Raw genomic sequence first — 110,986 nt, forward strand, 5'->3', positions numbered from 1 at the left:
TCCGAGAACAGTCTCGGAGACCGGCGTCACTCAATGCAGCCGATCAGTCACATTCGCCAACAGCGTCTGGTTCGACCACCCGCGGGGCCCGCCGTTGTGCGTTCGCGTTCGTCGTTCGGTGCTCCGCCGTTCAGTGCTCCTCCGCGCCGTCCTCGCTCCACGTGGTGAGGCGGGCGGCGAGCGCTCGGACCTCGTCACGGAGGGCGGCCGGACGGCGGACCGTGAAGGGCCAGCCGAGGCCGGCGAGCAGCAGGGCCATACCGTCGAGGCGCTCGGCCCGGGCGCGGAACAGGACCCGCCCGTCCTCGGTGGCGGTGACCGTGCCCGCCGTGGGCGGGATCCGGTGGCGGGCCTCGTCGAGGCCGGCCGTGAGGACGACCTCGACCTCGTGCGTCCACGGCACCGAGGCGAGCGATTCCAGCACCCGCTGCACCGGGTCGACGTCCGCGGGCGGTTCGAACCCGGCCTCGCACGGTCGGACGGAGCGGATCCGGTCCACCCGGAAGGTCCGCTGCTCCCCGCTGCGGTGGTCCAGGCCCGTGGTGTACCAGCGGCCGGAGTGGAAGACCAGCCCGTACGGGTCGAACTCGCGCTCGCTGGGCGCGCCGTCGCGGTCCCGGTAGTCCAGCCGGACCCGGCGGCGCCGGCGCGCCGCCTCGGCGAGCGTGAACAGCGCCTCGGCCGCCGGGCTGGGGCCGGATGCGGGCGCGGCGGTCAGCCCGACGGTCTGTTCGACGGCCGCGACCTGGTCGCGCAGCGCCGGCGGCAGCACCCGCCGGATCTTGGCGAGCGCCGACTCCCCGGCCTGCTCCCCCACCGACAGCCCGGACCGTCGGCCGGCCAGCAGCCCCAGCACCACGGAGGCAGCCTCGTCGCCGGTGAGCATCAGCGGAGGCAGCCGGAAGCCCGGCAGCAGTCGGTACCCGCCGTAGCGGCCGCGCTCGGCCTGGACGGGGATGCCGAGTTCGGCGAGCCGGGCCGCGTAGCGGCGCACGGTGCGGACGTCGACCTCCAGCCGCTCGGCGAGTTCGGCGCCGGTGAGGCCGGGCCGGGCCTGGAGCAGTTCGAGGAGGGCGAGGATGCGGCTGACCGGGTGTTCCACGGCGCTGCGCTCCTCCCGTCTCGTTCCGTTCGATCCGTTCGTTCTGTCGGACGATCGGCCGCGTGGTCGACCGCGATCGACACGGTGATTAATCCGGTCGAGTTCTGTCCGGTTGCGATTCTAGGGTCGGAGTCGACGGCGGGCGCCGGGTGACGGGTCAGGACCGGCACCGGGCCCACGACACGCATTCCACGAGAGGATCGCCCCATCATGAGCACCTTCGTACTCGTCCCCGGTTTCTGGCTCGGTGCCTGGGCCTGGGACGCGGTCGCCGAACCGCTGCGCGCCGCGGGCCACACCGTGCACGCGGTGACCCTGCCCGGGCTCGCCGAACGGGCCGGCGAGGCCACGCCGGAGACCGGCACCGAGACCCACATCGCCGACCTCACCGACCTGTTGGTCCGTGAGGACCTCCGGGACGTGGTCCTGGTGGCGCACAGCGGCGGCACCATCGCCGTGTCCGGCGCGGCCGACCGGGTGCCGGAGCGGATCCGGCGGGTGGTGTACCTCGACTCCGGCCCGCTCGCCGACGGTACGGTGCTCGCGGACCTCTGGGAGCCGGCCTACCGCGCCACGCTGGAGGCCACGATGGTCAACGGGCGGTGGCTGCCGCTGCCGTCCTGGGAGGTGCTGGCCTCCGACGGCGCCGATGTGACGGGGATCGACGAGGCCGGGCTGGCGCGGTTCCGCGAGCGGGCCACCGACCAGCCGGCCGGGACGCTCTACCAGCCGGTGCGGCTGACCGGCGGGGGCGCGAAGCTGCCGAAGGCCCTGGTCTCGTGCACGATCCCGCTGGCGCAGGTCCGGGAGATGATCGCCGCCGGGCACCCGTACTTCGCGGCGCTCGGCGGCCCGGAGTGGGAACTGCGCGAGGTGCCGACGGGGCACTGGCCGATGTTCTCCCGGCCGGCCGAAACGGCGGCGGCGCTCGCGGAGTTGGCGGAGCTCGCGTAGGGGGTCCGTCCCCCGGCTCCGGGCCGGGCGGGCCAGCCCGGCCGGGGCCGCGGTCGCGGCCGTGGTCGCCGCACAACGTGAAGGTCACGAGGGTGTGAAGGGTGTCCCCGGCTGTCGCTTCGCCCGCGTGTTCGGCTGCGCCGGGCGGGCCGGTCGGCGCAGGATGGACACGACATCACGGCACACCCTGAGCGGGCCCGCGCCGCACCGGCGCACGCCGGACCGCACCGGCCCGCCCGGTCGAGAAGCACCGATCAGAGCACGGATACAAGAGCACGGAGGAGCACGCATGACCTCTCCCCAGTCCACCACCCCCGAGGAGTTCGACGTCATCGTGATCGGCGCGGGCCCCACCGGCGAGAACGTCGCCGACCGGACGGCCGCCGCCGGGCTGCGCACGGTGATCGTGGAGAGCGAGTTGGTCGGCGGCGAGTGCTCCTACTGGGCCTGCATGCCGAGCAAGGCGCTGCTGCGCCCGGTGGCCGCGCTGGCCGACGCCCGCGCGGTGGCCGGGTCCCGGGAGGCGGTCGGCGGCGGTGCGCTGGACCCGGCCGCGGTGCTCGCCCGGCGCGACTCGTTCACCTCGCACTGGCAGGACGACGGCCAGGTGCAGTGGCTCCGCGACACCGGCATCGAACTGGCCCGCGGCCACGGCCGGCTGGCCGGCGAACGGCAGGTGACCGTCGAGGCGGAGGACGGCGGCGAGCGACTGCTGGTGGCCCGGCACGCCGTCGCGATCTGCACCGGCAGCCGGCCGGTGCTGCCGTACGACGTCACCGGGCTGGCCGACGCCCGACCGTGGACCAACCGTGAGGCGACCGGCTCGCCCACCGTCCCCCGGCGGCTCGCGGTGGTCGGCGGCGGGGTGGTCGGCGTGGAGCTGGCCACCGCCTGGCGGGCGCTCGGCTCGGAGGTGGTGCTCCTGGTCCGCGGCAGCGGGCTGCTGCCCCGGATGGAGCCGTTCGCCGGCGAGCTGGTCGCGGACGGCCTGCGGGACCTCGGCGTGGACCTCCGCTTCGGGACCGAGGTCACCGCGGTGGAGCGGCGCGCGCTGGACGGGGCGGACGGGGCCTCCGAGGTCGCCCTCACCCTCGGCGACGGCGGGCGGCTGACGGTGGACGAGGTGCTGTACGCCACCGGGCGCGCGCCCCGCACGGCGGACGTCGGCCTGGAGCAGGTAGGCCTGCACCCCGGCAACTGGCTCGACGTGGACGACAGCTGCACCGTGCTCGGCGTCGACGGCGCGTGGCTGTACGCCGCCGGGGACGTCAACCACCGGGCGCTGCTCACCCATCAGGGCAAGTACCAGGCGCGGATCACCGGCGGGGCGATCGTCGCCCGCGCCCAGGCGCGTCCGCTGGACACCGCGCGCTGGGGCGCGCACGCCGCGTCGGCCGACAGCGCGGGCGCGCCGCAGGTCGTCTTCACGCAACCGGAGGTCGCCTCCGTCGGCCTGACCCTCCACGCCGCCGAGCAGGCCGGACTGCGGGTCAAGGTGATCGACCACGACCTCGGCGCGGTCGCCGGCGCCTCGCTCTACGGCGACGACTACCGAGGCCGGGCCCGGGTCGTCTTCGACCTGGACCGGGAGGTGCTGGTCGGCGCGAGCTTCGTCGGGCCGGGCGTCTCCGAACTGCTGCACTCGGCGACGATCGCGGTGGTCGGGGAGGTGCCGATCGACCGGCTCTGGCACGCGGTGCCCGCGTACCCGACGATCAGCGAGGTCTGGTTGCGGCTGCTGGAGGGCTGCCGGGGCTGACGACGCTGACGGCGCCCGGTGGCGCGGCGCCCGGGTCCGCCCGGGCGCCCGCGCCGGGTGGTCGGCGTCCGGCGCGGCGAGATGTGGCGGGCGTCCGACGGCGGGACACTGGCCCAGGAGGGGTGTCCGGGCGGGGGCCGTTTCGCCGAGCAGGTGGTGTGTGGCAATGACCGAGGTGCTGTTGGCCGTCGGAACCGAGAAGGGCCTCTTTCTCGGACGGAGTCGTGACCGGCTGAAGTGGGAGTTCAGCGGGCCGCACTTCCGGATGAACGCGATCTACTCGGTCGCCATCGACCGCCGTGACGGTCGGACCAGACTCCTGGTGGGCGCCGACAGCAGCCACTGGGGCCCGTCGGTGTGGCGCTCGGACGACCTCGGGGCGAGCTGGTTCGAACCGCCCACCCCGGCGATCCGCTTCCCCGAGAGCACCGGCGCCTCGCTCACCCGGGTCTGGCAGCTCCAGCCGGCCGGCCCCGAGGCCCCGGGCGTGGTCTACGCGGGCACCGAACCCGCCGCGCTGTTCCGCTCCGAGGACGGCGGCGAGACCTTCACGCTGGTCGAGTCGCTCTGGAACCACCCGCAGCGCGCCGAGTGGGGCGCCGGCTACGGCGGTCAGGGCCTGCACACCGTCCTCAGCGACCCGCGCGACCCGGAGCGGCTGCTGGTCGCCGTCTCCAGCGGCGGCGTCTACCGCAGCAAGGACGGCGGCCGCAGCTGGGAGCCGTCCAACAGCGGGCTGCGCGCCGAGTTCCTGCCGGAGGAGAACCAGTACCCCGAGTTCGGCCAGTGCGTGCACAAGGTCGCCCGCGACGCCGTCAACCCGGACCGGCTCTACCTGCAGAACCACGGCGGCGTCTACCGCAGCGACGACGGCGGCGAGAACTGGCGCTCGATCGCCGCCGGCCTGCCCGCCGACTTCGGCTTCGCGATCGCCGCCCACCCGCACCGCGCCGACACCGCGTACGTGTTCCCGCTCGGCGGCGCCGACGACCGGATCCCGCCGGGCCGTCGCTGCCGGATCTTCCGCACGAACGACGCGGGCGACAGCTGGCAGGCGCTCGCCGAGGGCCTGCCCGGCGAGGACCACTACGGCATCGTGCTGCGCGACGCGCTGCGCACCGACGACCTCGCACCGGCCGGCATCTACTTCGGCAACCGCACCGGCGACGTCTACGCGAGCCACGACGAGGGCGGGCACTGGGCGCTGGTGGTCTCCCACCTGCCGGACGTCCTCTGCGTCCGCGCGGCCGTGATCGCGGACTGAGGCCGGGGCCCGGACCTCAACCCGCCGACGTTTTCTCCTGGTTGACCGCCGGTCGGTTGATCCCGAAGGGCCGTTCGCCGAGCATGGCGGAGGACGGGGCGTGCCGACGGGCATGCCGACGCGCAAGGATCGGACCGACGACGTGGCACAGGCGCAGGGCGACTGGCAGTACGGGTACGGAGCCGACGGGGTCGCCCTCGTGCGGTACGAGCGGGGCGAACGGGACGGCCGCCCCTGGGCCGACCGCCTGGAGGTGGTCGACCCGCGCGCCGACCTGACGGCCCAGGCCGCGTTCGTACAGACGGAGTTGGCGGGGTGGGTGGTCTCCGGCCCGTTCACGCTCGGCGAGGAGCTGGTGCGCCAGGGGGCCACCGTGCTGCGCCACGGCCACACGATGCACCGGAGCCTCACCGACACGCCCCCGCCCGAGGGTTGGGCCGCCTGGGCGCGCACCCCGTTCCGGGACGGGCTCCGCGCCGTACCGTGCGACCGCGGGGCCGAGGAACTGGCCCCGGTCTCCCGGGCCGCCTTCGGCCCCGGTCACCCGGACCACGTCCCGGCCGAGGAGCAGGGCGACCAGGGTGAGCAGGGTGAGCTGGGTGAGCAGGCCAAGGTCGGGAAGCTCGCCGCGCTGCTGGCCGGGCAGGTCATAGGGCCCCTGCTGCCGTCCAGCGCCCTGGTCGTGGACGGCACCGACCGGGTGGTGGCCGGTGCCGTCCTCACCGACTGGAACGGCCTGCCCTGGATCGCCCACGTGTTCCGCGACCCCGCGCGCGGCTACCCCGGCCTCGGCCGCGACCTGCTGCGCCGCGTCATCGCCGACGTCGCCACCGGTGGCGCCACCGAGATCGGACTGGCCGTGACCGAGGGCAACCGGGCCCAGCAGCTGTACGAGGAGCTGGGTTTCACGACGACGCGCAGCTCGCTGACGGTCGTCGTCCCCTGAGTCTCGGGGAGTCACCCCCGTCGCCCTGGAGCCGGCCCTCAGGGGTGGGCCAGCTCCAGGACGGCTATCCCGGCCAGCACGGCCGCGCTCGCCGCCATCCGCAGCCGCCCGAGGCGCTCCCGGAAGACCACGGTGGCGATCAGTGCGGCGATCACGATGCTGGTCTCGCGCAGCGCGGCGATCGTCGCGAGGTTCCCCCGGGACTGCGCCCACACCACGAGCCCGTAGGCGGCCAGCGACAGCACCCCGCCGAGCAGCCCGAACGGAACCGCCGGTCCGGCCCCGGCCAGCAGGCCCCGCCCCCGGCGCGCCCGGGCGATCAGCGCCAGGACCGGCCCCTGGAGCAGGAACAGCCAGGCGACGTAGCCGCCGACCGTCCCCGCGTGTCGGACGCCGGCGCCGTCCGACACGGTGTACGCGGCGATCATCACCCCGGTGCCGAGGGCCGCCCCGAGCGCGGGCAGCTGGGCGCGGCTCGGGATCCCCCGGGCGAAGGCCAGCCCGACCAGTCCGCAGGAGATGACGGCCACGCCGAGCAGCTCCCCGCCCCCGGGCGCCTCGCCGAGGACCGTCACCGACAGCACCGCCACCAGCAGCGGCGCCGAGCCGCGCGCTATCGGGTACATCTGCCCGAAGTCCCCCAGCTGGTAGGCGCGCAGGAGCAGCAGCTGGCCCGCCACCTGCATCGCCACGGAGGCGAGCAGGTACGGCCAGGCGGCGGCCGCCGGGAGCGGGTTGAGCACCACCAGGACCACCGCGCACGCGGTGTACGCGAGGTTGATCAGGGCAAACCCGACGAGCTTGTCCTCGATCCGGTGCGCCAGACCGTTCCACACCGCGTGCAGGACGGCGGCGGTCAGAACGGCCACGGGAACGGCGGCGGCCACGGCGAAACTCCCCTCCAACGAACGATCAGGTCCGGAATCAGGTTCCACGGTACACTGCATCCATGGAAGAGCGTTCCGAATTTTCTCCGCTGGAATCCCAGCTGGCCGCGCACATCCGCGCCCGACTCGGCGAGCTGCGCGGCAGCGAGGCGCGGGTCGCCCAGGTGGTCCTCGCCCGGGGCGCCGATCTGGTCGGCCTCAGCGTCAGCGACGTCGCCGAGCTGGCCGGGACGGCGTCCTCCTCGGTGGTCCGGGCCTGCCAGCGGCTCGGCTTCCGGGGCTACCAGGAGCTGAAGATCGCCGCCGTCCGCCAGGCCCCGGCCCCCGCGGCGGACGCGTCCGACACCCGGGACCCGGCCGCCCGCGCGCTCGCCGACACCGTCCGCGCCGCCCGGGAGGCGCTCGACGGGATCGGCACGACGCTCACCCCCGACGGGCTGCGGGCCGCGGCCGACGCGCTGAACGCCGCCGACCACGTCCTGGTCCTCGGCGAGGGACTCTCCGGCGCGGTGGTCCTGGACGCCGCCTACCGGCTGCGCGCCCTCGGCCTGCGCACCGACTCCCCCGCCGACCCGAGCACCGCCCAACTGGCCGCCGCCCAACTGCCGCCCACCGCCGCCTGCCTGGCCGTCAGCCACACCGGGGCCACCCGCACCGTGGTCGACACCGCCCGCCACGCCCGCGCCAACGGCGCCACGGTGATCGCGCTCACCAGCTACGCCCGCTCACCCCTCAGCGAAACCGCCACCCACACCCTGGTCGCCGGCGGCCAGGACCTCGTCTTCGGCCTGGAGACCACCGCCAGCCGCATCGCCCACCTGACCGTCCTGGACGCACTGACCCTCACCCTGCTCACCCTCCGCGGCGAACCCGCCGAGCAGTCCCTACGCCGCTCCGCGGACGTCACGGCCGACCAGATGTACTAAAGGGACGGACGCGCCCTGACCGGCCACGCACCCCGCACGACCGCGTCGGCGACCGGAAGTCGATCATGATGTTGCGGTGGGCGGTGTGGGGAGCAGGGGGGATCTGGTGGGGGAAACGCGTGGCTCGGCGGGGGGCGTGGCGCCGGCGGGCCGGTTCGAGTGGTTCCGCGGGGCGGTGTCGACCGATCTGATGCCCCGCGCCGCTGGCCTCAGCCCCGAGATCACCCACGTCGACCTGGGTCCCGTCCGGCTGTCGAGCCTCGCCTACCCACCGGTGCGGGGGCGCCGCACCGGCGATCCCGAGCGGTACCGGCTCGCGCTGGTCGCGGACGGCGTCGTCCGTGCCGCCCGGGCCGGTGGCGAGTCGCCCGTCGCGGCCGACCTGGTGCTGACGTACACCTCGCGCGGCTGCGCCGACGGTCCGGCGCGGGCGGTCGTGCTGCGGATCCCCCGGTCCGCGCTGCCGCTCCCCGCGGACGAGGTGGACCACCTGCTCGCCCGGCGCATCCCCGCGCGCGAGGGAACGGGGGCCGTCCTCGCCCGCTTCCTGGGTGCCCTGCTCGACCAGGGGCCGCTCTGCCGGCCCGAGGAGCTGTCCCGGCTGGGGTCCGTCACCCTCGACCTCGCCGCCGCCTGTCTCGCCCAGCGGCCGGGCGCCCCGGAGGAGGCGCCGGCCGAGGCCCGGGACCGGCTGTTGCTGCGACGCGTCCACCGTTTCATCGAGCACAACCTCGACGACCCGGCCCTGACGCCGCAGGCCATCGCCGACCACCACCACATGTCGCTGCGCGCGCTCTACCTGCTCTTCCGCGACCAGCCCGCCAGCGTGGCGGCGACCGTCCGCCGCAAGCGCCTCGAACGCTGCCGCGCCGAACTCGCCGCCCCGGAGCCGGACGCCCGGCCCGTCCGGACGATCGCCGCCCGCTGGGGGTTCTCCAGCGCCACCGCCTTCGGCCGCGCCTTCCGCGAGGCCTACGGGATGACCCCCACCGAGTACCGCGCGCGGGCCCGCCGGGGGCCCGTCGGCGAACGGCCGGAAACAGCACCCCGCGAGCACCGCCCGGGATCCGGCCGGTGAAACGGCGCCGGGGGCTGTCGGTGGCGGTGTGTAGGCTCGCGGACATGGCAAGGGTGACGCGGGACGACGTGGCGAGGGCGGCGGGGACGTCGACCGCGGTGGTGAGTTATGTGATCAACAACGGGCCGCGGCCGGTGGCGGCCGCGACGCGGGCCCGGGTACTCGCCGTCGTCGAGGAGCTGGGCTACCGGCCGAACCGCGTCGCGCAGGCCATGGCCCGGCGGCGCACCGACCTGATCGGCATGGTCGTGCCGGACGCCCGCCAGCCATTCTTCGCCGAACTCGCGCACACCGTGGAGCGGGCGGCCGCCGAACGCGGGCGACTGCTGCTGATCGGCAACTCCGACTACGCGAACGAGCGCGAGGCCCACTACATCCGGGCCTTCCTCGGCATGCAGGTGGACGGCCTGATCCTGGTCACCCAGGACCCGTCCGCCCCCGGCGTCACCGGTATGGACGCCCCGGACGGGACGCCGGTCGTGCTGCTGCACCACCGCGCCGAGACCGAGCACGGGATCGCGGTCGTCGCGGACGACGAGGGCGGGGCCCGGGAGGCCGTCGGCCACCTGCTCGGGCACGGCCACGCCACGGTGCACTGCTTCGGCGGCACCTTCGCGCTCAGCCCGAGCGACCCGGTCACCGTCCGCACCGCCGGCTGGGCCGCCGCGCTCCGTGAGGCCGGGCTGTCCACCGAGGGCCGGCTGACCCCCGCCCCGTTCGGCCGGGTGCGGGCGCACCGGGAGGCGCTCGCGCTGCTGGCGCGCGCCGACCGGCCGACCGCCGTCTTCTGTTCGACCGACGACCAGGCGATCGGCCTGCTGCGGGCCGCCGACGACCTCGGCATCAGGGTGCCGGAGGATCTCGCGGTGGTCGCCTTCGACAACATCGCGGAGGCCGTGATCGCCGCCCCGCCGCTGACCAGCGTGGCCACCGCGCAGACGGAGATGGCGCGGGCCGCCGTCGACCTGGTGCTCGGCGAGCGCGCGGACGGGGAGCCGGCGTCGGCCACCGGGGCCCTGATGTTCCCGGCCCGGATGGTGGTCCGACGGTCCTGCGGCTGCACCGGGGCCTGAACCCCTCAGGCACCGTCCGGCGGACCGGGCGGGCCGGGCGGACCGGCCATGAGGTGCAGGTTCTCGTGGCCGTCCGGGGCCAGCACCCGGTCGTGGTTGAACGCGGAGATGCCCGCCCAGAACGCGCCCCGTTCGAACATCGCCTTCTCGTAGCCCGCGAGGGCCGCGTCGAGCGCCGCCGCGGTCGCCGCGTCCCGGGGGGCCGGCGGAGCGAGGACGGGCGCCACGGCGAGGGCGAGTTCGGCGGCGTCCCACATGGCGAGGTTGACGCCCTGCCCCGCGAACGGGGACATCAGGTGCGCCGCGTCCCCGACCAGGGTGACGCCCGGGCGGCGCGGCCAGGCCAGGCCGACCGGCAGCTTCTCCAGTCGCTGGGTGCGCAGGGTGTCGTCGCAGGCGGCCAGGGCGGCCCGGAACTCCGGTGCCCAGTCGGCGAAGTGCCGGGCGACGGTGGCGCGGGTGCCGGCCGGGTCGTGTTCGGAGAGGCCCGCCACCGTCAGCCAGTCCTCGGGGCTGCGGAGGAACGCGTAGACGCGGATCCGGCCGTCGCTGTTGCGCTGGAGGACCAGGCCCTTGTTGTCGTGGAAGGCGAACAGGCTGCCGTTGCCGACGGCCGCGGCGGCCCCGGGGGCGGTGCGGTCGGCGTCGGGGATGCCGAGTTCGACCAGGCTGACGCCGGTGTAGTGGGGTGCGACGGCGGTGAGCAGCGGGCGGACCCGGGAGTGCGCGCCCTCGGCACCGATCAGCAGGTCGCAGGTCTCGACGGCGCCGTTGTCGAAGTGGAGCCGGTGCCGGCCGTCGCCGAGCGGTTCGGCGCGGTCGAGGCGATGGCCCCAGCGGACGGCGGACGGGTCGAGCGAGTCCAGCAGGAGGGCGCGCAGGTCGCCGCGGTCGATCTCGGGGCTCGCCGCGCCGTCGGCCCCGTCGACCCCGCCGTCGGGACCAGCGCCGCCGCCCGGGGTGAGGCCGGTGTCGTAGGTGTGGTGGGCGGTGCCGTGCTTGTCGACGACGCGGAAGTCCGCGCCCTCCGGCCGGGCCTTCGCCCAGAACTCCTCGGTCAGGCCCGCCTCCTGGACGGCCCGTAGACCGGTGTCGCCGTGCAGGTCCAGGGTGCCGCCCTGGCCCCGGACGTGCCGGTCGGGCTCGCGCTCGTACACGGTGGCGGCGATGCCGTGGACCCGGAGGATCCGGGCGAGGGTGAGCCCGGCGGGGCCGGCGCCGATGACGGCGATCCTGGTGCCGGCTTCCGCTGTCGTGTCGCTCGCCGCTGTCGTGTCGCTCGGTGCTGTCGTTCCGGTCATACTGCGCAGTTCTCCTTCTGGGACGGGGGAGACCGCATTCGGCCGTGACGCCGTCCCAGTCTGGTCGGCCGGGCGCGCGGGCAGTAGACCGGAATCGGACGCCGCCGGACGGCTCAGACCCCGGCGCGGGCCAGCCGGCGGAAGACGAGGGCCACCACGGCGGCGGTGAGCACCACCAGCAGGCCGGCCTCGACGAGTTGGACCGGCACGAGGTGCGACACCGGGTGGTACTGGCCCCAGGAGGTCGGCGCGTTGTTGCAGACATCGGCCGCGTTGACGCACTCGTCGCTCGACAGCCGGGTGCCGTCCGCGAGCACCACACCGCGCTCCACCAGCCAGGCGTTGGCGGGCTGGACGAAGCCGCCCATCCGGTTGTTGAACGGCTGCTCCTCCTCGATCATCGGCCAGAGGAACGGCCGCCACGCGAAGATCACCGCCTGCGCGAGCAGCACCGCCGCGCCGCTCACCAGCACGGCGGCGACCGTCCGCCGCAACAGTTGCCCGACCAGCACGCCCACCGCCAGGCCGAACAGCGACCAGGCGATCGGGGCCACGCCCAGCACGGGGTAGGTGAAGGCCTGGAACGGCGGGTCGAAGCCCACCGGCCCGTGGAGGATGTCCGTCCACCACACCCAGTTGGTCAGCGCCGACAGCACGGCGGTCGCCAGCAGGACGGCCGCAGCGGGGACGGCGAGCCGGGTCGCCAGCCAGCGGCGCGGGGAGACGGACTGGGCCAGCACCAGCCGGACGGTGCCGCGTTCGTACTCCTGGGCGAGCAGCGGCCCGCCGAGGAACATGCCGATCAGCACCGGGACGGCGGTGACAGCGGGCTGGAGGATGTCGGTGAACATCCGGGCCAGCAGCTCGACCCGACCGGCCTGCACCCGGCACTCGATCCGCTCCCAGGACGCCGGGGTGTAGCAGGAGGTCCGGTGCATGACCCCGATCCGGTCCTGGACGAGCACGTGGATGGCGGCCAGGACGGCGGCGGCGAGGACCAGCAGGATCGCCACCGACCTGATCGTGGCCCGGTTCTGGCGCAGCACCAGCCAGAGGGCTCCGCTCGGCCCGCGCCCTGGGCGGGCCGGGGCAGCGCGGCCGTTCGCGCGCTGCCCGGACGCCGGGGTGGTCGGGCCGGCCGGGGTCGCCGGGCCGGTCAGGGTGCTGGTGCTCATGCGGCGGCCTCGCGATCGGGGGCGGTGGGGTGCGGGGGCAGCGGGGTGCGGAGGTAGGCCAGGAGCAGCTCCTCCAGGCTCGGCCGGGTCAACTCCCAGGGTCCGTCCACCGGTTCGCCGGTGCGGAGCAGGGCGGTGACCTGACGGCCCCGGACTCGCCGCTCCACCGCGATCCCGTCGGGGAGGTCCGCGCCCTCGGCGACGCCGGTGAGCAGCTGGTGTCCGTCGAGGATCTCGTCCAGATCGCCGGACAGCCGGATCCGGCCCGCCTGGACCAGCAGCAAGTGGTCGATGACGCCGTCGAGTTCGGGCAGGATGTGGGAGGAGACCAGGATCGTGGTGCCGCGTTCGGCGGCCTCCGCCATCAGGACGCCCATCAGCTCGTGCCGGGCGAGCGGATCGAGGTCGGCCATCGGCTCGTCGAGCAGGAGCAGGTCGGCGCGCTTGCCGAGGGTGAGCGCGATCGCCACCCGGGTGCGCTGGCCGCCGGAGAGCGAGCCGATCCGCGCGTGGGGACGCAACTCCCCCAGCTCGATGACCCGTTGGGCCGCGTCCTCGTCCCAGCCCGGGTTGAGTTCGCGCCCGATGCGCAGGGTCTCCGCGACCGTGAAGGAGGGGTAGAGCGACTTCTCCTGGGTGAGGTGGGCGACCCGGGCGCGCGACTCCGGGGTGCTCGATGTCTCGCCGAAGACCCGCAACTCGCCCTCGGTGGGCGCGACGAGGCGGGCGGCCAGGGTGAGCAGGGTGCTCTTGCCGGCCCCGTTGGCGCCCACCACGCCGCAGATCCGGCCGGCCGGGACGGCGAAGTCGCAGTCGCGCAGCGCCCACAGGTCGCCCCGGTACCGCTTGCCGAGCCCCACGGCCTCGACGGCCGGCCGGTCGTCGGCCGGTATCGCGCCTGTCGCGTCCGTCGCGTCCGTCGCATGTATCGCGTGTGTCACGCGCCCCCACCCTCCCTGTTCTACGCGGCCGGATCCGCCGGCCCGGTTGTCGTCTGCGGCGGCGCCGGGTCGCCCGCCGCCCCCGCGCTCCCGGCGACCCCGGTTTCGAAGCGCTGCTCCAGTACGGAGGCCATCAGCGCGGCGATGTCCTCGCGGTCGAGTCCGGCGGCCCGGGCCTCGTCGACCCACCCCACCAGCCCGGCGCGCAGCGGACCGTCGGCGGCCGCCTCCGGGCGGGCGAGCGAGCGGCGGACGAAGGTGCCGAGGCCGGGCCTGGGCTCGACCAGCCCCTCGCGTTCGAGTTCGCGGTAGGCCTTCAGCACGGTGTTCGGGTTGATCGCGGTCTGCTCGACCACCTCCCGCGCGGTCGGCAGCTTGTCCCCGGGCTGCAGCACGCCGAGCCGCAGGGCCTGCTTGGTCTGCTGCACGATCTGCTGATAGGTGGAGACGCCGCTGCGCCGCTCGATGCGGTACTCGATCACACCCGCATCACCCTTTCACTAGTTTATTAGTGGAATCGTGGCGGACCACGGCGCCGTGGTCAAGTCGAACCCGGGGGGTGCGTTCCGAGGGATTGGAGAAAGGCCTACGGGCGGGCGAGCAGGCGCAGGTCGCCGTCGTCCACGACCCGTCGGTAGCCGAGCTGTTCGTAGCGGCCGAGCATCCGGACGGTGTCGGCGATCGCGCAGGGCGCCTGCACGCTGGGGTCGGCCAGGTCGACGGCCACCCACTCCGGCCCGCCGCGCGGTCCGCCGTCCGGTCCGCCGTGCGACCCGTCGGCGAGGGGCGGTGCCGGCTCGCGGCAGACCAGGCCGACCGTGGTTCGCCCGGCCAGTTGTGCGGCGAGGCGGTTGGAGGCGGTGACGGTGGCGCCGTCGGGTATCCGGGCGAGCATCGCCCGGGCCTGCGTCAGCCGGGGCGAGGTGCCCCAGGCCCCGGGGGCGACGAGTTCGTGCAGGGGGTAGATCGGGAGCGTCACGACAGCGACCAGGCCGGCGGCGACCAGCGCGCGGCGAGCCCGGCGCACGGCCGCCCGGGCCGGGCCGGCGGAGGCACCGGCCGCGTCGACCCCGGAAGAGGCACCGGCCCGGGCGAAGGCTCCGCTCCACTGCAGGCCGTCCACCAGGGCCGCCAGCAGCAGCGGCATCAGCACCGCGCTGTAGTGGTAACTCACGCCCCAGTAGTGCGGGTTGTCGGCGATCAGCCGCCAGCCGAGGGTCGGCACGCAGAGCAGCACCAGGGGCGAGCGCAGCCCCAGGAACCCGGCCGTCGCGGCGGCCAGCCCGAGCAGCAGCCACTTCAGCGGCGGCCAGACCAGCCGGACCGCCGCCTCCCAGGGCGCGCCCGCCGCCTCCCGCGTGCCCATCTGCCCCCAGTAGTCGAAGCCGCCGCCCGGGTTGAACGCGGGCAGCACCACCAGCACGGTCAGCGCGGTCGCGGCGAGCCCGAAGACCATCACCCCGAAGCCCAGCGCCCCGACCCGGCTCCCGAGCCCCGCCCGGAAGAGGACCAGCCCGCCGAACACGGCCACCGTGAGCCCGAGGTCCTCTTTGACCAGGACCAGCGGCAACGCCCAGAGCACCGCCGCGACCGACCGGCCCCGGCCGAGTGCGGTGGCCGCGAAGGCCAGCAGTGGCACGGCGAACGCGATCTCGTGGAAGTCGTCGGCCACCGCCTCGACGATCCCCCAGGACGCCCCGGTCAGGCAGCCGACGAGACCGGCGAGCCGAGGGCCGCCCACCTCGAAGGCCCAGCGGCTGAGCGGCACGACGGCCAGCGCCATCAGCACCGCCTGCGCCAGGAGCAGCGTCACGGCGCTCGGGAACAGCCGGTACAGCGGGGCGAGGGTGACCAGCACGGGATGGAAGTGGTCCCCGAGCAGGTGGTAGCCGGGGCCCTTGAGCAGGACGACCGGCGCCTCGCCGTGCGCGTACGCGCGAACCGCCTGCTCGAAGATGCCCAGGTCATAGGCCTGGGTCAGCATCCGCCGGTGCCGGTTGACGGCGACGCAGGCGTAGAGCACGGCGAACAGCCCGGCCAGCCCCCAGGGCAGCAGCCAGGACAGCCCCCAGGACAGCGTCCGGGGCCGCCGGAGGGCGCGGAGCATCCACATCAGTAAACCACCCTTTCACTACTTAATTAGTGAAAGGGTGGTGGAACCCCGGAGCGACCGTCAACCCCGGACGCTCGCCGCGTTCGGCGGAGGCTGGTACGCCCTGTTCGCCCTGGGCGACACCTGGCTGCAACTCGCCCTGGCCGCCGGGCGGCCCGGATCACCCGCCGGTTCTGCGCCGAGAAGGGCATCCCGTACTACGAGACCGGGCTGCTCCGCTCCTACCGCGAGATCTTCGCGCACCTCCACCGGAGCGGCGAGCCGCTGCGCGCGGACCACTGACCGACGGGCGGCGCCGGCGCCATGAGGACGGCGCCGCCGGGCGTCAGACGAGTTCGGCGGCCAGCAGATCCATCAGCAGATTGTCGTGCCAGGTGCCGTCGGAGCCCCGCTCGTACTCGCGCATCACGCCCACCGGGCGGAAGCCGACCTTCTCGTAGCAGCGGATCGCCGCGGCGTTGTCCGCCGCCGGGTCGATGATCAGCCGGTGGTAGTGGTGGTCGTCGACGAGGTGGCGGGCCAGGGTGCGGACGGCGTCGGTGCCGTGGCCGCGACCGTGGTGGGCCGGGTCGAGGTAGATGTCCAGACCGGCGTGGCGGTACTCGTCGTCGTTCTCGGCGTACCACTGGACGGCGCCGACGACCCGGCCGCCGACCTCGATCACGAAGGTCTCGGTGCCGGGCTCGGCGAGGTCGGTGGTGACGGCGTCGGTGAGGTCGTCCCCACCGCGCCAGCGGGCGAAGACCTCGGGGGTGCGGCGGATCGCGACCAGGGCCGGGATGTCCTCGGCCGCGGCCGGTCGGAGCGTGACGTGCCGGCCGTGCAGAATCGTCCCCATAAGAGCGGATGCTTCCATGGAACGCCGCATTCGGCGAGTCGTTTTCGGCGTTGCGGACACCGCCTCCCACCAGCGATGATTCGCCGTCGTGACACATCTGCTGATCTTCGCCCTGGCCGTGGCGGTCTACCTCCTGTACCGGTACCGCCGGCACCGGAGCCATCTGACGTGGGCCCGGGAGGGCTTCGACCCGGCGGCGTACGGCATGGCGCCGCGCGAGCGCCTCGACCCGACCCGGTCCGGCCCGCCGGCCCCGCTGGAGGAGCGCGAGCGCTCCCGGGCGATCGCCGAGGCGGCCTGGGCCGGGGACTGGCGCCCGGCGGCCGAGTACGCGGCCGAGCCCGGGGACCACTGGGACGAGCGCTGGTCGCGGCTGGGCCTGCTGGCGGCGATAGCCGCCGACGGCGACGGCTGGCTGACCGCCTGGCGCGCCGCCCAACCGGACAACTGCGACGCCGCCACCCTGGAGGCGAAGCTGCTGGTGCGTCGCGCCTGGGAGGTCCGCGGCTCCGGCTACGGGCACGAGGTCGGCGAAGACGCGATCAACAGCTTCCGGGAACTGCTGCCGGCCGCGATCGAGGCGGCCCGCAAGGCCGCCCTGCTGGACCCGGCGAACCCGGGCCCGTGGGTGGTGATCGTGACGGCGGCGCGCGGGGCGCAGTTCACCCCGGAGCAGTTCCAGGAGGCGTGGGACGAGCTGCTGAAGCGCGCCTGGTACCACTACGACGGCCACTGGCAGGCCATGCAGTACTGGTGCGCCAAGTGGTTCGGCTCGAACGACAAGATGATGGCCTTCGCCGAGAGCGCCATGGACGCGGCCCCGCCCGGGAGTCCGCTGGGCGGGATCTACCTGCACGCGCTCGCCGAACTGGAGGAGCGCCGCTCCATCACCGGCACGCTCGCGGCCGACAAGACCACCTGGCGGCTCACCAACCTCGCCACCCAGCTGCGGCAGGTCCGCCCGGACGACGAGCGGCTGCCGCAGCTGCGGCACCTGCTGGCGCACTTCGCCGGCGAGGTGGAGTCGTACGAGGTGGCACTGGAGCAGTTCCGGGCGATCGGCCCGTGGTGCGGGGCGCGGCCGTGGACCAAGCACGAGGACCCGGCGGCGGCCTTCGACCTGGCCCGCGCCCTCGCGGTGAAGCGGTCCAAGGCCGAACCCCTGGCGCCCGAGCTGCGCCCGACGAAGGCCTCCGGCGTTCAGCACGGTCGTTAGGCCATAAGTCTCTCGGCGGCCTCACGCAGGCAGTCCGCCGTCGGCCGGGAGGGTGCCGAGGAAGTCCCGGACGGCGGCGGCGAAGGCCTCGGGGGCGGCCGCGTACACGAAGTGGTCGGCGTCGAGCTCCACCGCCGTGGTGGCGGGGCGGCGCTCGACCATCGCCGCCGCCTGCTCGGCGGGAACGACCCCCCGGGTGCCGCGGACCAGCAGGGCCGGGCAGGAGGTGGCCGTCCAGTCCGCCCAGTGGTCGCCGTGGACGGCGTCCTCGGAGCGGTACATCTCCTGCGGGCGGAAGGGCAGCCGCCAGCCGCCGTCCGCGTTCCGGCGCAGCCGGTCGGCGAAGTACGGCGCGGCCGGGCCCAGACCGGCGATCAGCTCCTCGCGGGTGGGGGCCTCGTACGGCAGGCCGAGCAGGAAGCCGAGGGGGTTGGTCCCGTCCAGGCCGAGCGCGGCCGGGCCCTCGGCGTTGACCAGGGCGGCGACGCGCTCGGGGTGGCGTGCCGCGAACTGGTAGGCGTTGATGGCGCCGAGCGAGTGGCCGAGCAGCACGACCCGCTCCAGGCCGAGGTGGTCGAGGAGCGCCCCGAGGTCGGCGAGGTAGCCGCCCCGCGTGTAGTCGGCCGTCCGGTCGGACTCGCCCTGGCCGCGCTGGTCCGGCGCGATCAGCCGCCACTCGGGGCCGAGCGCCTCGGCGAGGTGCGCGAACGTCGCCCCCTCGGACAGGTGCCCGTGCAGGGCGACCAGCGGCCGGCCCGCCCCGCCGAAGTCGAGGTAGGAGAGGCGGCGGCCGTCGATGGTCAGCTCGGCGCGGACGGCGGTGCCCGGCGCGGTCACGGTGAGGTCGGTCATGACTGGTCCCCCTTGGGTCGAACGTCTCGGTCAAGCGGTCGATCGGTCAAGCGGTCAACGGGAAGGAGACTATCCATGATTTGCACAGTTGTGCAAGACGCTCGTCTCACACGTTCGTCCTAGGCGCTCCGGTGGCGGGTCGGGGAAGTCGTCGGAAGAATTTCCCGGCCGGCTGTCGAAACGGGCGCCGTCCGTTCGACGCAGGGGTGAGCGGCGGGGAGAAGCCCCGCCCGCACCGACGAGGAGTGAGCCGCCATGCCGCGCTTCATGAGTCTGATCCGCATCGACGAGCAGCAGGCCGAGCAGTTCGAGATGGACCCCGCCTTCGAGGAGCGGATGGGGGCGCTGTTCGCCGAGATCACCAACGCCGGGGTGATGCTGGACACCGCCGGCCTGCTGCCGACCAAGCAGGGCACCCGGCTGCTCTGGGACGGCGGGAAGGTGAGCTGCACCGACGGGCCGTTCACCGAGACCAAGGAGGTCGTGGGCGGCTACGCGATCCTCCAGTGCAAGGACATGGCCGAGGCCGTCGAGTGGACCCGGCGCTTCCTGGAGACGCACCCGGCGGGCTGGACGGTCGGCGCCGAGCTGCGGCAGATCGACGAGGCCGCCACGCCGCCGGAGGCGTGACAGCCGGGCACCTCGGAAGTAGCCGCCGGGGCGACGGGTTTGCCCGGGTGGGCGGCGGCTGCTCTGATGGGTGATCGTGACGGAGCGCGACGCGGGTGCGACGGAGACAGAGACGGAGACGGAGACGGAGACGGCCAGGACGGTCGAAGCCGTGTTCAGGATCGAGTCCGCCCGGATCATCGCCGGGGTCACCCGCATCGTGCGCGATGTCGGCATCGCCGAGGAGTTGGCGCAGGACGCGCTGGTCGCCGCTCTGGAGCAGTGGCCCGGGTCGGGCGTCCCGGACCGTCCGGGCGCCTGGCTCATGGCCACCGCCAAGCACCGCGCGATCGACCTGGTCCGCCGCCGGGAGACGTACGCGCGCAAGCTCGCCGAGGTCGGGCGGTCGCTGGAGGACGTCCCGCCGCCGGAGCCGGCCGGGCCGGACGACATCGACGACGACCTGCTGCGGCTGATCTTCACCGTCTGCCACCCGGTGCTGTCCGCGGAGGCCCGGATCGCGCTGACGCTGCGGCTGCTCGGCGGGCTGACCACGGCGGAGATCGCCCGGGCCGTGCTCACCCCGGAGCCGACGGTCGCCCAGCGGATCGTCCGCGCCAAGCGGGCGCTGGCGCGAGCCGGGATACCGTTCGAGGTGCCGTACGGGGCGGAGCGGGCGGCCCGGCTCTCCTCCGTGCTGGAGGTCATCTACCTGATCTTCAACGAGGGTTACGCGGCCACCGCCGGGGACGACCTGCTGCGGCCGGCACTCTGCGAGGACGCGCTGCGCCTCGCCCGGGTGCTGGCCGCGCTGATGCCCGAGGAGCCCGAGGCGCACGGACTGGCGGCGCTGCTGGAGCTCCAGGCCTCCCGGACGGCGGCCCGCACCGGGCCGGACGGCGCACCCGTGCTGCTCGCCGACCAGAACCGCGCCCGCTGGGACCGGCTGCTGATCCGGCGCGGGCTCGCCGCCCTGGTGCGGGCGGGCACCGGGCCGTACTCGGTCCAGGCCGCGATCGCCGCCTGCCACGCGCGGGCCGCGCGCTACGAGGACACCGACTGGACCACCATCGCGGCGCTCTACGGGCGGCTGATGGCGGTGGCGCCGTCCCCGGTGGTCGAGCTGAACCGGGCCGTGGCGCTGTCGATGGCGGAGGGTCCGGTGGTCGCGCTGGAGGTGGTGGACGCGCTGACCGCGGAACCGGCGCTGCGCGGGTACCACCTGCTGCCCAGCGTCCGGGGCGATCTGCTGGCCCGGCTGGGGCGGGGCGCCGAGGCGCGGGCGGAGTTCGAGCGGGCGGCCGGGCTGACCCGCAACGAGCGGGAGCGGGAGCTGCTGCTGGCCCGCGCCGCGGCGGCCGAGGAGGAGTAGAGCCCCGAGGAGGGGTGAGGCCCCGAGGGCTCCGGTGCCCTCGGGGCCGGCGACTCGGAGGACGACTCAGGGGGTGTCGTCGAGGCGGAGCCGGGCGCTGACCTGGCCGAGGCCGTCGGCGAGGACGACGAGCTGCTCCCGGCTGAGGACGTCGATGAGCAGTTCGCGGACCAGCGCGACGTGGCCGGGGGCGGCCTCGCGCAGCATCTCGCGCCCCGGGTCGGTGAGCTCGGCGAAGACCCCGCGCACATCGCTCGGGCAGGAGCGGCGGCCGACCAGTCCCATCTTCTCCAACTGGGTGACCTGGTAGGTCAGACCGCTCTTGGAGGTGACGAGCCGCTCCGCCAGCTCGGTCATCCGCAGCGAGCCGGCCGGGGCGGCGGAGAGGTGGACGAGGATCTCGTACTGGGTGTGGGAGAGACCGGAATCCTCCTTGAGCTGGCGTTCCAGGCGGCGGTTGAGGAGGTTGCTCGCGATGACGAAGCTCCGCCAGGCGGCCATCTCCTCCTCGTCGAGCCACCGGGGCTCGGGCGGGGCGGCGGCGGAGGGGGGCGCCGAAGGTGCGGACTGGGTGGAGGGCATGGAGTGATCGTACCCCTATTGTTCAAATTCGAACGAAGGGTGTACCGTCGGAATCAGTGGAGAGTTCAAATTTGAACTATCTGCCGTGAACCCACCCGCCGTGCCCCACCTTCCGTGAACCACCTGCCGTGAACCACCTGCCGTGGCCACCCGCCACGGAGCGCGCCCGAGGGCCAGAGGAGAAGAGCCGCCATGAGTACCGCCGCACCCGAGCGCATGCCCGCCCTCTACCTGTCGCACGGGGCGCCGCCGCTCGCCGACGACCCCGTCTGGCCCGGTGAGCTGGCCGCCTGGTCCGCCGACCTGCCGCGCCCCCGGGCGATCCTGATGGTCTCCGCGCACTGGGAGGAGGCCCCGCTCGCGCTCGGCGCCGTCACCACCGTGCCGCTCGTCTACGACTTCTGGGGCTTCCCCGAGCACTACTACCGCGTCCAGTACGCCGCCCCCGGCGCGCCGGAGCTCGCCGAGCGCGTGCGGAAGCTGCTGCGCGCCCCCGGCACGCCCGTGCAGGACATGCCCGACCGCGGCCTCGACCACGGCGCGTACGTCCCCCTGGTGGAGATGTTCCCGGCGGCGGACGTCCCGGTCCTCCAGGTCTCCCTGCCGACCCTCGACCCGCAGCGGCTCCTGGAGATCGGCCGCCGGCTCGCCCCGCTGCGCGACGAGGGCGTACTGATCGTCGGCAGCGGCTTCTTCACCCACAATCTGCGGGCGCTCAGCCACGACGGCCGGATCAGCTCGGTGATGGCCGAGTTCGACGACTGGGGCCGGCGGGCCCTGGAGGCCCAGGACCTCGACGCGCTGCTCGACTTCGAGCAGAAGGCGCCGGCGGGCCGGCTCGCCCACCCCCGGACCGAGCACTTCGCCCCGCTGTTCGTCACCCTCGGTGCGGCGGACGGCGAACTGGGCAGCCAGCGCGCCGTGATCGACGGGTTCTGGATGGGACTGGCGAAGCGCTCGATCCAGCTCGGCTGACCGGCTGACCGGCTGACCCGCCGGACTCCGGCGCCGTCCGGGCGGGTGGGGCCCTCGTGCGCCCGCGGGGGCCCGTGAGACGGTGGGCCGATGACCGACCATCAGATGAACGGCGCCGACGTCCGGGCCGCCCTCGCCGAGGCGACGGCCGTCCTGGGCCCCGCCGCCGAGGCGGGCGGCGCACGCTGGGACGCGCCCGCCGGGCCGCTGGAGTGGAGCTGCCGGGAGACCGCCGCCCACATCGCCCACGACCTGCTCGCCTACGCCGGACAGCTCGCCGCCCGGCCCACCGACCGCTATCTGCCGCTGGACCTCACCGTGCACCCGGAGGCCGGACCGGCCGAGGTGCTCACCGTGGTCACGGCCGCCGCGCAGCTGCTGGCCACCGCCCTGGACGCGGCGCCGCCCGGGCTGCGCGCCTGGCACTACGGGCCGTGCGACCCGGCCGGCTTCGCGGCGATGGGCGTCGCCGAGACCCTGGTGCACACCCACGACATCACCCTCGGGCTGGGCCTGGCGTGGCGGCCCCCGGAGCGGCTCGCCGCGGCGGTACTCGCCCGGCTCTTCCCCGACGCGCCCGCCGGGGACCCTGCGGACGTGCTGATCTGGTGCACCGGCCGCGGGGAGCTGAACGGCCGCCCGCGCAGGACCTCGTGGATCTGGCGGGCGGCCGTCGAGTAACGGTCGTCAAGTAACGGTCGTCAAGTAGCAGCCGTCGAGCAGCGGTCGGGCGCGTCAGGCGGCGGCGATCCGCTCGGCGGCGCTGCGCACGACGCAGAACTCGTTGCCCTCGATGTCGGTGAGGGTCACCCAGCCCGTGCCGTCCAGCTGGCGGTGGTCCTCGAAGGGCTTCGCGCCCAGGGCGATGAGGCGCTCCACCTCCTCGTCCCGGGTGCGGTCCTTCGGACTCAGGTCCAGGTGGACCCGGTTCTTGACGGACTTGCCCTCCGGGACCTCGATGAAGAGCAGCGAGACGCCCTCCGAGTTCACCTCGATCTCCGAGTCCCCCGGGCCATCGCCCTCGCCCAGGGCGCCGTCCAGCGCCTCCACCCAGAACTGGGCGAGGGTGTAGGGGTCGGCGCAATCGATCGTCACATGTCGCACAAGAGAAGCCATGTGACCACTGTGACCTGGATCTCCCTCCCCCGTCCAACCGGTTACGGGCGCCGCCGGTGGCCCCGACGGCCGCTCCGACCGGCCTACTTGAGGCCCTCCCAGCCCCAGCGCGGGGTCGGGCCCGGGTCCCCGAGGTCGGTGCCGACCGGCGCGGCGGAGACGTCCTTGGCGATCCGGGTCCCCCAGTCGAAGTACTCCAGGACGCGGCGGCGCAGGAGTTCACCCTCGGGCAGTTCCTTGTCCACCGCCTCGGCCATCAGCTCCATCCACCGGGTGCGATGCTCCTCGGTGATGGCGAGGCCGAGGTGCGCGCGGAGCAGCGACTGGTGGCCGCCAAGGTCGGTGGTGAAGCCGTCCGGGCCGCCGAAGACCTCGGCCAGCCAGACGGCGACGTGCTCGATGTGGGTGGGGGTGAAGTCGGCGAAGACCGGCGCGAGCACCGGGTCGGCGAGCACGCCCTGGTAGAAGGTGTTGCTCAGTCTCCGGAGGGCGTCGAGGCCCCCGATCGCGTCGTAGAGGCCGTCGGAGCGGTGGTCGGTCATCGGTGTCTCCCCGTGCGGATGTCCTTGCGGTCCTGGCGCCCTTCCTAGCAGCGGAGCGGAGGCCGCGCCTCCTCTACGGGACCTGTTCGCCGCCGGCTCAGCAAGAGGAGGGGCGGGCTCCGGCTTCGGGCCGCGCGGACCGGCGGCGCACCTCCCGAGGCCCGGCGCTTGACCTTGCCACTGGCGGCAGGGTCGGAGGCTTGCGGACATGAACGGAACGACGGGAACGGACGAGGCAGTGGCACGGCGACTTCGGGTGGTGGTGGTCACCGGGGCGGGGACCGGGATCGGGCGGGCGACGGCCCGGGCCTTCGCCGCACAGGGGCCGGAGCTGCTGGTGGTGGCCGTCGGACGGCGGGCGGAGCCGCTCGCGGAGACGGCGGAGGCGGCGCCGGGGCGGATCGTGCCGCTGGTCGCGGACATCACGGCGCCGGACGGGCCGGAGACGATCGTCCGGGCGGCGGTGGAGCGGTTCGGCCGGCTGGACGTCCTGGTCAACAACGCGGGCATCGCTCCGCACGCGACGCTCGGCAGCTACCGCCCCGAGGGCGTCGCCGCCCTGCTGGCCACCAATCTGACGGCGCCCGTCCTGCTGGCCCAGGCCGCGCTGCCCGCGCTCACCGAGAGCCGGGGCGTGATCGTCAACGTCAGCACGGCCGTCGGTCAGCGCGGCTGGCCCAGCAACTCGGCCTACGCGGCGAGCAAGGCCGCCGTGGACTCGCTGACCCGCAGCTGGGCGGTGGAACTGGCGCCGCGCGGCATCCGGGTCGTGGCGGTGGCCCCCGGCGCGATCGCGACACCGATCGCCGACCACGCCGGGGTCGGCCCCGAGCAGCGGGCGGCCCTGCGCGCGTGGCAGATCGCCCACACCCCGCTCGGCCGGATCGGCGAGGCCGCCGAGGTGGCCTGGGCCGTCACCCAACTCGCCGATCCGCGGGCCTCCTTCGTCACCGGAGTAGTCTTGCCGGTGGACGGGGGCGCCGTGGTCAGCTGAGCCCCGCGGGGAGACTGCGGGGAGACAGCCGGGCGCCGTGAGGAGAACGGACGGAGGCCGCGCGGGTGCGGATCGGCGAGCTGGCGCGGGCGACGGGGACCACCGCACGGGCCCTGCGGCACTACGAACAGGCCGGGCTGATCGACTCCGGGCGGGCGGCCAACGGCTACCGGGTGTACGACGAGGCGACGGTGACCCGGGTGCGCAACATCCGCTCGCTGCTGGAGGCCGGGTTCACCCTGGAGGACGTCCGGCCGTTCCTGGGGTGCCTGGACAGCGACGCGTTCGGGCCGCCGTCGGCCGGTGCTCTGCGGATCGCCCGGGACCGGCTGACGGTGCTGGAGCGCCGGATCGCCGCCCAGAGCGCGACCCGGGACCGGCTGGCCGCGGCGATCGCCGACGCCGAGGCGATCGCCGACGCCGAGGCGATCGCGGACGCCGAGGCGACCGTACGGGCGTAGGGCGCGTCCCGGGACCTGCCCCCGGGCCGCCCCCTTCCGGGTGACACCCCCGATCGGGGGTGTGCAGCGGGCGGCGGGCGGAGGACAGTGGGCGCATGCAGATTCCACTCTCCGTGATGGACTTCCTCGACCGGGCCGAGCTGGTCTACGGCGACCGGGTCGGCATCGTCGACGAAGCGGCGCAACCGGCCGCGTCCTGGGGCGATCTGACCTACCGTCGGGTGGCCGAGCTGGCCCGGGCGCAGGCGGCCGGTCTCGACCGGCTCGGGGTCGGACCGGGCGAGCGGGTGGCGGTCGTCTCGCACAACTCGGCGCGGCTGCTCACCTCGATGTTCGGCGTGAGCGGGCACGGCCGGGTGCTGGTGCCGGTGAACTTCCGCCTCAAGGCCGAGGAGGTGTCGTACATCGTCGAGCAGAGCGGCGCCTCGGTGCTGCTCGTCGACCCGGAGCTGGCCGAGCCGCTGGCCGGGGTGGTCGCCAAGCACAAGTTCGTGATCGGCGCGGACAGCGACGCGCTGCTGTACGACTTCGACCACGCGCCGCGCCGGTACGCGATCGACGAGAACGACACCGCCACCATCAACTACACCAGCGGAACCACCGCCCGCCCCAAGGGCGTTCAGCTCACCCACCGCAGCATCTGGCTGAACGCGACGCTGATGGCCCTGCACTTCGGGGCCGGCGACCGGGACGTCTACCTGCACACCCTGCCGATGTTCCACGCGAACGGCTGGGGCCTGCCGTTCTCGCTCACCGGCCTGGGCGCGCGGCACGTGGTGCTGCGGAAGGTGGACGGCGCGGAGATCCTGCGCCGGGTCGAGCGGCACGGCGTGACCTTCCTGTGCGGCGCGCCCGCCGTGGTGCAGATGGTGCTGGACGCGGCGGCCGACTGGGACGGCCCGATTCCCGGCCGGGACCGGGTGCGGATGGTGGTGGCCGGCGCGCCGCCGCCGACCTCGGTGGTGCAGCGGATGGAGTCCGAACTCGGCTGGGAGTTCATGCAGATCTACGGCCTGACCGAGACCTCGCCGGTGGTGACGGTGAACCGCACCCGCGCCGAGTGGGACGCCCTGCCCGCCGAGCGGCGCGCCGAGAAGCTGGTGCAGGCCGGCGCCCCGGCCCTCGGCAACCAGGTGCGGGTGGACGGCCAGGGCGAGGTGCTGGTCCGCTCCAACGTCGTCCTGGAGGGCTACTGGCAGCAGCCGGCGGCCACCGCCGAGGCGATCCGGGACGGCTGGTTCCACACCGGCGACGGCGGCACGCTGACCGACGGCTATCTGAGCATCTCGGACCGGAAGAAGGACGTCATCATCAGCGGCGGGGAGAACGTCTCCTCGATCGAGGTGGAGGACTGCCTGTACGACCACCCGGCGGTGGCCGAGGTCGCGGTGATCGGCGTACCGGACGCCAAGTGGGGCGAGACGGTCAAGGCCCTGGTGGTGCTGAAGCCGGGCGCCGAGATCGGCGAGGCGGACCTCATCGCGCACTGCAAGCAGCGACTGGCCGGGTACAAGTCGCCCACCTCGGTGGAGTTCCGGGAGTCGCTGCCGCGGACGACCACCGGGAAGCTGCAGAAGTTCCGGCTCCGCGAGCCGTACTGGGCGGGGCGCGAGCGCGGCGTCAACTGACTCCGGGAGCCGGGCTGTTGCGGTTTCGGTTCATTCGAGGAGGCCGGACTCCCGGGCGGTGACGGTGAGTTCGGTTCGGTTGCGGACGCCGAGCTTGTGCATGGCGCTCTTCAGGTAGCCCGTCACCGTGTTGCAGGTGAGGCCGAGCTGGGCGGCGATCTCCGGGTTGGTCCGGCCGGTCGCCGCCCAGCGGAGCACCTCGCGCTCGCGCCGGGTGAGCGGGACGGGCGGTCTCGTTCTTGACGGCGCGGGGTCGGCGGCCGGCGCTCCGCACCAGGCGGCGGCCCCGGCCAGGGCCAGGGTGGCGACCTCGGCGAGCCTGGTCACCGCGCCGATCCGGACGTCGCCGAACGGCACCACCGCGCGCAGCGACGCGTACACGACGCCGTGCACCGCGCCGTCGTGCAGCAGCGGCACGGTGAGCATCGCGTAGAGGTCCTCGGCGGTGACGGCGGCGTCGTAGTGGTGCGAGATGGTGGTGGCGGCGCGGTAGTCGGGCACCCAGGTGGGCGCCCGTTCGGCCAGCGCCCGGCCGCCGAGGCCGGTGCCGGCGGGCACGGCGAGGTCGTGCAGCAGGTCCGCCCGGGTGCCGGCCCAGTGCCGCAGCACCATGCCCCCGGGCCCGGGCCCGGCCGCCTCCGGCTCGGGCACGCCGACCAGGCCGACGTCGGCTCCGCAGTCGGCGACCACCCGGCGGGCGAGGTCGCCGAGCACGGCGTCCCGGACCAACTCGGCGGCCCGGGCGGCGAGTTCGTCCGGCGCGGGCACACCGCCCGGCGGCGGGCCCGGGGCGGTCGGGGCGGTCGTCACCGCGCGATTGTCACACGGGCTCCGGCCCGTGGGGAGGGGTCGGGAGCGCGGGGTTCCGTGGAGTTCGCGAGGCGGGGCCGCCGGGCGGCGTAGGGTGCGGGCGCGAGGTTACCGGCGGGTCACTGGCGGTGGCGCGCCGCGGTGTTCCAGGTTTCCGAGCTTGCGAGAGGGAGATCCATGACGGACCCGAACGTTCCCGGGCAGTCGTCCGTACTGGCCGGGCTGCTGGCCGACCTGCGGGCCGAGAGCGAGGTGCTGGACGGGCTGGTCGCCGGCCTGGAGCCGGACGGCTGGGCACTGGACACGCCCGCGCCGGGCTGGACGGTGGCCCATCAGATCGCCCACCTGGCCTGGACGGACGACTGGTCGGAGCTGGCCGCGCGCGACCCCGAGGCCTTCGTCGCGGACTCCCGCCGGATCTTCGGCGAGCTGCTGGCGGCCGGCGCGGACCCGGTGGAGGACGGCGCGGCGCACGGGGCCACCGAGGAGCCGGCGGCGCTGCTGGCCCGCTGGCGGGCCGGTCGGGAGCGGCTCGCGACGGCCCTCGCGACGGTCCCGGCCGACGCCAAGCTGCCCTGGCTGGGCCCGCCGATGAAGGCCGCGTCGATGGCCACCGCCCGGCTGATGGAGACCTGGGCGCACGGACAGGACGTCGCGGACGCGCTCGGCGCCGTCCGGGAGCCGACCGCGCGGCTGCGGCACGTCGCGCACCTGGGCGTGCGGACCCTGGGGTTCGCCTTCACGGTGCACGGACTGCCGGCCCCGCAGGCCCCGGTCCGGATCGAACTCACCGCGCCGGACGGCGGGTTGTGGACATGGGGGCCGGAGGAAGCGGCGGACCGGGTGAGCGGACCTGCCCTGGACTTCTGCCTGCTGGTCACCCAGCGCCGACACCGGGACGATCTCGCGCTGACCGCCGTCGGTGAGGTGGCGAGGGTCTGGCTGCCGATCGCCCAGGCCTTCGCGGGACCGCCCGGCAAGGGGCGCGAGGCGGACTCCTCGATTTAACCGATGATTCGTCAAATCCGTTGGCCCGCACGGTAAACCACACGTTCCGGCGATATACAGAGTTCGTCAGCGAATGATGGAATCCGGCCATGAAGCGAATGAATCCGATGCGCACCGCCCTGGCCGGCGCCGCCGCCCTGCTCGCCGTCGGCGGGCTCCTCGTAGCCCCCGCCCAGGCCGCGTTCGCGCTGCCCGCAGGACCGGCCGCCGCGGCCGCACCGGCGCTGGTCAGGGCGGGGACCCCGGCCGCGCACCGGGTGGTCACCTTCGTCGAGGAGTATCGGGCGGCGGTGCTCGGCCTGAGCGGCGAGAGCCCGCGCGCCGTCCGCGAGCGCTTCCTCGTCCCGCACCTGAACTTCCGCCTGGACGCCTGGGCGCAGGAGCACGACGCCGATCCGGTGTTCCGCGCCCAGAACGTGCCGGCGGACTGGTCCGCCCAGCAGGTGAAGGAGGAGTACGGCTACGCCTCCGTCCGGTTCACCGAGTTCTGGGGCGGGGGCGGCAGCCAGGAGGTCTGGTACACCGTCCGCCTGAGCGATCTGCGGATCGTCGAGCTGAACGACCAGCCCGCCTTCTGACCCGGTCCCGGTCGTCCACGGACCTCATGAACCCCGGCGCGGCGCAGGCACCCCCCACGACTGCGCCGCGCCGGTCCGTCGCCGCTACTTCCCGCCGTCGCGCAGGAGCAGCAGCCCGCGGCCCCGCTCCAGGGCACCCGCCGGCCAGGCCGGGAGCAGCTCGCCGAGCAGCCACTCGACCTCCTCGGCCGCGTCCTCGTCGGCGGAGCCGACCGTGCGGAGCAGGGCGTCGCCGTCGATCGCGAACGCCGAGAGGTACTGTTCGGACATCGGGCCATTATCGCGGTGCCGTCATATCCCTTGACGCTCAGGGGCGTTGAGGCGTACCGGCAATCGTGCGCGCCGGGCCTGGCGCTCCCCCGCCCGCCCCGGTCGCCGGGGTGCTGCCGCACCCGGTCACCATCAGCGCACCGACCACGAGCAGCAGGCCCGCCCGGGCCTGGGCCGGTATCCGGCGGAGCACGGCGCGGGTCGCGGTCGTCGGCGTCGGGTCCATGGGGACGATCATGGCACGACCCGATCCGCCCGCCGTCACAGCCCGATCCGCAGCGGGGCGAGCCGGGTGGCGACCAGGTTGGTGGCACCCCGGTCCCGTTCGATGTGCCCGTGGACCAGCAGCCCGGCCCGATCCAGGGCGGTGCGGCGCTGGGACTCCCAGACCGGCCGGCTGCAGATCACGTTGATCAGCCCGGTCTCGTCCTCCAGGCTGAGGAAGAGCACACCGCCCGCCGTCGGCGGCCGCTGCCGGTGGGTGACCAGACCGCCGACCACCACCGCGGACCCGTCCGCCACGTCCGGGAGTTGGGCCGCCGAGAGCGCGCCGCCGCGCTCCAGGTGGGCCCGCAGGTGCTGGAGCGGATGGCTGGTCGCGGACGTCCCGGTGGCCCAGAGGTCGGCGATGGTCTCCTCGACCGGGGTCATCGCGGGCAGCTCCGGCGCCTCGGTGCCGGGGGTCGTGCCCGGGAGGAGGTCCGCCGAGACACCCGCGAACGCGCCCGCCGCCCAGAGCGCCTGGCGCCGTCCGAGCCCGAAGCAGCCGAACGCGCCCGCCGCGGCCAGCGCCTCCAGGGCCGGGGCGGGCAGGCCGGTCCGGCGGGCGAAGTCCTCCAGGTCCGCGTACGGCTGCCCGGCCGCGATCGCCTCGGCCTGCGCGGTGCCGATGCCGCGCACGGTGTCCAGCCCGAGCCGGATCGCGGGCTGCGGCCGGCCCGCGGTGAGCGGCGGTGCGGGCGTCGGCCCCCGGTACGGCTCCAGGGTGGGCGCGGGGCCGCTGGCGTTGACGTCCACCCCGCGCACCCGGACGCCGTGCCGCCGGGCGTCCGAGATCAGGCTGAGCGGCGAGTAGAAGCCCATCGGCTGGTTGGCCAGCAGGGCGCAGGTGAAGGCCGCCGGGTAGTGGTACTTGAGCCAGGCGCTGGCGTACACCAGGTAGGCGAAGCTGATCGCGTGGCTCTCCGGGAAGCCGTAGTTGGAGAAGGCCTCGATCTTCAGGTAGACGTCCGCCGCCACCTCCTCCGGGATGCCGCGCTCGGCCATGCCCGCCAGCAGCCGGTCCCGCAGCCGGGCGACCCGTTCGTGGGAGCGCTTGGCGCCCATCGCCTGACGCAGCCGGTCCGCCTCGGCGGGGGTGAACCCGGCGCAGTCGATGGCGAGTTGCATCATCTGCTCCTGGAACAGCGGCACCCCGAGGGTCTTGCCGAGCGCGTTCTCCATCAGCGGGTGCGGGCAGCCGGCCGGCTCCACCCCGGCGCGGCGGCGCAGGTACGGGTGGACGGAGCCGCCCTGGATCGGGCCGGGCCGGATCAGCGCGACCTCCACCACCAGGTCGTAGAAGTGGTCCGGCTTGAGGCGGGGCAGGGTGGCCATCTGGGCGCGTGACTCGACCTGGAAGACCCCGACCGTGTCGGCCCGCCGCAGCATCGCGTACACGCCCGCGTCGTCGTCCGGGATGGTCGCGAGGTCGTAGTGCTGCCCGTGGTGGCGGGCGACCAGGTCGCAGGTGTCGTGCAGCGCGGCGAGCATGCCGAGTCCGAGCAGGTCGATCTTGACCAGTCCGGCGCCGGCCACCGACTCCTTGTCCCACTGCAGCACGGACCGCCCCGGCATCCGGGCCCACTCGGTCGGGCAGATCTCGGCGATCGGCTCCCGGGTGAGCACCATGCCGCCCGAGTGGATGCCCAGGTGGCGCGGCAGGCCGTGGAGTTGTCCGGCGAGCGAGAGGACGTCGGCGGGGATGACGGCGTCCGCGCCGGGCGGCGAGCGGAAGTCCGCCTGCCGGCTGAAGGCGTCCACCTGTCCCTGCGGGTAGCCGAGCACCCTGGCCGCGTCGCGCAGCGCCAGCCGGGGCCGGTAGGTGATCACATTGGCGACCTGGGCGGCGTGCTCGCGCCCGTACCGGCGGTAGACGTACTGGATGACCTCCTCGCGGCGGCGGTTCTCGATGTCCAGGTCGATGTCCGGCGGCCCGTCGCGGGCGGTGGAGAGGAAGCGTTCGAAGAGCAGCTTGTAGTGCACCGGGTCGACGGCGGTGATCCCCAGCGCGAAGCAGACGGCCGAGTTGGCCGCCGAACCGCGCCCCTGGCACCAGATGCCCTCGCGGCGGCAGAAGTCGACGATGTCGTGGACGATCAGGAAGTAGCCGGCCAGGTCGAGGTCCTCGATGACGTCCAGCTCGCGGGCGAGCTGGCGGCGGGCCGGACCGTTCGCCGGTCCGAACCGGCCCGGGCCGCCCTCGGCGACCAGCCGGCGGAGGTGGCTGATCTCGGTGTGGCCGGGCGGGACGGGGTAGCCGGGCAGCTTCGGGTCCAGGGTCGCGAAGTCGAAGGCACAGGCGCGGGCGAGGTCCACGGTCGCCTCGCGGACACCGGGGAAGCGGGCCAGCCGGGCCGCCATCTCGCGGCCGGAGCGCAGGTGGGCGGTGCCGGCGGCCCGCGTCCAGCCCGCCGCCTCGGCGAGGGTGCGGCGGTCGTGCAGGGCGGCCAGGCCCTGGGCCAGCCTGCCCTGGGCGGGCCCGGCGTGGTGGGCGTTGGTGGAGGCGACGGTGGGCAGGCGCAGCCGGGCGGCGAGCGCGGCGAGGGCGTCGTTGCGCAGGTCGTCGCCGGGGAGCCACTGGTCGATCAGCTCGACGTGGACGTTCTCACGGCCGAAGGCCTCGGCGAGGGTGCGGAGTTGGTGCTCGGGGTCGGGGAGGAGGACGGCGGGGTCGGCTGTGGCGGCGGACAGAGCGGCCGGGACGCGACCGAGGCGGCAGCCGGTGAGCACCGCCCAGTGGCCGCCGTGTGCGTCGGCCAGGGCGGCGAAGTCGTAGACCGGGTTCCCCTTGGCCCCGCCCGCGAGCTGGGCCGCGCCGATGACGACGGAGAGGCGGCGGTAGCCCTCCGGGTCGCGGGCCAGCACGAGCAGGTGCTCGACGCCGCCGCCCTTTTCCTGACGGAGCGTCAGTTCGGCGCCGAAGACGGTCGCCACGCCCGTGCCACGGGCCGCCTCGGCGAACCGGACCACGCCGTAGAGGCCGTCGTGGTCGGTGAGCGCGAGCGCCTCGACCTCCAGTCGGGCGGCCTCGGCGACCAGCGCCTCGGGGTCGCTGGCGCCGTCCAGGAAGCTGAAGGCGGAGTGGACGTGCAGTTCGGCCCAGGCGGGTCCGGCGGAGGCGGCCGGCTCGGCCGGGCGGTCGGGAGCGGCGGGGTCGGCGGGCTTCGGGGCCGGGCGGGGGTGCAGCGGCACGACGTCGCCGCCGGCGCCGGCGGCCATACGCCGGTGCAGCTCGCTCCAGGGGACGGAGGGATGGCTGGTGAATCCCATCGGGGTGGCGCCTTCGGTCTCTCGTTCGTTTCCGGTCCCCCGCTTGCTGACGACCCGGCCCGGGCGGCCGGGCCGTCAGTCGTACCCGGCCTCCACGAACCAGGCACCCCCCTCCACCGTGAGCAGCAGCGCCCGCCCGTCCGCCACCGTCACCTGGAACCGCGCCCGGCGGCGGGCCCGCGCCTGGTCCCACCAGTACTCGACCGCCGGCCAGGGGCCGGTCCAACCGTCCACCGCCAGTTCCCGCCCGCGCACCGCCACGGTGGCCGGCCGGGCCGACATCCCCGCCCGGCCGTCCACCGTCACCGGCCGCCCGGCCGCGTCCAGTACCGTCGCCGGCACCGGGACGGGGTGCACGACGGTCGGCCAGACGTCCCGCAGCCCACCGATCCGGCCCGGCCACGGCGCGTCGGCGGGCGCCGCCGGGTCGTACGGCTCGCCCCACGGCACCCGGACCGCCTGCTCGTCCGGCCCCCGTCCGCCCGCCGGCTCGATCCGGCGCAGCCCGGCATGCCCGAGCACCGCCTGCACCCGGGCCACCGCGCGCTCCACCCGGTCGTCCGCCACCGCCTGTCCCCAGAGGGCGAGTTGGCGGCCCTGGTCGGGGGTGAGGTCGTCGGGGACGAGGCGCAGCGCGGTGAAGCCGCCCGGCTCGGGGCCCGCGCCGGGGTGATCCTCCCCGAGGTGGTCCGCCCCGGGGCGGCTCTCGGCGACGGCGCGGCTCTCCCCGGGGCGGCTCTCGGTGACGGCGCGGTCGAACGTGCCGGTGCTCTGCCAGGCCTGGAGCTGCCAACGGACCCGTTCGGCGAGCGCCGTCGCCGAGAGCCGGCCCTCGTGCCGCCAGAGCTGGGCGACCGTCCGGCCGTCGGCGCACACCACCTCGACGGCCACCCGCTGGCAGGTCAGCCCCGCCCCGGCGAGCCGCTGGTGCAGCCGCTCGGCCAGGGTCCGGGCGACGAACACCAGCGGTTCGGCGAGCGACTCCGGCGGATCGAAGCGCTGTTCGACGGAGAGGTCCGGCCCCTCGGTACGCGGCACCAGCGGGCGCGGCTGGAGACCGCGGGCCAGCCGGTGCGCCGTCGTACCGGTGGGGCCGAAGCGGTCGGCCACCGACTCGGCGGGCAGTGCGGCGAACGCCCCGACCGTGGGCAGGCCCAGCCGGTCCAGCAGTTCGGCCAGCCCGGCGTCGCCGAGCGCGGTCACCGGGTAGGGCGCGAGGAACTCCGCCGTCCGCCCGGCGGGGACCAGCACCCCGGCCCGGGCGGCGAGCACGGCGGCGAACAGGCCGTCGGCCACTCCCACCAGGCCGAGGGGCGACACGCTCACGGGCGGGGCGGGGGTGGGGGCGGGGTCGGGAACCGACGGATAGGCCGGCGGGCGCGCGAAGCCACCGCGGGCGCCGTCCCGGGCGGGCGGCGCGGCGGAGAACAGCTCCTCCACCCCGGCCGTCCGCCGCCGGGCCCCGGCCCGCTCGGCATCGGCGGGGTGCGCGGGGGCGGCCGGACGCAGGGGCACGACCTCCGCCAGGCCGTCCCCCTCGCCACGACCCCGCGCCGCCTCCGCGTCCGCCGGCTGCGCCTGGGGTCCGACGACCGCCGCCGTCACGGCCTCCGCGACCGCCGCCGACACCACCGCCTCCGACACCGCCAGGGCAGCCGTGACTGCCCCCTGGACCTTCGCCGCCAGGGCCTCCTCCCCGCCGAAGTAGCGGGCCGGGCCCTTCACCGGGATCGCGCACAGCCCCGGGCGCAGCACCTCCACCCGGGGGGTGAACGCCTCCACCGCCGCGGCCACCGGTTCGAACCGCCGGGCCTCCGCCTCCGGGTCCCGGTCGCGCAGATCGAGCGCCGGGCAGAGCCGCTGGGCCAGCTTGAGCCGCTGCCCCTGCCGCACCCCGGCCGCCCGGGCCACCGCCGAGCAGGCCAGCACCCGGCCGCCCTCGACCACCGCCACCGGGACGTCCCGGTCCTCCCCCGGACGTTCGACGGCCACCACCGGCCAGTCCGGACACCACACCACCAGCACCCGGGGGGTGACCGCGCCACCCGCCCCGGTGGACCCGGCAACCTCTCCACCGGTCATCCCGCACCACTCATCTCACACCGCCGCCATACGGTCGAGGCCCGCTCCGGACCCCGCCACCGCTTCCTCCCCCACCCCGTCCGCCGTCCCGGCACCGACCGTCTCCTCCACGGTCCGCACCGCGCCGTGCGCGTCCGGCAGCCAGAGCCGGGCCGTCCGCCCGCGCACCGCCGAACCGCGACCCTCGGCCACCACCTCCACCTGCCGTCCGGTGAGCTGCCCGTGCCCGTCCCCCAGCCCGAACCAGCGGCCGGACCGCACGCCCAGCCGCAGTCCGGCCCCCGGCCACGGCCCGGCCACCAGCAGCACGCACCCGCTGCGCCGCAGCACGGCGGCCAGCCGGGCGGCCAGGTTCGGCGGGACCGGACCGTCCGGGCGCAGCATGATCAGTTCGACGGCGCCGGCCAGTACCGACACCACCTCGGCCCAGTGCGGTCCGGGATCGTCGGCCACCAGCAGCCGCCGCAGGTCCAGCCCGTACCCGGCGGCCGCGGCCAGCCCGAGGTCGGGCAGCCCGACCGCCGCCGCCCACCCGCCGTCGGTCTCCCGCACCCCGGCGGCCAGCGCCAGCAGCAGCCCGGCGTCGCCGCCCGCCACCGACACCGCGGCGCCCCGCCTCAGCCCGCCCTCCGGCAGGACCCCGCGCAGGGCGGGCACCACCGGCAGCAGCCCCCGTCCGGGGGCAGCGGCCGACGCCACCGGTCGGAGCGCGGGCTTCCGCTCGACGGTGGATTCGAAAACAGATTCGAAAACGGGCACACCCCCAGGATCGAACATTCGTTCGCAAAGATTCAAGTCCGATTACCCCACCCCACCCGTCACCCTCCGTTGCATCCGGCCCAGCGAAGGGGGGAGCGCGGCCGGGAGCGGGACGCAGGCAGGGGCGCGGGGCCGCCCGGGAGCGGGACGCGGTTCGGGGTTGACTTGGAGTGCACTCCAACACCTAGCGTCCAGAGCAGATGATTCCGAGCTCAGGAGGCAGCAGCATGACCGACGTCCCCACCCGAAACCTGGGCAGCCTGACGGTCTCCGCGCAGGGCCTGGGGTGCATGGGCATGAGCCACGGCTACGGCGCCTCGGACGACGCGCAGTCGATCGCGACGCTGCACCGCGCCCTCGACCTCGGGGTGACCCTGCTGGACACCGCCGACTTCTACGGCGCCGGGCACAACGAGGAGCTGATCGGCCGGGCCGTCGCCGGGCGCCGCGACGAGGTGGTGCTGGCCACGAAGTTCGGCTTCGCCAACCGCCTGGGCGAGCCCACCCTGATCCGCGGCGACGCCGCCTACGTGCGGCAGGCGTGCGAGGCCTCGCTGCGCCGGCTCGGGGTCGACCACATCGACCTCTACTACCAGCACCGGGTCGATCCGCAGGTGCCGATCGAGGAGACCGTCGGCGCCATGGCCGAGCTGGTGCAGGCCGGGAAGGTCCGCCACCTCGGGCTGTCCGAGGCGGGCGCGGCCACCGTCCGGCGGGCGCACGCGGTGCACCCGATCACCGCGCTGCAGAGCGAGTGGTCACTGTGGACCCGCGACCTGGAGGCGGAGATCGCGCCGCTCTGCCGCGAGCTCGGCATCGGCCTGGTCCCGTTCTCCCCGCTCGGGCGCGGCTTCCTGACCGGCCGGTACAGCTCGGTCGAGGGGCTGGCCGAGACCGACATACGGCGCAGCCAGCCGCGGTTCGCCGACGGCAACCTCGAACGCAACCTGGCGATCGTCGCGAAGCTGGAGGAGTTGGCCGCGGCGAAGGGGGTCACCACCGGCCAGCTCGCCCTGGCCTGGGTGCAGCACCGGGGCGACGACGTGGTGCCGATCCCCGGCACCCGGCGGCAGCGCTACCTGGAGGAGAACCTCGCGGCCCTGGCGGTCGAGCTGTCCCCCGCCGACCTCGCCGCCATCGAGGCCGCCGCCCCGGCCGAGCAGATCGCGGGCACCCGTTACGACGCGACCAGCCTCACCTTCGTCGACAACTGAGCCCCGCGCTCCGCTGACCGGCCGGGCGGCGGTCAGCGGGCGGCGGCGAAGTGGGCGAGGGTCTCCGCGAGTTGGGAGTGCCGGGGCCGGGGCAGGTCGTCGAGGGTGAACCAGTCGAGGGCGTCGAACTTGTGGGGCTCGCCGATGACGACCTGCCCGGGGTCCACCTCGACGGCGAACAGGACCGCGACCCAGTGCGAGACCGGGCTGCCGCGCAGGATGTTGCGCACCCCCAGGGTCTCGACGGCCAGGGCCTCGGCCCCGTACTCCTCCAGGACCTCGCGCCGCACGGCCGACTCGAAGGACTCGCCGTGCTCCAGCGCTCCCGCTCCGGTGTCCCAGGTGCCCGGCTCGTCCCGGGCGCCGGTGCTGCGCCGGGCCAGCAGGATGCGGCCGTCGCCGTCGTGGCAGACGAAGACGCAGGACACCGTGGGCGCGGCGAGGGCCCGTTCGGCGGGGCGCCCGGTCGAGGCGGGGTTCATGCGGTGGTACCTCCGGTGTCGAGCATGGCGGCGGGCGGGATGTCCGGCACGGCGGCGGGCGCGGTCAGAAGTGGTCGAGGAGCTCGCGGAAGGTGCGAAGGTGCAGCACCGCCTCGTCGGCCGGGTCCAGCTCGCTGTGTTCGAGCACCCAGGTGTGGTCGTTGGGGATGAAGACCGCGTTCATGCCCACGGCCCGCGCCGGCAGGATGTCGGACTTCGGCGAGTTGCCGATCATCCAGCTGTCGGCGGGGGTGAGGCCGTGCGCCGCCACGAAGTCGCGGTAGGTCGCGGCGTCCTTCTCCGCGACGATGTCGATCGCCCGGAAGTGGTGCGCCAGTCCGGAGCCGTCGATCTTGCGCCGCTGCTCCTCCTGGTTCCCCTTGGTCAGCATCAGCAGGGCGTGCCGGCCGCCGAGGACCGCGAGGGTCTCCGCGACGTCCGCGATGAGCTCCACCCGGTAGTCGGCCAGGACGGCGGCCAACTCCTCGATCTCGGCGACTTCCTGACCGGTGGCGGGCCTGCCGTGCAGCTTCTCGACACAGTCGCCGAAGCTGCGCAGCAGCATCCGGCTGCCGTACCCGTGGGTGACGGCGTTGGCCCGCTGGACGTCGTCGAGAACGGCCCGCAGCTGGGTCCGGTCGAGCGTGGGGTGCCGGAGCCAGTCCAGGTAGTCGTGGATGACGCGCTCGAACAGCACGTTGTTCTCCCACAGCGTGTCGTCCGCGTCGAAGACGAGTACCTGCCCGTTGCGCTGCATCGAAACCCCCGAGATCACTTCGTCGACCGACCGCGACCCTAACCGGAAGCACGCCGCCCCCGCCCGGATTTTTCGGGCGGGCATCCGCAGGCCGACGGGGCGCCGGCTCGCGGCGGCGCGAGTCATGGTGACGGCCGATCGGTCGCGGTGCGGGGTGGCCCCGACCTGGTGACGACTCGGTGAAGGGAGGCACATAAAGTGTCGATCGTCCGTCCACGGAGGGGAGGACGGATCGTCGGGTCATCCGGAGTGGGGAGCTTCGGTACTGGCGCCAAGCCGGTGTTTATTCCCGGCTGGCAGGGTCGGTCGGCGCGACCGAGGCCCGACCCGGGCCCCCTGGCGGCGGACGCGACGACGGATCGACGTCAAGGAGAATCATGCGTGGCACCACGCTCGGTGACCGCTACCGACTGGACGAGTGGCTCGGCGGGGGTTCGATGGGCGATGTCTGGCTCGCCCGGGACCAGGTACTCGACCGCCGGGTGGCCGTCAAGATCCTGAAGCCCGCGCTGCTGGACGAGCCCGGCTTCGCGGAGCGGTTCCACGACGAGGCCCGGGTGATGGCCCGACTGCGGCACCCGGGCATCGTCGGCGTGTACGACTTCGGCCCCGGCCGGGCGGCCGGCGACGTCCCGTCCTGGGGCGCACCGCCGCTGCCCGCCGCCCGCCCGGTCGCCTACCTGGTCATGGAACTGATCGTCGGCGAGCCGCTGAGCACCGTGCTGGAACGGCGGGGCCCGCTGACCGTGCCGGAGACCCTCGGCCTGGCGCTGGAGGTGCTGGCCGCGCTGGAGGCGGCGCACGAGGCCGGCATCGTCCACCGGGACATCAAGCCGGCGAACCTGATGGTCCGGGACGGCCACCTGGTCATCACCGACTTCGGCATCGCCCGCCCCGGCTGCGACGCCCGGCTCACCGTGCCCGGGATGGTCCTCGGCACCGCCGCCTACCAGGCGCCCGAGCAGGCCTCCACCGGCACGGTCACCTCCTCGGCGGACCTGTACGCGCTCGGGGTCGTCCTCTACGAGTGCCTGACCGGGCGGCTGCCGTTCGAGGGCGAGACCGCCCTGGAGCTGATCCTCAAGCACCTGACCGACCCGGTGCCGCCGCTGCCGGCGGACGTCCCGGCCCCGGTCCGGGCCCTGGTCGAGCGGGCCATGGCGAAGGATCCGGCGCTGCGCTGGCCGGGTGCCGCCGCGATGGCCGCGGCCGTCCGGGCGGCCCTCGCCGGGGAACCGGTCGAGGGCCTGCCGGTCGGGACGATGGCGGGCGGGACGATGGCGGGCGGGGTGGTGGCGGGCGGGACGAGGGCCGGTGCGGCGGCGATCCGCTCGACCGGTGCGATGGCGGCCCTCCGGTCGACCGGGGTCGGCCCCCTCGGGAGCGGAGCCGGCCCCCTCGGGACCGGGGTCGGACCGCTCGGGACCGGGGTCGGACCGCTCGGGACCGGGGTCGGACCGCTCGGGAGCGGGGCGTACCCCTTCGGCACCGGGGCCGGTCCGCTCGGCAGTGGGGCGTACCCGTTCGGAACGGCGGCGCGCGAGGCGCGCGAGGCGCTCGCGGCCGCCGCCCCGCCGCGGCGTGCGGCCAGGTGGCGGGCGGCGTTCTTCGGCAGCCGCCGGCGGACCCTGCTCGTGGCGAGCGCGGCCGTGCTCTGCTGCGCCGCCACCGCCACCGGGGCCGTGCTGCTGCACCGAACCACCGCCGTGGCCGGGTCGGTCGCCGCGGGGTCGGCGGCCGGCTCCACCCCGGCGGGCGTACCGCTGACGGCCGCGGTCGGCCTGGGGCCCGACGCGGGCACGCCGTCGCCCTCCCCCTCCGCCCCGGCGCCCTCCGCCACCCTCCTCCCGGGGGTGCCGGGCATGCCCGGCGCACCGCTTCCCGAGCCGGGAACAGGCGCCGGGGGCCCGGTGGCCGGAACGGCGGGCGGCCCCGCCGGCCGGGACACCGCGCCGAACGCCCCCACGAACCCCGGTGCGCCGGCCGCGGGCAGCGCGGCCGGCCCCGGTACGCCGGTCGACGGGGCCGGTGCCCAGGGCGGCCCGGGTGCACCGGGCTCCTCCGCCGCCAACCCGCCCGAGCGGCCGTCGACCTCCGGCCCCGCCTACACCGCCGTCCCGCCACCGCCCGACCCGGCCTACACCGCCGCCAACCCGCGCCGGACCGTCCCCCCGGCGTACCCGACATCCTCCTTGCCGCCCGCCCCGGTGTACACGCCCCCGCCGGCGTACACGCCCCCGCCGTACACCGCCGCCCCGCCCCCGCCCCCGCCGCCCGGCACCTTCCCGACGGATCCGCCGATCAAGCCGCCGACCCGGCAGCCCGGCCCGCTGCCGGCGCGCGCCCGGGTGTCCATCGCCGGGTCCGTGCTCGCCAGCCAGGCGTCCCTCGACCGGGACGGCAACCCGGTGGTGCTGGCCCCGGACGACGGCGGCCCCGGCGGCGTGTGGCAGCTGACCAAGCGCGCCGAGGGCGGCTACCTCCTCTTCAACGGCGCCACCCAGTACTCCAAGGCGCTGGACCTGGAGGAGACCGGCTCCCAGACCCGGCTGTGGCACTCGCCGCCCCCGGGGCCGAACCAGGTCTGGTCGTTCACCCCGGTGGCCGGCGGCTATCTGCTGACGGTGCAGGGGGACCAGACGCGCTGCCTGTCCGCCGCCGGTCCGAACGTGCCCGCCACGGTCCGTCCCTGTGAGGCCTCGGCCGACCAGGTCTGGACGGTCTCCGCGGCCTGACCGCCCGTGGCCGGGGTGCCGCCCGGGGTGCCAGGACGGCGCACCCCGGGCGGCACCCCGGAACGGTGGCTCAGCCCGGGAGCCAGGAGGGCCAGCGCCGTCGGGGCGGTCCGGCCGGGTGGCCGCGGCCGAGCAGCGGCACCAGGCGGTCGGCCTCGGGCGAACCGATCGGGGCCAGGATGTCGTGCGCCTCGGCCCAGCAGACCCGGGCCCGGGCCAGGTCACCGGCCGGCCCCGGGCCGTCCAACACCCTTGGCGCGACCGGGCGGTGGCCCGCCAGAGCGTCGCCGAGCGCGGCCAGGGCCAGGCCGCGGCCCCGCTGGTCACCGTCCAGGGTCAGCGCCTCTACCGCGCGTTCCGCCGTCTCGACCGCCTCCGGCCCGCGCCCGGCCGCGCGCAGCGACTCGACCAGCCGCAGCAGGATCCGGCCGGTGCGCCGGTGGTCGTCCGGGTCGGTCAGGGCGAGGGCGGCCCGCCGGTGGGTGACCGCCTCGTCGTGCTGGCCGCGGTCGTGGGCGATGGATCCGAGCGAGTCCCGGGCCCTGGCCTCCAGGGCGTGGTCGGCCAGTTCGTGGCTGACCACCAAGGACTGGTCGATCACCCGGTTCGCCGCGCCGTAGCGCCCCTGCCGGGCGAACGCCCCGGCCAGGTCGAGCAGTTCGGCGGCCAGCGCCCGCCGGTCGCCGGCCCGCTGCCGGACCGCGACCGCCGCCGAGAAGCCGGCCACCGCCTCGTCCGGGCGGCCCAGTTGGACGAAACAGGCGGCCAGCGAGCCGTGCGCGAGGGCGAGCAGCGGCTGCGGCAGCCCGTGCGCGGTGCACAGATCGCGGGCCCGGAGCAGTTCGGAGAGCGCCGAGGAGGCGGAGCCGACCTCGATCAGCAGCCGGCCGAGCACCAGTCGGGCCCGGGCCTCGGCGGTGCGGTCGCCGTGCTCCAGGGCGGCGTGCAGCAGGGCGTTGGCGGCGTGGCCGAGCGGCCGGGTGGCGCGGCCGGAGTCCGCCGACAGGCAGACGCCCAGGAGGAGTTCGGCGAGGCGGTCGAGGGCGGGCACCGCCGCCGCGGCCGGGCGCGGCAGCTTCGCGCACTGGCCCACCAGCGCGCCGACGGCCACGTAGTCCCCACCGCCCCGGGCCGCGCGGCCGCCCACCGGAGACCCGGGCGCGGCGGCCACCCTCGCGTGGTGGTGGTCCACCAGCCGGGCCAGCACACCGGCCCGCTCCACCCGCTCCACCTGCTCCACCTGCTCCACCGCGGCGCCGTCGGAGCCGAGCCGCTGGGCGAAGGCCCGCAGCAGATCGTGGTAGCGGTAGCGGTCCGGGTGCGCCGAGACCTCCAGCATCGAGCAGTCCACCAGGGACTCGGCGAGTTCCTCGGCCACCGGCCCCGGCCGGTCCAACACCGCGGCCACCTCCGCGGGCGACAGCTCAGGCACCTCGGGCACGGCCAACAGCCGGAAGGCGCGGGCCTGTTCGGCGTCCAGCTGGTCGAAGCCGAAGCGGAACGAGGACTCGACCGCGAGGTCCCCGCTGCGCAGCGCGTCCAACCGGTAGCGGTCACCGCCCAGTTGCTCCACCAGCCGGGCGATGCCCCAGGCCGGGCGGCAGGCCAGGCGGGCCGCGAGGATCCGCACCGCGAGCGGCAACTGCCCGCAGAGCCGGACGAGTTCACCGGCCGCCTCGGGTTCGGCCGCGACCCGTTCGGGGCCGACCACCCGGGTCAGCAGGGTGACGGCGTCCTCGGCGGGCAGCACCGGCAGTTCGGTGAAGCGGGCGTTGGGGAGCGCCCCGATCCGGGTCCGGCCGGTGACCAGGACGGCGCAGCCCGGGCTGCCCGGCAGCAGCGGCCGGACCTGTTCGGCGTCGCGCGCGTTGTCGAGCAGGACGAGCACCCGCCGCCCGGAGAGCAACGACCGGTAGCGGGCGGCGCGTTCGGCCAGACCCGTCGGAATCGCCTCCCCGACGACGCCGAAGGAGCGCAGGAAGACCGCCAGCGCCTCCTCCGGCCGGGTCGGGCGGCCGTCGGTGCCGTGCAGGTCGAGGTGGAGCCGACCGTCCGGGAACTCCCCGGCGAGGCCGTGCGCGACGTGCACGGCGAGCGCGGTCTTGCCGACCCCGCCCATGCCCGCGACCGCCGCCACCGGCACGCAGCCCGGCTCCCGCAGCGCGGCCCGCAGCGCTTCGACCTCCGCCGAGCGGCCGGTGAAGTCGGCTACGGCCGAAGGGAGTTGGTCGGGCACGAGCAGGGTGGACGGCTCCGCCGCGGCCACCGGGGCGCCCTCCTGCGGGAGCCGGGGCGCCGGCACGACCGCCCGGCCGGCGGCCACCGCGAGCGTCCCGTCCGCCGCGAGGATCCGCCCGTGCAGCTCGCGCAGGCCCGGGCCGGGCGCGACGCCCAGCTCGGTGCGCAGCCGGCGGTCCGCCGCGCGGTACTCCTCCAGCGCGTCCGCCTGCCGTCCGGCGCGGTACAGCGCGAGCATCAGCAGCTCCGAGAGGCGCTCGCGCAGCGGGTGTTCCTCGACCAGGGCCGTCAGCTCGGCGACCGACTCGGCCCACCGGCCGCCGTCGACCTCGGCCTCCAGTCGCGCCTCCACGACGGCGAGTCGGCGCTCCTCCCACTCCCGGCGTTGGCGCTGCACATAGGGCCCGGGCACCCCGGACATCGACTCGCCCCGCCAGAGCGCCAGCGCCGCCCGCAGCGCGGTGGCCGCCTCCAGGTGCCGCCCGTCGGCGCGCAGCATCCGCGCCCGCGCCACCAGCGTCTCGCACCGGACGGTGTCGAGGCCGTCGCGGTCGGCCACCAGCAGGTACCCGCCGCCGAGCGAGGTCAGCACGTCCGGCCCGAGGACCCGGCGCAGCCGGTGCACGTACGTCCGGATGACGCCGTGGGCGCTGGCCGGCGGTTCGTCGCCCCACAGGTCGTCGATCAGCTGGCCGCCCGACACCTGCCGGCCCGCCCGGAACAGCAGGGAGAGCAGCATGCCCTGCTGCTGCGGCGAACCGAGCGCCAGCTCGACCCCGTCCCGCAGGCCGCGCACCGGCCCGAGCACCTCGAACCGCAGCCCGCCGGACCGTCCGTCCTGGTCCACCTACCGACTCCCCCCGCGACACGACTCCCCCGTGCGCATAATAACCATCGGTATTCCCGCTGCTCAGCTCTGCGAAAACGGTGGCGCCGCCGCGACGGCGAAGACGCTTCGACGAAGACGCTTGACCTTGAGTGAACTCCAAGTCGTACGGTCGTTCACACGGCACACCGCCGAAGGCCAGGGAACGGAGAACCCCCATGAGCACCGACCGCAACGACAGCACCGAAGCCGGTATCCCGACCACCGCCGCCGAGACGCGGGAGGAGCGGTTCGACCGGGGGATGGCCGTCCTCACCTCCGTCGACGGCGAGGCCGGGCAGCGGGTGGTCGACGCGCTCGCCGACATTCACCCCGAACTCGCCCACCAGATCGTCGCCTGGGGCTTCGGCGAGGTCTACAGCCGGCCCGGACTGCCGCCGCGCGACCGGCAGTTGGTGACCCTGGGGATGCTCACCGCGCTCGGCGGCTGCGAACCCCAGCTGGAGGTCCACATCAACGCCGCCCTCAACGTGGGCCTGACGCCCACCGAGATCACCGAGGCCCTGCTGCACTCCGCCACCTACTGCGGCTTCCCCAAGGCCATCAACGCCACCTTCGTCGCCAAGAAGGTCTTCGGCGAGCGCGGCCTGCTGCCCGTCGACGCGTCCTGACGCCGTGCGGCGCCGCCACCGGAAAAGCCGGTGAGCGGGGCGGGCGAGGGCGGCAGACTGGCCGCCATGACCGAGACGAAGAGCAGCACCGAGGCCGGGATCGAAGCGACCTTCAAGAAGGACCTGCTGACCTACCTGCAGGACGCCCGGGACGCCCTGTTGTGGAAGCTCGAAGGGCTGTCCGAGTACGACGTCCGCCGGCCCCTGACGCCGACCGGGACCAATCTGCTGGGGCTGGTCAAGCACGCGACGGCGGCGGAGGCCCTCTACTTCGGCGAGACCTTCGGGCGGCCGTTCGAGGCGCCCCGGCCGTGGATCACCGGGGAGGCCGAGCCGAACTCCGACTTCTGGGCCACCCCGGAGGAGAGCCGGGAGGAGATCGTCGGGCGGTACCGCGCGGCCTGCGCGCACGCCGACGCGACGATCGCCGCGCTGCCGCTGGACGCGGTCGGCCGGGTGCCGGGGGGCCGCAGTACGGTGACGCTGCACCACGGCCTCGTCCACATGACCGCCGAGACCCAGCGGCACGCCGGCCACGCCGACATCGTGCGGGAGCTGGTCGACGGCGTGACCGGGCAGCGCCGGGGCGGGGAGAACACGGCCCCCGGCGACGAGGCCTGGTGGGCCGCCCACCGGGCCCGGGTCGAGCAGGCCGCCCGCACGGCGGCCGGAGAACCCGCGCCCCGGGCGTAACGGCGAAGCCCCGGGCGTAACGGCGCGGCGCCGGGCCCTCCGCACCGGCGCCGGGGAGCCGGCCCCCGTTGACCCGTCCCTGACCAGGCGCCTAGGGTCGGGACCCGTGCAGCGATACGACTGGCTGAAGAAAATTCAGCGCATGGACCCGGAGACCGAGTTCACCGAGATCTACCGGATCAGCAGCTGGTACGAGTTCCCCTGGGACTACACCCAGTCGCTCAGCTTCGCGCTCTACCGCACCTACGCGGTGCCCAGCATCGGCCGGCTGCTCGCGGAGACCGGCGAGTTCACCCGGCGCACGCAGAAGCGCTACGACGACACGGTGCTGATCCTGGAGGCGGTGGTCGAGCACGGCTTCGACTCCTCGCAGGGGCGCGAGGCGATCCGCCGGATGAACCAGATGCACCGCCGGTACGACATCTCCGACGACGACTACCGCTACGTGCTCTCCACCTTCGTGGTGACGCCCAAGCGCTGGATGGACGACTACGGCTGGCGGCGCCTCTCCCCGCACGAGATCCGGGCGAGCGTCAACTACTACCGCGAGCTGGGCCGGCACATGGGCCTGAGCGACCTCCCGGAGACGTACGAGGACTTCGAGCGGCTGCTCGACGACTACGAGCGCGCGCACTTCGCCTTCGACGAGGGCGGCCGGGCGGTCTCCGACTCCACGCTCGGCCTGATGGCCTCCTGGTACCCGGCCGCGCTGCGGTCCTCGATGCGGCTCTCCTCGCTCTGCCTGCTCGACGACCCGCTGCGCGAGGCCTTCGGCTACCCGGCCCCGCCGGCGCCGCTGCGGCGCGCCGTACGGGCGGGGATGCGGCTGCGGGGCCGCTTCGTCCGGCTGCTCCCCCCGCGCCGCCGGCCGCACCTGGGCCGCGACGGATGGCAGGTGCGCAGCTACCCCGGGTACCCGTACGGCTACCGGATCGGCGAGCTGGGCACCTTCGCGAAGCAGGACGCCCCCGGGCCGTCCGCCGGCGGCTGCCCCTTCCCACACGCGTCGACGGGCGGGAAGAAGGACTGAGCACCGGCCGGCCGGAACTACGGCGCCGCTACTCGGCCACCACCACGGTGTTCTGGTTGGCCGTGAGCAGCCAGCGGCCGTCCTCCTTGGCCATCACGTAGAGCGGGCTGCCCTCCTCCCCGACCTGCTCGCCCGCGGCGTCGAGGTAGCGCTGGCGGACCTTGACGGCCGCGACGTCGGGGCGGATGAAGAACACGTGCACCACCTCGTAGGTGGCGGTGTGGCCGGTACCGGAGAAGGAGCCGGGGAGCACCTTGCGGGTGAACTCGGCGATCGCGTCGCGGCCGAGGAGGACCTTGCCGTGGCCGGTGGTCCAGATCGCGTCGGCCCGGAAGAGGTCGATGAACACCTCGGGGAGTTCATTGAGCTGGGAGTGCTGAACGGTGGCGACGACCTGCTGGATGGCGGCGATCTCGGCTTCGACGGAACCGGCGTTCATGAGTGCGTTGGTCATGGGGACAATCATGGAACTTCAAGTTCACTTGAGGTCAAGATCTTTTGGAACGGCCGACGCGGCCGGACCGGACCGGACCGGTTCGTGCTCACCCCCTTGCCGGGACGGCATTGCGGGAGCACCATCTCGGCATGCCCATGCCACGACATTCCCCGGCCGCGCCGCCGGCACCCGAACGGTTGATCTAGGCTGGTGACGTGCTCATACTCGTTCGCCGTCGCCACGTGGACCTGCTCCGCGTGACCAGCATGTCCTGTCGACGCTCCAGCTGAACCTCGCACCCCACCCTCAGCGCGGCCCCCACCGGCCGCGTCCCCCCTCCCGGCCCCGGGCACACCCGCCGCACCAGGCGCGTCCCCGGCGTTCCCGGTCACCACCGGAGCCGGCCGGGACGAGACCCAGCGGATGTCACCCATGACGCAGCAGCACCCCACCACCATCACCTCGGCCACCGACGACGCCCTCGACGGCTCCCTCCCGGTGATCGACCTCTCGCTCGCCCACGGCAACCCGGCGGACCGTACCCGGCTGCACGACGAGCTCCGGGCCGCGGCCACCGGCGTCGGCTTCTTCCAGCTCGTCGGCCACGGGGTCACCCCGGCCGAGACGACCGCCCTCACCGACGCCATGCGGGCCTTCTTCGCCCTCCCCGAGGCCGACCGCCACGCCGTCGCCAACCTCAACTCGCCGCACTACCGCGGTTACACCCGCACCGGCGACGAGCGCACCGGCGGCAGCCAGGACTGGCGCGACCAGCTCGACATCGGCGCCGAACTGCCCCCGCACGTCCCCGGCCCGGACGAGCCCGCCTACTGGTGGCTGGAGGGCCCCAACCAGTGGCCGGAGGCCCTGCCCGAGCTGCGCAGCGCCGCCCTCACCTGGATCGACCGGCTCGGCGCCGTCGCCCGCACGCTGCTGCACGAGCTCCTCGCCGCGATCGGCGCGCGCCCGGAGTTCTACGACCCCGCCTTCGCCGGCCACCCGCACCTGCGGCTCAAGCTGGTCCGCTACCCGGGCACCGCCCCCGACGGCGCCGGGCAGGGCGTCGGCGCGCACAAGGACTACGGCTTCATCACGCTGCTCCTCCAGGACACCGTGGGCGGCCTCCAGGTGCAGCGCGAGGACGGCTCCTTCCTGGACGTCCCGCCGATGGCGGGCGCCTTCGTGGTCAACCTCGGCGAACTGCTGGAGGTCGCCACCGACGGCTACCTGAAGGCCACCAGCCACCGCGTGGTCAGCCCGGCCGGCGCCCGCGAGCGCTTCTCCGTCCCGTTCTTCTACAACCCGCGCCTCGACGCCCACATCGAGCCGCTGGACTTCCCGCTCGCCCACCACGCCCCCGGCGCCACCCAGGACCCGGCCAACCCGCTCTACGCCGACTTCGGCTTCAACGAGTGGAAGGGCTACACCCGCGCCCACCCCGAGGTCACCCGCCGCCACCACCCCGACCTCGCGGCCTGACCCCGACACCGGCCGACCCCGGCGGACGGTCTCCGGCCCCGAGGCGGCCCACGGACAACCGCATGGTGCGCGGCGCGCGCCGCGCACCATGCGCCCCCACGCACCTCCATGAGGTCGGGCACTGACCACCCTTGTCAGCCATCCGGCCCACACCCGGTTCCCCGACGGTAGGGTGCACGCATCAACACGTACCGTCACCGGCCTGACCCGGAGACGGCATGCACGAGGGGGAACCATGTCCAGTCCGCACACGCCCGCACCGCTCACCGTCTCGGTACTCGACCACGATCCGCTCCGTGAAGCCCGCGACCTGCGATCGCTCCGTGAAGCACTCCAGGGGGAAGGCGTCGGGACGGATCTGCGCAGGACGGCGCCCGCGTCCGCGGACCCCGACGCCAAGGGAGCCTCGGAGGTCCTGTCCCTGGTCTTCGGGGGTGGCTCGCTGGCCGTCGCGGTCCTCCAGACCTGGCTGGCCCGGGTCCCCGCCCGGCGTCTGCGGATCGAGCGCGCCGACGGCGGAGTCCTGGAGATCGACGGCCGAACGCAGCGCGAGGACGCCGAGGTGGTCCGCGCGTTCTGCTCGGCCGACAACCCGCGCCAGGTCGAGGGCGAATAGCCGTGCAGGACAACGACCGGCACGCCCTCCTCATCGGAGTCAGCGGCTACGACTCGCCCCAGTACCAGGACCTCGCCGCCGTGCGGGCCGACCTGCACTACATGCAGGCCGTCCTGGAGCGCACCGACATCGGCATGTTCAATCCCTGCACCATCGCCGCCGAGCCGACGGCCGCACAGCTCAAGCGGGTCGTCGAGGACTTCCTCGCCGAACGGACCGGCGCCGACACCGCTCTGCTCTACTTCAGCGGCCATGGCCAGTACAGCGTGGAGGACGGCCAGCTGTACTTCATCACCCGTGACAGCGACCCCGAGGACCTGCCCAACACCGCCGTCGCGGCGGAATTCCTCCATGAGCAGCTCCAGGAATGCCGGGCCTCCGCCAAGGTCGTCCTGCTGGACTGCTGCGACAGCGGATCCGTCGTCCAATCGTGGTCCGCCAAGGGCCCCGGCGGGCCGGAGGCGTCCACGGAGCAGGGCGTGATGCTCCGACCGTCCGGCGTCTACGTCATCACGGCCTCGGGGGCGCGCCAGACGGCCTCGGCCAAGGCCCCCGAGGGATCCGCGCTGGGTACCTCCCGCTTCACCGGCGAGATCGTCGAGGGACTCCGCTCGGGCCGGATGACCGACCGCAACTGGGTCACCGCGGACGACCTCTTCGCCTACGTGTCACGGCAACTGCGGGCCTCGGACGGCCAGGTGCCCACCCGGTCCATGCTCGCCGCCACCCAGACACTGCTGCTCGCCCGCGGTGTCGCCTCGCCCGTCACGCTCCCGCCGCAGGCCGGCCGGCCCGGGGTCGGCACGCCCAGCATCCCCGACAAGGCCCTGCGACGGGCAGCCGAGGAACAGGCCGGCAGTCCCCGCTGGACCCAGCTCACCGACTACTACCTCGCCTGCATGTCCAAGGAGGCTGCCGCCGACTGGCTGCCGTCCCGCGGGCAGCAGGAGAAGTACCTGCTTCTGAGCGGCCACCCCGAACTCCTCCAGTCGGGCTCCGACGACTCCGTCGGAGCCCCTGACGAACTGCCCGGCTCCGCCCTCCGCGGCCCTTCCGAAGGCACCGAACAGAACACGGAGATCTGGTACGGCTACCCGACTGTCACACTGCCCGCCCCCGGCGGCCGGAAGAACACGGCGGACGGCACCCGGCTCGCCCCACTCCTCATCCAGCAGCTCGAACTCTCGGTCGACGAAGGGGGTCGACGGATACTCCGCCCCGCCAGCGTGCCGATCCCGCACCCCGGCCTCCTGGCGGAGTTCCTCGACGCGCACGAGCAGGCCGAACTGGTCGCCGGCTGGCAGCCGGACTGGCAACACGGCCACGCCGCCCAGATGCTCCAGAACATCCGCCAGCTCCTGAAGGTCCTCGGCATCGACGAGATCCAACCGCTCGATCCGCAGCGCCTCCAAGAGAACAGCGTCCGTCGCGAGGTCCGGCTGGGCGCCCACAACACCGCGATGCTGCTCACCTCCACGGGCGCCGACAAGATGACCATCGGACTCGTGGACAACCTGCGCAAGCTCTCCGACCGTGCGCACGAGATAGAGCGGACGGCACTCTCCGCACTGGTCTCCGACCGCCACCGCGACAGCCGCCATCCCACTCCGAAGGCGGTCGCCGACCGCAGTGACGCGCCGATCGTGTCGGCGGGCCCGCTGAACGAGCGGCAGGAGGAGGTCATCCGCTCCGTCCTGCGCGACCGTCTCACCGTCGCCACCGGTCCGGCCGGCACCGGCAAGAGCCAACTCGTCACCGCTCTCGTCCAGACCGCGACCCAACTCGGCTGGAAGACCTGCGTGGTGTCCACCAACAACCAGGCCGTCGACGAGGTCGAGCGCCGCTGCTCCGCGCTGGTCAGCGGCCTGCTGCTGCGTACCGGGAACCAAACGGCTCGGGTACGCGAGGCGGAGACGATCTCCGATCTGCTCCAGCACGCCTCCGCCCCCGAGTGCTCGCCCGCCACCGCGGCCGGGGAGTTGCGCATCGCCCACGCCGAACTCGCCGCGGCCCGAGCGCGGCTCGCCGACATCGCCCGGAACGAGACAGCCCTCGCCGCCACGGCAGCCGGCCGCTCCGAGGCGCTGAGCCGGATCGGCGTCGCTCCGTCCACGCTGGCCGGCGTCTGGACCGACGGAGGCGACCGGCTGCGTCTCTGGGCCGATCGGGCCGGCAAGGCCACCAGAGCCGGGGCATGGCAGCTCGGCCCATGGCGCAGACGGCGGGCCGGCGCCGCCCTCCTCTCCGGCCTCGGGTCGGACGCGCCGGGCGCGACGGCACTTGCCTCGCGCTTGAGTGATCCCGCCGACGCCGCGACCACCCTGGCCGTACTCGCCGAAGCCGCCACGGCCGAGTGGGAGCTGCGGCGCGGGATCCCGCGCTTCCCCCTGAACGCCGCCACAGAGGCCTTGTCCGAGCTCGCCGCCGTCCAGGCCCGGGCCGCCGAGGCCTCAGCACGGCTGATGCGCTCGACCATCGCCACCCGGATCCGGAATGCCCGACCGCAGCTACAGGCCCGGCTCGGCGCACTCCAGCGGGGCACCGATCTTCGGCGGACCCAGCGCGAGCTCATGAGCGCGCTGGGCGGCTGGGCCATCACCACCCATTCCGTCCAGCAGCTCGACCTGACCGCGGCCCACTTCGACCTGGTCATCGTCGACGAGGCCAGCCAGTGCGCGATCCCGTCCGTCCTGCCGATGCTGTTCCGCGCCGAACGTGCCCTCGTCATCGGCGACCCGGCCCAGCTCGGGCAGATCAGCAAGATCCCGCACGGGACCGACCGGTCCGCCCGCGCCGGTGCCGGGCTCACCGCCTCCTGGCTGGAGGAGCGTCGGCTCACCTACAGCACCTCCTCCGCGTACGACGCGGCCGCCCACGCGCACGGCAGACCGATCCTGCTCGACGAGCACTACCGGTGCCATCCGGACATCGTCGACCTTCCCAACCGGGCCTGCTACGGCGGCCGGCTGCGTGTGCTCACCGATGTCCGCACCCTCCGGCGCGCGGGCTCCGCACCGGCGGCCCCGCTGCGCTGGATCGACGTGCCGAACAGCCAGCCCCTGCCCGGTCCGAACGGATCCTGGAAGAACTCCGCCGAGCTGCGGAAGGTGATCGAGATCGTGGCCGAGCTGCAGGCCACGCACTCCGAGGACACCCGGATCGGGATCATCACCCCGTTCAAGGAACAGCGAAAGCAGCTCCAACGGCGCTTCGACGGCTCCCCCGTCAAGGTCGGTACGGTGCACGCCTTCCAAGGGGGCGAGTGCGACGTCATCATCCTGAGCCTCGTCGCCAACTCCGACTCGCCGCGGACCACCGTCAACTGGCTGCGCAACGAGGCCCGCCTCTGGAACGTGGCCATCACCCGGGCCAAGGCCCAGCTGATCACTGTCGGCGACCGGGCATTCTGGGCCCAACAGGGCGGAATGGCTGCCGGGTTGGCCGCGCGTACGGCGGCATCCGACCTGCCTGCCACCCCGGTGGGCACCGAGGGTGGCGATCCGCTCGGCGACGGCCTGCACGCGCTGCTACTCGCCACCGGTCACCGGCAGATCCAGCGCGAGGTCCGCGTCGAGGGCCACGCATGCGATTTCCTCCTCGCCACCGACCGAGGGATCACCGCGCTGCTCATCGACCGCGGACCGGAGCCAGGTGAGGACCCGGCCCGACAGCTCCGCCTCCGTCAGGCCTCGGCAGGGCTCCTCCCCGGCCTGCGTGCGGCGACATCCGGACCGTTCGCCGGCCCCATCACCGACGCGCTTCGCATTCCCGCCTGGCGAATCCTCGCGGCCGACCACGCCGGGGATCCGCTCAGGGCTTGATCCGCTCACCCGCCCTGCCGGGGTGCCGCTTCGGGCGGCGCCCCGGCACTCCGCGTGTTCGCCGCGGCCACTCGATCGCCCCGGTGGGACAGTGGTGTCACACTGGTGGTGTCACAGTGGTGGTGCGAGGGAGGGAGGCCCGGGGTGGAGGTGCGGCTGACGGTCGACGAGTTGGCGGCGCGGGCGGGGGTGACGGTGCGGACGGTGCGGTTCTACGGGACGAAGGGGCTGCTGCCGCCGCCGGTGCTGGGGGCCCGGCGGGTCGGGTGGTACGGGGCCGAGCACCTGGACCGGCTGGGGCTGATCGAGGAGTTGCAGCGGCAGGGGCTGACGCTGGCCGCGATCGAGCGGTACCTGGCGCGGCTGCCGCAGGACTCCACCCCGCTGGACCTGGCGATCCACCGGGCGCTGGTGGCGTCCTGGACGCCGGAGACGCCGGAGGAGGCGAGCCGGGGGCAGTTGGAGCGGCGGGCCGGGCGGTCGCTGTCGGAGGAGCAGTTGGACCGGCTGGCCGCGATGGGGGCGCTGGAGCGGACGGCGGACCCGGAGGTGTTCCGGGTGGATCCGGGGCTGCTGCCGCTGGGGGTGCGGATCCTGGACGTGCCGATCCCGCTGGAGACGCTGCTGGCGGCGCGCGCCGTGGTGGTGGAGCACAGCCGGGCCACGGCGCGGGAGTTGCAGCGGCTGTTCCGGGAGACGGTGTGGCGGCCGTTCCGGGAGAGCGAGCCGGCGCCGGACGACGTGGAGCGGATGAAGGCACTCACCGATCACCTCCAGCCGATGGTGGCGCAGGCGCTGGTGACGGCGTTCCAGAAGTCGCTGCGGGAGGAGCTGGGCGAGGAGCTTGGCGAGGCAGCGAGCGAGGAGCAGGGCGAGGCGGCGGAGGGGGACTCCGCCGCCTCGCCCGACCGGTGAGCGCGGGGCTCAGTCGGTGAAGGTGCCCCCCTCGGCGGCGATCCGCTCCAGCAGCGCGGGCGGCGCGAACCGCTCGCCGTACGCGGCGGCGAGTTCGCGGGCGCGCGCCGCGAAGCCGGCCGGGCCGCCCGGGTAGCCGTTGACGTACTGGAGGACGCCGCCGGTCCAGGCGGGGAAGCCGATGCCGAGGATGGAGCCGACGTTGGCGTCCGCGACGGAGGTGAGCACGCCCTCCTCCAGGCAGCGGACGGAGTCCAGGGCCTCGCTGAACAGCATCCGCTCCTTGAGGTCCTCGAACGGGATGTCCACGTCCGCGCGGGTGAAGTGCTCGCGCAGGCCCGGCCAGAGCCGGCCCCGGGTGCCGTTCTCGTCGTAGTCGTAGAAGCCGGCGCCGCCGCTGCGGCCGGGGCGGCCGAACTCGTCGACCATCCGGTCGACCACCGCGTCCGCCGGGTGGGCGGTCCACTCACCGCCGGCCGCCTCGACGGCGCGCCGGTGCTCGTCGCGGATCCTGCGCGGCAGGGTGAGGGTCAGCTCGTCGAGCAGCGCGAGCACCTTGGCCGGGTAGCCGGCCTGGGCGGCGGCCTGCTCGACGCTGGCCGGCTCGACGCCCTCGCCGATCATGGCGAGGCCCTCGTTGATGAACTGGCCGATCACCCGCGAGGTGAAGAAGCCGCGCGAGTCGTTGACCACGATCGGGGTCCTGTCGATCTGCCGGACCAGGTCGAAGGCGCGGGCCAGTGCCTCGTCCCCGGTCTGCGGGCCGCGGATGATCTCCACCAGCCGCATCTTGTCGACCGGCGAGAAGAAGTGCAGGCCGATGAAGTCGGCGGTGCGCCGCACGCCCTCGGCGAGCAGGCCGATCGGCAGGGTGGAGGTGTTGGAGCAGAGCAGCGCGTCGGGCGCCACGACGCCCTCGACCTCCTGGAACACCTTGTGCTTGAGCTCGGGGTTCTCGAAGACCGCCTCGATCACCGCGTCGCAGCCGGCCAGGTCGGCGGCGTCGGCGGTCGGGGTGATCCGGGCGAGCAGTTCGTCGCGCTGCGCCTCGGTGCTCCGGCCGCGGGCCACCGCCTTCGCCAGCAGGCCCTCGGAGTAGGCCTTTCCGCGTTCGGCGGCCTCGACGGTGACGTCCTTGAGCAGCACCTCGATGCCGGCCTTGGCGCAGGCGAAGGCGATACCGGCGCCCATCATGCCGGCCCCGAGCACGGCGACCTTGCGGACCGTCCGCTTCTCCACCGAAGCGGGGCGCCCCGCACCGGAGTTGACCGCCTGGAGGTCGAAGAAGAGGGCCTGGATCATGTTCTTGCTGGTCTGCCCGCAGGCCAGCTCGGTGAAGTAGCGGGCCTCGATCTCCATCGCCGTGTCGACGTCCACCTGGGCGCTCTCGACGGCGGCGGCGAGCACGTTGCGCGGCGCCGGGTAGGGGGCGCCGGCCAGCTGCTTGCGCAGGTTGGCGGGGAAGGCGGGGAGGTTGGCGGCGAACGCCGGGGTGCTGGGGGTGCCGCCGGGGATCCTGTACCCCTTGACGTCCCAGGGCTGGACGGGGGCCGGGTTGGCCTCGATCCAGGCCCGCGCCCGGGCGGTCAGCTCCTCCGGGGTGCCGACGAGCTCGTGGACCAGGCCGTGCTGGAGGGCCTGCGCCGGCCGGTACTGGCGGCCCTGCAGCAGCACCTTGAGCAGGGCGTCGGTGATGCCGAACAGCCGGACGGTGCGGACGACCCCGCCGCCGCCGGGGAGCAGGCCGAGGGTGACCTCCGGCAGGCCGATCCGGCTCGCGGGGGTGTCCAGGGCGATCCGGTGGTGGCAGGCGAGGGCGAGTTCCAGACCGCCGCCGAGCGCGCTGCCGTTGAGCGCGGCGACGACCGGCTTGCCGAGCGTCTCCAGGGTGCGCAGGGCGCGCTTGATCCGCATCGACTTCTCGAAGACGGCGGCGGCGTCCTCGGGGCGGGCGGCGGAGAGCATCCTCAGGTCGCCGCCGGCGAAGAAGGTCTTCTTGGCGGAGGTGACGACCACGCCGCGCAGCTCGTCCCCGAGGCCGGCCAGCCGGGCGACGACGGCCTCGAAGTCGGCGGTGAAGGCCTCGTTCATGGTGTTGACGGACTGGGTGGGGTCGTCGAGGACGAGGGTGACCACACCGTCCTGGTCCTGCTCCCAGCGGATGGTGGTGGTGTCGCCGGTGTCGCCGGTGTCGCTCATGGGGTTCGGGTCTCCTGAAGGGCCGGAAGGGGAGGAGGTCTCGGGGCGTCTCGGCGCGTCTCGGTGCGTCTTGGCGCGCGGGTCGGACGCGCGGGTCGGGTCGGACGCGCGGGTCAGACGCGCTCGACGACGGTGGCGATGCCCATACCGCCGCCCACGCAGAGGGTGGCCAGGCCGTAGCGGAGGTCGCGCCGTTCCAGTTCGTCGATCAGCGTGCCGATGAGCATCGCGCCGGTGGCGCCCAGCGGGTGGCCGAGGGCGATCGCGCCGCCGTTGACGTTCACCTGCTCCGGGGAGAAGCCCATCTCGCGGACGAAGCGCAGCGCGACGGCGGCGAAGGCCTCGTTGATCTCGACCAGGTCGATGTCGGCGGCGGTCAGGCCGGCCTTGGCGAGCGCCTTGCGGGTCGCGGGGGCCGGGCCGGTGAGCATGATGGTCGGCTCGGAGCCGGAGACGGCGGCGGAGACGATCCGGGCGCGCGGCCGCAGCCCGTAGCGCTCGCCGATCTCGCGGCTGCCGATGGCGACCAGCGCGGCGCCGTCCACGATGCCGGAGGAGTTGCCGGCGTGGTGGACGTGGTCGATGGCCTCCACCCAGTGGTACTTCTGCAGGGCGACGGCGTCGAAGCCGCCGGCCTCGCCGATCGCGGCGAAGGAGGGCTTGAGCCCGGCCAGCGTCTCGACGGTGGTGCCGGGGCGGATGAACTCGTCGCGGTCCAGCACGACCAGGCCATTGCGGTCGCGGACCGGGACGACCGAGCAGTCGAACAGGCCGTCGGCCTGGGCCTTGGCGGCGCGGGCCTGGGACTCGGCGGCGAACGCGTCGACGTCGGTGCGGGAGAAGCCCTCGATGGTGGCGATGAGGTCGGCGCCGACGCCCTGCGGCACGAAGTTGGTCTCGTACGCCGTCATCGGGTCGGCGAACCAGGCGCCACCGTCGGAGGCCATCTTCACCCGGGACATCGACTCGACGCCGCCGGCCAGGATCAGGTCCTCCCAGCCGGAGCGGACCTTGGCGGCGGCCATGTTGACGGCCTCCAGACCGGAGGCGCAGAAGCGGTTCTCCTGCACGCCGGCCACCGTGTCGGGCAGGCCGGCGGCGACGGCGGCGATCCGGGCGATGTCGGAGCCCTGGTCGCCGATCGGGCTGACCACGCCGAGCACGATGTCGTCGATCGCCGCCGGGTCGAGCTCGGGGAAGCGGCGGCGGATCTCGTGGATCAGGCCGACGACGAGGTCGATCGGCTTGGTGCCGTGCAGCGAGCCGGAGGCCTTGCCCCGGCCGCGCGGGGTGCGGATCGCGTCGTAGACGTACGCTTCGGTGGTCACGGTGGGCAGCCTTTCGGGGCGGGTTCGGGGTGGCGAGCCGGTTCAGCCGAGGATAGAGCGGCCGACGATCTCCTCCATGATCTCGGTGGTGCCGCCGTAGCTGGTCCGGATGCGGCCGCCATCGAGGCGTCGCACTTTCCCGAAGGCCGGTCTGTGCCGGCCCGGCTTCGCGCCGCGCGGGCTTCGGCCGGTTTCACCGAGCCTCGGCGGCACCCGCGGTTCGACAGCAGGGGTACTCGACGAAGCGGTAGATGGCGGCCGATACGAGCAGGGTCCCGGCCAGCGCCAAGCCGACCGGCACCACGTACCAGCCCCCGCTCCACACGTGGAACAGGACCGCCAGGATCGTGAAGTGCACCAGATAGAAGGCGTACGACCACTTCCCGAGCCGGATGAGGGCGGGCCTGCGCAGTGGGCTGCTCAGCCCCTGCGCGTCCCGGGCGGCCACGAGACGAATGATGAGCGCCAGCGGGACCAGCGGCAGTGCCGAGACGGAATACGGAGCGGGCAGGACGAGGCAGAGGCTGAGCGCGCCCGCCAGTGCGAGAACGGCGGCCGCGACACGGGGCTGTTTGGGCGGGTAGTGGACGTGGAGCCGGGCGAGGATCATGCCCAGCACGAAGTCAGGGAGTCTACTGGGTGGGAATACGTAGACGTAGGAGATGGGCGGGCGCAGGATCTCGTGCATCCCCACGTCCATGGCGTCCCCGTGTGCTCCGCACATCCAGGCAATGGTCGCGGGGATCCAGGCGGCGAGTGCGGTTGCCAGGGCGGCGAGCGGGAGCCTTCGCCGGCTGATCCTGTCGACCAGCGGCAGCAGTGCCGGAAAGAGCAGGTAGAAGAAGGCTTCGCAGGCAAGCGACCAGGCGACACCGTTGCCGGCGGCGAGCCCGCTGGGCGACGGCGAGAACGTATGGACGAGCATGAGATTGAGCAGGTCCTGCCACGCTGTCACCCCCGCTTCCTGTAGCGGGCGGGCCACTCCCAGCCAGACGACGGACATGGCAACGATCCACGCGATCGCGTGGCCGGGCAGGATCTTGGCGCTTCGGCGGCCCCAGAACTTCCGGGCGCTGTCTTCCCGGCGGGACGAGTGGGTGAGCACGAATCCACTGAGAACGAAGAAGAGCGTGACCCCCAACGGGCCACCGGGGTTGAGTACGCGCAGTCCGGGCCACCCGCCCGCGTGCTGCCAGATGAGTCCTGCGTGGCAGCAGAAGACCGCCAGGGCGGCAAGGAAACGCAGCCCGGTCAGTGAGGGCAACCGGGTTCTGCCCTGCGGTGAATGCGGTGAATGCGGTGAATGGACGCTGCGAGCGTGTTCACCGGCGCGGGAAGCGGGTGTGGGGACGGGACTGCCCGTCGTGGCGGGTGGAGGCAGGGCATTCATCATTCTTCGCTCTCGGGCAGGGAACTGCGTTGGTGGCACGCAGGGGTTTCGCAGGCGGTGGCCGGAGCGGGCAGGAGACGAACCGGAGACCGGTCGGGTGGAGGCACAGTGCGTCCCGCCGGACCGGTGCCCCGGCTAGCGGGACCGGGCGGCCATGTGGTGTGCCATGGAGCGGAGTTCCTCCCGCGCGACCGCGGGCAGATCGCAGCAGTGCAGTGCTTCGAGTGCGAGGTCGAGGTGCTGTTGTGCGATGGCCTCGGCGGTGGTGCGCCCTCCGAGCCGCTCGACGAGCACGGTCGCCTGCCGGGTCTGTGCCTCGGTCAACGGGACGCCGGTGTCGAGGAGCGCGCGCAGATGTCCGGCTTCGGCATCGGCGGCGTGGAGCGCCGCCACGACCGGAAGGGTCTTCTTCCTGGCGACGAGGTCACTGCCGACGGGCTTGCCGGTGCGGCGGCTGTCTCCCCAGATGCCGAGGACGTCGTCGGCGATCTGGAAGGCCACTCCCGCGTGGCGGCCGAACCGCTCCAGCGCCTCGACCACGGCCGGTGGAGCGCCGGCGAGGGTGGCTGCCAGCTCGCAGGCAGCGCCGGTCAGGGCTCCGGTCTTGCCTTCTGCCATCTCCAGGTACGCGTCCACCGTGACCTGCTGATCGTCTTCGAAGGCAAGGTCGTCGCCTTGGCCGCGGACGAGCGCGCTCATCATCCGCACGCACACGCCCATGCTCGCCGCAGTGCCGCTGTCGGCCAGCACACCGAGCGCGAGCGTCAACAGCGCGTCGCCGGTCAACAACGCCGCCGGTACGCCGTAGACGACCCAGGCCGCGGCGCGGCCACGTCGGGTGCGGTCGCCGTCCATGATGTCGTCGTGCAACAGGGAGAACCCGTGCATCAGTTCGACGGACACGGCCGCTGCGACCGCCCGCTCCGGGGTGGGCCCGCACCGGGCGGCAGCCAGCGCCAGGCGAGGCCGTAGTGCTTTGCCGCGGTGCTCGGCGGTCCGGGGGCCCGAGGTGAATCCCAGGTGATATCGCGCCACAGCGCGGATACGGGGCGGGAGCTGGTCGACTGCATCCAGGATCGCGGCGTCGACCGCGGCCAGGTCGCTGTGCGAACCGACCGCGGACGCGTAGGGGATGGCGGCGAGGTCAGGCAGGGGCATGGGAACTCTCAAAACGAGTCGTCGCGAGGTCGTGCCACGTCATCAGGCCATGTGCCCAGTCACGCACAGCCTCGCCGTAGGCCTCCGCGCCCGGCACGGAACGGGCCAGGCGGTCGGCACTGTGGTGGAGTTCCGCCAAACGGGCGGAGATGCGCAGGCGCACCTCCGCTTCGGCCCGGGGCAGCGGCATGGGCTCGTGGTGAGCCAGCAGCAGCACGAGGTTGTGGGGATCGCCCTGGGCACGCTCCTTGGGCCAGGAGACGAGGTCGTTGTGCCAGGCGGTGCAGTCGGCCGCCAGGCGCCGGAGCGCCACCACATCCTCGTGCTCCGCCTGATCCGGTGTCAGCGGTGTGCGCGCCGCGTACTCCACCAGATCGAGGTTGACCAGGCTTGCGCTGCTGTGCGGCCGATTGGCCAGGTAGGAGGCGAGCGAGGGCCAGCAGGCCTCGGCTCGGTTGCCCGCCTCCCAGCCGAACGCCTCAAGACTCAGCAGACAGTTCCGTAGAAATCGCCGGACCCAGTCCGGCCCCATCCGCGGGCCCAGCCGCGCCAGCAGATCGTCGAACGCAGCGACGAATCCCGACGACCCGCCCGCTTGTTGTGCCGCCTCGGCGGGACAGTCCGACCGGCCGAGCGAAACCAGATGATCCGCATACGCCCCGAGATGCTGATCCGCCCGTCCACCGGGACTGTCCAAGGCATCGTCGACGAGCAGTGACAGGGAGCACCACCGGGTCAACACGAGCAGTTCCTCGGCCCCGGCCGCCGGCCAGCAGCGGTATGCGTAGGAGGCGGACAGCCTGCCGATCTCCCCGCAGGTACGGGAGTCCGCCAGCCGGTGAGCCTTGAGCCATCGGGTGCAGTCGGTTGCCACGGCGCTCAGGAAGGGCCGTTGCCTGTACTCGTCCGCGACGGAGTATGCCGGACCCGCCGGCCCGTCCTCAGGCATCGGGCACCGACATCCGGGCCGCACCCGGGAGCGCTGTCACCAGCGCGTCGGAGGCGCCGAAGAGGAACTGCGAACCAGCGTGACGCATCATCCAGAGCCTTCCAGGAATTAGGCAGACGGGAACTCCTCGAACCGTCGCAAGAGAATCACCAACGCTGCGTACTCGTCTAGAGGGCCCCCAAGAACTCGAACAGGCATACGTAATCAGCCACTTGATGTCCCGTCGCGGGCGCCCCTCGGCTGGAGGTCGAAGTCGTCGAAGCCGGCCACGGGCTCCGGGACACCGTACGCGTCGTCGGTGAAGAGGTCGCGTTGCACGGCAAACTCCTTGGCAGGGCGGCGGGCTCAGGGGGTCGGCGCGATGTCGGGGCCGGCCGGACCGGTGGCGAGTGAGGGCACGCCCCAGTCGCGGGCGACCGCGTCGGTGTCGGCGCCCGGCCGGGCCGGCGGGCGGCGCAGCGCGCCGGGGGTGGCGGAGAACCGCGGGGCGGGGGCGGGTTGGGTGACGCCGTCCACCTCGACGTAGGTCGCCCGGCTCACCAGGTGCTCGTGGGCGTGGGCCTGACGCATCGTCAGTACAGGCTCCACACAGGCGTCGGAGCCGGCGAAGACGGCCTCCCAGGCGGCCCGGCTGCGGGTGGCGAAGCGTGCGGCGATCAGGGCCCGCAGCTCGGGCCAGCGGGCGGTCTCCCACTGGCCGGGCGCGTCCGGGCCCAGCTCCAGCAGCCGGGCGAACTCGGCGTAGAACTGCGGCTCCAGCGCGCCCACCGCGAGGTGGCCGCCGTCGGCGGCGGGGTAGACGGCGTAGAACGGCGCGCCGCCGTCGAGCAGGTTGGCGCCGCGCCGGTCCTGCCACCGGCCGCCGGCGAGCAGGCCCTGGAGGACGGCGGTGAGGTGGGCGGCGCCGTCGACGATGGCGGCGTCGACGACCTGGCCGGCGCCGGTGGCCCGGGCGTGGTGGAGGGCGGCGAGCAGGCCGACGACCAGGTAGAGCGAGCCGCCGGCGTAGTCGCCGAGCAGGTTGGCGGGGAGGGCGGGCGGGCCGTCGGCCTCCGCCGGGGCGGTGGGATCCGCCGCAGCGGCGGCCGTCGGGGCGACGAGGCCGAGGACGCCGGCCACCGCGGTGTACCCGATGTCGTGCCCGGCCCTGGCGGCCAGCGGCCCGTGCTGCCCCCAGCCGGTCATCCGTCCGTACACCAGCGCGGGATTGCGGGCCAGACAGGCCTCCGGCCCGACGCCGAGGCGCTCGGCGACGCCCGGCCGGTAGCCCTCGATCAGCAGATCGGCGCGGGCGGCCAGGTCGAGCACCCGGTCCGGACCGCCGGTGGCCTTGAGGTCGACGACCACCGAGCGCTTGTTGCGGTTGGCGAGGTCGTACGCCGGCTCGATGCCGAGCGGCGAGGGTTCGGGGCGGTCCACCCGGACGACGTCGGCGCCGAGGTCGCCCAGCAGCATCGCGGCGAACGGGCCGGGCCCGATCCCGGCGAGCTCGACCACCCGGACCCCGGCCAGCGGCCCGCCGCCGCCCTCAGCGCTGTCACCCACGGGCGCCACTGCTCCTCCGAGGATCGAGGAAGTCTGACAGTAAAGCTGTAACACTCGCGATGATAGGCAAGCGACTCGCCGGTAACAAGGCCTTCGGCCCTCCTCCCCCGGGACCGTCACCCCCCGGACGGATCCCCCCGGCGGGGGAGGCGGCTCCGGTCTCCGGAGGACGTGCGGGCCGCCGGGCGCGCGGGAACGCGGGGGCATGACCCCGACACTCCCGCTCCGCACCCAGACCGCGATCCCGGCTTCGCCCGCCCCCGAACCCCTCGCCCCGCCGGTGGGCCGGACGCGGACCGCGGCGGCAGGTTCGCCGTCCAGGGGCTGGCGCTGATCACCGGGTTCCTGCTGTACGCGCGGGAGCGCTGGGCCGGGCTGCTGCGCCACGACCGGATCGGTGACCTGCCGCACTCCCCCACCCTGACCACCCAGCGCGCCTTCGCATGCGTCGCCGCGCCGCTCGCCGCCGGGATCGCGGCGGCCCGGGATCGCGGCGGCCCGGGATCGCGGCGGCCCGGGATCGGCGAACGCGCGGCGACGCTGCGCGGCGGCTGCGAGGCCGGGCCGGCGGACGACGGAACGACGTGGCGGCTGACCGTCTGGCTGCCGGTGGGAGGAGAGCAAGGGTGAACGGTTCGGGGGCAGGGGCCGCGGACGCGGCAGGGCGTGCGGTGTCGGGAGGGGGCGGCGGCCGGACGTGGTGCTGATGGACTGAGCGGGACCAGGCACGGGGGGCGTGCCGCGGTCGGCGGGCGGCGGGCGGCGGGCGCGGGCGGCGGGCCGGACAAGCTCCAGCACTGGTCGTCGTTCTTCCCGTACTCCTTCCCGACTGACCCGCGGCGCCGAGGCCCCCGCTGAGGCCTGAGGCCCGCGGCGGCCGACCGGACCGGTCCGGGCTCAGATCCGCCAGGACCGGATCCGGTCGGCCGCCGCGAACACGTCCGCCCGCCCCTCGGCGACGTCCCGGGCCAGCTCGACCAGCGCCCCGTACGGCGGATCGACGCCCTCCCCGGCCGCGTGCATGTACGCGGCCGTCGCCATGCAGGCGTAGAGGTTGTTGCGCAGCGGCAGCGGGCGCAGCAGCACGATGGTGTGCATCAGCGTCGCGGCACACCAGGCCGGATCGGCGTCGTGGCCGAGCTGGGCGGTGTTCACCCGGTGCCGCGCGACGGCCGCCTGGAGCGCCGAGTAGTCGCGCACGCTGAGGTCCTCGGGCGAGGCCAGCTCCTGGACGTCGAGCAGCCAGCGCAGATCGACGTGCAGCAGTATCATCGCGGCACCCCTCCCGTGGACCCCTCCCGTCGCGTGGCGCTCAGGCGGCCGGCGCGTCCTCCGGGAACGCCTGGTCGAACTCCTCGCGGTGCGCGTTCCAGAACGCCACCGCGTGGGAGACGAACACCCGGCGCTGCTGCTCCCGCACACTCAGGTCGTGCACATAGGCCTTGACGCTCTTGCCGTCGGCGGCGGCCGCCTCACGAATGGCGGCGAGCTCGTGCTCCGTGTACTCGATGTTGAGTGCTGGCATGGCGCCGATGGTACTGGAGCACACCGGAGTTGGACACCGCGTCGGCGACAACCCCGAGACCGTCCCGGGGTGCCTCCACCGGAGGTCGGAGCCGCGCAGCATCCGGTCTCCGTCCGTGGTCCGACACGAGGACCGCCCCGCAGGTTGACGCGTCCGGGCGCGGGGTTCCGTACCGTCGGTTCGTGGGCGGCGGAGGGCTCCGCGGGGAAGCGCCCGGACCGGAAACGGCAGGGGACGGCATGGGGATCGGACAGCGGAGGCCGGTGGCCAGGTCGGTGGGGATCGCGGCGCTCGCGCTCGCGGTCACGGCGGGAACGATCGGCACGGCGGGCGCCGCCGTCGCCGCACCGAACCGGGACGGGGACAGCGCGGCGAAGCGGCCGGGTGCCAACCGGCTGGAGGGCGTCTGGCGGACGGACGGCTACGGCTCGATCGTCGAGATCCACGGAACGGCCTTCACCACCTACGACGTGACCCGGATCAGCTGCACGCCTGGCTGGTTCTCCGGCGCGCAGGTCGGGACGCCCGGGCGCGGCGGCGTCGTCCGGTACGGCGCGTCCGGCAAGGCGTACGCCACGGCTTCGGTCACGCCCCGGGGGCGCGACCGGGCCGTGTACAAGGAGGACGGCGCCGCCTCCGCCAGGAACCTCACCCGGCTGCCCGGCGGGCTGCCGGCGCAGTGCCGGCAGCCCGCCCCGCAGGACCCGCTCGTGGCCTTCGACCGGTTCTGGGCGACCTTCGAGGAGAACTACCCCTTCTTCGCCGCCAAGGGCGTCGACTGGCGGGCGAACGGCGCGCGGGCGCGGGCGGACATCACCCCGCAGACCACCCCCGACCAACTGGAGGGGATCCTCGCCGGCCTGCTCCGACCGCTCGCCGACGCGCATGTCGGCCTGGGCCGCAAGCAGGCCGACGGGAGGTACCACGGTGTGGTCGCCGAGTGGCGGTCGGGCACCCGCGAGCCCGACGAACACGAGCAGGAGCAGGCGGCCCGGGCCGTCGCCGCCCAGTTGGTCGCGCCGGAGCGGCCCTTCGGCCTCGGCCGGCTGGGGGTCGGCGAACTCCCGGGCGGCATCGGCTACCTGCGGGTGAGCGGGTTCGACGACTACGTCGAGGACGGCCCCTACCAGGAGCACGCGGCGGAGCTGGACAAGGCGCTGGACCTCCTGCTCGCCCACCCCGACCGGTTGAACGGTCTGGTGATCGACCTGCGGCTGAACGGCGGCGGCTCGGACGAACTGGGGCTGCGGATCGCCTCCCGGCTCACCGACCGGCCGTTCCTCGCCTACCGGAAGGTGGCCCGCAACGACCCGGCCGACCCGACCCGGTTCACCGCTCCCCAGCCGAGCGTGGTCCGCCCGGCCGCCGGCGCCACCCGCTACACCGGGCCGGTCGCCCTGCTGACCGCCGGCTCGACCGTCAGCGCGGGCGAGACCTTCACCCAGGCGATGGCCGAGCGCCGGCCGGCACCCGTCCGGGTCGGCGAGAACACCCAGGGCGTGTTCTCCGACCTCATGTTCAAGCCGGTCTCGGCCGACTTCGTGGCCGTCCTGCCGAACGAGAAGTTCCTGACCCGCGACGGCGGCACCTTCGACGGGCCGGGCATCCCGCCGGACGTCCGGACCCCGGTCTTCACCCCGGAGGAGCTGGACCAGGGCCGCGACTCCGCTCTGACCGAGGCCCGGCGGATCCTCTCCGCCGGACCGCCGACCACTGACCGCCGTACGCCGGGACCGCCGACCGCCGACCGCCGGCCGCCGGCCGCTGGCCGCTGGCCCCTGACCGTCAGCCGCTGACGCCGGCCGTCACATCGGGTCCACCCCCCTCAGCTCGCCGTCCAGCTCCAGCCAGCGGGTGATCCCCAGGCCGCGCAGGAACGGCAGGTCGTGGCTGGCCACGATCAGCGCGCCCTGGTAGGCGGCGAGCGCCTGGGTGAGCTGGCGGACGCTCGCCAGGTCGAGGTTGTTGGTCGGCTCGTCGAGCATCAGCAGCTGCGGCGGCGGGTCGGCCAGCAGCAACGCGGCCAGGGTGGCCCGGAACCGCTCGCCGCCGGAGAGCGTGCCGGTCGGCTGGTCGGCCCGACCGCCGCGGAACAGGAACCGGGCCAGCCGGGCCCGGATCGCGTTCTCCCCCGCGTTCGGCGCGAACAGCTTGACGTTCCCCGCGACGGTCAGCTTGTCGTCGAGCAGGTCCAACCGCTGCGGGAGGTGGCGCAGCGACACCGGGGCGGTGATCACGCCGGAGAGCGGGGCGAGTTCACCGGCGATGGTGCGCAGCAGGGTGGTCTTGCCCGAGCCGTTGCGGCCGACCAGGGCGATCCGCTCGGGCCCGCGCAGGTCGAGCTCGGCGGTGACGCCGTGCGGCAGCCGCACCTGTTCCAGGGTGAGCACGGTGCGCCCGGCCGGGACGGCGGTGCGGGGCAGGTCGATCCGGATCTCGGCGTCGTCCCGGACGGCCTCCTCGGCGGCGGTCAGCTTCCGCTTGGCCTCCTCCAGGCGCTCGGTGTGCATCCCCTGGACGCGGCCCGCCGTCTCCTCGCCCTGGCGTTTGAGCTTGCCGGCGACGATGCGCGGGTCGTTGCGGGTGACCGAGCGCTTCCTGCCGTAGCTGGCGCTGCGCTCCAGCCGGGTGCGGGCGTCGACCAAGTCCCGCTTCTGGCGCTGGACATCGGCCTCGGCGTGGCGCAGCAGCCGCTCGGCGGTCTCCTGCTGGGCGGCCACCGTGCGCTCGTACTCCGCGAAGTTCCCCCCGTACCAGGTGACCTGGCCGTCCCTCAGCTCGGCGATCTGGTCGACGTGCTGGAGCAGCTCGCGGTCGTGGCTGACGATCACCATCACCCCGCCCCAGCCGGCCACCGTCTCGTAGAGCCGCTCGCGGGCGGCCCGGTCGAGGTTGTTGGTCGGCTCGTCGAGCAGCAGGACGTCGGGGCGGCGCAGCAGCAGGGCGGCCAGCCGCAGCAGGACGGCCTCACCGCCGGAGAGTTCGCCGGTGGTGCGGTCGAGGCCGAGCCGGCGCAGGCCGAGCCGGTCGAGCAGGGCGCGGGCCCGCTCCTCGACGTCCCAGTCGTCGCCGACCGCGTCGAAGTGGCGCTGGTCGGTGGAGCCGGCCTCGATGGCGTGCAGGGCCTCGCGGGCGGCCCGGACGCCGAGCGCCTCGTCGACCCGCAGGCCGGTGTCCAGGGTGAGCCCCTGCGGCAGGTAGCCGAGCTCGCCGCCCACCTTGACGGCGCCCGCGGTGGGGGTGAGTTCGCCGGCGAGCAGGCGCAGCAGGGTGGACTTGCCCGCGCCGTTGAGCCCGATCAGCCCGGTGCGGCCGGGGCCGACGGCGAGGTGGAAGCCTTCGAGGACGGGCCTGCCGTCCGGCCAGTCGAAGGAGAGGTCGGTGCAGAGGAGCGAGGTGGTGGGTTGTGCCATGGAGGCCTCCCGAGGGTCTGCCGGACGCGGCCGGTCACCGAACGTGGTCGAGGGACGACACGGGGAGACACCGCGGGTGCGGGCGGGACCGGGGAGGGAGGGCCGGGATGGGGCTCGGGTCGTCAGAGCGACGGGGACGCCGGGCCGGCTCACCACTGAGGTCGGGCACGCGCACACTCACGGACCGCGCGGGCAGCGACAAGGCTGCGGCAGGGCAGCGACAGGGCTGCGGCGCGGCGGGGGCGGTGTCTCGGGACCTCAGTAGTTCAACGGCCTTCTCCTGTTCGGGCGGGGTGGCAGGGATCACGCTACGAAGCGCCCGCGCGGCCCGCAACCGGTTTTTTCGGTGCCGATCACGTGCCGATCCGGTGACAGCCGTGCCCCGGAACGGCCACGGGATCGAAGCCGTCCGCCCCACATGGCAGACTCCTCCCCTGCCACTCCCGTCACACCCGCGGCCCGTCCGCCGCACGGTCCATGGCGGGCACTCACACCCGTGGCGTGCATTCACAGGGGGAACCGAACATCATGTCATCGATATCCCGGGCGACCCGTGCCGCGCTGGGCGCCTCCGTCGTCGCGCTGACCATGGTCGTCGCGACCGCGTGCGGTCCGGACAACAGCGACCCGGCCGCAGCCTCGACCGGCGGGACGACCGCTGCCACCACCGCGGGCTCCACCGACAAGCCGGGCGGTCTGCCGCCGATCAAGCTTCCGACGGCCGACGAGCTGAAGAAGTGGAGCTTCGACGACTGGGACAAGTGGGCCCAGCAGAACGTCATCACCCCGGCGGTGAAGGGCTTCTGGGATCTTCAGAAGATCGTGAAGGCCAAGCCCTACAAGCCGGGCCCGGGCGGCCAGCCGACCGGGCAGCCCACCGCCCAGCCGGCCGCGGCGGCCCCGACCGCGCAGCCGACCAGCGCCGCACCCGCGCAGCCGACGAACGCCGCGCCCGCGCCGCCGAACGCCGCGCCGACGGCGGCCCAGCCCACCAGCGCCGCCCCCGCCCAGCCGGGCGGCACCGGTGGCAGCGGCGGCACCGGTGGCAGCGGCGGCGGCCAGAACGACCCGCAGCCGAAGCTGGTCGAGATGAAGCCCGTTCCGCACCCGTTCGCCAAGCCGGCCCACGTCAACGGCAAGCTGTTCTTCCAGGACGGCAAGCAGGACTACGTCTGCTCCGGCACCGTCGTCTCCGACCCCGCCAACCCGGGGAAGAGCAACCTGGTCTGGACGGCCAGCCACTGCCTGCACGGCGGCAAGGGCGGCAAGTACCACACCAACATCACCTTCGCCCCGGCCTTCAACAGCAGCGGCGCGGTCAGCGGCGGCAAGCAGGGCTCGCTCACCGACGCCGAGCCGTACGGCGAGTGGGGCGCGGTCGCGGGCATGATCTCGCCGCAGTGGGCGGGCGAGGCCGACCCGGAGAACGGCGGTCCGTGGAGCCAGTACGACTTCGGCATCCTCAAGGTCGCCAACCCGGAGGGCAGCGGCAAGTCGCTGGAGGAGGTCGTCGGCGGCTCGGTGCCGGTCTGGTTCAACGCCCCGCGTGACCAGATCGCCTCGATCAGCACCTACGGCTACCCGGCCGGCAAGCCGTTCGACGGCATGGAGCTGGAGCACTGCGAGGCCGGCAAGCCGGCCCGCCGCTCGATGGACCCGGCCCGCCCGACCATGCTGATGACCGGCTGCAACGGCACCGGCGGCGACAGCGGCGGCGGCTGGTTCACCACCAAGGACGGCAAGCAGGTCCTGGTGTCGGACACCTCCATCGGCGGGTTCGACAACACCTGGGAGGCCGGCCCGTACCTGGACGACGTGGCCCAGCACGCGCTGGAGTACTTCTCCAAGAAGAGCAAGTGACCCCGGTCACCGGCTGAACCGAACGTCCCCGCCGGGGGCGGTGGCACCCCGCGTGCCACCGCCCCCGGCGGCGTTTCCCGGCGGCGTTTCCCGACAGCACCCACCGACGCCCCCCGACGGCCCGCTCCCCGGCCCGCCTAGAATCGACCACATCATGAGCGCCACACTCGTCGTCAAGGACCTCGCCGCCGGCCACGGCGAGCGCACCCTCTTCTCCGGCCTGGACCTGGTCGTCGCCCCCGGCGACGTGATCGGCCTGGTCGGCGTCAACGGGGCCGGCAAGTCGACCCTGCTGCGCCTGCTGGCCGGCCTGGACACCCCGGAGGGCGGTTCGCTGCGGCTCAGCCCCGCCACCGCCACCGTCGGCCGCCTCCCCCAGGAGCCGGAGCGCCGGGCGGACGAGTCGGTCCGCGACTTCCTGGCCCGCCGCACCGGCGTCGCCGCCGCCCAGGCCGCGCTGGACGAGGCCACCCAGGGCCTGGTGGACGGCACGCCGGGCGCCGACGACGCCTACGCGGCCAATCTCGACCGCTGGCTGGACCTCGGCGGCGCCGACCTGGAGGAGCGGGCCGAGGAGGTCGCGGACTCGCTCGGCCTCAAGGTCTCCCTGGACCTGCCGATGACGGCGCTCTCCGGCGGCCAGGCGGCCCGGGCCGGCCTCGCCTCGCTGCTGCTCTCCCGCTACGACGTCTTCCTGCTCGACGAGCCCACCAACGACCTCGACCTGGACGGCCTGGAGCGGCTGGAGTCCTTCGTCAAGGGCCTGCGCGCGGGCACCGTGGTGATCAGCCACGACCGCGAGTTCCTCGCCCGCACGGTGACCAAGGTGCTGGAGCTGGACCTCCACCAGCAGCAGGTCAACCTCTTCGGCGGCGGCTACGAGGCGTACCTGGAGGAGCGCGCCACGGCCCGCCGGCACGCCCGCGAGGACTACGAGGAGTACGCCGACACCAAGGCCGGCCTGGAGGCCCGGGCCCGGATGCAGCGCGGCTGGATGGAGCACGGCGTGCGCAACGCCCGCCGCAAGTCCAGCGACAACGACAAGATCGGCCGCGCGATGCGCACCGAGTCCACCGAGAAGCAGGCCTCCAAGGCCCGGCAGACCCAGCGGATGATCGAGCGGCTGGACGTCGTCGAGGAGCCGCGCAAGGAGTGGGAGCTGCGGATGGAGATCGCCGCCGCGCCGCGCTCCGGCTCGGTGGTCGCCACCCTGCGCGGGGCCACCATCCGGCGCGGCGGGTTCGTGCTCGGCCCGGTGGACCTGCAGATCGACTGGGCGGACCGGGTCGCCATCACCGGCGCCAACGGCGCGGGCAAGTCCACGCTGCTGGCCGCCCTGCTGGGCCGGCTCGAACTCGACTCCGGGAGTGCGGTGCTGGGCTCCGGCGTGGTGGTCGGCGAGGTGGACCAGGCGCGCGGGCTGTTCCTCGGCGGGGAGCCGCTGCTGGAGGCGTTCGCCGCCGCCGTACCGGAGCTCGCGCCGGACGAGGTGCGCACCCTGCTGGCCAAGTTCGGCCTGAAGGCGGTGCACGTGCTGCGCCCGGCGGGCACCCTCTCCCCCGGCGAGCGGACCAGGGCGGCGCTCGCCCTGCTCCAGGCGCGCGGGGTGAACCTGCTGGTGCTGGACGAGCCCACCAACCACCTGGACCTGCCGGCCATCGAGCAGCTGGAGTCGGCGCTGGGCTCGTACACCGGCACGCTGCTGCTGGTCACGCACGACCGGCGGATGCTGGACACGGTGGCGGTGAACCGGCGGATCGAGGTCGGCGGCGGGCAGGTCCGCGAGCTCTAGGGTCCAGACGGGCCGGGGAAGAGGTCCAGACGCGCGGCGACGGCAGGTGGTGACAGGTACAGGACGCCGAGATAATCGCTGTCATGAACCACGTCATGCCGCCGCCGTGCGGGGGCGCGCCCGGATCCCTGCCCTCGTCCGTGCCCGTGCCCGTGCCCGTACCCGGTACGCCCGCACCCGCGCCCGGTGCGCCCACCCCCGGCCGGCCGCCCGAACTGCTGCGGCCGGCCGAGGGGATCGTCCTGCGGCGCCGCTCCCCCGCCCAGGCGCTCGCGCTCAACGCCGCCGTCCGGGCCAACCTGGAGCATCTACGCCCCTGGCTGGAGTGGGCCGCCGAGGCCCCCACCGCCGCCCGCACCGCCGAGCTGACCGAGGCCGGCGCCGCCGCCTGGGACGCCGGCACCGACTTCATCTACCTGGTCGGCCTGGACGCCGAACCCGGCCGGGTGATCGGCTCGTTCGGCCTGCACCGCCGGATCGGCCCGGGCGCGCTGGAGATCGGCTACTGGGTGAGCGCCGCACACGGCCGCCGCGGCATCGCCACCGTCGCCGCCCGCTCGGTCGCCGCGGCGGCGCTCGCCCTGCCCGGGATCCACCGGGTCGAGATCCACTGCGACCCGGCCAACACCGCCAGCGCCGCGGTGGCCCGCCGGCTCGGCTTCCGGCTCGACCGGACGGTCGACGCGCCGGTGCGGGCGCCGGGCGAGACCGGCCGCAAGCAGATCTGGATCCAGGAGCACCACCTGCCCGGCCCGTGCGCCGCCCCGTGAGACGTCACCCTCCGGCCATGGCCGCCGATCGGTAGCGAGCGTGGCTCAGTAGCGGTCGCCCGACGGCGCCGGCAGCGCGTCCAGCTCGGCGAGATCCGCCGGCGACAGCACCAGATCGGCCGCCGCCGCGTTCTCCGCCAGGTACTTGGGCGTCTTGGTGCCCGGGATCGGCAGCACGTACCGCCCCTGCGCCACCACCCAGGCGAGCGCCACCTGCGCGGGCGTCGCGCCGACCCGGGCCGCGACCTCCTTCACCCGCTCCACCAGCGCCAGGTTCGCCTTCAGCGCCTCCTGCTGGAAACGCGGCAGCTGACGGCGGAAGTCGTCGGCCGGCAGCTCGTCGAAGGAGGCGATACCGCCGGTCAGGAAGCCCCGGCCGAGTGGCGAGAACGGCAGGAACGCGATCCCGTGCTCCTCGGTGTACGGCAGCACCTCGGCGAGCGAGTCCCTGGTCCAGAGCGACAGTTCGTTCTGCACCGACGCCACCGGGTGGACGGCCCGGGCGCGCTCGATCTCCTCGACGCCCACCTCGGACAGCCCGATCCGGAGCGCCTTCCCGGCCGCCACCACCTCGGCGAGCGCGCCCCAGGACTCCTCGATCGGCACCTCCGGGTCGACCCGGTGCAGCTGGTACAGGTCGACGTGGTCGGTGCCGAGCCGGTGCAGGCTCTCGTCGATCGACCGGTGGATGTGCTCGGGGCGGCCGTTGCGCAGCACCCGCTCCTCGCCGGTGCCCGGCACCAGGCCGACCTTGGTGGCGAGCACCGCGCGCTCCCGGTACGGGCCGGCCAGGGCGGCGCCGACCACCTCCTCGTTGCTGTACGGGCCGTAGATGTCGGAGGTGTCGATCAGCGTGACCCCGAGGTCGAGCGCCTGCCGGATCACCTGGACCGAGGTCTCGTCGTCCCGGTTGTGGACGTCATAGGCCCAGGTCATCCCCATGCAGCCGAGGCCGACGACCCCGACCTCGGGACCCTCGCTGCCGAGCGTGGCGTTGCGCATGACGTACTCCTCACTGGTGCCGGCCCCCGTGGTGCCGACGTGCGGTCGGATCAACGGACACCAGCCTGTCCCTTGGAGTGCACTCTAGGTCAAGCGACGCCACCGGACTCCCGCCCGCCGGGCGGTGCCGACAGTCTTCCGACGCCCCGTCACGTGACTCACGACACAGCGTCAACCTCCGCCATTCGGTAACCTCCAGGCGTGCTTCGGCACATGAACCACTCACGTCACACGGGGGAACGAAAACATGAGCAAGACCATCACGCGCACGGTCCGCAACAGCGCCCGGGCCTTCGCCGCCGCAGGACTGGCGGTGGCCGCGCTCGCGACCGGCGCGACGGGCGCCCAGGCCAGCACCTCGGCGGGCTTCGTCAACACCAGCTGGGGCGACTACCGCACCGACTGGGCGGACGAGGGCCTGATCTCCACCACCCAGCACGCCAACAGCGGCGCCGCCGGCCTGTGGCAGCTGGTCCTCTGGCAGGACGGCTTCCTGAGCGAGGCCGACGTCGACTGCCAGTTCGGCCCGAGGACCCAGGCCGCCACGAAGGCCTGGCAGAGCCGCTACCTCGGCGCCTCCGAGGCGGACGGCGTCGTCGGCCCGAAGACCTTCGGCCGGGCCAGCCAGAACCTGATGTCCACCGACAACGGGTTCAGCATCCAGTACCACTCGGAGTTCCTCGGCCGCGAAACGTCCACGGGCCGCTACTTCTTCAGCACCTCCTACACCCGCGGCTTCGTCAAGGCCGACTACAACAGCGCCACCAACTGCCGCTGACCGCAGGACCGTCGGGCGGGGCCGTCCGGCCGGGGTCTCCCGGCCGGGCGGCCCCGCGCCGTCACCTCGCCCGCGTCGCCCACCTCGCCCGCGTCGCCCACCTCGCCCGCGTCGCCTGCCTCTCCTGCCTCGACGCGCTCGACCTCAGGCCGACCCCGACCCCGACCCACGCTCCGTGAGCCACTCCCGGAACCCGCCGCGCAGCACCAGGTCCGCGAGCCGCCGGTAGCCGCCCGCACCCGGGTGCGCGCCGTCCCCGGCCAGGGCCTCCGCCGTCCACGTCCGGTCCGCCGCCAGCTCCCCGGTCACGTCGGCGAACGGCACCCCGCGCGCCGCGCAGATCCCGGCGATCCCCTCGGCCAGGCCCAGCAGCCGGGCCAGGTGCGGCGCGCCCGCGTCGGCCACCGGCGGCGGCCCCACCACGAACGGCGCGAGGCCCCGTTCCCGGGCCCCGTCCAGCAGCGCGGCCACGTTCTCCAGGCACGCGTCCGGGGCGACCCGCGGCCGGCCGTCCTCCTCCACCGCGTCGTTGCTGCCCACCGACAGCACCAGCCGGTGGTCCGCACCCGGCAGCGCCCTGGCGTCCGTCTCGCTCCAGCAGCGGGCCCGCACGTCGGCCGAAGTGTTGCGTCGCACGCCCAGGTTGAACACCGTCACCCCGGCCGGCCCGGCCGCACCGGCCGCGAGGTCCGCCCAGCAGTCCGCCATCACCCGCCCCACCCAGCCGCGGAACTCCGGGTCGCCGACGCCCTGGGTGAAGGAGTCGCCGAGGAAGGCGATGCGCAGGTTCCGCGGTTCGGTGTCGTTGCTCATACCGGAACCTTAAAGTCCGCGTAAGGCTTTCCGCGAGCCGTCTTTGATGCTCCGGAGGTTCTTGACGCGCCCAGGTGGTCTAGTCCAGGTTGATGCCCAGCACCGCGCAACTCCCCCACCCCGGACCGTCCCCTCCGCCGCCCCGCGCTGCCTCCCCCCGCGCGAGGCGGGCGGCGGACCTCGTCCCGAGAGGCACCCCCATGCCACGCGCGCCCCACGACACCCCCGCCCGGCACCGCCGCCCGGCCGTCCGCACCAAACTGCTCGGCGTCGCCGCCGCCGTCGCCCTGGCCGGCGGCGGCCTCGCCACCCTCGCCGGGAACGCCGGCGCCGCCGAGGGCAACCTGCTCGCCAACCCCGGCTTCGAGAGCGGCTCACTCGGCCCGTGGAGCCCACCCGGGACGCCAACGCCCGCACCGGCGCGCTCTACAAGTGCACCAACATCCCGCAGCAGCCGTACGAGTTCGCGAAGATCTTCGCCCAGTACACCGGCTGAGCCCCGCTGGCCCCACGCCCGCCGGCGGCCCCCACCACCACGGGGGCCGCCGGCGCGGGCTGTTCGAGCGCCGGTTATTCGAGCGCGCATTATTCGAGCGCGCGTTCGCGGTCGGTCCACTACAGTCCCCCCATCGCCGGAGGCGCCCGGGAGCGCCGCCGCGGCAGGTCGACGGCACACGAGGGGGCGGGCGGTCATGACGATCCGGGACGACACCGGGGCAACGGTCGAGGAGATCACTCCCGAGGAGCTGGCCGCGTTCAACCGCACCCTCGGACGCCTGCGCGCGCTGCCCACCGGCCACCGGACCAGGCTGCACACCGAACGCCAGCTGCGCTCCTTCTACCGCGAGAGCCGCAAGCAGCGCCGCCAGGAGGCCGCCGCCGAGGCCCACGCCGCCGACGCCGCACTGCTCGCCACCACCGCCACCGGCGCCCGGGACCGGCGCGAGGACGCCCCGCTCACCACCCCGGCGGCACCGACCGCCCCCGTCGGCGCGCTCCGCACCGGCCGCCGCTGCTACGTCTGCAAGCAGCCGTACCGCGAGGTGGACGCCTTCTACCACATGCTCTGCCGCGCCTGCGCGGCCGACAACACCGCCCGCCGCGCCCTCTCCACCGACCTGCGGGGCCGCCGCGCGCTGCTCACCGGCGGCCGGGTGAAGATCGGGTTCCAGCTGGCCCTGATGATGCTCAGGGACGGCGCCGAGCTGCTCGTCACCAGCCGCTTCCCGCACGACACCGTACGCCGCTTCCGGGCCGCCGAGGGCAGCGCCGACTGGTGGGACCGGCTCACCGTCATCGGCATCGACCTGCGCGACCCGCGCCAGGTCCTCGGACTCACCGAGCAACTGCGCGCCGACGGGCGCCCGTTGGACATCCTGGTCAACAACGCCGCGCAGACCCTGCGCCGCCCGCCCGAGTCCTACGCCCTGCTGGCCGCCGGCGAGCGGTCCGCGCTGCCCGCCGCCGAGGCCGCCGCCGTGACGCACGCGCCCGGCTTCCGGCCGATGCCCGCGCTGGCCCCGGCCTGGCCGACCGCCGAACTCGCCGCCCCCGAGCCGTCCTCATCCCTTGCCCTGCTCTCGGACGCGGCCGACGGGACCGACGAGGCCGGCCTGCTGCCCGACCTCGCGGAGGCCAACTCCTGGTCCGCGCGGCTCGGTTCGCTCGACCCGGCGGAGCTGCTGGAGGTCCAGCTGGTCAACGCGCTCGCCCCGGCGCTGCTCTGCGACCGGCTGCTCCCGCTGCTGCTCACCTCCCCGCACCCGCGCCGCTACATCGTCAACGTGACGGCGGTCGAGGGCCGGTTCGCCGTCCCCCACAAGACCGCCGGGCACCCGCACACCAACATGGCCAAGGCCGCGCTCAACATGCTCACCCGCACCAGCGCCGGGCAGCTCACCGCCCGGGGCGTGCACATGTGCGCCGTCGACACCGGCTGGATCACCGACGAGAACCCGGCCCCCAAGAAGACCCGGATCGCCGCCACCGGCTTCCGCACCCCGCTCGACATCGTCGACGGCGCCGCCCGCGTCTACGACCCCATCGTCCGCGGCGAGGCCGGCTCGCCCGTCTCCGGCGTCTTCCTCAAGGACTACCGCGAGGCTGCCTGGTGACCCTGGTGCCCCCTGGCGGCCCGCTCGATCTTCGCGCGGTAGGCCGCCCGGGCCGCCTCGTCGATCTGCTTCTCGTGTTCGGGGCGCATCCCGGTCCGGCCGTCGATGCCCTCGCGCAGGATGTCGGCGTGCCCGGCATGCCGGTTGGACTCGCCGAGGACATGGACCAGGACGGCGAACAGGTTCGTGTTGGGCGAGGGCTCCGGCCACCACGGCACGTGGCCGGGGGCGTCGAGGGGAAGCGCGTCGATCGTCGCGTCCGCGTGTTCCCAGGTGCGCCGGTAGAACCCGATGATCTGATCGCGGGTCTCGTCCTCGGCGGCCCACAGGTCGCTGCCGTCGGCGTCCTGCCACCGGGGCAGCGGTTCCGGGGAGGGGCGGCCGAAGACCTCGCCGAAGTACCTGGCCTCGACGCTGGCCACGTGCTTGACCAGGCCGAGGAGGTTGCTCCCGGTCGCTGTCAAAGGCCGGCGGGCGTCGTACTCGGAGAGGCCGTCGAGTTTCCAGAGCAGCGCCTCGCGGTCCCGCCGCAGCCTCCGGTGCAGGGTGTCCTTCGCGAATTCATCGATCATGCGGCATGAGCCTGCCACAGGCCGCTCGTGGTCCAACGCACGGGGGCACGAAAGAGCCGCGCGGGAAGTCGGGCGGATCGACTTCCTGCGCGGCGGGCGTCCACGGTCACTGCCCCGCGGCGGCCGGCTCCTCGTCCGCGACGACCTCCAGGCCGTAGGCGACGACCGCCTGCCGCAGCCCGCCCGGGTAGCCCGCGAGGGCGGGGGTGAAGTCCCAGTCCCCGTCCGCGTCGCGGTCGAAGCGGCCGAGGCGCATCGCGGTGTTGGCCCCGGCGCCGTCCGCGAGGTGGACGACGGCCGCGTCCTGCTCGGCCCCGGCTTCGAGAATCAGCGCCGGTCCGGCGAACCCGGCCATGCTGGCCTCCGGGTGGTTCTCGGTGTCGGCGGCGGCGATGATGACGAGCCGGTCGGCCTCGGCGGGCAGCGCGTCGAAGTCGACCATCAGGCAGGCGTTGGCGTCCTCGTAGCCGGTCACCATCCGCACCGAACCGTCGGGCGTGGAGCCGTTGTTGTAGAAGACGAGGTGGTCGTCGGAGAGCGCGCGATTGCCCTGGCAGACCAGGGCGGCGATGTCGTGCTCCTCCGCCCCGGTCCAGTGCAGCAGCAGCCGGGCGGGCTCGGCGGCCAGCTCGATCGCGGGCTGCCCTCCGACCGTCTCGTCCTCGGCCTCCGCGTGGGCGGACGCGAACATCTCGTGGAAGCCGTGGTGCTTGAGCAGCCCGACCAGCTCGGAGCCGTTGATGAGGGTGATCGGCTTGCCGGAGACGAACTGGTGCGAGCTGGGGCCGAACTTGCTGGTGGTGACCAGCACGGCCTTGGTGGCCGCCCGGTCGTGCTGGAGCGTGCCGTAGAGGTCCCGCACGACCGATGGGGTCACCGTGTCCCGGTAGCGCTTGACCTGCACGATCACGTTCCCGCCACGGAACGGGTCGCTGTCGATGCCGCGGACGTCCACCCCGCCGTCCTTCGAGCGGGCCGTGAGCTCGACCTTCATGCCCATCGACTCCATCAGCCGGGCTATCAGCTGCTCGAACTCGATCGGGTCCATCGACAGCAGGAGTTGGAGTTCACGCACCCGCCGCGCCATCCGGCCGCGGTTCGCGTTGGTGTCGTCGCGAAGGTGGCGGAACAGCATCCGCTGCGCGCGGCGCTCGGCGGTGTCGGGGTTGCTGAGGCGGTGGAGCTTGCGGCTCCGCGACATAGGTACTCCCTCGAACGCACGGGACGGACGAGTCGTCAGGTGCGTGTCAGAAATGGCGACTTCAGGACGGCTTGGGCATGTCCCCCGCTGGGTAAGTGAGTAGATTACCGCTGTCCACGGGTCCTGTCGTTCGATCGGGACGGACGCTCCCCCCGAACGCCCCGTGCGCCGGGCGCGGCTCACTGCCGGACCGAACGGGCGCCGTCACTACGCTCTCCCGGTATGGCGACGAACAGCGGTGGGTTTCTCGTGGTGACCACGACGCACGGCGAGGAGGCGAAGGCCCGCGCGCTGGCCGCGGACGTGGTGCGCGCGCGGCTCGCGGCGTGTGCGCAGGTGTACCGGATCCAGTCCGTGTACTGGTGGGACGGCGAGGTCCAGGACGCGGCGGAGTGGCGGATCGACTTCAAGACGCGTGCCGAACTCGCCTCCGCACTGGAGGAGTTCATCGGCGAGCGGCACGAGTACGACACTCCCGAGGTCGTCGCCGTGCCGGTGGTGGCGGGTAGCGCCGCCTACCTGGAGTGGGTGCGGGCGGAGACGGCGGAGCGGTGAGGGGAGCCCAGGAAGTCGGCGGGTCCGACTTCCTGCGCTTGACCACTACGGGCCGTCGGCGTTCCTACCGATCCGTCAGAACCAGTGCAGGCAGTGCGGGGGGCGTTCCGTGCGGAAGAGGTCGTCCGCCACGACGGCCGCGCGCGGGTGGTGGGCCTGGATGCGGCCGGCGCGGACCAGGGTGCTCGGGGTCGTGCCGCCGAGGTAGATCGAGCCCAGGTCGCTCACGTCCAGCGACAGGTCCGGCTCCCGGTCCGTCTCGACGCACTCCGCCTTGCCGTCCCGGACGGTCAGCAGATAGCGGCCGTGCTCGCCGAGGAACGCGTCGTCGACGTCGAGGACGAGTTCCCCGTCGGCGAACCAACCGCGTTCGACCAGGGCGCGCGGCACGTCCAGCAACCGCACCCAGAGCCAGTCGTCCTCGGCGCCCGTCTCACCGGCGCGGATGTCCGCCAACTGCCAGCGCAGCGGGTGCCGGGCCGGGACGTGCTTGAACACCACCTGGCCGATCAGGTCGTGGCCGAGCACGGTCCGGGCCAGCGCCGTGAACACGGTGTCGTCGAGGGCGATGACCTCGTCCACCGTCAGGGTGCTCGTCTTGTTCACGCGGTCGAGCTCGCCGAGCGCGTAGCTGGCGTAGCCGTCCGGGACGCCGTCGGCGTCGCGGTGCAGGACGATGTGGCGCGGCGCCGGGGAGATCGGGGCCTGTCCGGCCCGCAGCTCCCACCAGCGGTGCGGGCGGGAGAGCGCCCCGGGCTGGGCGCGCCGGTAGCGGTCGTAGACCTCCTCCAGGATCTCCTGGCAGTCGTCGCTCCGCAGCAGCTCGACGGAGCCGGTGTCCGCACCGGCCGCCCTCAGGGCCGCGAAGTCGGCCCGGTGGCGCTGCACCGTCAGCTTGTTGGTGTAGGTCGCCGGCCCGTAGCCGAACCTCCGGTAGATCACGGCCTCCGAGGCCAGCAGGACGGAGAGGAACTCGCCCCGCTCCCGGATGTCCGAGAGCTGGCGCCGCATCATCGCGGTGAGCGCGCCCTGCCGCCGGTGGGTGGGGGCGACGCCGACGGCGGTGACTCCGGCGACCGGGACGGCGTCGCCGCCGGGCAGGGTGAGCTCGAAGGAGTACGCGGCGGCGGTGCCGACGGGCCGCCCGTCGTCCGCCACGGCGAACAGTCCGCGGTCCAGCTCGACCGCCGACCACCAGGCCCCGCCGCCGTCCGCGGTGGTGGTTCCGGGGAACAGCCCGAACGCCGAGTGCATCGTGGCGATGAACGCCTCGCGGTCCTGCTCGGTCGTGGCACGAATCTCCATCGGTACTGCGGCCTCCCCGGCTCGTCCGCGGCACCTCCCGCGGCGCCCCGCCACAGTCCAGCCGCACTACATGCCCAGGTCAAGCGAATTACACCCGCGGATCCCCCGCGCCCCCGAGCCTCAGAGGACGTGCCCGGTCGTCGAGTCCACGTGGGCGGGGACCTCCTCGTGGCGGTCGCCCACGGTCGGCGTCCCGGTCGGCTCGAACATCAGGATCGCGGCACCGGACGGCGCGGCCGGCCTGTGCTCCGTGCCGGCGGGGACGGTGAAGACCGACCCCTGCGGCAGCAGGACCGTGCGCTCACCCTCGGGCTCGCGCAAGGAGATGTGCAGTTCCCCGTCCAGCACCAGGAAGAACTCGTCGGTGTCGTCGTGGACGTGCCAGATGTGTTCGCCCTCGACCTTGGCGACCCGGACGTCGTAGTCGTTGACGCGCGTGACGATGCGCGGACTCCACAGCGCGTCGAAGGAGGCCAGGGCCTGGGGAAGGGAGATCGGCTGGTTGCTCATGGCCTCATCCTCGGCCGCCTCGCGGGGGCGGTGTGAGTGCTACGAATTGCACATGGCGAAAGAATCCTCTCACCAGGCTCGGGCGGCAGGCGCACACCGGGTGGTCGTGATCGTGGACGAGAACTCGAACCCGTTCGAGCTCGGCTGCGCGACCGAGGTCTTCGGTCTGCGCAGGCCGGAGATCGGCCGCGAGCTCTACGACTTCCGGCTCTGCTCCCCCGAGCCCTCCATCGCGATGCGCGACGGATTCTTCACCCTCACCGGGGTCGTCGGCCTGGAGGCGGCCGACACGGCGGACACCTTGATCGTCCCCAATCGCCCCGATGTCGAGGTGCCCCGCCGGCCCGCGGTACTGGACGCCATCCGACGGGCGCACGCGCGCGGCGCGCGCCTGGTCGGCTTCTGCAGCGGCGCCTTCACCCTGGCCGAGGCCGGCGTCCTCGACGGGCGCCGGGCCACGGCCCACTGGCAGTGGGCGGACGCCTTCCGCTCCCGCTTCCCCGCCGTCCACCTCGAATCGGACGTGCTGTTCGTGGACGACGGTGACATCCTCACCGCCGCGGGAAGCGCGGCCGCACTCGACCTCGGGCTGCACGTGGTCCGCCGCGACCACGGTGCCGAGGTCGCCAACTCCGTCAGCCGACGCCTGGTCTTCGCGGCACACCGCGACGGCGGACAGCGGCAGTTCGTCGAGCGGCCCATGCCCGACCTTCCCGACGAATCCCTGGCACCGATCCTGGCCTGGGCGCAGGAACGGCTCGACTCGCCACTCACGATCGCGGACCTCGCGGCGCGGGCGTCGGTCAGTCCGGCGACACTGCACCGCCGCTTCCGGACGCAGCTGGGAACGACCCCGCTGACGTGGCTCACCGGGGAACGGCTCGCCCTGGCCTGCCGACTGATCGAGCGGGGCGAGTCACGCTTCGCGGTGGTCGCACGACTGAGCGGGCTGGGCACCGCGACCAATCTCCGCGCGCTGATGCGTCGCGAGACCGGCATCACTCCGTCGGCATACCGGCGACGGTTCGGGCCCGAGGCACAGTGACGGCATCCCTGCCGAATCCGTGCCGGCCGGCCGAGAGATCACGCGATCGGGGCCGCCGATTCGACGACCCCGATTCGAGGGCGGCGATTCGGAGACGCCGACTCGGAAACGCCGCAAACCTTGCCGCCGGGATTTGTCGTTCGAGGCCCGGCGGCAAGGTAGGCGTTGGGGGAATCGCTTCGGCGTTCGTCGCTATGCGCGGACGGAGTGCACCGTCAGGTCGCGCGTATTGCGGCTAGATGTTCGATCCGCCGCCGGAGATGTTGTTCCACCAGGCGCTGTAGGCGTTCAGCGAGTACCGCTTCTGCACGCCGTTGGTCGAGGTGATCTCAAGGCCGTACTGCATGGTGTCGAAGGTGGTGTCGCGCAGGAGGTTCCACGACGCGGCCCACCGCCAGACCGCCGAGGCGTCGATGGTGCCGGTGTTGGTCTGCTGGGCGGGGATGAGCTGCAGGACGTTCCAGCCGGGATCGGCCTGCCAGATCTCCGCGTACAGGACGCCGCCGACGGTCACGTTGGACGCGATCTGCCGTCCCCAGCCGCCGGTCCTCCCGGCCCAGCTGGTGAAGACCATGATCTCGTCCCGGTTGTTGGTCGACCAGAGGTCGCTCGTCCAGTTCCAGTGGTCACTGCCGGTGACGGGAGCCGAGGACGTGTTATACCAGAAGCCCGCCGAGTTCAACTGCGACATCGGCGTCTGGGGCCGGACCGAGGTGTTCGGGTAGGACTTGATTCCGCCACCGGAGTGGTTGGCGTCGACGTACCAGGACTTGATGCTGTTGATGGTCTGGCACTGCGGACCGTGGTTCTGGCCCCAGATGTTGTTGTAGATCGTCCAGGTGCCCTGGGTGTACTGACCCCACTGGTCGCAGGTGGAGGACGCCTGGGTCTGCGCCTGGGCCTGTGCCGGAGCCGTGAGGCTCAGGAACCCGGCGATCACGGCACCGACCAAGGCCCGCCTACCGAACCCGGCCGACTTGGTGCTGATGGATTTAACGGCTTGCCATCTCATGTGTCCCTCCAAGGACGGCGGTAAGGTGTTCCGGACCCCCGGTGTGGTGGCGGAGGTGCTCGCGCGGTCGGCCGGCTGATCGGCTTGACGACCCCCCTGGGTGAAGTGCTTCCTTCCACTGTTCGCGGTTGGACCACCCGTCGAAATCGAGGTGGCCGAGACGGTCGATCAGCTGACGTATCGAAACTTTCGCTCCATGAATTGCCGGAACGGTGCTCGGTCCCCTGACTTCCAAGCACCGGACTTGCCGAACCAGGGTGCGAAGTGTCGAAGCGCTTGCGTCAGTGGACAGTAATGACGGGGCGTCTGGTCAGCAAGGCTCTGCGCAGGAAGACACATTTTTTTCACCAGCCGACTGTCGAAGCGCATCGAAATAGCGTCGAATTGCATCGACGACGCCCGCACCCGGCCTTCACGGAGCCGCTTACCGACCCTGGTGGATGTGGCGGAAGGTACCGGGGAAAGTACCGATGTGCCGGGTGAAGAAGTTCCCGAAGGTGGGGGCCGGGAAAACCCGGACAACGGTCCGACACGACCTGTACCGCCCACCGGTGTACCGGTCACGTGGCGTGCTGTCGGCAGCCGGTACACCGACAGCTCTGCGGGTAGGGCCTCGACGGCTGCGCCAGCCCCTGGCCGGTGGCACGAGTAGTCTCACCCTGGAGGAGAGGAGTGCCGCCATGAGCCGGCCCGCGCACGACGGAATCGAGCTGATCCCCCGGCCCGAGCAGAACCCGGCGGCGCTCAAAGCCGCCTTGGCCGTGGCCGCCGCGGACCGCCTCCCGGAGATGATCGACGGGCAGACCAAGGCGATGGCCGAAGCCATCGACACCGCCAGCGTTCAGCCGATCAGGTCGTTCGTCGCGCACTGGTCCACGGTTGTGGAGATCGAGCGGCAACCGGTCATCGCCCGGGCCTACCACCGGGCGAACTACCTCGCGAACCATGCCGCGACCCTGGCCGAGTGCCGCGAGCATGCCACCACTGTCGCCGAGCTCTACCGTGCCGCCTACGCGGCGGTGAACGAGTGACGTGGAGCTGGGAGTACCTCCCCAGCGAGCAGCATGTCACCACCGGAGCCCCGACCGACTTCCTCGCGGCCGTCGAACAACGGGCCGCCGAACTGGTCCGCGCCGCCGAAGCGCTCTACCTGGACGGCACCTCCTACCAGGGCAGCGGGGAGCCGATGCGCTAGCTCGACGTCGCAGGCGGCCTGTTCGCCTACTACGTCGTCCCACGCATGGAACTCGTGGTCGTCTGCCAGGTCACGCCGCCGCCGAAGCCCTGAAATCCTCGCGATACCGCTGGAGCCGGGTCGACCCCGACCCACTGATGCCGCCCGACCGTACCCGCCCCCGTGATCCCCGCCCCCACGCTCCTCACGCCCGGTGGAGGGCCGGGCGGGCGGGGAGGCCCAGGAGGGTGCCGAGGGCCAGGCCGAGGAGGGCGGCCAGGGCGTCCCGGGTGTCGCAGGGGTGGCCGAGGGCGGGGACGGTGTACTGGACGGCTTCGAGGGCCGCGGGGAGGAGGGCGGCGCCGAGGAGGAGGGCGGCGGCGCGGCGCCGGGAGCCGGTGAGGGCGGCGGCGAGGCCGATCGGGGCGAAGAGCAGGGGGCCGAGCCACTCGGTGGGCGGGCGCGGGCCGAGGGCGCCGAGGGTGCAGTGGTGGACGGCGCCCGCCCAGGAGAGGTCCCGCCAGAACGGGCGGGGGTGTTCGGGCAGCAGGGTCAGGGTCGCCACGCCGCCGAGCGCGAGCAGCAGGACGAAGCCCACCGCCCAGTGGGTGCGCAGCAGCCGCCCGACCGGGCGGTTCAGCAGCGCGGCCGGCACCAGCGAGGCGAACAGCCCGGGCCAGAACATCGGCAGCCCGTCCAACACACTTTTGATCACCTCCGGACGGACGCCGTCGGTGATCGTTCGGTTCTGATCGAGAAGCCCGGGCCGGACGACCCGGCCCGGATGCTCGTCCTCTACAACGTCTACAACGCCTCCGCTACAACGCCTCCGCCGCCGTTCAGGCCACCCGCTCGCCGCTCGGGTTCCTGCTGCCCGCCCCGCCGCCCGCCATGGCGTCGCGGACGCCGCGCGAGAGGCGTTCGGCGAGGACGGCGACGAAGGCGCGCGGGCGGCGCGGAGTGAGGTGGGCGCTGAGCCGGTTGGCGAGGCCGGGGACGACGTAGGAGCGGTCGGCGTCGAGCGCCCGGAGCGCCGCGCGGACGACGGGCCCGGGGGTGGCGAAGCTGCCGGTGACGGCGGCCTTCCGGGTGCCGATGACGTTGAAGAACTCGGTCTCCACCGGCCCGGGGCAGAACGCGAGGACGCGTATGCCGCGCCGCCGGTACTCCTGGCGGAGCGCGAGGCTGAAGTTGAGCACGAAGGTCTTCGAGGCGCCGTAGACGGCGAGGTACGGGGTCGGCTGGAAGCTCGCCGTGGAGGCCACGTTGACCACCGCGCCGCCACCGCGGGCGAGCATGCCGGGCAGCAGTTCGTGGGTGAGGTCGACGAGGGCGACGACGTTGACCATCAGCTGGTCGTGGTCACGCTGCCCGTCGATCGTCTCGAACCGCCCGCAGGTGCCGAAGCCGGCGTTGTTGACCAGGAGGTCCACGGCCAGGCCGTGGTCGGCGAGTTCGGCGCCGACCCGGCGGGCGGCGTCCGGCTCGGAGAGGTCCTGGACCAGGACGTGGGCGGTGATGCCGTGGGCCTCGCCGAGCCGCTTGGCGAGGTCGTGCAGGCGGTCGGCGGAGCGGGCGACCAGGACGAGGTCGTGGCCGCGCGCGGCGAGCTGGGCGGCGAACTCGGCGCCGAGGCCGGAGGATGCGCCGGTGATCAGAGCGGTGGTGGCAGTGCGCACGGTGGTGCTCCTTGTCTCGCGATCTGTGACACGAGAGTATCGGATATAAATGGATCTGCAACACCGATGTTTCAGTTAGTGGACGAGCCGTTCCCCCGCTGTACCGTTCCCCGGTACCGCAGAGCTGGAGGCAGACAGATGAACCGCACGCCCGGGCGCCCGCTGCGCGCCGACGCCGAACGCAGCGTCCGCGCGATCCTCGCGGCGGCCGAACGCGTCCTGGCCGAGCACCCGGGCGCGACCATGGAGCAGATCGCGGAGGCCGCCGGGGTCACCCGCACCACCGTGCACCGCCGCTTCGCCAACCGGCAGGCGCTGATCGACGCACTGGCCACCGAGGCCGCGGCCAAGCTCGCCGAGGCCATCGAGGACGGGCACCCGGAGACCGCCCCGCCGCTCGTCGCGCTGCACCGGGCGACGGCCAACGTGCTGCGGGTGAAGGCCGCTTGGGGCTTCGCCCTCGGGCCGGCGGTCGCCGGGAGCGAGCAGGCCGCCCGGATCCACGGCGAGGTCGCCCGCCGCTGCATCGAACTGCTCGGCCGGATCCAGGAGCAGGGGGCGATCGCCGCGGACGCGGACCTGGAGTGGGTGCGCCGGGTCTACTACGCCCTCATCGGCGAAGTCCTGCACACCGCACCGGCCGGCGCCCCCGCCTGCGGCCTCGGCCCCGACGCCGCCCCCGGACCCGAGGCCCCCGCCCTCGATCCGGACGCGCTGGCCGCCCGGATCGTCGACACCGTGCTCCACGGCGTCGGCCCGCGCGCCGGGAGCTGACACTGCCCCAACTCCCCCATATGGCATGACAATCGTCTATCTCCCTCGATCGAGGGAAAGATCGCCGATGACCCCATATTCGCGGCCGGATGGGGGAACATCAGCACGTCCGCGCCCGAACGACCACGGTCGGGCGGCAGAACCCGGCCCCTGGATCAGCCCGTGACTACCTCCGCCCCCGTGTGGGACTGCCCCTTCAACCACACCGACGGCCTGGAGTTCGACCCGCTCCTCAAGCGCCTGCTCACCGAGGAGCCGATCGCCAGAATCCGCCTGCCGCACGGCGAGGGCGAGGCCTGGCTGGCCACCCGCTACGAGGACGTCCGCGTGGTCACCACCGACCGGCGGTTCAGCCGCGCCGCCGGCATCGGCCGCGACCTGCCCCGGATGACACCCGCCCCGATCGCCCAGGTCGAGTCGATCAACCTGATGGACCCGCCGGCCCACAACCGGCTGCGCCGGCTCGTCGCCCAGGGCTTCACCAACCGCCAGGTCGAGCGGATGCGCGCGCACACCCAGCGCGTCGTGGACGGCTACCTCGACGAGATGACCGAGCACGGTGCCCCCGCGGACCTCGTCTCCCACCTCTCCGCCCGGCTCCCGCTCACCACCATCTGCGAGCTGCTCGACATCCCCGCCGAGGACCGCACCGAACTCCGCGGCCACGCCGTCGCGATGATGGCGATGGGTCCGAACAGCGGCGCCGGCCAGGTCAACGCCAAGGCCGCGCTGCGCGCCTACTTCGCCGAACTCACCGCCGCCCGCCGCCGCTCGCCCGGCGAGGACCTCATCAGCGCGCTCGCCACCGCCCGGGACGGCGCCGAGCTGCTGGACGACGACGAGCTCGCCGTGATGGCCATGGTCCTGCTGGTCACCGGCCACGACACCAGCACCTACCAGCTGTCCAACATCGCCTACACCCTGCTCACCCACCCCGAGCAGCTCGCCAAGCTGCGCGCCCAGCCCGAGATGCTGCCGCGCGCGCTGGAGGAGTTGCTCCGCTTCATCCCGTTCCGCCAGGGCGTGGGCATCGCCCGGGTCGCCACCGAGGACGTCGAGCTCGGCGGCGTACTGATCAGGGCCGGCGAGCCGGTGCACGTCTCCTATCTGGCCGCCAACCGCGACCCGGCGATGTACGAGCGGCCCGACGAGCTCGACCTCGACCGCGGCGCGCCCACCCACATGACCTTCGGCTACGGCACCCACCACTGCCTCGGCTCCCACCTGGCCCGGATGGAGCTCCAGGTGGCCGTCGGCACCCTGCTCAGCCGGTTCCCCGGGCTTCGGCTCGCCGTGCCGCCCGGCGGGCTGGACTGGCAGACCGGCTCGATCTGGCGCTACCCGCGGACCCTGCCCGTCGCCTGGTGACGACCGCCCACCCGGTGACCTTCCGCCGTACCCGGCCGCGACCGTCGGCCACTTGCCCAGGAGACCTCCCCCCATGGCCACACTCTGCCGACCCGCCGTCGCCGTCCCCGAGCACGTCATCACGCTCGACGAGACCCTCGACCTGGCCCGCGGCCTGCACGCCGACCACCCGCAACTCGGGCTCGCCCTGCGGCTGATCGAGAACACCGGGGTGCGGACCAGGCATCTCGTCCAGCCCATCGAGGAGACCCTGCGGCACCCCGGATTCACCGCGCGCAACGCCGTCTACGAGCGGGAGGCCAAGCGCCGCGTCCCCGAGGTGGTCGAACGCGCCCTCGGCCACGCCGACCTCGCCGCCCGGGACATCGACCTCATCCTCTACGTGTCCTGCACCGGCTTCATGATGCCCTCGCTGACCGCGTGGCTGATCAACACCATGGGGTTCCGCTCCGACACCCGCCAGTTGCCGATCGCCCAGCTCGGCTGCGCGGCCGGCGGCGCCGCCGTCAACCGGGCGCACGACTTCTGCCGCGCCTACCCCGGCGCCAACGTGCTGATCGTCGCCTGCGAGTTCTGCTCGCTCTGCTACCAGCCCACCGACCTCGGCGTCGGCTCGCTGCTCTCCAACGGGCTGTTCGGCGACGCGATCGCCGCCGTCGTACTGCGCGGCCGCGGCGGCACCGGCATCCACCTGGAGCGGAACGGTTCGCACCTCGTCCCGGACACCGAGCACTGGATCTCCTACGGGGTCAAGGACACCGGCTTCCACTTCCAGCTCGACAAGCGCGTCCCCGGCACGATGGCGAAGCTCGCGCCCGCCCTCCGCGCCCTGGCCACCGACCACGCCTGGGACATCTCCGGCCTCGGCTTCTACATCGTGCACGCGGGCGGCCCGCGGATCCTCGACGATCTCTGCCACTTCCTCAACCTGGAACCGGCCGCGTTCCGGTTCTCCCGCGCCACCCTCACCGAACGCGGCAACATCGCCAGCGCGGTGGTCTTCGACGCGCTGGCCCGGATGTTCGAGGAGGGCGCGGTCGAGGACGGCACCCCGGGGCTGATCGCGGGCTTCGGACCGGGCATCACCGCCGAGATCTCGCTCGGCAGTTGGGTGCGGCAGCCGCTGGAGGTGGCGGTCCCGCGCCGGCCCCGGGCGATCGACGCGGCGGAGCTGACGCTGGCTCACCAGACCACGCCCCTGCTGCGTCCGGCCGGGACTACGATCACCGAATGACCGATACCACCGATGCCACCGAGACCAGCGACGCCACCCGCACCGGGGATGCGGCCAGGGACGCGGCCAGGGACGCGGCCAGGGCGGCCGGCGCCAACGGCACGGCCGGCGCGAACGGAGCGCCGCTGGTTCCCAGACCGCCGCGGCCCGCCGACGCCGACCGGGCCACCGAGCTGGCCGCGCTCTTCCCCGCCCTGCACGCCCCGCAGTACTGGACCTGGGGCCGCTACGACGCGCAGTTCTCCACCGCGCTGCCCCCGGACGAGCTGGTCACCAACATCCACCTGGTCGGCTTCACCGACGGCGGCCGGGTGGTGCTCTGCCGCGACGACCGCGACCACTGGTTCCTGCCCGGCGGCACCCGCGAGCACAACGAGTCCGTGGACTCCTGCCTGGTCCGCGAGCTGCGTGAGGAGGCCGGCGCCCGGCTGCTCGGCGAGCCGGTCTGGCTGGGCGCGCACCGCTGCGTGACCGACGACCCGGTCCCCTACCGCCCGTGGCAGCCGCACCCCGAGAAGGCCTGGCTCTGGGGCTGGGCCGAGGTGGCGGTGGACTCCGTACCGACCAACCCGGACGACGGCGAGCAGGTCGTCGAGGTGCGGGCGGTGGAGCCGGCCGAGGCGCAGCGGCTGCTGCTGCACGGCCACGACGTCTGGTGGGGCGAGCTGATCGGCCTGGCCGTGGAGCTGCGGTCGCGGCCGCGCTGAGCCGCGCGCGTTCCCCGGCTGCGTCCCCGACTCCCCGACCGCGTCCCCGGCTGCGTCCCCGACTCCCCGGCGTCCGGGAGGATCACCGGAATGGCGCAGCAGCGCAGCATGGCGCCCGATCGGCGGTGATATGACTCGAAGGGACTCGGGTCCTTCTCGGGCCCGCACCGACGGGAGCCGTCATGGACAACTACCCGCTGCTCAACATCTTCTGGACGATGCTGGAGCTGTTCCTCTGGATCCTCTGGTTCTTCCTGCTGTTCAAGATCATCACGGATATCTTCCGCAGCCATGACATGGGCGGCTGGGCCAAGGCCGGCTGGATGGTGCTGGTGATCCTGCTGCCGCTGATCGGCGTGCTGGCGTACGTGATCGCGCGCGGCAGGAGCATGGGGGAACGCGATCTCGCCCAGGCCCAGAAGGCCGACGAGGCGTTCAAGGCGTACATCCGGGACGCGGCCGGCTCGGCATCCGGCTCCGCACCCGGGGAGGGTGGCGCCGGGGACGGGAGCGCCGGCCGCAGCCACGTCGACGACCTGGCGAAACTCGCCGAGCTCAAGGCCGACGGGGCCATCTCCGAGGAGGAGTACCAGAAGGCCAAGGAGAAGCTGCTGGTCTGAGCCCGGTACGGCCGCGGTGGCCGGTGGACGCGCGTCCACCGGCCACCGCGGCGGGTCTCAGCGCCGCCCGGAGCGGCGGTCGTCCGACGAGCCGCCGCCGGTCAGACCGGCCCGGCGCAGCGCGTCCGCCATGGCGCTGTTGCCCGGCGCCCCCGAGCCGCCCGAACCGCCCCGGTCCCGGCGCTCCTGGCCCTGGCCACCCCGGCCGCCGCCCTGGCCACCACCGCCCTGGCCGCCGCGCCGCTCCTGACGCGGCGGACGGGCCTGCCGCTCGCCGCCGCGCCCGCCCTCACCGCCGCCGCCACCGCGCCCGACCTCGTCGTCCAGCCGCAGGGTGAGCCCGATGCGCTTGCGCGGCACGTCCACCGAGGTGACCCGGACGGTCACGATGTCGCCGGGCTTGACCACCTCGCGCGGGTCCTTGACGAAGTTCTTCGACAGCGCCGACACGTGCACCAGGCCGTCCTGGTGGACGCCCACGTCGACGAAGGCGCCGAACGCGGCCACGTTGGTCACCACGCCCTCCAGCACCATGCCGACCTCCAGGTCGCCGATCTTGTCGACGCCCTCCTTGAAGGTGGCGGTGCGGAACGCCGGACGCGGGTCGCGGCCCGGCTTGTCCAGCTCGCCCAGGATGTCGGTGACGGTCGGGACGCCGAAGGTGTCGTCGGCGAAGTCGCCCGGCCGCAGGGCGCGCAGCCTGGTGCTGTTGCCGATCAGCTCGCGCAGCTCCCCGCCGGTCTCGGCGAGGATCCGGCGCACCACCGGGTACGCCTCCGGGTGCACGCTGGAGGCGTCCAGCGGGTCGTCGCCGTCCGGGATCCGCAGGAAGCCCGCGCACTGCTCGAAGGCCTTCGGGCCGAGCCGGGCGACCTTCTTGAGCTCCTTGCGGCTGCGGAACGGGCCGTTGGCGTCCCGGTGCGCGACGATGTTGTCCGCGAGCGTGCCGGTGATGCCGGAGACCCGGGTGAGCAGCGGCGCGGAGGCCGTGTTGACGTCCACGCCGACCGCGTTGACGCAGTCCTCGACGACGGCGTCCAGCGAGCGGGAGAGCTTCACCTCGCTCAGGTCGTGCTGGTACTGGCCGACGCCGATCGACTTGGGGTCGATCTTGACGAGTTCGGCCAGCGGGTCCTGGAGGCGGCGGGCGATCGAGACCGCGCCGCGGATCGACACGTCCAGCTCCGGCAGCTCCTGGGAGGCGAACGCGGAGGCCGAGTAGACCGAGGCGCCGGCCTCGCTGACCATCGCCTTGGTGAGCCCCAGCTCCGGGTGGCGCTTGACGAGGTCCTCGGCGAGCTTGTCGGTCTCCCGCGAGGCGGTGCCGTTGCCGATCGCGACCAGGTCGACGCCGTGCCTCTTCGCCAGCGCGGCCAGGGTCGCCAGCGCGGCGTCCCACTTGTTGGCGGGCTGGTGCGGGTAGATCGTGTCGTGGGCGAGCACCTTGCCGGTGGCGTCCACCACGGCGACCTTCACACCCGTCCGGAAGCCCGGGTCCAGGCCCATGGTGGCGCGGGTGCCGGCCGGGGCGGCCAGCAGCAGGTCGCGCAGGTTGGCGGCGAACACCCGGACCGCCTCGTCCTCGGCCTCGGCGCGCAGCCGGCCGCGCAGGTCGATGCCGAGCCGGACCAGCACGCGGGTGCGCCAGGCCCAGCGGACGGTGTCGCCGAGCCACTTGTCGGCCGGGCGGCCGTGGTCGGCGATGCCGAACCGGGCGGCGATCCGCTGCTCGTAGTCGCCGGCGCCGGGCAGGTCGCCGGTCTCCTCGCCGTCGTACGGGGACAGGTCGAGGTCCAGCACCTCCTCCTTCTCGCCGCGCAGCATCGCGAGGATCCGGTGCGAGGGGAGCTTGGTGTAGGGCTCGGCGAAGTCGAAGTAGTCGGCGAACTTCGCGCCCTCCTGCTCCTTGCCCTCGCGGACGGTGGCGACCAGTCGGCCGCGGGTCCACATCCGCTCGCGCAGCGAGCCGACCAGGTCGGCGTCCTCGCCGAACCGCTCGACCAGGATCGCCCGGGCACCCTCCAGCGCGGCGCTCCCGTCCGCGACCGCCTCGTTGAGGTACCGCGCGGCCAGCGCCGCCGGGTCCTGCGTCGGGTCGGCGAGCAGCGTGTCCGCCAGCGGCTCCAGCCCGGCCTCGCGGGCGATCTGGGCCTTGGTGCGCCGCTTCGGCTTGAACGGCAGGTAGATGTCCTCCAGCCGCGCCTTGGAGTCGGCGGCCAGGATCTGCGCCCGCAGCGCGTCGTCGAGCTTGCCCTGCGCCTCGACGGACTCCAGGACGGCGGTGCGGCGCTCCTCCAGCTCCCGCAGGTAGCGCAGCCGCTCCTCCAGGGTGCGCAGCTGCGCGTCGTCCAGCGAGCCGGTGGCCTCCTTGCGGTAGCGGGCCACGAACGGCACCGTCGCACCGCCGTCCAGCAGCTCGACCGCCGCCTTCACCTGGCCCTCGCGGACGCCCAGTTCCTCGGCGATCTTCCGCCCGATCGCCTGCTGGGCCTGCTGGGCCGCCTGTTCGACTGGCGTGGTCACGAAGCCGGTCACCTTCTTCAGAGTTGCTTTCCGTACCCTCGCATTCTGGCAGCTGCCCCTGACACCCCCACCCGCCCCCGCCACCCCGGGCGTGGGGCGGCCCCGGGCCGGCCCGCCCTCGCGCCGGGCGCCCGTCCGGCCGGTGTCCGCCCGGCCGGCGGCGGCTCCCGGCAGCGCGCCTGCGATCCCGAGCGCCCCCCGAGAAACCCAACGCCCCCGTGAATTACCCGCATTCTCACCCTGGTGTTCGAAATCCACCTGATCGCGGGACCCGCCCCGGCGTACAGTGCCGGGCATGTGCGCAGCCGCCCGGACGCCCGACCGCATGCACGACGACGACCTCCTGCACGACCGCCTGCACGATGAAGAACCCGTCATCGACACCGGCTTGGTGAGGCGGCTGATCGCCGCCCAGTTCCCGCAGTGGAAGGGCCTGCCGCTGGCGCCGGTCGGCGTCACCGCCACGGACAACGCGATGTTCCGGCTCGGCGCCGACCTCGCCGTCCGGCTGCCCCGGGCCGCCTGGGCCGCCGGGAACATCGCGCGCGAGCAGTACTGGCTCCCCCGGCTCGCCCCGCACCTGCCGGTGCCCGTGCCGGTGCCGGTCGCCCACGGCCGGCCGACCGTCGGCTATCCCTGGGACTGGTCGGTGCTGCGCTGGCTGCCCGGCGTCAACCCGGCCCCCGGGGCGCTCGCCGACCCCGGCCAACTCGCCCGCGACCTGGCCGGGTTCATCCTCGCCCTGCGCGCCGTCGAGCCGGGCCCGGACGCCCCGCCGGCCTCCCGCGGCGGCGCGCTGGCCGGCCGTGACGCAGCCACCCGCGCGGCCGTCGACCGGCTGCGCGGCGTGATCGACACCGGAACGGCCACCGCCCTGTGGGACAAGGCGCTGCGGCTGCCCGAGCCCACCGGACCCGCCACCTGGGTGCACGGCGACCTCACCGCCGGCAACCTCCTGCTCACCGGCCAACGGCTCGGCGCCGTCCTGGACTTCGGCCTGCTCGGCGCCGGCGACCCGACCGTCGACCTGATCGCCGCCTGGAACCTGCTCCCGGCCGCCGCCCGCCCGACCTTCCGCGCCGCCCTGTCGGTGGACGACGCCACCTGGGAACGCGGGCGCGCCTGGGCGCTCTCCATCGCCCTCGTCCAACTGCCCTACTACCGCACCACCAACCCCCCGCTCGCCGCCAACGCCCGCCAGGTCGTCCGGGAGGTCCTGACGGACCGCAGCGTCTGACGGCGGGCACTGCGGCGGACCGGTGCGTCAGACGAACCGCGTCGGCTCCGCCGCGCCCGGCGGCAGCGGGGTGCGCGCCGCCTCCTCCCGCCAGGCGCCGGCCAGTTCGGCCGGGAAGCGACGGCCGCTGCGGGTGAGCACCAGGCCCGCGGTGAGCTCCACCTCGTCGCCGGGCTGGAACGGCCGGTCCGCCTCCGCCGGCAGACGCTCCCACGGGCCCAGGTGTCCTCGGCGCCCGGCCACCCGGATCCGGCTGCCGTAGGTACTGGCGTCCCGCACCATGACCGCCCCGCCGCGCACCGAGACCACCAGGTGCCGGCGGCTGACCCGGGCCGCGCGTTCGGCGGGCAGCAGGACGAGCAGCGCGATCCCGTCCGCCGTCCCCGGAGCGCGGCCGACGGCCGTCCGCGTCCCCTCGTCCAGCGTGTACCGGGCCACGCACTCCCCGTCCAGGACCACCTTCACCTGCGCGGCGCCGGGCCGGGCCCCGTCGTCGAGCAGCGGCATGCCGTGGATTTCGCAGGTGGGCACGCCCCGGCGCATCCGCGGCAGCATCACCCGCCCGCCGCGGTGCACGCTGTACAGGCCGCACCGGCGCTCGGGACAGCGCCAGGCCCGCCCGACCACCTCGACCAGCGGCTTGCGGGAGGCGGTCAGCAGCCCCTGCTTCTTGAGCGCGGACAGCTCCATCTTCTTGGAGATCTCCGCACCGGTCCGGTGCCCCATGTCGAGCGGCACCAGCCGGACCAGGCCCCGCCCGGCCGCCTCCGGCCGCAGGAACTGCCAGGTGTTGCCCTGGATCCACGGGTGCTCGATCCGGTGGTCGTCGTAGTAGTCACCGGTGACCACCTGGATTCCGGTCATACCGGCGATCTCCAACACCCGCTCGTCGGCGTCCGGCACCTCCTCCACCAGCCCCTCGGCGACCCACCGCGCCAGCGTCCCCGCGTCCCCCGGCTCGGTGAACTCCCGCCGCCCACCCAGCAGACTGCGGTCCGCGACGCAGTACACGGCCACATCCCGATCCCCGGTCAGCCGCACCAGCGCGTCCACCACCAACCGCAGCCGGTACAGCGACCGCGGCGCGGACCCGCCGAAGTCGGTGCGCCGGACGATGTTGGAGAGCTCGACCAGATAGTCCGCCCGGTCGGCGGACGTCGCGAGGTTCCGGTCGATGCCCCGCCCGACGACGGGGGCGGGCTCAGGTGCGGGGCGGTGCTCCATCGGACCTCCGTGCGGTCGGCGTGCACGGGCCGCCCGGACCACGTTCCGGACGACCCGTCACATCCATTCCATCCACTCCATCATGGCCGATCCCGCACCCCGGCGGGGGCGGGCAGCGCGTCGACGATCCGGTCCACCGCACGGTCCCGCGTCCAGAGCGGGAACCGCGGGATCCGTCGCAACGCCTCCAGACGAGGTCGTCGACCCTGGTGCTCAACGCTGCCACCGACACGACCTCCAGCAAGCACACGAGCCCGATCAAGAGGTAGGCGATCGCCCAGGGAGTGCGCCTCTTCTGCATGTTCCGCCCCCGTTCTGTCGTGCGCCAGGACGGTCCGGTGGACCGGTCTCCGGCTCGTTGGCCCTGGGTGACGGGGCCGTGGAGGCGAGGATAGTCAGTGCTCGACCGTCACCACGGTCTTGCCGATCTGGGTGTCGGCGTCCATGTAGCGGTGGGCGGCGGCGATCTCGTCGAAGGGGGAGACGCGGTCCACCACGGGCTGGAAGGCTCCGGTGCGCAGGCTGGTCGCGGCGCCCGAGCAGCGCTGAACCCGGGCCGAACCCGGGCCACAGCCGGGCCGAATCCGGGCAGTAGGGTGCGAACATGACACGCCATATCGCTTTCGAGGGCCCGCACAACTTCCGTGACCTGGGCGGCTACCGGGCCGCCGACGGGCGGACCGTCCGGTGGGGGCGGCTCTATCGTTCGGCCTCGCTCGGGGTGCTCGCCTCGGCTGCCGACCTGGAGCGGTTCCGGGCGCTGGACATCGGTACGGTGATCGACCTGCGCTACCCCTGGGAAATCGCCCGCAAGGGCCGGGCGCCGGAGCTGGACGGCGTGGCGTACCACAACCTCTCGATCGAGCACCGCCCGTACGACCAGGCCGAGATCGATCCGGACGTCGACCCGTGGCGGTACCTGGCGGACCGTTTCGCCGAGGTGGCCGAGGACGGTGTCGCGGAGATCCGCGCCGTCCTGGAGCTCATCGCCGACGCCGACCGCCCGGTGGTATTCCACTGCGCCTCCGGCAAGGACCGCACCGGGCTGATCGCCGCCCTGGTGCTGAGCCTGCTCGGCGTCGGCGAGGACGACGTGGCCGCCGACTTCGCGCTCACCGAACTGGTCACCGCCCGGCTGGTGGCCGACTGGCACGCCGCCAACCCGGGGCGCACGCTGCGCTGGCCGGGCTTCGGGCGCGCGCCGGAGGCGGTCATCCGGCTCACGCTCGCGGACCTCGCCTCCGCGCACGGCTCGGTCCACGCCTATGCCACCGGCAAGGTCGGTGTCGACGAGGCGCTGATCGGCCGGCTGCGCGCCGGGCTGCTCTCGGCCTGACCCGATGCCGTCGAGAACCGGCCAGCGCCTGACCGGGTGGACTATCACATGAAAAAGGAACCGGTCGATCAGTAGACCTGAAACGGACACCATGGATCGATATTTGCTGGACAGTTGCCAGGCTCGGGAAATTCCGGTGAATATCGATCACCCGCTTGCCAGCCTTCCGATCTCCGGCCCCACTCGGTTGAATGGCCGAAAAAAATAGTGCGAGACACCTGTTCGTGCACGCTAAGGTCATTTCCGCGGCGGCTCGGCCGACCGGGTGACCGCGACCTTTCCGGTCGGACCTCCGCTCGTTTCCTTCTGTCTGCATGACACCGCCCGCACGGCGGCGTCACCGGAATGATCGGACGGAACATGCGCGCACAGAACCGCTCCTTCGGCAGGGACCGCTCCTCCGGCACGAACCACTCCGGCACGAACCACTCCGACGCGATCCGCTCCGGCCGCCTTCTCCGCGGCGCGCTGGTGGCCGCCGCGCTGCTCGGCTTCGCCGGTGTCACCCCCGCCCTCGCCGAGGGCTCCTGGACGTCCCACATCAGCAGCTGGGGGCCGGGCTCGGAGTCCCGCCGCTGGGAGGACGCCGACCGCGACGACGCCGTCACCTCCGTCACCTTCCAGGGCTGCGTGACGGGGAACAACGACTTCAAGGACGCCGACCTCCAGCTCTACAAGGACGTCTTCGGCCCCGACAAGGCCTACGGCCACCGGTCCAACCACTGCGACACCTCCAGCTGGGGCGACCAGAGCTCCGGCGACTACTACTTCGCGCTGGAGGGCGTGCGCAGCGGCGACAAGCTCTGGGTGGACACCGTGACCACCCGGTACTGAGCCGCCCGCCCACGTCACCCTCCTCCCCGGACGTTCCGGCCGCGGTGCCGGCGGCCTCCCCCATCCGCCGGCACCCTCGCACCCTTTCCCGAGCGAAATGCGTCGACCCCGCCATGGCCCTTGAATTCCACCGCATCGACTTCCACCACAGCCGAAAAGCAAGCCTGTTCACCGGTCTCGATCTGCGGATCGACAATCCGGCCACCGTCCTGCTCGGCCCCAACGGCGCGGGCAAGTCGACCCTCCTGGCCCTCGCCGCCTCCCAGTTGAGCCCGCACCGGGGATCGGTCGACTGGCGCGGCGTCAATCCGGCGACGGGCGGCGGCGACCGGGCCGCCTACCGGCGCGCGGTGGCCTGGCTGCCGCAGCAGATCACCCCGGTCCCCGGACTCACCGTCCGTGAACAGGTCGCGTACTGCGGCTGGTTGAAGGGCATGTCCCGCACCGCCGCCTGGCGGGCCTCCGCCGTCGCGCTCGCCCGGGTCGGCCTCGGCGAGCTCGCCGACCGGCCCGGCCACCAGCTCTCCGGCGGCCAGCTGCGCCGGATGGGCATCGCCGGCTGCCTCGCCCACCACAGCGAACTGATCCTGATGGACGAGCCGACCGCCGGGCTCGATCCCACCCAGCGCGCGGTGTTCCGCTCCCTGGTCGAGGAGTTGGCCAGCGAGGTGAGCGTGATCGTCGCCACCCACCAGACCGAGGACCTCGCCGAGATGTACCGGCACGTGGTGGTGCTGGACCGCGGACAGGTCCGGTTCCAGGGCACCACCGAGGAGTTCCACGCGGTGGCGGCCGGTGGCGGGGGCGCCGGGGGAACCGGCAGAACCGAGGGCACCGGGACCGATCGGCACGGCCGGCCGGCGACGGCCGTCCCCGGGCCGGGACCGGGACCGGGAGCCGGAGCCGGACCGGGACCCGTCTCCGGTGTGCCGAGCGCCGAGGCCGCGTACGCGCGCCTGATCGAGCGGGAGACGTGACATGTTGCTGCGCACCGTCCTGAGGGTCTCGGCGGGCACCCGGGTGCTGCCGTTCCTGCTCGGCTTCGTCCTGGTCGCGCTCGGCGACGAGCTGACCGCCTGGGTCACCCCCGCCTACGGGCTCGCCGCCGCCGGGCACGCCAGCCTCGCCCTGCCGTTCGCCTGCGCGGCCTGCGCGGCCGCCGGCGCCTGGGAGGGCGGCCGACTGCACCGCGGCCGCGTGTTCAGCGGATCGCCGGTGCGCTCCGCGCCGGCCATCACCGCACCGGTGCTGCTGCCGGTCGCGCTGATGGGCGGGCTCGGCATGGTCGCCGCGCTCACCATCGCGGCCCTGGCCGGCGGGACGGCCGACGGAGTGCCGCAGCCGGGCGTCCTCGCCGTCTGGACCGGCCTGCTGCTCGCCAACACCCTGGTCGGCTCGGTCGTCGGCCGGGTGCTCGCGCCGGTGGTCGCCGTCCCGCTCGCGCTGATCAACAGCTTCGTCCTGAACGCCTACCCCGCCGCCTTCGACACCTACTGGCCGCGGCATCTGGTCGGCGGCGGGCTGTCGGACTGCTGCGCGGTGGACCAGGTGCTGGACGGGCGGGCGGTGGCGGCCTCGCTCGCCTTCTCCGCCGCGGTCTGCGCGGCGGCCGTCCTGCTCCTCCGACGGCGCGGCGCCCCGGTCGCCGTCGCCGCCGCGCTGGCGGTCACGGCCGGCGGGGTCGCGCTGGGCGGCTGGACCGCCCGCGGACTCGGTGCCGAACCGGTGCGCGCCCGGTCCTCCGACGCGCTGGTCTGCGACCACGGACGGCCACGCGTCTGCCTCTGGCCGGAGCTCGGCGGGGCCCGCTCGGCCATGGTCCGCGAGGAGGTCCGGCGGATCGCCGGGGCCCTGGCCGGGCCGGGCGTCCCCGTCCCGGCGACGTTCACCATGGCCGCCAGGCCCGCGCCGGGCGAGGCCAAGCTGGGCGTCCCGACCGACGCCGAGGTGTCGGACGTCACCGCCGCCGTGATCGGTGGCCTGCTCCCCCGCACCCCCGACTGCGCACTGCGCAGCGACCCCTACCCCGCCGCGGCGGCGGCCGGCACGGCCACGGCCTGGCTCACCGCCCGGGTGGCGCCCGGCGGCCCGGCCGCCGCCGGGGGCCGCTTCACCGAGACCGACAGCGCCCGCGCGGCCCAGTTGCTCCGGCTGCCCGACGCCGCCCAACTCGCCTGGTACCGGGGCACGGCGGAAGCCCTCGCCGACTGCGGCACCCTGCCCCCGCCGGTCCCGCACGACGCCGCACCGACCGGGGGTGCGCGGTGATCTGGTGGTGCAAGGCGCGCGCGGTGCCGCTGCTCGCGGCCGTCCTCGTCGGGACCTTCGCCGTCGGGCTGCTGTTCGGGGACGGCGAGCTGCCGGTGCCGGCCCTGCACGGCCAGGCCGGGCACTTCCTGCTCGCGCACGTGATCACCCTGCTCCCGGCGGTGTTCCTGCTGTACGGGCTGGGCCGGGGCGACCTGCGGACCGAGACCGTCGCCGGGCGGTTCCTGCGCGGGATGGACGTCGGCCTCGCGCTCACCCTCGCGGCCGCCGGCACGACGTGCGGCAGCCTCGCGTACGCGGCCGGGCAGGGGGCGCTCGCCCTGGTCCTGGCCCGCAACATCGCCGGCTACCTCGGCCTCGCGCTGCTCGTCCACCCGCTGACCGGCCACCGCGCGGCCGCCGCCGCGCTCGCCGCCGTCCCCCTGCTCTGCTCGGCGGCGGGCTGGCACCCGGACGGCCGCCCCCGCCCCTGGGCCTGGCCGCTCCACCCGGCCGGCTCCCCGTACGCCCTCACCGCCGTCGCCCTGCTCCTGCTCGCCGGCACGGCGTGCGCGCTGCTCCGCCGACATCCGGCGGCCGTGCTGGACTTACCGGCGGCCTGACATCCGGCCGGGAATCCGGTCAGCCGTCCGTCCAGGCGTCCGGCGGTCCGGCGGCGGGGCGTCAGCGGGGGCGCGACCCGCCCTGCCGTCCACCACCGCCACCGCCGCGACGCCCACCGCCCTGGCTCTGACCGCTCCGGCCCCGACCGCCGGCCTGCGGCCCTCGGCCGCCACCGCCGCCGTTACCACTGCCGCGCCCGGTCGGTCCGGCAGGAGCCGTCTCCGGCCAGTGCCCCGGGCGCTTCAGCGCCTCCGGCAGACGGGTCGTCGCGTCACCGCGCGCCGCGTTCAGCTGTGCCTGGGTGAGGAAGAGCGCCTCGGTCAGGTCGGCGCCGGCCAGGTTCGCGTCCCGCAGGTCCGCGCCGACGAGGTCGGCGAGCCGCAGGTCGGCGCCGGACAGGTCGGCCGCGACCAGCAGCGCGCCGCGCAGGTTGGCGCCCCGCAGGTCCGCACCCCGCAGGCGGGCGCCGAAGAGGTCGGCGCCCCGGTGCTCGCGTCGGCCCGGGACGGCGGCCCGGACCAGTTCGCTGGCCCGGAGCAGCAGCTCGGCCACCGCCTGCCGGTGCGCGGGGACGTCGACCGCCAGGATCTCCTCGGGCGTGCCGCCGACCAGCCGCTCGGTCTCCTCCAGGGCCCGGCGGAGTTCCCCGTGCACGGGGCGGGCCGGGGCGAAGGTGAGCGCCTCGGTGAGGTACCAGAGCAGCTCGTGCAGCTGCCGCACCACCGGGAACACCTCGAACATCGTCCCGGCGCTCTCCGGCGCCTCCCGCCAGCTGCGCCCGCCGAAGGTCACCTGGGAGACGTGCTGGCCGGCCCCGAAGCAGTCGTACACCGTGCAGCCGGGGAAGCCGCTGTCGCGCAGCCGCTCGTGGATCCCGCAGGTGAAGTCGGTCTGCAGGTTGCGGCACGGCGTTCCGGCGGCCTTGTTGACGGCGAAGTCCGCGCCGGCGGCGAACGGCAGCGCCGCGCAGCACAGCCCGAAGCAGCTCCCGCAGTCGGAGACGAGGTTGAGGCTCGGGACGCTCACGATGCTGTTGTTCCTCCGGGACGACGGGGTGGTGCGCTGTAGAGCGTACCGACCGCCTCGAACGGCCGTCGGTTAGTGTGGTCGGCCGAACCCCAGCGGCACGGCGCGACGAGCACCCGGCGTGACCTGCACCACGGCACTACAGCGCCACAGCACCAGCGGAGGAACCAAGGCATGTCCCGGCACGACGTCACGCCGTACCCGGACACCGAGGGCACCGCCGACACGGCCACCCCCGCGGACACGCCCGAACCGGCCCTCCGGATCCCCCCGCGGGCCCGCACCGCCGGGTTCACCCTGCTCTGCTTCGCGGTCTGCCTCGCGATCGGCGCCCAGCAGTGGACCACCGCCCAGCTCGGCGGCTTCGACCTCGGGATCTTCGACCAGGGCGTGCGCGGCTACGCGCACCTCGGGCTGCCGGTCTCGTCGCTGAAGAGCTTCCACCACGAGTTCCCGCCCGGGTTCTCGCTCCTCGGGGACCACTTCTCCCCGGTGATCGCGCTGATGGCGCCGCTCTACTGGCTCTGGGACGACCCGCGCTCCCTGCTCCTCGGCCAGGCGCTCTGCTTCGCCGCCGGTGTGCCACTGATCCGCCGGATCGCCGGCCGCTGCTTCGCCGACGCCGACCCGCGCGCCGACCCGCGCACCGCCCGCCGCGCCGCCGATCTGGCCGCGCTCGCGTACGGGCTGGGGTGGCCGCTGCTGGTGGCCTCGCGCGGCGGGTTCCACGAGGTGGCGTTCGCGGTGCCGCTGACGCTGCTGATGCTGGAGCGCGGGATGGCCCGACAGTACTGGGCGTCGGCGCTGGCCGGACTGCTGCTCTGCTGCACCAAGGAGGACATGGGCCTGGCCGTGGGCGCCTACGGCCTGGTGCTGCTGCTGCGGGCCCGGCGGGACCAGGACCCCGCCAGGCGCCGTCCGGCCGTGCGCTGGGGCGTGGGGCTGCTGCTCGGCGGTCCGCTCGCCTCGGCGATCGCCATCGCCGAGCTGGTGCCGGCGATGGGCGGGGTGCCCGGCTACTACTGGAACTACCAGGCGCTCGGCGCGGACGGCGGCTCGGCGGTCTCCAACGTCCTGGCCGACCCGACCCTCCTGGTCTCGGCCTTCTTCGACGCCCCGCTGAAGCCGCTGCTGCTGCTCTGGATCTTCGGCACCCTGTTCGCCCTCCCGCTCCGCTCCGCGACCGTGCTGCTGGCCGTCCCGCTGCTCGCCGAGCGGGTGCTGTCCAGCAATCCGAACCACTGGTCGATCGCCCGGCACTACGACGCGTTCCTGTGGCCGATCCTGCTGGTCGCGGCGCTGGAGGTGCTGGGCCGCTGCCACGGCCGCGTGCTCACCCGGCGGCTCGGGGTGGCGGCGGCGGCCGTCACAATCGCGGCCGCCGTACCGCTGGGCCTGGCGAACCTGTTCGTACCGGCCTACTGGCAGCCGAAGGCGAGCGAGGCGGCGCTGCTGCGCGGCGCGGCGCTCGTCCCGGACGGCGCGTCCGTGGAGGCCGACAACCAGGCGGCGCCGCGGCTGACCGCCCGGGCGGACGTGGTGCTGGTGGACGAGAAGCCGCGCGGGCGCGCGTACGTGCTGATCCGCGCCGACAAGCGGACCTTCCCGTTCCGGACCGACCGGGAGCAGGCGGCCCGGATCGAGCTGCTGCTGGCGCACGGGTACCGGACGGTCTGGTCGGAGGACGGGGTGTACCTGCTGCACCGGGAGGGCACCGAGCCGATCCCGGGCGAGCAGGTACCGGGCCCGAATTCCACCCCGTACCAGGACGAGGTGCCGTCGGACGTCGGTCACAACCTCTTCCGCGGCTGACTCCCGCCGCCCCTCCGACGGGCCGCCGCCCGACCGGCCGGCCGCGCTCAGCCCTCGTACGGCAGCAGCTCGGCGCGCTTGGGCGGGCGGCCGTCGCCGGAGGAGCGGCCGGTGAGCCGGCGGCCGATCCACGGGCCGAGGTGGGTGCGGGCCCAGCGGGCGTCGGCGGCCAGCTTCTCGGAGCGGGTCGGCGGGGCGACGGCCGGCAGCGGGGCGCGCCAGTCGAAGCCGGCGGGACGGCCGAGCGACTCCAGGACGGCCTCGGCGACCCGGCGGTGGCCCTCGGGCGAGAGGTGGAGCCGGTCCTCCGCCCAGAGCCGGCGGTCGTCGAAGCAGGGGGCGGAGAACAGGTCGACCACGGTGATGCCCTGGTCCTGGGCGAGCTCGTGGACGAAGGCCTTCATCCGCAGGATGGCGGGGAGCAGCCGGGCCGAGCCGGCCGTCCGCCGGGTGGGGTCGGTGCTGGTGAACATGACCACGGTCGCCCCGGTGGCACGCAGTCGGGTGGCGGCGGCACCGAGGAGCTCCTCGACCCGGTCGACGTCGCAGCGCGGCCGCAGCACGTCGTTGAACCCGCCGGCCAGGGTGACCAGCTCGGCGCCCATGGCGGCGGCGCGGGGGACCTGTTCGTCGTGGATCTGGCCGATGAGCTTGCCGCGGACGGCGAGGTTGGCGTACTGGAAGCCGTCGGCCGGACGTTCGGCGGCGAGCCGGTCGGCGAGGCGGTCGGCCCAGCCCCGGTAGTGGCCGTCGGGCAGCAGGTCGTCGCACATGCCCTCGGTGAAGGAGTCCCCGACGGCGACGTAACTGCGGAAGGCGGTGGGCGTGTTATGCGTGTTCTCCATGGCTCGACGATCGTACGCGCGCCGACGAGACCGCCTCTCCACACCCCACCGTCCCCCACCGTCCCCACCGTGCCCCCGCGCCCCACATCAACGGCGGCGGCAAGCGGACGCCGATCCCCCGTTGATCCGAGGCGTGCAGAGTGGAGCACGTCGGGAGGAACGGCCGGGCGCGACGCCGGGCCGTACGCGCTCCGGAACCCAGCATCGGGGGAGCTGGGCACCGCAGCCGCTCCCCACCGCCGGTCGCGGGCGCGGCGCCCCCACGGGGTGCCCCCGCGACCGGCCGCCCGCCCGGACCTCAGCCGGCCAGGACCGTACCCGCCTCACCCACCGTGTCCACCGCACCGGTGATCCAATGCGTCCGCACCGCGTCGGTCGGCCGCTGCTCCCCCAGCGCGTCCAGCCCCCAGGTGCCGAGCGCCTCGACGACCGGTCGCAGCGCGGCCCCACGCCCGGTCAGCTCGTAGACCGTGGCGTTGGCCGGCCGCTCCAGGCGGCGCCGCTCGACGACGCCCTCGCTCTCCAACTGCTTGAGCCGCGCGGCGAGGATGTCGGTGGAGACGCCGGGGAGGTCGGCGTGCAGGTCGGTGTAGCGGCGCGGACCGGCCAGGAGTTCACGGACGATCAGGAGGCTCCAGCGCTCCCCCACCGCGTCCAGGGCGCGGGCGACGGCGCAGTACTGGTCGTAGCTTCGGCGTGACATGTGGATCAGCATAGCCAAAAGGTTGGACTTTCCAAGTGCGTACTTGGTAGAACAAAGCAACCAGGATCGACGCGGGGTGACGGTCGGGAGGCCACCGATGGAGTTTCGGCAGTCCAGCAAGCTGAATGACGTGTGTTACGAGATCCGCGGCCCGGTCGTCGACCAGGCCAACGCGCTGGAGGAGGCCGGGCACAGCGTGCTCCGGCTGAACACCGGCAACCCGGCCACGTTCGGCTTCGACGCGCCGGAGGAGATCCTCCAGGACATCATCCGCAACCTCCCGCGCGCCCACGGGTACAGCGACTCGCGCGGCATCCTGCCGGCCCGCCGCGCGGTCGTGCAGTACTACCAGCAGCGCGGCGTCGACGGCGTGACCGTCAACGACGTCTACCTCGGCAACGGCGTCTCGGAGCTGATCCAGATGGCCGTCACCGCGCTGGTGGACGACGGCGACGAGGTGCTCGTCCCGATGCCCGACTACCCGCTGTGGACGGCGGTGGTCCGGCTGGCCGGCGGCAAGGCCGTGCACTACCTCTGCGACGAGGGGGCGGACTGGTTCCCCGACCTCGACGACATCGCCGCCAAGATCACCGCCCGCACCAAGGCGATCGTGGTCATCAACCCCAACAACCCCACCGGCGCCGTCTATCCGAAGGAACTGCTGGAGGGCATCCTCGACCTCGCCCGCCGGCACCAGCTGATGGTGCTGGCCGACGAGATCTACGACAAGATCCTCTACGACGACGTCGAGCACCACTGCCTGGCCGCCCTGGCCGACGACGTGCTCACCCTCACCTTCAACGGCCTGTCCAAGTCCTACCGGGTGGCCGGCTTCCGCAGCGGCTGGCTGGTCGTCTCCGGCCCCAAGCAGCACGCGAGCGACTACCTGGAGGGCCTCACCATGCTCTCCGGCATGCGGCTCTGCCCGAACGTGCCCGCCCAGTACGCCGTCCAGGCCGCGCTCGGCGGCCACCAGTCCATCAACGACCTGGTCCTGCCGGGCGGCCGGCTCGCCGAACAGCGCGACGTCGCCTACCGGGCGCTGAACGAGATCCCCGGCGTCAGCTGCGTCAAACCCAAGGGCGCGCTGTACGCCTTCGCCAGGCTCGACCCGGCCGTCCACCGGATCGTCGACGACGAGCGCTTCGTCCTGGACCTGCTGCTCCGCGAGAAGATCCACGTCGTCCAGGGCACCGGCTTCAACTGGCCCCGCCCCGACCACTTCCGCTTCGTCACCCTCCCCCGCGCCGACGACCTGGAGACGGCCATCAACCGCATCGGCCGCTTCCTCGCCACCTACCGCCAGGTCTGACCCGACCACCTCGCGTCGAAGCCCCCCGCGTCCCACCGCAGGGGGCTTCGGCATTTTAGTGACGCGGATCACATTAACTAATCGGACATTTAGTAACTAGCTGGAACATTTCAACTTGCCAACACCGCATCCTGACGGTAATGTGGATGATGTGGATCGATTTGCCACATCATCAACGGAGGGGCGAAAATGAGTATGACCAACGTCGACGTCGATGACGCGATCCTCGCCGAGGCCATGCGCCTCATGGGGACCAGCACGAAGAAGGACACGATCAACGGCGCCCTCGCCGACTACGTCAACCGACTGAAGCGGATCGAGGCACTGGAGAAGCTGTCCGCGCGTGCGGCCCGGGGGGAGTTCGACCCGACGGAGCGGATCCATCAGGCCCGGAAGACGGGCGGGGAGGAATGACACATGAACGACCTCGGCTATCTGATCGACACCTCGGGGTTCGTCCACCTGATGCGCCATCCGGAAGCGCTCGACCGCTGGCGGGGGCCGCTGGAGTCCGGGCTCATCAGGATCGCCAAGGTGACCAAGTCGGAGATCCTCTACTCGGCCACCGGCCCGGCGCACCGTGACGAGCTGGAGGAGGAGCTCAACGACCTCTTCGGCCCCGCGCTCGGCGTCCCGAAGGGCGGTGAGGACTGGGCCCTCAACGCCCAGTACAAGCTCACCCAGAAGGGCCAGCACCGCTCGGCCGGCACGGTGGACCTGCTGCTCTGCTCGGTCGCGGCGCACTACAACTACCCGGTGCTGCACGTGGACAACGACTTCGTCACCGTCGCGCGGGTCATCGCCGAGCTCAGGGAGCGGGACGTCCGGGCGTCCTGATCCGGGGGCGACGCGAAGCCCCCTGCCGACCGTTCGGGATTCCCGAACGGTGGGCAGGGGGCTTCACTCATTCCGGCCGGCGAGCTCGGCTCAGCGCCGGGGGCCGTACATGATCACAGCGACGCCGGCGAGACAGACGAGCGCCCCGAGCACGTCCCAGCGGGTCGGCCGGAAGCCGTCCACGGCCATGCCCCAGAGCAGCGAACCCGCCACGAACACCCCGCCGTACGCGGCGAGCACCCGGCCGAAGTGGCTGTCGGACTGAAGGGTCGCCACAAAGCCGTAGGCACCGAGCGCGACGACACCCGCTCCGGTCCACGCCCAGCCGCGGTGCTCCCGCACGCCCTGCCAGACCATCCAGGCGCCCCCGATCTCCAGGAGCGCGGCGAGGACGAACAGGGCGGCGGAACGCAGGACGGTCATGACCGCGAGCTTAGGTGCCATGGTCGGGCGGCCGGACCGACCGCCCGACCACCCGACCGCCTGCCGGCGCGTTCGGGGTTACCAGCCCCAGCCGCCGCCCTCGCCGTCGTCGTCGTGGTCGCTGTCCCAGCCGTCGCCGACCGTGCGGAGGATGGTGTAGTGGTCGACCCGGGTGCCGTCCTCCGCCAGGGCGGTGACGGTCATCTCGGACTTCAGGCCCAGGTGTGCGGGCTTCACGTCCACCTTGATGAAGGAGTAGCCGGTGTAGCGCACGCGCGACCACTCCACCTTCTCGGTCACCTTGCCGCCGCCCTTGGCGAAGTAGAAGGTGTCCACCGAGTCGAGGCGCTGCTCGTGGCCCTCGTAGGTGTCCGGGGCGTCGAAGCGGTACAGGCTGCGGCCGGCGGCGCCCGCCGTCACGTACACCACGCCGTCCGTGGCCGGCTCGACGGTGGCGCCGCTCGGCACCGCCTTGGAGACCTTGTTGCCGAGGATCGCGTCGGTGCGCTCGTAGACGTGGTTGTGACCGTTGATCACCAGGTCGACCCGGTACTTCTCGAACAGCGGCACCCAGGCCTCGCGCACACCGCCCTCCGAGGCGTGCTGGTGGGTGGTGGAGAAGGCGCAGTGGTGGAAGAAGACCACCACGAAGTCGACGGTCTCGTCGTTCCGGAGGTCCTTGAGGGTGCGCTCCAGCCAGCGGGTCTGCTTGCCCGCCGAGATGCCCAGGTTGGCCGGGATCTCGTAGGAGACGTCGTTGGCGTCCAGCGAGATGACGCCGACGTTCTTGTAGCGGAAGGAGTAGACGCCGGGGACGCTGCGCCGGTCCGGGCCGTTGTCCGGCAGGTAGAAGCGGGCGTTCTCGCCGCCGTAGCCGTTCGGCGAGTACCAGGCCTCCATGTCGTGGTTGCCGTAGGAGACCATCCACGGCACCGTCGAGGCGACCGTCTCGGTCTGCACCAGGAAGGCGTCCCAGGTGGTGGCGGCGTACACCGACTTGTCGGCGTCCTGGCCCGAGCCCGCCGGGTCGGCGTAGCAGATGTCGCCGGCGTGCAGGTGGAAGGCCGGGTTCTGGGCGAGGATGATGTGGTCGTTGCCCTTGGCGTGGTCGCTGACCCCCTGGTCGCCGAAGGCGGTGAAGGTGAACGGCTCGTACACCTTGCCCCAGCGGTGCTCGCGCGAGGGCGCGGTGCGGAAGGTGCCGAGGGTGGAGATCGCCTGCTGCGAGGCCGGGTCGAAGCCCTGGTGGCCGACGCCGTAGTAGTAGGTGGTGTCGGGGCGGAGGTCCTCCAGCGCCACGTGCAGGTAGTACTGGTCCACCGGCTGGCTGCCGGGGGTGAGCGCCGGGGTGTGCAGGGTGCGCACCTCCGCCTCGATCCGGTGGCCGAGGTCCCACGGGTTCCTGCCGTACCGCAGGAACGGCCGCTTCACCGGGGCGGGCACCTGCCAGGAGACCCGGAACTGGGTGTCCGGCTCGGGGCCGAAGGAGAGGTGACGCCCGATCGGGGCGACCAGCGAACCGTCCACGCCCGCGGCGACGCCGCCGGTCAGCAGCTGCGGCGAGGCGGGGGCGGCGGAGGCGGTGCCGCCGCCCAGCACGCCGCCCACGGCCAGCGCGCCCACCGAGACGGCACCGGCGCGCAGCATCCGGCGGCGGGAGAAACGGGCGCGCAGGTACTCGTGCTGCTCGGCCATGCTCATGCGTTCGGCGAGCTTCACCGGCACGCCCATGTTCGGAGTTTCCATGGCGGGACTCTCCCAGTCACGTGTTGACCGGACGCGGACGGCCGGTGAACGCCCCCGGGCGCACGGGTCAGTCGAACGCCAATGTTCGACCATGGCTCGGCAAAGCCCTACCCAGGCAGAACGCTCCGCCCGGGCCGAACGCGAGGACGGGGACGCGAGCAGGCAGGCGGTTGACGGAAGCCATGCTCGTAGCGTCCGACAGTTTGTGCGAACGCGGTGACCGCTGGGCCGCCCGCCTAGGCCGTTGCGGTGAGCGGGCGCACCCGCGCGGACCAACCGTCACCACCTGCCGCCGGCCCCGGTGCGTCAGGACGCCTCGTCCCAGGGGGAGGCCGCCCGGTTGCCGGTGCCGTCGCAGGTGCGGCAGATCTCGTCGCGGTAGGCGTGCTTGGCGCCCGTCGCGTCGACCCGGTAGCGGACGTACACACCGGTGCCGTCGCAGAGGAAGCAGTTGCCGCCACCGCCACCGACCTCGGTGGTGCCGGTGCCCTGGCAGGTCCGGCAGCTGAGGCCGGCGGTGCGGCCGGTGCCCGCGCAGATGCGACAGACCGTGGTCATCGTCTTCCTCCCGTCGGAGACCTGGGGCGGGCCTGTCTCTTTTGGAGCCCTGGGTCATGCTAGGCCAGCCACCACCCGCGCGGGTCCGGGTCCGCGGGGTCAGCCCGGGAGGCCCTCGCCGACGCGGCGGGAGACCGAGATCTGCTGGAGGTCGAGCATCCCCGGCGGATCGGCGAGGCCGGGGCCGCCGGAGTGCACCCACTCGGCGATCTCCTCGATCATGTCGTCGGCCAGCACCCAGCCCAGCCAGACCGGACGGCCGCCCGCCGCGCGGCCCTCGCTGGAGGGGCCGACCACCACGACGTTGGAGTGCGCGCAGGTGTCCAGGCACTTCACGGCGCGGACCCGGCCCGCGTCGCCGACCGCCGCGCGCAGCCGCTCGTACTGGCCGGTGTGGTCGACGCCCGGGTGCTTCTCCTGGGTGCCGCAGCAGCAGCCCCGGCAGACGGTGACGGTCACCGGGGACGCCGGACCGCGTCCGCCCTGCTTGCCGGTCCCGCCCTGCTTGCCGACCCGGTCGCGCTCGCGACGGCTCATGGTCTCCCCGCCCTCCTCGTTCCCCGGGCCCGCCGCCACGCCCGTGCGCGCGGCGGCCGCAGGCCGTTGCGGCCGACGATCACGGTGGAGCCCTCCTGCCCGGTGACGCCGGGCGGCAGGGGCAGCGTACCCGGCGGCTCCCGGCGGGCCACCTCGACGGACACCCACAACCGCCCCCGCCCCCCGCCTACGCCGTGGCCTCCGCCGCCGCGCGGCCGGCGGTGCGGCCGGAGAAGAGGCAGCCGCCCAGGAAGGTCCCCTCCAGGGAGCGGTAGCCGTGGACGCCGCCACCGCCGAAGCCGGCGGCCTCGCCCGCGGCGTAGACCCCGTCGAGGACGGAGCCGTCCGGCCGCAGCACCCGGCCGGCGAGGTCGGTGTGCAGGCCGCCGAGCGACGTGCGGGTGAGGATGCCGAGCCGGACGGCGATCAGCGGGGCGGCGTCCGGGTCGAGGATCCGGTGCGGCGCCGCGGTGCCGACCAGCCGGTCGCCGAGGTAGCGGCGGGCCTCGTGAACGGCCGTCACCTGGAGGTCCTTGGCGAAGGGGTTGGCGAGTTGGCCGTCCCGGGCCTCGACGACGCGGTGCAGCTCGGCGGCGTCGATCAGCCGCTCACGCGTCTTGGCGTTCATCGCGCGCGCGAGGTCCCGGAGGTTGCCCGCCACCACGAAGTCGGGCCCGTGGTCGAGGTGGGTCCGGACCGGGCCGGGTACGCCGGGCAGCAGGCGGGCGAGGACGCCGCGCAGGGAGCGCCCGGTGAGGTCGGGGTTCTGCTCGGAGCCGGAGAGGGTGAACTCCTTCTCGACGATCCTCCGGTTGAGCACGAACCAGCTGTGGTCGTACCCGGTGGTCCGGATGTGCTCCAGGGTGCCGAGGGTGTCGAAGCCGGGGAACAGCGGGACGGGCAGCCGGCGGCCGCGGGCGTCGAGCCGGAGCGAGGAGGGGCCGGGCAGGATCCGGATGCCGTGCCGGGCCCAGACCGGGTCCCGGTTGCGAATGCCCTCGGCGTGGTGCCACATCCGGTCGCCGTTGATCAGCCCGGCCCCGGCCTCGGCGGCGACGCCGAGCATCAGGCCGTCGACGTGGGCGGGCACGCCGGAGAGCAGCCGCTCGGGCGGG

101 protein-coding genes and 2 pseudogenes (1 of these 103 cut by a window edge) are annotated in these 110,986 nt (G+C 73.9%); 52 read left to right on the top strand and 51 right to left on the bottom strand.

Going from position 1 to position 110,986, the window contains the following annotated elements; all coding sequences use genetic code 11:
• Window positions 1-130 precede the first annotated feature (130 nt).
• On the bottom strand, window positions 131-1,102 hold the full coding sequence (locus tag ACFP3U_RS01880) for a helix-turn-helix transcriptional regulator (protein WP_380223311.1): 972 nt from the start codon (window positions 1,100-1,102) through the stop codon (window positions 131-133).
• A 210-nt stretch (window positions 1,103-1,312) separates the two neighbouring features.
• Here ACFP3U_RS01880 and ACFP3U_RS01885 point away from each other — a divergent pair, with 210 nt between their 5' ends.
• The 4 genes from ACFP3U_RS01885 (at window position 1,313) to ACFP3U_RS01900 (ending at window position 6,025) form a co-directional block, all read left to right on the top strand.
• Complete coding sequence (locus ACFP3U_RS01885; RefSeq protein ID WP_380223312.1) at window positions 1,313-2,056, top strand: alpha/beta fold hydrolase; 744 nt, start codon at window positions 1,313-1,315, stop codon at window positions 2,054-2,056.
• 289 nt (window positions 2,057-2,345) lie between these two features.
• A complete protein-coding gene (locus ACFP3U_RS01890) occupies window positions 2,346-3,815 on the top strand; it encodes a dihydrolipoyl dehydrogenase family protein (protein ID WP_380223313.1) in 1,470 nt (489 codons plus the stop codon).
• A gap of 166 nt (window positions 3,816-3,981) precedes the next feature.
• The gene (locus ACFP3U_RS01895) at window positions 3,982-5,079 is read left to right on the top strand and encodes a WD40/YVTN/BNR-like repeat-containing protein (RefSeq protein ID WP_380223314.1); all 1,098 of its coding nucleotides are present in this window, start codon (window positions 3,982-3,984) and stop codon (window positions 5,077-5,079) included.
• A 142-nt stretch (window positions 5,080-5,221) separates the two neighbouring features.
• Window positions 5,222-6,025 carry a GNAT family N-acetyltransferase gene (locus ACFP3U_RS01900; RefSeq protein WP_380223315.1) on the top strand — a complete coding sequence of 268 codons (804 nt, stop codon included), beginning with the start codon at window positions 5,222-5,224 and terminating at the stop codon, window positions 6,023-6,025.
• A gap of 38 nt (window positions 6,026-6,063) precedes the next feature.
• On the opposite strand, the gene ACFP3U_RS01905 is transcribed toward ACFP3U_RS01900, so the two are convergent.
• On the bottom strand, window positions 6,064-6,912 hold the full coding sequence (locus tag ACFP3U_RS01905; RefSeq protein ID WP_380223316.1) for an EamA family transporter: 849 nt from the start codon (window positions 6,910-6,912) through the stop codon (window positions 6,064-6,066).
• Window positions 6,913-6,974: 62 nt separating this feature from the next.
• Between ACFP3U_RS01905 and ACFP3U_RS01910 the strand changes: the two genes are divergently transcribed.
• The 3 genes from ACFP3U_RS01910 (at window position 6,975) to ACFP3U_RS01920 (ending at window position 9,989) form a co-directional block, all read left to right on the top strand.
• The gene (locus tag ACFP3U_RS01910) at window positions 6,975-7,838 is read left to right on the top strand and encodes a MurR/RpiR family transcriptional regulator (protein WP_380223317.1); all 864 of its coding nucleotides are present in this window, start codon (window positions 6,975-6,977) and stop codon (window positions 7,836-7,838) included.
• A 190-nt stretch (window positions 7,839-8,028) separates the two neighbouring features.
• A complete protein-coding gene (locus tag ACFP3U_RS01915; RefSeq protein WP_380223318.1) occupies window positions 8,029-8,916 on the top strand; it encodes a helix-turn-helix domain-containing protein in 888 nt (295 codons plus the stop codon).
• 44 nt (window positions 8,917-8,960) lie between these two features.
• Entirely contained in the window at window positions 8,961-9,989 is a 1,029-nt protein-coding gene (locus ACFP3U_RS01920; RefSeq protein WP_380223319.1) for a LacI family DNA-binding transcriptional regulator, read from the top strand.
• Between the two features lie 5 nt (window positions 9,990-9,994).
• On the opposite strand, the gene ACFP3U_RS01925 is transcribed toward ACFP3U_RS01920, so the two are convergent.
• The 6 genes from ACFP3U_RS01925 to ACFP3U_RS01950 form a co-directional block, all read right to left on the bottom strand.
• Complete coding sequence (locus tag ACFP3U_RS01925; protein ID WP_380223320.1) at window positions 9,995-11,290, bottom strand: FAD-dependent oxidoreductase; 1,296 nt, start codon at window positions 11,288-11,290, stop codon at window positions 9,995-9,997.
• A 113-nt stretch (window positions 11,291-11,403) separates the two neighbouring features.
• Window positions 11,404-12,465, bottom strand: a complete 1,062-nt coding sequence (locus ACFP3U_RS01930; protein WP_380223321.1) for a hypothetical protein — start codon at window positions 12,463-12,465, stop codon at window positions 11,404-11,406.
• A complete protein-coding gene (locus ACFP3U_RS01935) occupies window positions 12,462-13,406 on the bottom strand; it encodes an ABC transporter ATP-binding protein (protein WP_380223322.1) in 945 nt (314 codons plus the stop codon). Before ACFP3U_RS01935 ends, ACFP3U_RS01930 begins: the two co-directional genes overlap by 4 nt.
• Before the next feature lie 20 nt (window positions 13,407-13,426).
• Window positions 13,427-13,888, bottom strand: coding sequence for a GntR family transcriptional regulator (locus ACFP3U_RS01940; protein WP_380223323.1), 462 nt, complete (start codon window positions 13,886-13,888; stop codon window positions 13,427-13,429).
• 104 nt (window positions 13,889-13,992) lie between these two features.
• Window positions 13,993-15,513, bottom strand: a complete 1,521-nt coding sequence (locus tag ACFP3U_RS01945; protein ID WP_380223324.1) for a DUF2079 domain-containing protein — start codon at window positions 15,511-15,513, stop codon at window positions 13,993-13,995.
• Window positions 15,514-15,844: 331 nt separating this feature from the next.
• Window positions 15,845-16,357 carry a GNAT family N-acetyltransferase gene (locus tag ACFP3U_RS01950; RefSeq protein WP_380223325.1) on the bottom strand — a complete coding sequence of 171 codons (513 nt, stop codon included), beginning with the start codon at window positions 16,355-16,357 and terminating at the stop codon, window positions 15,845-15,847.
• Between the two features lie 88 nt (window positions 16,358-16,445).
• On the opposite strand from ACFP3U_RS01950, the gene ACFP3U_RS01955 reads away from it, so the two are divergent.
• A complete protein-coding gene (locus ACFP3U_RS01955) occupies window positions 16,446-17,573 on the top strand; it encodes a hypothetical protein (protein WP_380223326.1) in 1,128 nt (375 codons plus the stop codon).
• Window positions 17,574-17,594: 21 nt separating this feature from the next.
• On the opposite strand, the gene ACFP3U_RS01960 is transcribed toward ACFP3U_RS01955, so the two are convergent.
• Complete coding sequence (locus tag ACFP3U_RS01960; RefSeq protein WP_380223327.1) at window positions 17,595-18,425, bottom strand: alpha/beta fold hydrolase; 831 nt, start codon at window positions 18,423-18,425, stop codon at window positions 17,595-17,597.
• Window positions 18,426-18,680: 255 nt separating this feature from the next.
• On the opposite strand from ACFP3U_RS01960, the gene ACFP3U_RS01965 reads away from it, so the two are divergent.
• Together ACFP3U_RS01965 and ACFP3U_RS01970 are read left to right on the top strand one after the other, a co-directional pair.
• A complete protein-coding gene (locus tag ACFP3U_RS01965; RefSeq protein ID WP_380223328.1) occupies window positions 18,681-19,055 on the top strand; it encodes a YciI family protein in 375 nt (124 codons plus the stop codon).
• 151 nt (window positions 19,056-19,206) lie between these two features.
• Entirely contained in the window at window positions 19,207-20,406 is a 1,200-nt protein-coding gene (locus tag ACFP3U_RS01970; protein ID WP_380223329.1) for an RNA polymerase sigma factor, read from the top strand.
• A 66-nt stretch (window positions 20,407-20,472) separates the two neighbouring features.
• Here ACFP3U_RS01970 and ACFP3U_RS01975 read toward each other — a convergent pair whose 3' ends face one another.
• Window positions 20,473-20,988, bottom strand: a complete 516-nt coding sequence (locus ACFP3U_RS01975) for a MarR family winged helix-turn-helix transcriptional regulator (protein WP_380223331.1) — start codon at window positions 20,986-20,988, stop codon at window positions 20,473-20,475.
• Between the two features lie 192 nt (window positions 20,989-21,180).
• Here ACFP3U_RS01975 and ACFP3U_RS01980 point away from each other — a divergent pair, with 192 nt between their 5' ends.
• Together ACFP3U_RS01980 and ACFP3U_RS01985 are read left to right on the top strand one after the other, a co-directional pair.
• The gene (locus ACFP3U_RS01980) at window positions 21,181-21,963 is read left to right on the top strand and encodes a dioxygenase family protein (RefSeq protein WP_380223332.1); all 783 of its coding nucleotides are present in this window, start codon (window positions 21,181-21,183) and stop codon (window positions 21,961-21,963) included.
• Window positions 21,964-22,053: 90 nt separating this feature from the next.
• Complete coding sequence (locus ACFP3U_RS01985) at window positions 22,054-22,644, top strand: maleylpyruvate isomerase N-terminal domain-containing protein (RefSeq protein ID WP_380223333.1); 591 nt, start codon at window positions 22,054-22,056, stop codon at window positions 22,642-22,644.
• Between the two features lie 54 nt (window positions 22,645-22,698).
• Here ACFP3U_RS01985 and ACFP3U_RS01990 read toward each other — a convergent pair whose 3' ends face one another.
• Window positions 22,699-23,079 carry a VOC family protein gene (locus ACFP3U_RS01990; protein WP_380223334.1) on the bottom strand — a complete coding sequence of 127 codons (381 nt, stop codon included), beginning with the start codon at window positions 23,077-23,079 and terminating at the stop codon, window positions 22,699-22,701.
• Between the two features lie 83 nt (window positions 23,080-23,162).
• On the bottom strand, window positions 23,163-23,621 hold the full coding sequence (locus ACFP3U_RS01995) for a group II truncated hemoglobin (RefSeq protein ID WP_380223335.1): 459 nt from the start codon (window positions 23,619-23,621) through the stop codon (window positions 23,163-23,165).
• Window positions 23,622-23,829: 208 nt separating this feature from the next.
• Between ACFP3U_RS01995 and ACFP3U_RS02000 the strand changes: the two genes are divergently transcribed.
• The 3 genes from ACFP3U_RS02000 to ACFP3U_RS02010 all read left to right on the top strand — a co-directional run bounded on the left by ACFP3U_RS02000 (window position 23,830) and on the right by ACFP3U_RS02010 (window position 26,704).
• Window positions 23,830-24,615, top strand: coding sequence for an SDR family NAD(P)-dependent oxidoreductase (locus tag ACFP3U_RS02000; protein WP_380223337.1), 786 nt, complete (start codon window positions 23,830-23,832; stop codon window positions 24,613-24,615).
• Window positions 24,616-24,680: 65 nt separating this feature from the next.
• Entirely contained in the window at window positions 24,681-25,076 is a 396-nt protein-coding gene (locus tag ACFP3U_RS02005; protein WP_380223338.1) for a MerR family transcriptional regulator, read from the top strand.
• Between the two features lie 95 nt (window positions 25,077-25,171).
• Window positions 25,172-26,704, top strand: a complete 1,533-nt coding sequence (locus tag ACFP3U_RS02010) for an AMP-binding protein (protein WP_380223339.1) — start codon at window positions 25,172-25,174, stop codon at window positions 26,702-26,704.
• Window positions 26,705-26,734: 30 nt separating this feature from the next.
• Here ACFP3U_RS02010 and ACFP3U_RS02015 read toward each other — a convergent pair whose 3' ends face one another.
• Complete coding sequence (locus tag ACFP3U_RS02015; protein WP_380223340.1) at window positions 26,735-27,514, bottom strand: helix-turn-helix transcriptional regulator; 780 nt, start codon at window positions 27,512-27,514, stop codon at window positions 26,735-26,737.
• A gap of 177 nt (window positions 27,515-27,691) precedes the next feature.
• On the opposite strand from ACFP3U_RS02015, the gene ACFP3U_RS02020 reads away from it, so the two are divergent.
• The gene (locus ACFP3U_RS02020; protein WP_380223341.1) at window positions 27,692-28,522 is read left to right on the top strand and encodes a TIGR03084 family metal-binding protein; all 831 of its coding nucleotides are present in this window, start codon (window positions 27,692-27,694) and stop codon (window positions 28,520-28,522) included.
• Window positions 28,523-28,611: 89 nt separating this feature from the next.
• On the top strand, window positions 28,612-29,100 hold the full coding sequence (locus ACFP3U_RS02025; RefSeq protein ID WP_380223342.1) for a hypothetical protein: 489 nt from the start codon (window positions 28,612-28,614) through the stop codon (window positions 29,098-29,100).
• 84 nt (window positions 29,101-29,184) lie between these two features.
• Here ACFP3U_RS02025 and ACFP3U_RS02030 read toward each other — a convergent pair whose 3' ends face one another.
• The 5 genes from ACFP3U_RS02030 to ACFP3U_RS02050 form a co-directional block, all read right to left on the bottom strand.
• Window positions 29,185-29,370 carry a hypothetical protein gene (locus tag ACFP3U_RS02030; protein ID WP_380223343.1) on the bottom strand — a complete coding sequence of 62 codons (186 nt, stop codon included), beginning with the start codon at window positions 29,368-29,370 and terminating at the stop codon, window positions 29,185-29,187.
• A gap of 37 nt (window positions 29,371-29,407) precedes the next feature.
• Window positions 29,408-29,596 (bottom strand): hypothetical protein, encoded by a 189-nt coding sequence (locus ACFP3U_RS02035; RefSeq protein ID WP_380223344.1) that lies wholly within the window; start codon window positions 29,594-29,596, stop codon window positions 29,408-29,410.
• Between the two features lie 35 nt (window positions 29,597-29,631).
• Window positions 29,632-32,901: an error-prone DNA polymerase gene (locus tag ACFP3U_RS02040; RefSeq protein ID WP_380223345.1), complete on the bottom strand. Its 3,270-nt coding sequence runs from the start codon at window positions 32,899-32,901 to the stop codon at window positions 29,632-29,634.
• Window positions 32,902-32,976: 75 nt separating this feature from the next.
• Window positions 32,977-34,983, bottom strand: coding sequence for a DNA polymerase Y family protein (locus tag ACFP3U_RS02045; protein WP_380223346.1), 2,007 nt, complete (start codon window positions 34,981-34,983; stop codon window positions 32,977-32,979).
• 15 nt (window positions 34,984-34,998) lie between these two features.
• Window positions 34,999-35,742 carry a hypothetical protein gene (locus ACFP3U_RS02050; protein ID WP_380223347.1) on the bottom strand — a complete coding sequence of 248 codons (744 nt, stop codon included), beginning with the start codon at window positions 35,740-35,742 and terminating at the stop codon, window positions 34,999-35,001.
• Window positions 35,743-35,969: 227 nt separating this feature from the next.
• Here ACFP3U_RS02050 and ACFP3U_RS02055 point away from each other — a divergent pair, with 227 nt between their 5' ends.
• A complete protein-coding gene (locus ACFP3U_RS02055) occupies window positions 35,970-36,956 on the top strand; it encodes an aldo/keto reductase (protein WP_380223348.1) in 987 nt (328 codons plus the stop codon).
• Window positions 36,957-36,988: 32 nt separating this feature from the next.
• On the opposite strand, the gene ACFP3U_RS02060 is transcribed toward ACFP3U_RS02055, so the two are convergent.
• Both ACFP3U_RS02060 and ACFP3U_RS02065 read right to left on the bottom strand, forming a co-directional pair.
• Complete coding sequence (locus ACFP3U_RS02060; protein WP_380223349.1) at window positions 36,989-37,438, bottom strand: NUDIX domain-containing protein; 450 nt, start codon at window positions 37,436-37,438, stop codon at window positions 36,989-36,991.
• A gap of 64 nt (window positions 37,439-37,502) precedes the next feature.
• Window positions 37,503-38,195 (bottom strand): HAD family hydrolase, encoded by a 693-nt coding sequence (locus ACFP3U_RS02065; RefSeq protein ID WP_380223350.1) that lies wholly within the window; start codon window positions 38,193-38,195, stop codon window positions 37,503-37,505.
• A 377-nt stretch (window positions 38,196-38,572) separates the two neighbouring features.
• Between ACFP3U_RS02065 and ACFP3U_RS02070 the strand changes: the two genes are divergently transcribed.
• Window positions 38,573-40,930, top strand: coding sequence for a serine/threonine protein kinase (locus ACFP3U_RS02070; RefSeq protein ID WP_380223352.1), 2,358 nt, complete (start codon window positions 38,573-38,575; stop codon window positions 40,928-40,930).
• A gap of 70 nt (window positions 40,931-41,000) precedes the next feature.
• On the opposite strand, the gene ACFP3U_RS02075 is transcribed toward ACFP3U_RS02070, so the two are convergent.
• A complete protein-coding gene (locus tag ACFP3U_RS02075) occupies window positions 41,001-44,015 on the bottom strand; it encodes an AfsR/SARP family transcriptional regulator (RefSeq protein WP_380223353.1) in 3,015 nt (1,004 codons plus the stop codon).
• A 197-nt stretch (window positions 44,016-44,212) separates the two neighbouring features.
• Between ACFP3U_RS02075 and ACFP3U_RS02080 the strand changes: the two genes are divergently transcribed.
• The 3 genes from ACFP3U_RS02080 (at window position 44,213) to ACFP3U_RS02090 (ending at window position 46,388) form a co-directional block, all read left to right on the top strand.
• A complete protein-coding gene (locus tag ACFP3U_RS02080; RefSeq protein WP_380223354.1) occupies window positions 44,213-44,665 on the top strand; it encodes a carboxymuconolactone decarboxylase family protein in 453 nt (150 codons plus the stop codon).
• Between the two features lie 66 nt (window positions 44,666-44,731).
• Window positions 44,732-45,358: a DinB family protein gene (locus ACFP3U_RS02085; RefSeq protein WP_380223355.1), complete on the top strand. Its 627-nt coding sequence runs from the start codon at window positions 44,732-44,734 to the stop codon at window positions 45,356-45,358.
• A gap of 106 nt (window positions 45,359-45,464) precedes the next feature.
• Window positions 45,465-46,388: an oxygenase MpaB family protein gene (locus ACFP3U_RS02090; RefSeq protein WP_380223356.1), complete on the top strand. Its 924-nt coding sequence runs from the start codon at window positions 45,465-45,467 to the stop codon at window positions 46,386-46,388.
• A gap of 28 nt (window positions 46,389-46,416) precedes the next feature.
• Here the strand turns inward: ACFP3U_RS02090 and ACFP3U_RS02095 are convergent, their stop codons facing one another.
• Entirely contained in the window at window positions 46,417-46,842 is a 426-nt protein-coding gene (locus ACFP3U_RS02095; RefSeq protein WP_380223357.1) for an SgcJ/EcaC family oxidoreductase, read from the bottom strand.
• 414 nt (window positions 46,843-47,256) lie between these two features.
• Here ACFP3U_RS02095 and ACFP3U_RS02100 point away from each other — a divergent pair, with 414 nt between their 5' ends.
• The 4 genes from ACFP3U_RS02100 (at window position 47,257) to ACFP3U_RS02115 (ending at window position 53,655) form a co-directional block, all read left to right on the top strand.
• The gene (locus tag ACFP3U_RS02100; RefSeq protein ID WP_380223358.1) at window positions 47,257-48,303 is read left to right on the top strand and encodes an isopenicillin N synthase family dioxygenase; all 1,047 of its coding nucleotides are present in this window, start codon (window positions 47,257-47,259) and stop codon (window positions 48,301-48,303) included.
• Window positions 48,304-48,538: 235 nt separating this feature from the next.
• Complete coding sequence (locus ACFP3U_RS02105) at window positions 48,539-48,919, top strand: effector-associated constant component EACC1 (protein WP_380223359.1); 381 nt, start codon at window positions 48,539-48,541, stop codon at window positions 48,917-48,919.
• 2 nt (window positions 48,920-48,921) lie between these two features.
• The gene (locus ACFP3U_RS02110) at window positions 48,922-52,740 is read left to right on the top strand and encodes a caspase, EACC1-associated type (protein WP_380223360.1); all 3,819 of its coding nucleotides are present in this window, start codon (window positions 48,922-48,924) and stop codon (window positions 52,738-52,740) included.
• A 144-nt stretch (window positions 52,741-52,884) separates the two neighbouring features.
• Window positions 52,885-53,655 (top strand): MerR family transcriptional regulator, encoded by a 771-nt coding sequence (locus tag ACFP3U_RS02115; RefSeq protein WP_380223361.1) that lies wholly within the window; start codon window positions 52,885-52,887, stop codon window positions 53,653-53,655.
• A gap of 9 nt (window positions 53,656-53,664) precedes the next feature.
• On the opposite strand, the gene ACFP3U_RS02120 is transcribed toward ACFP3U_RS02115, so the two are convergent.
• The 6 genes from ACFP3U_RS02120 to ACFP3U_RS02145 all read right to left on the bottom strand — a co-directional run bounded on the left by ACFP3U_RS02120 (window position 53,665) and on the right by ACFP3U_RS02145 (window position 62,224).
• Window positions 53,665-55,854: a 3-hydroxyacyl-CoA dehydrogenase NAD-binding domain-containing protein gene (locus ACFP3U_RS02120; RefSeq protein ID WP_380223363.1), complete on the bottom strand. Its 2,190-nt coding sequence runs from the start codon at window positions 55,852-55,854 to the stop codon at window positions 53,665-53,667.
• 113 nt (window positions 55,855-55,967) lie between these two features.
• Entirely contained in the window at window positions 55,968-57,182 is a 1,215-nt protein-coding gene (locus tag ACFP3U_RS02125) for an acetyl-CoA C-acetyltransferase (RefSeq protein WP_380223364.1), read from the bottom strand.
• Window positions 57,183-57,375: 193 nt separating this feature from the next.
• A complete protein-coding gene (locus ACFP3U_RS02130; RefSeq protein ID WP_380223365.1) occupies window positions 57,376-58,446 on the bottom strand; it encodes an acyltransferase family protein in 1,071 nt (356 codons plus the stop codon).
• Between the two features lie 261 nt (window positions 58,447-58,707).
• Window positions 58,708-59,730 (bottom strand): polyprenyl synthetase family protein, encoded by a 1,023-nt coding sequence (locus tag ACFP3U_RS02135; RefSeq protein ID WP_380223366.1) that lies wholly within the window; start codon window positions 59,728-59,730, stop codon window positions 58,708-58,710.
• Window positions 59,717-60,604, bottom strand: a complete 888-nt coding sequence (locus ACFP3U_RS02140) for a terpene synthase family protein (RefSeq protein WP_380223367.1) — start codon at window positions 60,602-60,604, stop codon at window positions 59,717-59,719. The genes ACFP3U_RS02135 and ACFP3U_RS02140 overlap by 14 nt, the downstream gene beginning before the upstream one ends.
• A 420-nt stretch (window positions 60,605-61,024) precedes the next feature.
• The gene (locus ACFP3U_RS02145) at window positions 61,025-62,224 is read right to left on the bottom strand and encodes a CaiB/BaiF CoA transferase family protein (RefSeq protein WP_380223368.1); all 1,200 of its coding nucleotides are present in this window, start codon (window positions 62,222-62,224) and stop codon (window positions 61,025-61,027) included.
• Between the two features lie 171 nt (window positions 62,225-62,395).
• On the opposite strand from ACFP3U_RS02145, the gene ACFP3U_RS02150 reads away from it, so the two are divergent.
• Window positions 62,396-62,854, top strand: a complete 459-nt coding sequence (locus tag ACFP3U_RS02150) for a hypothetical protein (RefSeq protein WP_380223369.1) — start codon at window positions 62,396-62,398, stop codon at window positions 62,852-62,854.
• Window positions 62,855-63,121: 267 nt separating this feature from the next.
• Here ACFP3U_RS02150 and ACFP3U_RS02155 read toward each other — a convergent pair whose 3' ends face one another.
• Together ACFP3U_RS02155 and ACFP3U_RS02160 are read right to left on the bottom strand one after the other, a co-directional pair.
• Window positions 63,122-63,496: a toxin Doc gene (locus ACFP3U_RS02155; RefSeq protein WP_380223370.1), complete on the bottom strand. Its 375-nt coding sequence runs from the start codon at window positions 63,494-63,496 to the stop codon at window positions 63,122-63,124.
• 40 nt (window positions 63,497-63,536) lie between these two features.
• On the bottom strand, window positions 63,537-63,749 hold the full coding sequence (locus ACFP3U_RS02160) for a hypothetical protein (RefSeq protein ID WP_380223371.1): 213 nt from the start codon (window positions 63,747-63,749) through the stop codon (window positions 63,537-63,539).
• A gap of 263 nt (window positions 63,750-64,012) precedes the next feature.
• Here ACFP3U_RS02160 and ACFP3U_RS02165 point away from each other — a divergent pair, with 263 nt between their 5' ends.
• Complete coding sequence (locus ACFP3U_RS02165) at window positions 64,013-65,545, top strand: S41 family peptidase (RefSeq protein WP_380223372.1); 1,533 nt, start codon at window positions 64,013-64,015, stop codon at window positions 65,543-65,545.
• Between the two features lie 9 nt (window positions 65,546-65,554).
• On the opposite strand, the gene ACFP3U_RS02170 is transcribed toward ACFP3U_RS02165, so the two are convergent.
• Window positions 65,555-67,162 carry an ABC-F family ATP-binding cassette domain-containing protein gene (locus ACFP3U_RS02170; protein WP_380223373.1) on the bottom strand — a complete coding sequence of 536 codons (1,608 nt, stop codon included), beginning with the start codon at window positions 67,160-67,162 and terminating at the stop codon, window positions 65,555-65,557.
• A 528-nt stretch (window positions 67,163-67,690) separates the two neighbouring features.
• On the opposite strand from ACFP3U_RS02170, the gene ACFP3U_RS02175 reads away from it, so the two are divergent.
• The 3 genes from ACFP3U_RS02175 (at window position 67,691) to ACFP3U_RS02185 (ending at window position 71,584) form a co-directional block, all read left to right on the top strand.
• A complete protein-coding gene (locus ACFP3U_RS02175) occupies window positions 67,691-69,022 on the top strand; it encodes a trypsin-like serine peptidase (protein WP_380223374.1) in 1,332 nt (443 codons plus the stop codon).
• 154 nt (window positions 69,023-69,176) lie between these two features.
• Window positions 69,177-70,814 carry an ABC-F family ATP-binding cassette domain-containing protein gene (locus ACFP3U_RS02180; protein WP_380223375.1) on the top strand — a complete coding sequence of 546 codons (1,638 nt, stop codon included), beginning with the start codon at window positions 69,177-69,179 and terminating at the stop codon, window positions 70,812-70,814.
• A gap of 83 nt (window positions 70,815-70,897) precedes the next feature.
• Window positions 70,898-71,584: a GNAT family N-acetyltransferase gene (locus ACFP3U_RS02185; RefSeq protein ID WP_380223376.1), complete on the top strand. Its 687-nt coding sequence runs from the start codon at window positions 70,898-70,900 to the stop codon at window positions 71,582-71,584.
• A gap of 45 nt (window positions 71,585-71,629) precedes the next feature.
• On the opposite strand, the gene ACFP3U_RS02190 is transcribed toward ACFP3U_RS02185, so the two are convergent.
• Complete coding sequence (locus ACFP3U_RS02190; protein ID WP_380223377.1) at window positions 71,630-72,586, bottom strand: aldo/keto reductase; 957 nt, start codon at window positions 72,584-72,586, stop codon at window positions 71,630-71,632.
• 247 nt (window positions 72,587-72,833) lie between these two features.
• Here ACFP3U_RS02190 and ACFP3U_RS02195 point away from each other — a divergent pair, with 247 nt between their 5' ends.
• Window positions 72,834-73,364, top strand: coding sequence for a peptidoglycan-binding domain-containing protein (locus ACFP3U_RS02195; protein WP_380223378.1), 531 nt, complete (start codon window positions 72,834-72,836; stop codon window positions 73,362-73,364).
• Window positions 73,365-73,508: 144 nt separating this feature from the next.
• Here the strand turns inward: ACFP3U_RS02195 and ACFP3U_RS02200 are convergent, their stop codons facing one another.
• A complete protein-coding gene (locus ACFP3U_RS02200; protein WP_380223379.1) occupies window positions 73,509-74,177 on the bottom strand; it encodes a GDSL-type esterase/lipase family protein in 669 nt (222 codons plus the stop codon).
• A 692-nt stretch (window positions 74,178-74,869) separates the two neighbouring features.
• Here ACFP3U_RS02200 and ACFP3U_RS02205 point away from each other — a divergent pair.
• Entirely contained in the window at window positions 74,870-76,291 is a 1,422-nt protein-coding gene (locus ACFP3U_RS02205) for an SDR family oxidoreductase (protein ID WP_380223380.1), read from the top strand.
• Here ACFP3U_RS02205 and ACFP3U_RS02210 read toward each other — a convergent pair.
• Window positions 76,270-76,863 (bottom strand): DinB family protein, encoded by a 594-nt coding sequence (locus ACFP3U_RS02210; protein ID WP_380223381.1) that lies wholly within the window; start codon window positions 76,861-76,863, stop codon window positions 76,270-76,272. The two genes, ACFP3U_RS02205 and ACFP3U_RS02210, sit on opposite strands and share 22 nt — an antisense overlap.
• A gap of 106 nt (window positions 76,864-76,969) precedes the next feature.
• Window positions 76,970-78,064 (bottom strand): restriction endonuclease, encoded by a 1,095-nt coding sequence (locus ACFP3U_RS02215; protein WP_380223382.1) that lies wholly within the window; start codon window positions 78,062-78,064, stop codon window positions 76,970-76,972.
• Between the two features lie 222 nt (window positions 78,065-78,286).
• On the opposite strand from ACFP3U_RS02215, the gene cutA reads away from it, so the two are divergent.
• Window positions 78,287-78,619: a divalent-cation tolerance protein CutA gene (cutA, locus tag ACFP3U_RS02220; RefSeq protein WP_380223383.1), complete on the top strand. Its 333-nt coding sequence runs from the start codon at window positions 78,287-78,289 to the stop codon at window positions 78,617-78,619.
• A 75-nt stretch (window positions 78,620-78,694) separates the two neighbouring features.
• Here the strand turns inward: cutA and ACFP3U_RS02225 are convergent, their stop codons facing one another.
• A complete protein-coding gene (locus tag ACFP3U_RS02225) occupies window positions 78,695-79,924 on the bottom strand; it encodes a GNAT family N-acetyltransferase (RefSeq protein ID WP_380223384.1) in 1,230 nt (409 codons plus the stop codon).
• A gap of 120 nt (window positions 79,925-80,044) precedes the next feature.
• Window positions 80,045-80,434 (bottom strand): cupin domain-containing protein, encoded by a 390-nt coding sequence (locus ACFP3U_RS02230; RefSeq protein ID WP_380223385.1) that lies wholly within the window; start codon window positions 80,432-80,434, stop codon window positions 80,045-80,047.
• A gap of 52 nt (window positions 80,435-80,486) precedes the next feature.
• Between ACFP3U_RS02230 and ACFP3U_RS02235 the strand changes: the two genes are divergently transcribed.
• Window positions 80,487-81,479 carry a GlxA family transcriptional regulator gene (locus ACFP3U_RS02235; RefSeq protein ID WP_380223387.1) on the top strand — a complete coding sequence of 331 codons (993 nt, stop codon included), beginning with the start codon at window positions 80,487-80,489 and terminating at the stop codon, window positions 81,477-81,479.
• 235 nt (window positions 81,480-81,714) lie between these two features.
• Here the strand turns inward: ACFP3U_RS02235 and ACFP3U_RS02240 are convergent, their stop codons facing one another.
• Window positions 81,715-82,419 (bottom strand): glycoside hydrolase family 12 protein, encoded by a 705-nt coding sequence (locus tag ACFP3U_RS02240; RefSeq protein WP_380223388.1) that lies wholly within the window; start codon window positions 82,417-82,419, stop codon window positions 81,715-81,717.
• Window positions 82,420-83,171: 752 nt separating this feature from the next.
• Here ACFP3U_RS02240 and ACFP3U_RS02245 point away from each other — a divergent pair.
• Together ACFP3U_RS02245 and ACFP3U_RS02250 are read left to right on the top strand one after the other, a co-directional pair.
• Window positions 83,172-83,522 (top strand): hypothetical protein, encoded by a 351-nt coding sequence (locus ACFP3U_RS02245; protein ID WP_380223389.1) that lies wholly within the window; start codon window positions 83,172-83,174, stop codon window positions 83,520-83,522.
• On the top strand, window positions 83,519-83,686 hold the full coding sequence (locus tag ACFP3U_RS02250; protein WP_380223391.1) for a hypothetical protein: 168 nt from the start codon (window positions 83,519-83,521) through the stop codon (window positions 83,684-83,686). The genes ACFP3U_RS02245 and ACFP3U_RS02250 overlap by 4 nt, the downstream gene beginning before the upstream one ends.
• A gap of 184 nt (window positions 83,687-83,870) precedes the next feature.
• Here ACFP3U_RS02250 and ACFP3U_RS02255 read toward each other — a convergent pair whose 3' ends face one another.
• Window positions 83,871-84,368 carry a hypothetical protein gene (locus ACFP3U_RS02255; protein ID WP_380223392.1) on the bottom strand — a complete coding sequence of 166 codons (498 nt, stop codon included), beginning with the start codon at window positions 84,366-84,368 and terminating at the stop codon, window positions 83,871-83,873.
• Between the two features lie 136 nt (window positions 84,369-84,504).
• The gene (locus tag ACFP3U_RS02260; protein ID WP_380223393.1) at window positions 84,505-85,344 is read right to left on the bottom strand and encodes an SDR family NAD(P)-dependent oxidoreductase; all 840 of its coding nucleotides are present in this window, start codon (window positions 85,342-85,344) and stop codon (window positions 84,505-84,507) included.
• 138 nt (window positions 85,345-85,482) lie between these two features.
• Between ACFP3U_RS02260 and ACFP3U_RS02265 the strand changes: the two genes are divergently transcribed.
• The 5 genes from ACFP3U_RS02265 (at window position 85,483) to ACFP3U_RS02285 (ending at window position 90,047) form a co-directional block, all read left to right on the top strand.
• Window positions 85,483-86,118 (top strand): TetR/AcrR family transcriptional regulator, encoded by a 636-nt coding sequence (locus ACFP3U_RS02265; RefSeq protein WP_380223394.1) that lies wholly within the window; start codon window positions 85,483-85,485, stop codon window positions 86,116-86,118.
• A 162-nt stretch (window positions 86,119-86,280) separates the two neighbouring features.
• A complete protein-coding gene (locus tag ACFP3U_RS02270) occupies window positions 86,281-87,486 on the top strand; it encodes a cytochrome P450 (RefSeq protein ID WP_380223395.1) in 1,206 nt (401 codons plus the stop codon).
• 73 nt (window positions 87,487-87,559) lie between these two features.
• A complete protein-coding gene (locus ACFP3U_RS02275; RefSeq protein WP_380223396.1) occupies window positions 87,560-88,720 on the top strand; it encodes a type III polyketide synthase in 1,161 nt (386 codons plus the stop codon).
• The gene (locus ACFP3U_RS02280; protein ID WP_380223397.1) at window positions 88,717-89,427 is read left to right on the top strand and encodes an NUDIX hydrolase; all 711 of its coding nucleotides are present in this window, start codon (window positions 88,717-88,719) and stop codon (window positions 89,425-89,427) included. The genes ACFP3U_RS02275 and ACFP3U_RS02280 overlap by 4 nt, the downstream gene beginning before the upstream one ends.
• A 182-nt stretch (window positions 89,428-89,609) precedes the next feature.
• Window positions 89,610-90,047, top strand: a complete 438-nt coding sequence (locus ACFP3U_RS02285) for an SHOCT domain-containing protein (protein ID WP_380223398.1) — start codon at window positions 89,610-89,612, stop codon at window positions 90,045-90,047.
• A gap of 57 nt (window positions 90,048-90,104) precedes the next feature.
• On the opposite strand, the gene ACFP3U_RS02290 is transcribed toward ACFP3U_RS02285, so the two are convergent.
• Window positions 90,105-92,570 (bottom strand): Tex family protein, encoded by a 2,466-nt coding sequence (locus tag ACFP3U_RS02290; RefSeq protein WP_380223399.1) that lies wholly within the window; start codon window positions 92,568-92,570, stop codon window positions 90,105-90,107.
• 295 nt (window positions 92,571-92,865) lie between these two features.
• Here ACFP3U_RS02290 and ACFP3U_RS02295 point away from each other — a divergent pair, with 295 nt between their 5' ends.
• Window positions 92,866-93,807 carry an aminoglycoside phosphotransferase family protein gene (locus tag ACFP3U_RS02295; RefSeq protein WP_380223400.1) on the top strand — a complete coding sequence of 314 codons (942 nt, stop codon included), beginning with the start codon at window positions 92,866-92,868 and terminating at the stop codon, window positions 93,805-93,807.
• 27 nt (window positions 93,808-93,834) lie between these two features.
• Here the strand turns inward: ACFP3U_RS02295 and ACFP3U_RS02300 are convergent, their stop codons facing one another.
• Together ACFP3U_RS02300 and ACFP3U_RS02305 are read right to left on the bottom strand one after the other, a co-directional pair.
• A complete protein-coding gene (locus ACFP3U_RS02300) occupies window positions 93,835-95,031 on the bottom strand; it encodes an FHA domain-containing protein (RefSeq protein ID WP_380223401.1) in 1,197 nt (398 codons plus the stop codon).
• A 395-nt stretch (window positions 95,032-95,426) separates the two neighbouring features.
• On the bottom strand, window positions 95,427-95,642 hold the full coding sequence (locus tag ACFP3U_RS02305) for a zinc-binding dehydrogenase (protein ID WP_380223402.1): 216 nt from the start codon (window positions 95,640-95,642) through the stop codon (window positions 95,427-95,429).
• Between ACFP3U_RS02305 and ACFP3U_RS02310 the strand changes: the two genes are divergently transcribed.
• The 5 genes from ACFP3U_RS02310 (at window position 95,636) to ACFP3U_RS02330 (ending at window position 100,071) form a co-directional block, all read left to right on the top strand.
• Window positions 95,636-96,367, top strand: coding sequence for a tyrosine-protein phosphatase (locus tag ACFP3U_RS02310; protein WP_380223403.1), 732 nt, complete (start codon window positions 95,636-95,638; stop codon window positions 96,365-96,367). The genes ACFP3U_RS02305 and ACFP3U_RS02310 overlap by 7 nt on opposite strands.
• A gap of 360 nt (window positions 96,368-96,727) precedes the next feature.
• Window positions 96,728-97,201, top strand: coding sequence for a hypothetical protein (locus ACFP3U_RS02315; protein WP_380223404.1), 474 nt, complete (start codon window positions 96,728-96,730; stop codon window positions 97,199-97,201).
• Between the two features lie 113 nt (window positions 97,202-97,314).
• A complete protein-coding gene (locus tag ACFP3U_RS02320; RefSeq protein ID WP_380223405.1) occupies window positions 97,315-98,178 on the top strand; it encodes an ATP-binding cassette domain-containing protein in 864 nt (287 codons plus the stop codon).
• A gap of 1 nt (window position 98,179) precedes the next feature.
• Window positions 98,180-99,469, top strand: coding sequence for a DUF7224 domain-containing protein (locus tag ACFP3U_RS02325; RefSeq protein WP_380223406.1), 1,290 nt, complete (start codon window positions 98,180-98,182; stop codon window positions 99,467-99,469).
• Complete coding sequence (locus tag ACFP3U_RS02330; RefSeq protein WP_380223407.1) at window positions 99,466-100,071, top strand: hypothetical protein; 606 nt, start codon at window positions 99,466-99,468, stop codon at window positions 100,069-100,071. Before ACFP3U_RS02325 ends, ACFP3U_RS02330 begins: the two co-directional genes overlap by 4 nt.
• Window positions 100,072-100,297: 226 nt before the next feature.
• On the opposite strand, the pseudogene ACFP3U_RS02335 reads toward ACFP3U_RS02330, so the two are convergent.
• A pseudogene (locus ACFP3U_RS02335) lies at window positions 100,298-101,101 on the bottom strand (pentapeptide repeat-containing protein); the annotation flags it as partial.
• A 171-nt stretch (window positions 101,102-101,272) separates the two neighbouring features.
• On the opposite strand from ACFP3U_RS02335, the gene ACFP3U_RS02340 reads away from it, so the two are divergent.
• On the top strand, window positions 101,273-102,910 hold the full coding sequence (locus ACFP3U_RS02340) for a DUF2079 domain-containing protein (RefSeq protein ID WP_380223408.1): 1,638 nt from the start codon (window positions 101,273-101,275) through the stop codon (window positions 102,908-102,910).
• Window positions 102,911-102,957: 47 nt separating this feature from the next.
• Here the strand turns inward: ACFP3U_RS02340 and ACFP3U_RS02345 are convergent, their stop codons facing one another.
• Together ACFP3U_RS02345 and ACFP3U_RS02350 are read right to left on the bottom strand one after the other, a co-directional pair.
• Window positions 102,958-103,755 (bottom strand): SGNH/GDSL hydrolase family protein, encoded by a 798-nt coding sequence (locus tag ACFP3U_RS02345; RefSeq protein WP_380223409.1) that lies wholly within the window; start codon window positions 103,753-103,755, stop codon window positions 102,958-102,960.
• 352 nt (window positions 103,756-104,107) lie between these two features.
• A pseudogene (locus ACFP3U_RS02350) lies at window positions 104,108-104,458 on the bottom strand (winged helix-turn-helix transcriptional regulator); the annotation flags it as partial.
• Between the two features lie 97 nt (window positions 104,459-104,555).
• Between ACFP3U_RS02350 and ACFP3U_RS02355 the strand changes: the two are divergent.
• The 3 genes from ACFP3U_RS02355 (at window position 104,556) to ACFP3U_RS02365 (ending at window position 106,607) form a co-directional block, all read left to right on the top strand.
• On the top strand, window positions 104,556-105,770 hold the full coding sequence (locus tag ACFP3U_RS02355; RefSeq protein ID WP_380223410.1) for a pyridoxal phosphate-dependent aminotransferase: 1,215 nt from the start codon (window positions 104,556-104,558) through the stop codon (window positions 105,768-105,770).
• A 189-nt stretch (window positions 105,771-105,959) separates the two neighbouring features.
• The gene (locus ACFP3U_RS02360; protein WP_053650305.1) at window positions 105,960-106,184 is read left to right on the top strand and encodes a type II toxin-antitoxin system VapB family antitoxin; all 225 of its coding nucleotides are present in this window, start codon (window positions 105,960-105,962) and stop codon (window positions 106,182-106,184) included.
• Window positions 106,185-106,187: 3 nt separating this feature from the next.
• Window positions 106,188-106,607, top strand: a complete 420-nt coding sequence (locus ACFP3U_RS02365) for a PIN domain-containing protein (RefSeq protein WP_380223411.1) — start codon at window positions 106,188-106,190, stop codon at window positions 106,605-106,607.
• A gap of 90 nt (window positions 106,608-106,697) precedes the next feature.
• On the opposite strand, the gene ACFP3U_RS02370 is transcribed toward ACFP3U_RS02365, so the two are convergent.
• The 5 genes from ACFP3U_RS02370 to ACFP3U_RS02390 form a co-directional block, all read right to left on the bottom strand.
• The gene (locus ACFP3U_RS02370; RefSeq protein WP_380223412.1) at window positions 106,698-107,030 is read right to left on the bottom strand and encodes a YnfA family protein; all 333 of its coding nucleotides are present in this window, start codon (window positions 107,028-107,030) and stop codon (window positions 106,698-106,700) included.
• Between the two features lie 78 nt (window positions 107,031-107,108).
• A complete protein-coding gene (locus ACFP3U_RS02375; protein ID WP_380223413.1) occupies window positions 107,109-108,776 on the bottom strand; it encodes a purple acid phosphatase family protein in 1,668 nt (555 codons plus the stop codon).
• Window positions 108,777-109,082: 306 nt separating this feature from the next.
• A complete protein-coding gene (locus ACFP3U_RS02380; RefSeq protein ID WP_030302164.1) occupies window positions 109,083-109,334 on the bottom strand; it encodes a hypothetical protein in 252 nt (83 codons plus the stop codon).
• Window positions 109,335-109,433: 99 nt separating this feature from the next.
• Window positions 109,434-109,871: a (2Fe-2S) ferredoxin domain-containing protein gene (locus ACFP3U_RS02385; protein ID WP_380223414.1), complete on the bottom strand. Its 438-nt coding sequence runs from the start codon at window positions 109,869-109,871 to the stop codon at window positions 109,434-109,436.
• Between the two features lie 187 nt (window positions 109,872-110,058).
• A protein-coding gene (locus ACFP3U_RS02390) for an FAD-binding dehydrogenase (protein WP_380223415.1) crosses the window boundary here: on the bottom strand, window positions 110,059-110,986 show its 3' portion. 728 nt of this gene lie beyond the right edge of the window; 928 of the gene's 1,656 nt are visible here — the last part of the coding sequence; its start codon lies off the right edge, out of view — the gene reads right to left on this strand; it ends in the stop codon at window positions 110,059-110,061.

It is taken from the genome of Kitasatospora misakiensis, assembly GCF_042656005.1.
GTDB lineage: Bacteria > Actinomycetota > Actinomycetes > Streptomycetales > Streptomycetaceae > Kitasatospora > Kitasatospora misakiensis.

What these genes read in the sequence shown, in the direction of transcription:
- ACFP3U_RS01885 (WP_380223312.1), top strand. Translation starts at nt 1,313, where the DNA reads ATGAGCACCTTCGTACTCGTCCCCGGTTTCTGGCTCGGTGCCTGGGCC.
- ACFP3U_RS01890 (WP_380223313.1), top strand. Translation starts at nt 2,346, where the DNA reads ATGACCTCTCCCCAGTCCACCACCCCCGAGGAGTTCGACGTCATCGTG.
- ACFP3U_RS01895 (WP_380223314.1), top strand. Translation starts at nt 3,982, where the DNA reads ATGACCGAGGTGCTGTTGGCCGTCGGAACCGAGAAGGGCCTCTTTCTC.
- ACFP3U_RS01910 (WP_380223317.1), top strand. Translation starts at nt 6,975, where the DNA reads ATGGAAGAGCGTTCCGAATTTTCTCCGCTGGAATCCCAGCTGGCCGCG.
- ACFP3U_RS01915 (WP_380223318.1), top strand. Translation starts at nt 8,029, where the DNA reads ATGCCCCGCGCCGCTGGCCTCAGCCCCGAGATCACCCACGTCGACCTG.
- ACFP3U_RS01920 (WP_380223319.1), top strand. Translation starts at nt 8,961, where the DNA reads ATGGCAAGGGTGACGCGGGACGACGTGGCGAGGGCGGCGGGGACGTCG.
- ACFP3U_RS01925 (WP_380223320.1), bottom strand. Translation starts at nt 11,290, where the DNA reads ATGACCGGAACGACAGCACCGAGCGACACGACAGCGGCGAGCGACACG.
- ACFP3U_RS01930 (WP_380223321.1), bottom strand. Translation starts at nt 12,465, where the DNA reads ATGAGCACCAGCACCCTGACCGGCCCGGCGACCCCGGCCGGCCCGACC.
- ACFP3U_RS01945 (WP_380223324.1), bottom strand. Translation starts at nt 15,513, where the DNA reads ATGCTCCGCGCCCTCCGGCGGCCCCGGACGCTGTCCTGGGGGCTGTCC.
- ACFP3U_RS01950 (WP_380223325.1), bottom strand. Translation starts at nt 16,357, where the DNA reads ATGGGGACGATTCTGCACGGCCGGCACGTCACGCTCCGACCGGCCGCG.
- ACFP3U_RS01960 (WP_380223327.1), bottom strand. Translation starts at nt 18,425, where the DNA reads ATGACCGACCTCACCGTGACCGCGCCGGGCACCGCCGTCCGCGCCGAG.
- ACFP3U_RS01965 (WP_380223328.1), top strand. Translation starts at nt 18,681, where the DNA reads ATGCCGCGCTTCATGAGTCTGATCCGCATCGACGAGCAGCAGGCCGAG.
- ACFP3U_RS01975 (WP_380223331.1), bottom strand. Translation starts at nt 20,988, where the DNA reads ATGCCCTCCACCCAGTCCGCACCTTCGGCGCCCCCCTCCGCCGCCGCC.
- ACFP3U_RS01980 (WP_380223332.1), top strand. Translation starts at nt 21,181, where the DNA reads ATGAGTACCGCCGCACCCGAGCGCATGCCCGCCCTCTACCTGTCGCAC.
- ACFP3U_RS01985 (WP_380223333.1), top strand. Translation starts at nt 22,054, where the DNA reads ATGACCGACCATCAGATGAACGGCGCCGACGTCCGGGCCGCCCTCGCC.
- ACFP3U_RS01990 (WP_380223334.1), bottom strand. Translation starts at nt 23,079, where the DNA reads ATGGCTTCTCTTGTGCGACATGTGACGATCGATTGCGCCGACCCCTAC.
- ACFP3U_RS01995 (WP_380223335.1), bottom strand. Translation starts at nt 23,621, where the DNA reads ATGACCGACCACCGCTCCGACGGCCTCTACGACGCGATCGGGGGCCTC.
- ACFP3U_RS02000 (WP_380223337.1), top strand. Translation starts at nt 23,830, where the DNA reads ATGAACGGAACGACGGGAACGGACGAGGCAGTGGCACGGCGACTTCGG.
- ACFP3U_RS02010 (WP_380223339.1), top strand. Translation starts at nt 25,172, where the DNA reads ATGCAGATTCCACTCTCCGTGATGGACTTCCTCGACCGGGCCGAGCTG.
- ACFP3U_RS02020 (WP_380223341.1), top strand. Translation starts at nt 27,692, where the DNA reads ATGACGGACCCGAACGTTCCCGGGCAGTCGTCCGTACTGGCCGGGCTG.
- ACFP3U_RS02025 (WP_380223342.1), top strand. Translation starts at nt 28,612, where the DNA reads ATGAAGCGAATGAATCCGATGCGCACCGCCCTGGCCGGCGCCGCCGCC.
- ACFP3U_RS02030 (WP_380223343.1), bottom strand. Translation starts at nt 29,370, where the DNA reads ATGTCCGAACAGTACCTCTCGGCGTTCGCGATCGACGGCGACGCCCTG.
- ACFP3U_RS02035 (WP_380223344.1), bottom strand. Translation starts at nt 29,596, where the DNA reads ATGGACCCGACGCCGACGACCGCGACCCGCGCCGTGCTCCGCCGGATA.
- ACFP3U_RS02040 (WP_380223345.1), bottom strand. Translation starts at nt 32,901, where the DNA reads ATGGGATTCACCAGCCATCCCTCCGTCCCCTGGAGCGAGCTGCACCGG.
- ACFP3U_RS02045 (WP_380223346.1), bottom strand. Translation starts at nt 34,983, where the DNA reads ATGACCGGTGGAGAGGTTGCCGGGTCCACCGGGGCGGGTGGCGCGGTC.
- ACFP3U_RS02055 (WP_380223348.1), top strand. Translation starts at nt 35,970, where the DNA reads ATGACCGACGTCCCCACCCGAAACCTGGGCAGCCTGACGGTCTCCGCG.
- ACFP3U_RS02060 (WP_380223349.1), bottom strand. Translation starts at nt 37,438, where the DNA reads ATGAACCCCGCCTCGACCGGGCGCCCCGCCGAACGGGCCCTCGCCGCG.
- ACFP3U_RS02065 (WP_380223350.1), bottom strand. Translation starts at nt 38,195, where the DNA reads ATGCAGCGCAACGGGCAGGTACTCGTCTTCGACGCGGACGACACGCTG.
- ACFP3U_RS02070 (WP_380223352.1), top strand. Translation starts at nt 38,573, where the DNA reads ATGCGTGGCACCACGCTCGGTGACCGCTACCGACTGGACGAGTGGCTC.
- ACFP3U_RS02080 (WP_380223354.1), top strand. Translation starts at nt 44,213, where the DNA reads ATGAGCACCGACCGCAACGACAGCACCGAAGCCGGTATCCCGACCACC.
- ACFP3U_RS02085 (WP_380223355.1), top strand. Translation starts at nt 44,732, where the DNA reads ATGACCGAGACGAAGAGCAGCACCGAGGCCGGGATCGAAGCGACCTTC.
- ACFP3U_RS02095 (WP_380223357.1), bottom strand. Translation starts at nt 46,842, where the DNA reads ATGACCAACGCACTCATGAACGCCGGTTCCGTCGAAGCCGAGATCGCC.
- ACFP3U_RS02100 (WP_380223358.1), top strand. Translation starts at nt 47,257, where the DNA reads ATGACGCAGCAGCACCCCACCACCATCACCTCGGCCACCGACGACGCC.
- ACFP3U_RS02105 (WP_380223359.1), top strand. Translation starts at nt 48,539, where the DNA reads ATGTCCAGTCCGCACACGCCCGCACCGCTCACCGTCTCGGTACTCGAC.
- ACFP3U_RS02120 (WP_380223363.1), bottom strand. Translation starts at nt 55,854, where the DNA reads ATGAGCGACACCGGCGACACCGGCGACACCACCACCATCCGCTGGGAG.
- ACFP3U_RS02135 (WP_380223366.1), bottom strand. Translation starts at nt 59,730, where the DNA reads ATGCCCCTGCCTGACCTCGCCGCCATCCCCTACGCGTCCGCGGTCGGT.
- ACFP3U_RS02155 (WP_380223370.1), bottom strand. Translation starts at nt 63,496, where the DNA reads ATGATACTGCTGCACGTCGATCTGCGCTGGCTGCTCGACGTCCAGGAG.
- ACFP3U_RS02160 (WP_380223371.1), bottom strand. Translation starts at nt 63,749, where the DNA reads ATGCCAGCACTCAACATCGAGTACACGGAGCACGAGCTCGCCGCCATT.
- ACFP3U_RS02170 (WP_380223373.1), bottom strand. Translation starts at nt 67,162, where the DNA reads ATGGCACAACCCACCACCTCGCTCCTCTGCACCGACCTCTCCTTCGAC.
- ACFP3U_RS02175 (WP_380223374.1), top strand. Translation starts at nt 67,691, where the DNA reads ATGTCATCGATATCCCGGGCGACCCGTGCCGCGCTGGGCGCCTCCGTC.
- ACFP3U_RS02180 (WP_380223375.1), top strand. Translation starts at nt 69,177, where the DNA reads ATGAGCGCCACACTCGTCGTCAAGGACCTCGCCGCCGGCCACGGCGAG.
- ACFP3U_RS02185 (WP_380223376.1), top strand. Translation starts at nt 70,898, where the DNA reads ATGAACCACGTCATGCCGCCGCCGTGCGGGGGCGCGCCCGGATCCCTG.
- ACFP3U_RS02190 (WP_380223377.1), bottom strand. Translation starts at nt 72,586, where the DNA reads ATGCGCAACGCCACGCTCGGCAGCGAGGGTCCCGAGGTCGGGGTCGTC.
- ACFP3U_RS02195 (WP_380223378.1), top strand. Translation starts at nt 72,834, where the DNA reads ATGAGCAAGACCATCACGCGCACGGTCCGCAACAGCGCCCGGGCCTTC.
- ACFP3U_RS02200 (WP_380223379.1), bottom strand. Translation starts at nt 74,177, where the DNA reads ATGAGCAACGACACCGAACCGCGGAACCTGCGCATCGCCTTCCTCGGC.
- ACFP3U_RS02205 (WP_380223380.1), top strand. Translation starts at nt 74,870, where the DNA reads ATGACGATCCGGGACGACACCGGGGCAACGGTCGAGGAGATCACTCCC.
- ACFP3U_RS02210 (WP_380223381.1), bottom strand. Translation starts at nt 76,863, where the DNA reads ATGATCGATGAATTCGCGAAGGACACCCTGCACCGGAGGCTGCGGCGG.
- ACFP3U_RS02215 (WP_380223382.1), bottom strand. Translation starts at nt 78,064, where the DNA reads ATGTCGCGGAGCCGCAAGCTCCACCGCCTCAGCAACCCCGACACCGCC.
- cutA (WP_380223383.1), top strand. Translation starts at nt 78,287, where the DNA reads ATGGCGACGAACAGCGGTGGGTTTCTCGTGGTGACCACGACGCACGGC.
- ACFP3U_RS02225 (WP_380223384.1), bottom strand. Translation starts at nt 79,924, where the DNA reads ATGGAGATTCGTGCCACGACCGAGCAGGACCGCGAGGCGTTCATCGCC.
- ACFP3U_RS02230 (WP_380223385.1), bottom strand. Translation starts at nt 80,434, where the DNA reads ATGAGCAACCAGCCGATCTCCCTTCCCCAGGCCCTGGCCTCCTTCGAC.
- ACFP3U_RS02235 (WP_380223387.1), top strand. Translation starts at nt 80,487, where the DNA reads ATGGCGAAAGAATCCTCTCACCAGGCTCGGGCGGCAGGCGCACACCGG.
- ACFP3U_RS02245 (WP_380223389.1), top strand. Translation starts at nt 83,172, where the DNA reads ATGAGCCGGCCCGCGCACGACGGAATCGAGCTGATCCCCCGGCCCGAG.
- ACFP3U_RS02265 (WP_380223394.1), top strand. Translation starts at nt 85,483, where the DNA reads ATGAACCGCACGCCCGGGCGCCCGCTGCGCGCCGACGCCGAACGCAGC.
- ACFP3U_RS02275 (WP_380223396.1), top strand. Translation starts at nt 87,560, where the DNA reads ATGGCCACACTCTGCCGACCCGCCGTCGCCGTCCCCGAGCACGTCATC.
- ACFP3U_RS02280 (WP_380223397.1), top strand. Translation starts at nt 88,717, where the DNA reads ATGACCGATACCACCGATGCCACCGAGACCAGCGACGCCACCCGCACC.
- ACFP3U_RS02285 (WP_380223398.1), top strand. Translation starts at nt 89,610, where the DNA reads ATGGACAACTACCCGCTGCTCAACATCTTCTGGACGATGCTGGAGCTG.
- ACFP3U_RS02295 (WP_380223400.1), top strand. Translation starts at nt 92,866, where the DNA reads ATGTGCGCAGCCGCCCGGACGCCCGACCGCATGCACGACGACGACCTC.
- ACFP3U_RS02300 (WP_380223401.1), bottom strand. Translation starts at nt 95,031, where the DNA reads ATGGAGCACCGCCCCGCACCTGAGCCCGCCCCCGTCGTCGGGCGGGGC.
- ACFP3U_RS02310 (WP_380223403.1), top strand. Translation starts at nt 95,636, where the DNA reads ATGACACGCCATATCGCTTTCGAGGGCCCGCACAACTTCCGTGACCTG.
- ACFP3U_RS02315 (WP_380223404.1), top strand. Translation starts at nt 96,728, where the DNA reads ATGCGCGCACAGAACCGCTCCTTCGGCAGGGACCGCTCCTCCGGCACG.
- ACFP3U_RS02320 (WP_380223405.1), top strand. Translation starts at nt 97,315, where the DNA reads ATGGCCCTTGAATTCCACCGCATCGACTTCCACCACAGCCGAAAAGCA.
- ACFP3U_RS02325 (WP_380223406.1), top strand. Translation starts at nt 98,180, where the DNA reads ATGTTGCTGCGCACCGTCCTGAGGGTCTCGGCGGGCACCCGGGTGCTG.
- ACFP3U_RS02340 (WP_380223408.1), top strand. Translation starts at nt 101,273, where the DNA reads ATGTCCCGGCACGACGTCACGCCGTACCCGGACACCGAGGGCACCGCC.
- ACFP3U_RS02345 (WP_380223409.1), bottom strand. Translation starts at nt 103,755, where the DNA reads ATGGAGAACACGCATAACACGCCCACCGCCTTCCGCAGTTACGTCGCC.
- ACFP3U_RS02355 (WP_380223410.1), top strand. Translation starts at nt 104,556, where the DNA reads ATGGAGTTTCGGCAGTCCAGCAAGCTGAATGACGTGTGTTACGAGATC.
- ACFP3U_RS02360 (WP_053650305.1), top strand. Translation starts at nt 105,960, where the DNA reads ATGAGTATGACCAACGTCGACGTCGATGACGCGATCCTCGCCGAGGCC.
- ACFP3U_RS02365 (WP_380223411.1), top strand. Translation starts at nt 106,188, where the DNA reads ATGAACGACCTCGGCTATCTGATCGACACCTCGGGGTTCGTCCACCTG.
- ACFP3U_RS02370 (WP_380223412.1), bottom strand. Translation starts at nt 107,030, where the DNA reads ATGACCGTCCTGCGTTCCGCCGCCCTGTTCGTCCTCGCCGCGCTCCTG.
- ACFP3U_RS02375 (WP_380223413.1), bottom strand. Translation starts at nt 108,776, where the DNA reads ATGGAAACTCCGAACATGGGCGTGCCGGTGAAGCTCGCCGAACGCATG.
- ACFP3U_RS02380 (WP_030302164.1), bottom strand. Translation starts at nt 109,334, where the DNA reads ATGACCACGGTCTGTCGCATCTGCGCGGGCACCGGCCGCACCGCCGGC.
- ACFP3U_RS02385 (WP_380223414.1), bottom strand. Translation starts at nt 109,871, where the DNA reads ATGAGCCGTCGCGAGCGCGACCGGGTCGGCAAGCAGGGCGGGACCGGC.